Here is a 115,343-nt window from a genome sequence, read left to right as displayed (position 1 = left end):
TATGCGTAGATAGTAATTTGATATAATTAATATATTTATATATATTCAACATCGCCGTATCACAGCGATGTAAGTCCTCACAGAATTCACACATAACCTCACACAAACCACACATAACCTCACACGAATCACATGTTGGCGGCTTAGTATAGATTTTTTATCAATTAAGTGAGGAATCCATGCAAGAAACGAGTAAAATATCCAGCATCGTATCGATGTTTAGAAAACAAGACTTACTGATTCGTGGTGTCATTATTACCGCCATAATTTTTATTATGCTGCTGCCGACATCACTAGTAATGGAAACATTACAAGAGCGTGTATCGTATCGCAATGAAGCGGTACAATCGATAACGTCCTCATGGGGAGATAAACAAACGCTTTCAGGGCCTTTGATGTTAATTCCATTTTATGTCAATAAAGAGATGGTTGATATAAAAGAAGTCGTTGAAAAAAAAGAAGTCATTAATCGTGTAGAAGTCCAAAAAAAAATCACCGATAAAGATGGCAGCATAATGACCGTACCCGTAATCGTTGACGCACCTCAAATTATATCGGAAACGAAAGCAATAAAAACACCTAAAATGGTAGAGGAAAAACACTATTTGATACTGCTTCCCGAAGATTTAAATATGGATTTTATCATTGATGATGAAGTCCGTCAGTACGGTATTTTTCCTGCGCTAGTCTATCAATCCAACGCTAAAATTCATGGCCAATTTGTCTTGCCTAAACTAGCGGATGAAATCAAAGGCTTTGATCGATTTGTGATTGATGAGATTGAATTAGTCGTTGGTTTAAGCGACACTAGCGCCATCAAACAAATAAGCAATTTGCAAGTTAATGAAGCCTCATTAAAATTTGAGCCTGGCTCAAATATGGAGCAAGTGGTAAAAACTGGTTTTCATACTAAATTGGGAGAAATAAAACCATTTAATACGTTAACATTTAGTTTTGATTTGCAATTTAATGGTAGCCGTAGCTTGAGTTTTTTACCTTGGGGAAGAAATACCACTGTCAATATGCAATCCAAATGGCCGCACCCAAGCTTTACAGGTGACACCTTGCCGAAAACAAGGAATATTGGCGATAGCGGATTTAGTGCAAGTTGGAATATCCCTAGTCTGGCACGTAGTTATAATCAAGTTATCCTTTTAGGAGAAACAGACAATACGAGCAATGAGCTTGCAACAAAAAAAACAACCCAACTGTCCCAGCTATCATCATTTTATGCGGGTGTTGATTTATTTGAACCTGTCGTCACTTATAATATGGTTTATCGAGCCATAAAATATAGTATTTTATTTATCTCATTGACATTTTTGACTTGTTTTGTTGTTGAGCGTACGATTAAACGCCCGATTCACTATATTCAATATATGATTACGGGCGTGGCAGTTAGTTTATTTTATCTTTGCTTATTATCCTTATCAGAACACCTATCTTTTTCGCTATCCTATTTAATATCAGCTGGTGTCATTGTGAGCATGATAACGCTCTATATTGGCGCCGTCATTCGCGATAAGAAGAAGGCGGGAATATTATTTTCTGTGTTATCAGTGCTGTATGCATCGCTTTATAGCATTTTAAATATGGAAGATTTTGCGCTATTGCTAGGAACAACATTGCTCGTGCTTGTCACCGCTGTACTAATGTTGGTCACTAAAAGAATTAACCCGATACAATAATATAGTCCATAAATATCAACCTCATCAAAAGGCGGTGACTGGTGAGGTTTATTTCCTTGATTTTTATCAGTATGTTACGCTGGGTTGAAAATGTAGTACCTAATCCACCCTCAGTCTGCCTGATTGCGTAAAAAATGATCGGCATCGAGTGCGGCCATGCAGCCAGCGCCAGCTGAGGTGATGGCTTGGCGATAGACTTGGTCGGTGACATCGCCTGCGGCAAATACGCCAGGGACGCTGGTTTGGGTGGCGTTGGCACTTTGCCCTGATTTGACGCGGATATAACCATTATCCATCGCCAATTGGTCGGCGAATAGGTCGGTGTTAGGCTTGTGGCCAATCGCAATAAATACACCGTCCACTGTGAGTAGTTGCGTATTCGCCTCATCGCTAGATTTGACGCGAATTTGGGTGACGCCTTGGTTATCGCCGATGACTTCGTCAAGGGTGTGGTTTAAGATAAGCTCGATATTGCCTTTGTCGACTTTTTGCATCAGGTGGTCAATCATAATGGCCTCGGCGCGAAAGGTGTCGCGGCGGTGAATGAGATAGACTTTTTCACAGAGATTCGATAGGTATAGTGCTTCTTCTACTGCCGTGTTACCGCCGCCGACGACTGCAACTGGCTTGTTACGGTAGAAAAAACCATCACACGTTGCACAAGCAGAAACCCCACGGCCTTTGAATTGGGTTTCTGAAGGTAGCCCTAAATATTTGGCGCTAGCGCCCGTTGCAATAATCAGTGCATCGCAGGTATACGTGTCGTTACCAAAAAGCGTAAAAGGACGTGTTGATAAATCAACTTGGTTAATATAATCGTTGAAAATTTTGGTATTAAACCGTTCAGCATGGGCTTGCATACGCTGCATTAATTCAGGACCTTGAACGCCCTCGGCATCTCCTGGCCAATTATCGACTTCGGTGGTAGTCGTTAGTTGTCCACCTGGCTCTAAACCCGTAATGACGGCTGGCGCATTATTTGCCCGTGCGGCGTACACAGCAGCAGTATAGCCTGCTGGCCCCGAGCCTAAGATAATGACGCGGTGATGGATGGTGTCACTCATAGTGTTTTCCCCGATTGATGAATAGAATTTAATTGAATAAATAAAACTGCCGAACAGTGTAGCAAAAAAAGATGAAGGAAATAAGACATTATCCGCAAAATTCAACCGACATCATTTGGGTGCGGGTGTGCGACCAGTTAATGCGATCAGTTAATGCGATCAGCTAGCGGGCAAGTGAATGCCCGCTAGTGAATGGATTATGTCGTTATTCGCCTGCTAATAATAAGCCGTTCATTTTGCTAATGAAGGTGGCGGCATCATCAAGGTTACCATTTTCAGCCAGTAGCGCCTGGTCAAATAATACCGTAACCCAATCAGCAAACTGCGATTCAGATACGGTGGACAGCTGTTGAATCAAAGGATGGTCGGTGTTGATTTCAAAAATATAGCGCTGTTTAGGTACCGCTTGACCAGCCGCTTTCATAATGCGCTGCATTTGGTTAGATAGCGCTCCTGATTCGAGTACCACGCAAGTCGGTGTTTTGGTGAGGCGCTTGCTGATGCGAACGTCCACGACGTGATCGCCTAAGGTGGTTTTTATGTTTTCAATGAGTGTTTGATACTGGTCTTTGTCGCTATCGCTATCGTCTGTCTCATCCGATTCTGTTTGAAATAATTCACCGCTGATATCGGTTTGGTTGATGGCTTCGAATGGTTTGCCTTCAAATTCGTGCAATTGCCCCATCATCCATTCATCGATAGGTTCCCACATGAGTAAGACTTCGATTCCATTTTTAGCAAAAATTTCCAAATGCGGGCTATGTTTTGCCGCCGTTTGAGAGTCAGCAATGAGGTAGTAAATTTTTTCTTGTTTTTCGGGCATGCGTGCCACGTAATCGGCGAGGGCGGTTGTTGGATTGCCCGTTTCATCTTGGGTAGAGGCAAAGCGCAGTAATTTGAATAGATTTTCCCGATTGGCAAAGTCTTCACCGATGCCTTCTTTGAGTGTGTTGCCAAATTCTTGCCAAAAATTGGCGTATTTTTCATTGTCCTCAGCGAGCCTGCCCATCATGTCCAGTGCGCGTTTGGTACAGGCTTTGCGTAAGGATTGTGTGACAGCACCGTCTTGTAAGATTTCTCGTGAGACATTGAGCGGTAAATCATTAGAATCAATCACGCCTTTGATAAATCTTAGGTAATGCGGCAAAAACTGCTCGGCATCATCCATAATAAAGACGCGTTGTACGAATAACTTTAGCCCCCGTTTGCTGTCGCGTTGAAATAAGTCAAATGGAGCTTTCTGCGGCACAAAAAGCAACGACGTGTATTCGAGTTTGCCTTCGACTTTATTGTGTGTCCACGTGGCGGCATCTTGGAAATCGTGGCTGATATGTTTGTAAAATGTTTGGTATTCCTCATCGCTGATATCGGATTTGTTGCGTAGCCAGAGTGCCTTGGCGCGATTGATTTGCTCAAATTTCCCTGCTTGGGCGGCAACGGTAATATTGCCATCTTCGTCTTTTTCTTCAGCAATGGCATCTTGCCATAGCTCGACTGGTACACTGATGTGATCGGAATATTTTGTGATGATTTGCTGTAACTGCCAGCGATTGGTGAATTGGGTTTCGCTAGATTTGAGATGAAGTACGATGTCTGTTCCGCGACTGGCTTTGTCGCTGGTGCTGATTTCAAAATCGCTATGGCCGTCAGACACCCATTGGTGTGCTTCGCTTTCACCAGCTTTTCGAGTGTTGACAGTGACTTTGTCGGCAACAATAAATGCAGAATAAAACCCAACCCCAAATTGTCCAATTAACTCAGAGTCTTTGCCTGCATCGCCTGAGAGTTGTTCAAAAAATGCCTTGGTGCCCGATTTGGCGATAGTGCCAAGGTTGTCAATTAGTTCTTGCCGATTCATGCCAATACCATTATCGCTAATGGTTAGTGTGTTAGCGGTTTCATCGAAGCGAATTTGGATTTTTAGGTCGCTGTCATTTTCGTAGAGATTATTATCGGAAAGCGCAACGAATTTAAGTTTATCGATGGCATCGGATGCGTTGGAGATGAGTTCTCGCAAGAATATTTCTTTGTTTGAGTAGAGTGAATGTGTAACAAGATGGAGTAATTGACTGACTTCGGTTTGAAATCCCATTTTTTCGGTTGTTGACATAGTAACGCTGCTCCTATTGGTTAGGTAATAGTGATTAATTAATTGATTAATGGATTATTGCCTATAAATAGGGTGTCTTTAATCGATTTCAAGTCCTGTTGGTGTTTTAACGGTAGACGTTTTTATCGCAGACGGTTTCATTGCAGATGGTTTCAGTGTAGCAGTACTAAACAGATTAACTCGCACAAAAAAAGCCCGCATGCGCGGGCTAAATTCACATCAGCTGATAAAAAGGTAGCTTATAGCGGTAACGGTTTACCGTTAAGCGTTGCCTGGCCGTCTTTGAGGACAGCTTCAAAGGTATAGTCGGTCTCAGTCTCATTCACATATTCACCCATAAACAACTGCAGCATGCTAGTTAACTCGGTGGCATCGCTGAGTGATTTGGCGATGTTTGCCTTGGCATTGGCGTTTATGATACCCGTATCACCACGCTTAAGTGCGGCAATCAAGTCGTTGACGCTTGCTGATTTACCTGATTCATTAAGCGCGAAATCCGCATCCATTGCCGCCTTGCCTTGGTCAGTCTGAATATCGAATGCTAACATCGTTTGTGTATCGCTTTGTTGGATGGCTGGTAATAACTGACCTTCTAGAACAGCTAGTGCCTCAGCCTCTGCATTGGCGCTGTTCTCAATCTGGTACATTATAGGTAGTAGTGTGTCAAAGTAGGTGTTTATCGCGCTATTGGCGAGGCGATTCATTTGAAAATCCATTGACGCTGATTGCAATAAAACGGGTAGTGGTAATGCAATGCCATTCTCAGTGGCGTTGGCTTTGACGTTGTATTTAATGTCAACGTGATTGTCACCGTTTTGATAAATACCACCCGTAAAATCGAGGCTGCTTAATTTTATCTCGGTCATTTGTCCAGTCATCGGATCAGGTACTTTTATGCTGATATCTTTAATGCTGGCTTCACCATTGTTAAGCGGGACGCTCAGCCCGTCAATCGATTGATAGTTGCCAGTGGAAATCATTTTCTCTGCGCGAATGCCGCCTGTGCCATCAATGGCTGCAATTTCGATAGAAAGTGGACCTGTGCTTACTTGGTAATCGCCATTTTCAGACAGGTTAAAGCTACCTTCGATAGGCGAGAGAATAAAGGTGTTGTTATCTTCGTTTACCGTCAAGGTTCTGACAGCAAAATCGCCCGATGCATTCGCGCGGTTAAAAAATGAGGTATCGATATTCACCGTTGCCCCCGCGAAATTCATTTGGCTACCACTGTCTTTAAATGATAGTGGTGTCACGGTGTAAACCTCATGGACGTTACCCAGTAGGTCAATAAACTGCTCTAGGGTAAAGGTGTTTTCATCAATAACGGCTGGCAAATCGGTAAACTGGGATAGATCAGGTTTGGTGACGAGTTTGCCAAAACCATAGCTTTTGCCATTATGGCTGATTTCACCGCGTTGGATTTCGGTATTGAGCGGTAGGCTAAATTTCTGCCCCATGGCAAGGCTGATATCCAGCTGGCTACGAATCTCGGTATCTTTGACTTCATTAATGGTAATGGTCGCTGTCGTGATTTCGGGCGATTGCGCTAGTGATTTAATTGAAATGGGTTTGTTGGTGTTGTTTTCTAGAAAGGTTTTTGCTTGTTTTTCAAATTGATTACCGACGGAGTCGCTAATTTTCCCTTTAAAAAGAAACGCAGCAGCAGCAATTATAATGATGCCAGCAACGGCGATAATACCAATTTTTTTCATAGAGTTAAGTCCTGTTTTATGGCTAAAGTATTTTTGAATAATTGTCAATGTGTTGTCAATGTGTTGTCGACGGTCGAGATGACAGATTGCCGATTGTAACATATTTGGCAGATTTCTAAACACCGCTGGCGGTTAATCTGTTTTTTTCAGTGCCGCTTGGTGTAATGCCTCGATATAGTCGACTTCGGCTTTGCTACCCAAAATGGCAGGAACACGCTGGTGAAGCTCGGTTGGGATGATATCTAGGATATTTTCAGTGCCCGTTGTGGCGCGTCCACCCGCTTGTTCGAATAAATAACTCATGGGGCTGACTTCGTATAGCAAACGGAGCTTGGCAGGTTTTGCTGGGTCTCGATTATCGGCGGGATACATAAAGACACCGCCTTTTTCCAGCGCTTTGTGTGAATCCGCAATCATGCAGCCCATCCAGCGCATGTTGTAATTTTTGGCCAATTCATCTTGGTCACCTGCTAGACATAAATCGATATATTGCTGCATGGGCTTTTCCCAAAATCGATAGTTTGAAAGATTAATCGAAAAACTGGCGCTGTCGGGAATGCGGATATTTTCTTTGGTAAGAAAAAATTCACCAATGCTGCGGTCAAAGGTAAAGCGCTGGACGCCATGACCCAGTGTTAACACTAGCATGGTGCAAGCACCATATAACGCATAGCCCGCAGCAATTTGTTCGCTGCCTGGGCGTAAAAAGTCTCGATTGTGGGGCGCATCCGAACGATCATAAGGCAGCACCGAAAAAATCGTGCCAATCGGCATATTAATGTCGATGTTGGCTGAGCCATCTAGGGGGTCAAATGCGCAGAGGTATTTGCCCTTGGGGTAGCGTGCGGGGATGTGGTAGATGTTTTCCATCTCCTCAGACGCAAGCCCCGCCCAGTTACCAGACCACGCGAGCATATCCAGCATGATTTGGTTAGATAGAATATCCAATTGTTGCTGTGATTCGCCTTGCACATTGGTTTCACCCGCATCCCCATGGATGCCAACTAATGCGCCACGACCGACTAAGTCTGATATGCGGGCGCACGCTTTGGCGATGTCCTCTATCGCTAACCGCAGCCCTTTGTGCTCAGGGTTATCGCGTTCGAACTCGAGTAAGTATTGGCTAAGTGTTTTCACGGGCGAATCAGGTAATGGTTATCGCGCATTATAGGCATTATAGGTATTATACATATTTGACGGATAAGATTTCAAAGGATTTCGTGCCACTTGGAGTTTCTATTTCGACAACATCCCCTTCTTCATTACCAATCAATGCACGTGCGATGGGCGTGTTGTAAGCCAGTAGCCCTTGATTAACATTGGCCTCGTCTTGTCCGACAATTTTATACGTCATGGTCTTTTCATCATCGAGATTTTCGATGACAACCGTCGTGCCGAAGACGACTTTGCCATTTTGGGGCAAGATGGTGACATCAATGATTTGTGCCAAGCTTAGTTTGTATTCGATGTCTTTGATTTGCGCTTCCACCAATCCTTGTTCCTCACGGGCGGCGTGGTATTCGGCGTTTTCTTTTAAGTCGCCGTGCGCGCGCGCTTCGGCAATGGCATTAATTACGCGGGGTCGTTCGACCGCTTTCAGCCTATCGAGCTCTGCGCGTAACGCCTCTGCACCTTTTGTTGTCATGGGATATTTTTCTTGCATAATACATTGTGCTCCTTGTCAGTCTGATGAAAATGAATGCAAATCTTGTATTTTATTGACCTTGTCAAGGTTCTCAGCCGCGAGTGCAAAAGCAATCGCGCGGGCGCCAGCCATGGTGGTGGTATAGAGAACTTTGTTCATAATGGCTTCACGGCGAATTTCATACGAGTCGGTAATCGCTTGGGCACCTTGCGTTGTGTTGATGACAAAAGCAATTTCCCCGTTTTTGATAGAATCAACAATGTTTGGGCGACCTTCTGCGAGTTTATTGACGCGAGTGCAAGGGATATTTTGCTCGCACAGCGTATGATAAGTGCCGTGTGTAGCGACAATATGAAAGCCCAATTCTTGGATGCTTTTGGCAATCGGTATCAATTTGGTCTTGTCTTCGTTACGTACACTAATAAATACGGTGTCGCCTTTTTCAGGTAGCTTTTCTCCTGCGCCTAAAATGGCCCTGGCGTAAGCTTTGGCAAAACTGGTGCCAACCCCCATCACTTCGCCAGTGGATTTCATTTCAGGGCCGAGCAAGGGGTCGACATCAGGGAATTTGATAAACGGAAAAACGGCTTCTTTGACAGAGAAATGCCCTGGCGTTTTGATTTTTGTGATACCAATGTCGGCGAGTGATTCACCTGCCATAACACGTGCGCCGATTTTGGCAAGCGGTTTGCCAACGGCTTTGGATACATAAGGCAAAGTGCGCGATGCACGTGGATTGACTTCTAATACATAGATGGTGTCTTCTTTGACGGCAAATTGGACGTTCATTGCACCAACCACGCCAATTTCTAAGGCCATGGCTTTGACTTGTTCGCTCATTTGTTCTTGCAGGGTGAGCGATAAAGAGTACGGCGGCAATGAACAAGCGGAGTCTCCCGAATGCACGCCTGCTTCTTCGATATGCTCCATAATGCCACCGATTAAGACTTGCTGTCCGTCACAAATCGCATCGATATCGACTTCGATAGCGTCGTTTAAAAAGCGGTCTAACAAAATGGGCAGGCTGGCAGCATTGCGAATGGCTGTTTCCATATAACGTGCTAGACTGGTTTCGTCATAGACAATTTCCATTGCCCGACCGCCCAAAACATAAGATGGTCGTACCACCAACGGATAGCCAATGTCGTGGGCTGCGGTTTTGGCGTCTTCGACAGAACTGGCAATGCGATTAGGCGGTTGTTTAAGCCCTAGTTTGCTAAGCATTTGTTGAAAACGTTCACGGTCTTCTGCCATGTCGATAGCGTCAGGACTAGTGCCGATAATGGGCACACCTGCTTGTTCTAGTGCTTTGGCAAGCTTTAACGGGGTCTGACCGCCATACTGAACAATGACACCAACTGGGTTTTCAATGCGTACAATTTCTAATACGTCTTCTAGTGTGAGTGGTTCAAAATATAGGCGATTAGATGTGTCGTAATCGGTTGACACCGTCTCTGGGTTGCAGTTAACCATAATGGTCTCAAAGCCTGCTTGGCGTAGGGCTAACGAGGCATGTACGCAGCAGTAATCAAATTCGATGCCTTGCCCTATACGGTTTGGCCCGCCACCTAGGATTAAGATTTTTTTGTTTTGCGTTGGGTTGGCTTCGCATTCCTCTTCGTAGGTTGCATAGAGATAAGCCGTACTGGTTGCGAACTCAGCTGCACAGGTATCGACGCGCTTATAGACTGGATGCAGTCTTAATTGATGGCGTAGTGTGGTTATTTCTTGTTGGCTGACATGACACAAAGTCGCCAAGCGGCTGTCCGAAAACCCATGGCGTTTGTAAGTTAAGAAAGTTGCTTTGTCAGCAAGCGATTCTATGCCCGACTCACTGATGTCGTTTTCTAAATGAATGAGCAGATCAAGCTGTGCTAAAAACCACGGGTCGATACTGGTGATTTCGTGTAATTGCTGGATGGTATAGCCTTGGCGCATGGCATCAGCAACGTAAAAAATCCGTTCTGGGCTGGGGTTGCCAATTTCATTGCGCAGGGCATCGCCAGTCAATTGCTCACGCGGCTCGTCAAGCCCCGATACATCGGTTTCTAAGCTTCTGAGTGCTTTTTGTAACGACTCAGTCATCGTTCTGCCAATCGCCATGACTTCGCCGACAGAGCGCATTTGTGTCGTTAGACGGTTGGTAGTCTGTGGGAATTTTTCAAAATTAAATCGTGGTATTTTGGTGACGACGTAATCGATGCTTGGCTCGAATGAGGCAGGCGTTTGTCCACCTGTGATTTCGTTTTTGAGCTCATCTAGTGTAAATCCGACCGCAAGTTTGGCGGCGATTTTGGCGATGGGGAACCCCGTGGCCTTAGAAGCCAGCGCAGAAGAGCGCGAAACGCGAGGGTTCATTTCGATAACAATCAGACGGCCATCGGTTGGGTTGACGGCGAATTGCACATTAGAGCCACCTGTTTCGACCCCGATTTTGCGCAAAATAGCGATAGAGGCATCGCGCATGAGCTGGTATTCTTTATCCGTTAAGGTTTGTGCAGGGGCAACGGTGATTGAGTCGCCTGTATGCACACCCATTGGATCGAAATTCTCTATGGCGCAGACAATAATGGCATTGTCGGCTTTGTCGCGAACGACTTCCATTTCGTATTCTTTCCAGCCGAGCAAGGACTCTTCGAGTAAAATTTCTGTGGTCGGCGATAATTCAAGCCCGTGCTCGACAATTCGAATAAATTCTTCTTGGTTGTAAGCAATCCCACCGCCAGCGCCGCCTAACGTAAACGAAGGACGCATCACAATCGGAAAGCCGAATTGTTTTTGCACGGTCAGCGCCTCAGATAAGCTGTGAACAACGGCGGATTTTGCCGAGCCCAAGCCGATCTCAGTCATCGCGGTTTTAAATAAATCACGATCTTCAGCCGTGTTAATCGCATCGACTGAGGCGCCGATAAGCTGTACGTTGTACTCAGCTAACACGTTGTGTTTGGCTAAATCTAATGCGCAGTTTAGTGCGGTTTGTCCGCCCATTGTTGGGAGGATGGCATCAGGGCGTTCTGCTTTGATGACTTCACGTAAAGTCTGCCAGCGGATGGGTTCGATGTAGGTCGCATCGGCCATGTCGGGATCCGTCATGATCGTCGCAGGGTTAGAATTAACCAAGATGACGCGGTATCCTTCTTCGCGTAGTGCTTTGCAGGCTTGAGCGCCTGAATAGTCAAATTCACACGCTTGCCCAATGACGATTGGACCTGCGCCGATGATTAGGATGCTCTGAATGTCAGTACGTTTTGGCATGATTTTTATCTGTTTAGGCTACAAAGGGTTAAGAGTGATGCGCTTGCATTAACGCAATAAAGTGGTCAAATAGGGCGTCGATATCCTGCGGGCCTGGGCTTGCTTCGGGGTGGCCTTGAAAACCAAACGCTGGCGAGTTAGTTAACTCGATACCCTGTAAGCTGCCATCAAATAACGAACGGTGTGTGACATTAACCGTCTCTGGCAGGGTTTTTTCATCAACGGCAAAGCCGTGATTTTGGCTGGTGATATAAACACGGTTATCACGGGTGTCTTTGACGGGATGGTTAGCGCCGTGGTGACCGAATTTCATTTTTTGTGTTTGGGCGCCAACCGCAAGCGACAGAATTTGCATGCCCAAACAGATGCCGAACAAGGGGGTCTTGTTGTCAATAAACGTTTTGGCGGCATCAATTGCATATTGACACGGCGCTGGGTCGCCAGGGCCGTTGGATAAGAAAATGCCATCGGGACGCAGTGCCATCACATCCGCAGCAGAAGTCTTTGCAGGGACGACCGTTATTTTACAGCCGCGTGACGCGAGTTTGCGCAAAATGTTGTGTTTAATGCCAAAGTCATAGGCAACGACATGAAATTGAGTGCTGCTGCGCTTGGGGTAGTCATTGCTAGCAAGTTCCCACTCTTTACCATCTAGCCATTCGTAAGGCTGTTGGGTGCTGACTTGTTGCGCTAAATCCGTGTTTTTTAGTCCGCCAAACCCTTGCGCTAGTGCAATGGCTTTGTCGACATCGATATCGCCAGCCATGATGCAGCCATTTTGCGCGCCGTTATCGCGTAACATTCTGGTGAGCTTGCGGGTGTCAATATCAGCAATAGCGACCACACGATGGTGCACTAAAAAATCAGACAAGGGTTGCTCTGCACGCCATGAGCTGGTCGTAATCGACGCATCGCGGACAACCAAGCCCGTTGCGTGGGTCGTATTGGCCTCTGAGTCTAGTGGATTTGTCCCAACGTTACCGATGTGGGGGTAAGTTAGGGTGATAATTTGCTGGGCATAGGACGGGTCGGTGAGGATTTCTTGGTAACCCGTCATTGATGTGTTAAAAACGACTTCCCCGACACGATGGCCTTTTGCGCCAATGGACGTTCCCTTAAATACAGTTCCGTTTGCAAGTGCTAGTATAGCGGTATTTTTTATTTTATTCAATGGATTAACCCTGCATTTCACGTTTGCACATTGGTTCGGTATTATAACTGAAATGACACCTAAACGCTATCGATAATTGTGTAAATTCATTAAAAGTATGACACGATTTTTTTGCTATGTGTTGTAGTTATATGAGCACTTCGGGCGTATAATAGGACAAGGTGTAGGGCTAGGTAATCTGTTTAGTTTTTTTAGGTAGCGACGGTTAACTATTTAGGCATTTTAGCTTAGTTGTGCCGATGGTTTAACATTGTGCGATGAAAGTACTCAAAACGAACGAATGAATCAAATAAAATGAACCTAATAGACAAAGGAAATAGCGGCGATGTCATCGTTATTGGCGGTGGCATCATCGGCGTTGCATCCGCTTATTATTTGGCTGAGCAAGGCTATCGAGTGACCGTATTGGAGAAAAATCAGTTAGGGTGTGGGGCGTCCCATGGCAACGCTGCTTCTTATGGTAATGCAGGATGGCTGTCGCATGGATTCTCTATTCCTATGGCGGCGCCTGGTGTACCATTGCAAGGGCTTAAATGGCTGTTTGAACGCGATGCCCCCTTACGTATCAAGCCGCGCTTAGACCCAGCGCTACTGCGTTGGTTATGGCAGTTCGGACGGGCCTGCAACCAAACGCAAGTGGAGCAAGCCATCCCGTTACTATTAGCGATGGGTAAAAAAACAATCGAACGACTAGAAGCGTTGCATCAACAACATGCGGTAGCTGTTGATTTTGCGTATAAAGGACGCATAAGCTTATTTATGGATGCCAAAGCCTACGCGGCAGAACGTGATACGGCGAGGCGTTTAAGCCGTTATGGCGTCACCGTTGAAGCCTTAACCCCGCAACAAATTCGAGAAAGGCTACCGCAGGTAAATCCTGCTGTTCAATACGGGCTTTATTGTCCGCATTATGCGCAGGTTAATCCAGTTAAGTTACTTAAGACATTGGTTGAATTGGCACAGAAACTGGGCGTGACATTTATGCGTGATTGTCAAGTGCTAGGGTTTAAAACTAGGCACCAACGGATTAATCAGATTATTACCTCGCAAGGCGATATCCAAGCGCACACGGTGGTGCTTGCAGGTGGTGCATGGTCGGGGCAGATTGCCCAACAGTTGGGTATTCATCTACCCATACAGCCTGCCAAGGGCTATAGCGTGACACTAGCACGTAACCCGCAGGACGTTGATTTGCCCTTGCTACTCGCGGAAAAGCATATCGCAGTCACCCCAATGGGGCAATGGCTTCGGCTAACCAGTCATTATGAGCTGGCAGGGTTTGATGCCACGCTAGATTCGCGCCGAATTGATGCGATTGTACAGGGTGCTGCACAGTATTTTACCTTGAGTCATCCAGTGACACGTATTCAAGATTGGTGTGGTTTTCGCCCCGCAACGCCTGATGATTTGCCATTAATTGGTCGCAGTAGCCGATTTGATAACGTAGTGATTGCAACTGGGCATGGCAGCTTGGGAATGACCAATAGCCTTGCAACGGCGGAGCGGGTGACGCAATTAATTGACGGTAATAGTGGCGCTTCGTCCGATAGTCAGGATAGTTTGGGTAGCTTGGATGTGGATTGGTCATTGCTCAATCCCGAGCGATTTGCTCATACTGGCGGGTTATGTCGGTAGGGGTTATGTCGGTAGATAACGGCATGATGGATGGTTGCGGTCGGAGATGCGCTTCGTGATATCCTGCGAGATACCCTTCTTCATACCCTGCGAGGTAGCGTTTGTGCTTGCTGGGTTTGATGTGATGTAAATCGACAATAACAAACCCGTCAACGCAGCCATTAAAGCGATCATCAACACCAAAATCGGTAAATACAACGCCTTTGGCCTCACAAAGCGCGGCGTAATGTTTGAATAGAGTCGGCACGACCAAATGCATTTCTCGCAGGTGATTTTTCATGTGGATATAGGCAGCGTCTCTGGTTTGATTAGCAAATAGTCGGTCAAAGTGTTGTTGGCTCTCAGCACTTAATCGGTAGGGATTTTTTGATTGGATATCAAATTGTCTTCGCGGGTAATAGTGGCGGTAATAGGCCACCAAATAATCGATCGCAGTGCTTGGATAGCTGGCGCTAATGCTCACCGTGCCAAATAAATAGCGAATGTCGGGATGTTTGGCACAATAGGCGCCGATGCCTTGCCAAAGGTTGTCCAAGCTACGCGTGCCCCAGTATTTTGGTTGGACAAAACTGCGCCCCAACTCTAATCCATTTGCTAACCAATTTAAATCACCATGAAAATCAAATAAACTGCTGGTGTAAAGTGCCGAAATATCAATGCGCGTTGCGGTGGTGTTCGTTGTTTTGCTTGTTGCGTTGCTTGTTGCGTTTGCGAGGCAGTTTTTAGTCGGAAAAACACGGTAAGCCCCCATGATTTCTAAGTCATGGTCATTCCAAATAATCAAATGTTGGTAGTTGGCATCATAATGATCTAGGTCACGGCGTTTTTGCGAGCCTTCTCCGACTTGTCTAAAGGTCATCTCGCGAAGTCGTCCTAGCTCTCTCAATAAGGGGGAATTTTTCTGTGGCTCATAAAGTAGTATGGTATTTTCATTGCTGTCTTGCCCCAGTGTTTGACAATGATTGATAGAAAGGCGCAAGTCCTTGCGCCTTTCTGGGTGTGCGACTGGGTCGGGTAATTGAAAGAGTCCTTTGCTGTTTTTTGCCAGTTTATAAACGTGCTTACGGACCATGGTGATAATCTGCTTGTCGTTAAATGGGAGTTGAGTGAGTAAGTCAATGGGCAATGCTGAGCCAACACGCAGTGTAATGACTTTTTTGCGTTGATGCCACATTTGGCGGGGGAGTAAAATCATGGCTAACTGGCGGTTGATTTTCGCCCATAAATAAAACCAAAAGGTATTTTTCCCCTGAATATAAACGGGCACGATAGGGGCGTTAGCACGTTTGGCAAAATGGTAAAATCCTTTGTGCCAAGCGCCATCGCGTATTCGTGTCCAGCGCGTCCGAGAGACTTCACCTGCAGGGAAAATAATGACCGCCATTTCTTCGGTGAGTGCGTCATGAATAGCACTCATGCGCCCAGCTGCGTGGCGGGTTTTGAAGTTATTGACGGGGAGTAAATACGGACTTAGCGCGTCAAACGTTGATAGCATGTCGTTGGCAAGGATTTTGACATCAGGACGAACCTGACAAACCCAATGCAATAACGCCAAACTATCCAATGCGCCCAATGGATGGTTGGCAACAATTACGCAACGTCCAGCGCTAGGCAAACAAGACTTGTCGCGTTCGCTTACTTGGTAGCTAAATTGAAAATAATCTAATATGGCATCAATAAAATCAAACCCTTTTAGGTGCTGAGATTCGCGCAAAAATTGGTTGATTTCTGTTTGCTTGATGATTTTTTTCAGGGCATAGGCGGCTGCGTTGATTAGCCAGGTGTTGTGCCATTTTTCTGGAATTTTACTGTGCAGTAGTTGTTTTACATCAATCATTGTTACCGTTGCCGTTGCGTCAATTATGACTATTGAAGCCACTATAGCAATGAATGATGACACTTTTATGATAGTTGATAGAGATAATAAAGGTCGTAGCAAACCTCATAGCAAAGCGCAAAGAAATCATTGTGCCGAAATAACCGCGCGGGCAGGCTGGGGGCTAGGAAAATAAACGTAATTGTTTTGTTTGGTGGGCGACGTGGGTCGATAAAAAATTAGAAAAACTCACGCCCAATAGGCGCACGGGTTGCAGGATGGGTTGGCGAGTTAGTAGGTGCTGGGCAATGATATGGGCAGATTGTTGCGAGTCTATTCCTGCGGGCTCGGTCAAGCGGCGAGTGTGTAGGGAAAAATCTTGGTATTTGATTTTAATGGTTAGTGTTTTAGGGGTGAGTTGGTGCTTGGCTAAACTAGTCCAAGTGGTATTTAACAAATGGCTTAATTCCTGTGCTAACTGCGTCGGCGCGGTTAAATCGTTGGCAAAGGTGGTTTCGCTACCATAGGATTTGCGTATCCGCTCGGCACGCACTTCGCGATTGTCTTTGCCTTGCGCTAACTCGTAGTAAAACCGTGCATTTTTGCCCAGCAATTGGGTTAGGGCATCTAGGCTTGCGTGACGTAAATCAAACCCCGTTTTTATCGCGAGTTGTTGGAGTTTTTTTTCGGTTGCAGGGCCAATGCCATGAAATTTTCCGATGGGCATCTGGTCGATGATTTGTCTGGCATTGGCTGGGGTGATGGTGTAAATGCCATTTGGTTTGTTGACGTTGGAGGCATACTTGGCTAAAAATTTACAATACGATACGCCCGCCGATGCGGTGAGTTGTGTTTCTTCGCTGATGGTATTTAGGATAGCCTGTGCAACCCGTGTTGCAGAGCCTGAAAAATCATCGTTGTGGGTGACGTCTAGGTAAGCTTCGTCAATGGATATCGGCTCAATCAAGTCACTAAATCGGGCAAAAATGTCACGAATTTGCATGGCAACACGGCGATATTCGGCGATATTCGATGGCACAACAATCAGCGCAGGACAGCGTTTGATTGCCGTTGCCATTGGCATGGCGGAATGCACGCCAAACGCACGGGCTTCGTAGCTCGCTGTTGCGACCACGCCCCGCTTTTTTGGGTCGCCACCGACGGCGATGGGTTGACCGTGTAGGGCAGGTTGGTTGCGTTGTTCTACCGAGGCAAAAAAAGCATCCATGTCAATGTGAATGATTTTTCGCATGCAAAATGCGCCTTGCGTGGTTTAGCGTCGCGTTGCCGTGTCTTAGGGGTTACTGGGTGAGCACCAAGACTTTTAGTATATTGAGCGCTTCAAATAACTGTAAATCATTTTTAGCCAACGTTTTTTCAGATGCTTCTTGCGAGCGATTGCTGTTGGCGTCGTCTCGTTGTTGTGGCGGCAAATGGCCCTTGATGTCCGCTTCGCTATAGCTGAGTAAATCAATTTCAGCTTCGCTGACGGTTAATTGGCTGAGTTGGATGTCTGGGGTAATGCCTTTGGCCTGAATGGACTCGCCGTTTGGCGTGTAGTAACGCCCTGTGGTTAGTTTGATGGCATCTCCGTTGCTGAGTGTGATAACGTTTTGCACCGAGCCTTTGCCAAAGCTTGGTTGGCCGACCACAATGGCGCGCTTATGGCTTTGTAATGCGCCAGCGAGTAATTCAGAGGCGGAGGCGCTGCCTTCGTTTATCAAAATAACCAATGGCATATCCTCTGCCATGACATTTTTGGTGGCGTGGATTTTGTCCTCAACGCCCGTGTTTTCATTTTTGGTGCTAACGATTAAGCCAGCGTCTAAAAATTGATCCGCAATGTTAGTCGCAACATGTACTAAGCCGCCTGGATTGTTACGTAAGTCAACGATTAGTCCGTTGATGTCTTCATCGAGTAGCGACTGCAATTGGCGCGCAAACATTTGATCGGTTTTTTGTTGGAACTGGGTGATTTGCAAATAGCCGTAGCCAGCTTCGAGTAATTTGCTGTTGACGCTGGGTATTTCGACCGTTGATTTGGTGACGGTGTACGTTTTGGGTTTTTCCTCGCGGCGCTGCACGGTAAAGGTGACTGTGTCGGTTTCTTTTAGTAGCGTCATTACCTCAGGTAGTGAGAGGTTTTCAATGACTTGGTCATCAATTTTGATAATTTGGTCGCGTGCTTTGAGGCCGGCTTCATCGGCGGGGCTGCCTGGAATGGGGGCAATGATGATGAGTTTGCCATTTTGCATATCGAGTTGTACCCCAAAACCAAAAAAAGTCCCTTGCGTACTGTCGTTGAAGTTGTCCAATTCTGATTGCTTAAAATAAACCGAATGCGGATCTAATCCGCTGAGCATACCTTCGATGGCATAATCTAATAAGGTTTTACCGTCTTTTTCTTCGACATAGTCATTACGAATGACATTGTAAATATCGATAAAATTACGGATTTCATCGACGGGCACGTTACTCTCGGTTTTGGCAGCGGCGGTATAGGTGAGGTGAATCAGTATTAAGACAGCAAATAATTTTTTCATGGGTGTTTTTTTAGGTTGTAAAGGCTGTTGGTTTGTTTATCGATTGTAGCAGATATTTTAAATACTGTGCGTAAATTCTCATTAACAATGACATTTTGCGTTGCATCGTAGGCAGTCATTTGGCCTTTATCCATCAGGATGATATGTTGACAAAAGCGATACGCCAATGCCAAATCATGTAGCACGATGACACACAATTGTTTGGTCGCCAAGTCGGTCAAGAGCTGCATCATATCCATCTGATAATAAGGGTCTAATGCGGCAATGGGTTCATCGGCTAATAAAATGGGGGCATCTTTGATCAGTGCTCTGGCTAAGTGCACACGGGCGAGCTCGCCACCAGATAGCTGAAAAATGGAGGTGTCGAGATGGGGTGTCAATGCAAAAGTCGCTGCAATGGTTTGAACCTTTTGCTGTTGCAGCGGTGCGGGCAGTTTGTCGATTAGCCCCAGTGCAAGCGTCTCATACACGGGCATATCCCAAGCAATCGGGGTGTTTTGTGCGAGATAGGCAATACGCTGTCCACGCGCGAGATAGTCTAGCTTGAGTAACGATTCACCATTGATAAAAACCGTGCCGCTATCGGGTTGGGCGATGCCAGCAAAGCATTTGAGCAGGCTAGACTTGCCTGCGCCATTCGGGCCGATAATGCCGATCAGACCGCAGTCGGGTAGCGTGAGGGTGATGTCGTGCAAGCGGTTGTTTAGCGACAGCGATTCAGTACGTATCATGTGTGTCTTTTGGTTTGGTATTGATAGAGAATCCAGACTAAAAACGGCGCACCAATAATCGAGGTCAATGTGCCGACAAATACGCCGTCGAATAAGGGGACGTGCCAAACAAGTAAATCGGCAATGAGTAGCAATATCGCACCGAGTAGCGCACTGGTTAGATAGAGTTGTGACGGGCGTGTTTTGAGCAGCATACGCGCTAAATGGGGGGCGACTAAGCCAATAAATCCAATGACACCCGTTTGCGGAATGACGGCGCCTAAAATGAGCGAAACGCCAAAGGCATTAAGTAATAACGCATGCCGAGAGCGTATGCCCATGGTTTTGGCTGTTTCTTCGCCAAAGGTCAGTGCGTCAATGTAGCGGCGTTGGCTAAAAATCAACCATAATCCCGCAATGACAAAGGGCATGGATAAGCGCATATCGTCAAAATTTGCCAGCGTGAGCGAACCTTGCAGCCAGTGATAGAGCTCTGCCAGTGCCCAGGGATTTTTGGCATTGGATAAGAGCAACGTGGTGGTGGCAGCGAGCAAGGCGTTGACCGCGACACCCGCTAAAATTAACATGGCTGGGCCGCGTTGATAAGCAATCAAATAAACCACGAAAAATGCAACACTGGCACCCAAGACACCGCCGCCCAACAGCACGAATGTACTGGTTTGTGCATAATACAGTAATAATACGCTAGCCGTACTGGCGCCACTGGCGCTGCCCAATAAGCCAGGGCTAGCCAGTGGGTTTTGAAAAATGCCTTGCATGGCGTTACCCGTAATAGCAAGACAAGCGCCACAAAGCATCGCTAAGCACAAACGCGGCAAGCGAACCTCAAAAATAACGAGGTGTTTTAGGTCCAGCTGGTTACCGTCGGGGGTTTCAATCACGCTGAATGCCTCAATGCCTAGCGTCAGTCCGACATAAACAAGCACTAACAAGATGAGCGTTAGCACAAGATTAAACGGCAAGCGCGCTAATTTCATTGCGACGACCTATGTTGTTGGGGTTGAATGGGTTGCCTGGTTTTTGCGGTGTGCGCCTTGTTCTGGGGACTGTCCTGATGTTTTTCTGTGTCTCTGGCTTTGAGAAAATCGGCGCGCGCGGCGGCGACTTGGGTTGCGCCTAGCCAAATGCCATGGTCATAGCAGCTTAAGTATTTTGTGGCCAGTTTTATGGTAAAAGCGCTTGCCGATAATTGTTGCAGCACGGGATTGTCAGCAAAGGCATTGGCGCGGCTGTAGTGGCTTTGATGGGTGAGGAAAATTAGATTATTGACTGGGTTTGCCAGCAAGTTTTCAATGCTAATTTGTTGGCGTCGGTTAGCTTGAGTTGCGGTGCTCGGTGCGAGATTAAGCAAGTCCAAAAATGGTTGGTACTGAGGCAGTGCTGCCATGAGCCCGCCATAACCAATCACTAATGCCGTATCGTGCGGAAGCGCTGGCAGGGCGTCTTCTAATGCCTTGATTTTGGCAACCAAGGCGCGAGACTGGCTTGGATTGTTGGTGATATTGCCTAGGGTGTTGATGTGTTCAATGAGCGCTTCGGGCGATGTGGTGCTGTCATTTAGCGCAATGACATGAAAGTTGAGCGTGCGCAATTGTCTGGTAAGCTGGGGGTAAAAAGTTTCATTGATTAAAAAAGTCGCATCGGCATAGGGGAGCAAGTCATTGATTTGCGGTTTGACCGTCGGGTGGGTGCGATTAACTCGGTCTAACATTAAATCGGGTCGTGTCGAGTAGGTGGATAATGCGGCAATGGACGCTTCGTTAGCGATTTCAATCAATAACCGATCGCTACATAAAGAGAGCGAAACAAAGCGTTGGGGGCTGTCTTGCGCAGCTACACTGGTAAAGCTGCTGGTGAGACTGAAAAAGAGGCATAACCTGAGCAATAACCTGAGCAATAGCCTAAAGAATAACCTAGTCGCCAGTCTAGGCGCTACCCTAGGGCTAAACAGGCGTGAAATAAGAAGCCACCAGACGCTTGCACGCCTAGTGGCTTTTTTCGGATTGCTTTGTTTTAAGCCGCCCCAGGAAACCCGAATAGGTCGTCTGTGGTGACTTGTGATAAGCATAGCATCAAAGGCAGGATAAATTTGTATCATCTCGGTAACAATAGCATTACATTTTGTTCATTTTGTGTGAATGCCGATTTTTTTGTTATTTTTCCTGCCGCTGGGCTTAGCGCTGCGCTTACCGATAAGTTTACCGCTGCGCTTAGCGATGGGCTTACCATTGGCCTTGATAGCCGATAAAGAAATTGCGCTCAGGCTGCCCAAAGCCGATGGTATTTTCGTAATTTTCATCGAAAATATTGTTGGCGTTGAGGTATAGCGTATGGTGTTTGTTAAGCGTGTAGCGCGTACCGAGGTTAAATACCGTGTAGCTGGGCAATTCCACGCCGACTTGCTGGAACGTGTTGTTGTCAAAATAGGCATCGTCGCGTTTGCCAACATGTGTGACGTCTGCATGGGCTTGCCACTGGTCATTGATTTGGTAGTTTAGGCCGCTGCTTGCTTGGTGTTTGGGGCGACGAATAAGCGCGTTACCATCGGGGTCTTCGCTGTTGGTGTAGGTGTAATTGGCTGATAAAGTGAGTTTATCTGTTAGTTCGCCTTGGTAGCCGGCTTCAAATCCATCAACACGGGTTTTGCCATCGATGTTAAAGGCTTCGCGCGTAAAGTCACCGTTTGCGTCTTGCACCGAACGGGCTGAAATCGCATCGTCTAGGCGGCGGTTAAAATACGTAAAATTAACACGATGGCGATCATCAGTGGTCGTCAGTGTCACGCCCAATTCGCCGCCTAAGCTTTTTTCGGGTTTTAAATTGGGGTTGCCTTGAAAGCCGCCGCCAAAGCCATATAGGTCGATTAGTGTGGGATTTTTGATGCCCGTACCAATGCTGGCGTGTAGGCGTGTCAGGTCATTGATGCGAAAGCCACCGGCGAGACGAAAAGTGGTGTCGTCTTTGAATAGGTCATTGTCATCATAGCGAAGGCCTGCCGAAAAGGCATGGTCATTGTCATGAAACCAGCGATATTCAACCGCGGCGCTGTTTTGGCTGAGGCTGTTGTTACCGTTAAACCCATCCATTTTGTCTTTGGTGTATTCGAGGTAGGCGCTGATAGCTTGTTCGGCCGCACCGTCTTGGTCAAAGTTAACATCAAGCTGGTAGCCGAGATTGCGTTTGTCAGCGTTGTTAATGCTGTCACCAAATCGGCCTGAGAAATAGCTGTTGTTGCTCATGTGGCTGATATAAGCGCGTTGGTGGATGCGGTCGTCAGGGTTGCCGACAAAGCCTTCGAGTTTGATGAGGTTTTCGTTGGTTTTGGTACTGGGGTTGCCATCGTTTTCTTGGCTGAAATCAAAATTGGTATCGCCTGCTTCGCGGATGAGTGGGCCGTTGTCGTAATGACTGGTAATGCTCGTGTGTCGCATTAGCACCTCGATGCCAGCGCGTTCAAAATCAGCGCCCAAGCGGATTGAGCCGCTACCGCTTTGGTAGCTATCGTCTTCGGATGCGCCGCCTGAGATAATCTGCGTGCCTTGGTCATTGGTGTAATGAAAGGTGTTTTCGCTGGCGGCAGAGATGCCGTTGGTGCGTGTTTTATTGGCATTGATGGCGTAGTAAAAAGCCCCTTCTTTGCCGTATAAGCTGACGTTGCTTTCAGCGGTGGCATTAGACCCGCCGCCGAGTTTGACTTTGGCATTGAATGGTTTGTCAGCGTTTTTGCCTGTGGTGGTTTGGATGCTGATGACGCCACCAATTGCCTCAGAACCCCACAGCGCAGATTGCTCGCCGCGTAGGACTTCTATGCGCTCAACATCGTTTAATGATAGGGTGCCAAAGTTATACGCGCCATTTGCCCCAGGGTTATTGACCTTGATGCCATCAATAATCACCAAGGTCTGATCGGAGTCTGCGCCGCGCATAAATACACTGGAAAGCGTACCACGACCGCCGCTTTGTGTGATGCTGACGCCAGGGACTGATTTAATGACATCGAGAACATCGACCGCGTTTAACTGGTCGAAATCTTCAGGCGTTAGCACCGTTACTGAGGAGCCTGTATTGTCCCACTGTGCAGGGGCTTTGTAGGCGGTGGTGACGTAGATGTCATCGAGTTGTTGCGGGTTGGTTTCATCCGCCGTTGCTGGTAAAGCGGTTACTGCGGTTAGGGTTACTGCGGTAAGGGTTAATGTGGTTAGGGTTGAAAGTGATAACACCAAATCAAGAGGAATGATTTTTTGCATGATTTTCTCCGTACTTTTATGGATACAAAATAAAACCATGCCTAGTCGCTAGGCACGGGCAAATCCGCCCTAACGCATTGCGCTAAGATTTTGCACACCCCGTACAAATCACTAGGCGGGCAGCTGGCAGGTCTCCTGACTTGAACGGCAGTATCAAAGCAATCTTCCCAATGGGTTTTGTTTTAGCGGTTACGTGTGGGCGATTACGTGGTTGCGATTACGCGTTGGCGTATTGCCCGAGGTTGCTAATCCAATAACATCAGTGATGTACTTTTGCCTAATATGTTCTCACAGTTGCGGGGGCAGTTTGGTTTTAAACCACATTCCCTATTAAGTGTTATCACACCAGTGCTCAAATATTAATTTACCGTAATTTAGTCGGGTTGTCGATAACAAAAACGACGATTTTTACAAAAAATAAATGTGGCGGGGTAAGTTATCGATAAAGACGCAGTCACAAAGAAGTGATTGCTGGAGAAGTGATTGCAGAGGGTAAGTGACTGCTGGCGGTAGAAATAAAAACAGCCTGCGTATGCAGGCTGTTTGGTGTTTGGCTCCCCGAGACGGACTTGAACCGCCGACCAAAAGATTAACAGTCTTCTGCTCTACCAACTGAGCTATCGGGGAAAGTGCGAGGTATTTTATAAGACTCTCTTAGGTGCGTCAACAAAATTGTCAGAAAATTATCACAAACCCAGTAAAAGGGTGGTAGGCAGTGTTGTCTAAGCGCTAGAAACTAGCAACTAGCAACAAATTATGCTATGTTGGAAGTCTTAAGTTTTTCGGTGCGATTTTTTGGTGTAAAGGCTTTCTCACCAGCTAATCCGACATAATCCGACACAATCCGACACGCCAGTGGGCGTTTTTCATTGGGCGTTTTTCATTGGGCGTTTTTCAGTGGGCGTTGTCTCTGGCTGTTAACAACACCCAGAGCCATCAAAAACCACCCAAAACCACCCAAAATCAAGGAGCAAAAAAAAATGAAAGTAGAGACCATCAGTCAATTTGTCGATTGGACACACGAATACCATTTGCAGCTTGCGAACTGCATGCAAGCCTGTGCAGTACAGAATAGTGACGCACGTGCACAAATGTTGCTCCACTATATCGCAGGCCATGAGCTCGCCTTATCGAATATTTTACAAGGCTATCTCGGCGCGGATTTTGGCAATGCGCTGAATAGCTGGGTGTATGAATATTTTGAAAAATCTCCGCTGAGCGGCCACGAACACGGCTGCCAAGCGGAGTATGCATCGCTTGATAGCCGTGCGATTTTGGATAAATATATCGAACAGACTAACCACGTGATTCATTTTTATAACATGCTAAGCGAAAAAGCCAACCAAACATCAGGCCATGCGCTATTGGTTGATTTAACCCAGGTGCAATCACAGCATATCAGACAGGTAGTGCAAGGCGCTAACCGAATGGATGATATGTGACAAGGGCAAGATGAATGGTGGCGTTATCGATTGAGATGATACTAAAACAGATTTTCGATACTGTGGACTTTGATGCAAAATAAATGGCTTGTTCTTATAATTCCTGTCTTACTAATTGGGTATGGTATCAGTCAGAGTTGGTCCGCCATATTTTACCCAATTGTTGTTATAGTTTTTATGGCTTATTTTTTGCTGGATTTAGCCAGAGATTTTATAACGTATAGGCTAGTTTATCATGTTGTGTTTATTGTTAGTCTCTTCATTTATCTAGTTATAGATTATGCCTTGGCTGATAATTTGTTTTTTTTCTGTATGTTTTTTTGGATTTTAGTGAATTTGATTTACGGGATGTTTTATTTTTTAAGGACAAGCATTATTACGCGAAGATATTCTGTGTCATTAAAAACATTGTTTGATTTATTTCCAATCGTTATTTATGGAGTGATGATATTAGTTAGTTCCAGCGACGCTAGAGTCATTGAAAATAATTTGCGGCATAATGATGCAATTAAAAATTGTATTGCGAACAATTGCTCTGCTCAGTCAATTGAAGTGACACAAGGTGTTACGACAATATTATTGCGCATTAATAAGCGCGAAGAATGCTACTCTGTCACTTCTTATTTTAGCTGGCCAAGTATAAAAAACATGAGTGTTGGGTGTCCTGATATTTAGCTTTACTTTGATGGACTGACGGGGATACCCGATAGGATCGCGGCGGCGTTCGCGCATGGGTTTACCCAAGGGGCGATTGGTCATGTGGGCGGTGGTGACTTTGGGGCGAGTTTTGCGAGTGCGTTTATTGGTAAGCTCGCGGGGCCTGTGGCGAGTAAGCTAGAAAAAGCCATGCCAGGTGCGGGATATGTGGCTTCTGCCTTAATTGGTGGGACGACCTCGAAAATCGCAGGCGGTAAATTCGCTAACGGCGCGATTACTGGGATGATGATGTTTGCAGTGAATGACCTGCAGCAGAATAAGTCTAGGCGTTCACAAACACCAAAGAAGCCAAAACCTGACATTGATGCTGGTGATAAAGTCATTGGTGTGGGTGGTTTGCTTGATGATTGGGTCGGCCCAGTTAAGGGACTTTATGAAGAAAAGTTCTTTAATGAGTATGTTGAGTGGCACGATGTCAGTGACCGCTTGCCCGAGTTAGTCGGTCAATATGAAGGGCGTGTTACGGTTGTTGCCCATAGCTGGGGTGCTGATGAAACCATGAACTTGGTCGCTGATGGGATGCAAGTTCATCAGTTAATCACAGTAGATGCCGTAGGATGGACGCGCCCTGATTTGCAGGCTGTTGCCAATAACGCAGTTATCTGGACTAATTTAGATTCAACTGGTACGCTATTTAGCAGTCCTGCTGATTTTATCGGCACGGTGGGGCGTAGTTACAACAATGCCCCCTTGGGCTATGCTGATAATTTTTATCGGAGCAATGCTAATCACGCAGTCATATGCGGCATTTATTGTAATCCCGCTAATCATAGCTTTCAACCTGTGAGCGGGTTTGATATTTGGCGTGTTGATCCATAATGAATGCGATAGCGTTATACAGATAGGAGAGTGAATGAAATGAAACAATTATTATTCAGAGGGTTGGTCGTATTGTTATTATCCACCGCAACAGTAGGCTGTGCGACCAAGATATCTAATGACCTTCGAGTTGAAGGGCTACATTTAATTGAGGCTGATGCCCCTCGCCGTAGTTTTAGTCCTAACCGACATTACGTGTCCTTTCAGGTCAGTACCGAGCTGGACCTTTCAAAGAGATTTTTTTCTCGATATTTTGATGCAGCATTCTTTGAGTGTTCGGTGGATCAAGAAGACCTATTTGCACTAAAAAAGAGAAGCGCGATGCGGGGTATGCCTGAGTTCAAGTTCACTGCGTCATTTGGTTATCATTTGGCACCAAACCCTACTATGCTTGTTCGCTCACTGTCCCATTCAGAATTAGCTGATGTAGTGACACCCCCAATTGATTTTGATCGCGTATTAGTGCCAGAGAATATCGTTTTCTTTGAAATTGATGTGGTCGACGTGCGTCTTGGCGAAGGGCGTCGTTACAAAGTACTCGATTTAACAAATGAGGCGGAAGACTTATGCTTTTTTGCGTATAGTGCCCCTTATTACACTAATAGAATCAGCGAAATGACGAATATGGTGCGGATTGATAGCGCTGCATTTAGGCGGTTATTGGAAGGGGTTGAGATACCACCGATAGATTTATCTGAGTGATTTTTATCACGACTTACAATGGCTTATCTGATGGGGCGTTGATGCTATAAGTCAGTATTCATTGCCCTATTGATTGTTAGTTGTCGTTAGTTTTTGATTTTATTTCCTATCGCATTATTGCTGTGACAATTAAATGGTGATTTTTTGGGGTGAGCGGCGGCTTTATTTTGAATCTGCGTTGTGATAGTTTTGTTTTTTCATCCGATAACTGCGATAATCAGCAGATTCATAACAACCAATCCTCATAATAACCCCCATAATCTGATACCTGATGCCCCAATTTTCGATTGACCAACGCCCGTTTGAATTAATCACTGACTATGCACCCAGTGGTGATCAGCCGACGGCTATTAAGACCTTGCTAAATGGGTTAGAGGCAGGGTTGGCGCAACAAACCCTGCTGGGGGTGACGGGTTCGGGCAAGACCTTTACGATGGCGAGTCTCATTGCCAGCACCAACCGCCCCGCGCTAATACTCGCGCAAAACAAAATACTGGCGGCGCAGCTTTATGCCGAGATGAAGGCGTTTTTTCCGCATAACTCGGTGGAGTATTTTGTCTCGTATTATGATTATTATCAGCCCGAAGCGTACGTGCCTTCGTCGGATACGTTTATTGAAAAAGACGCGTCGATTAACGAGCAAATCGAACAAATGCGCCTATCGGCGACCAAATCCATCCTAGAGCGCCAAGACACGATTATTGTGTCGTCTGTGTCGTGTATTTATGGACTGGGCGACCCTGAGGCGTATCTCAAAATGGTGGTGCATTTGGTCGAGGGCGATGCGATTAACCAACGCGAATTACTGCGGCGGTTGGCACAGTTACAATATGCGCGCAATGACATAGCCCTAGAGCGGGCGACCTTTCGCGTACGCGGTGACGTGATTGATATTCGCCCTGCCGAATCAGAGTGGGAAGCGGTGCGTATCGAATTATTCGATGACCAAATCGAATCCATTCGCTATTTTGATCCGCTGACAGGTGAGTATCTGGGGCGCGTGCCGCGCGTGACGATTTACCCCAAAACCCACTATGCCACCCCCAAATCTACAATTGACGACGCCGTTAAATCCATCAAAGTCGAGCTAAAATCACGACTAGCCACGCTAACTCAGGAAAACAAACTGGTCGAGGCGCAGCGGCTAGAGCAGCGCACCCTGTTTGATATTGAGATGATGAACGAATTGGGTTATTGCACGGGGATTGAGAATTATTCGCGGTATTTGTCAGGGCGGGCAGCAGGGCAGCCACCACCGACGTTGTACGATTATTTGCCTGCCAATGCGTTGTTATTCATTGACGAAAGCCACGTCACGATTGGTCAGCTCAATGGCATGTATCGCGGTGATCGTTCGCGCAAAGAAACGCTAGTAAATTATGGATTTCGCCTGCCATCGGCGCTAGATAATCGGCCATTACGCTTTGAAGAATTCGAAGCCATGGCACCACAGACCATCTATGTCTCGGCAACGCCAGGCGATTATGAGCTGACGCATTCGGGGCAAATTGCCGAGCAAATTGTCCGCCCAACGGGGCTATTAGATCCACAAGTCGAGGTCAGGCCTGCCACGCACCAAGTCGATGATTTGCTATCAGAAATTCCAGCCGTTATCGACCAAGGCGAGCGCGTGTTAGTCACTACGTTGACCAAAAAAATGGCAGAGAATTTGACCGAATATTTGGACGAACATGGGGTGCGTGTGCGGTATTTGCACTCAGATATTGACACGGTGGAGCGCACCGAAATTATCCACGATTTGCGGCGTGGGGTGTTTGATGTATTGGTCGGGATTAACCTATTGCGTGAAGGGCTGGATTTGCCCGAGGTGTCTTTGGTGGCGATATTAGATGCCGACAAAGAGGGGTTTTTGCGCGGTGAAAAAGCGTTGGTCCAGACGATTGGTCGTGCGGCACGGCATGTCAATGGTCGTGCTATTATGTACGGCGATAAAATCACCAAATCCATGCAGTTTGCAATTGATGAAACGGCGCGGCGGCGCCAAAAACAGATAGCCCATAACGAAGCCCACGGCATTACGCCAACCAGTATTAAAAAAGCCGTCGCTGAGAGTTTGGTGGGTGGTTTTGTGGGGAGTAAGTCCTTGCGCAACAAGCGCGGACAAGGCACAGACGAACAAGGGCAGCCGCTGCCGCCGTTACCCTTTAACGAAGCCATCAAGGCAATTGAAGCGCTAGAAAAAACGATGAAAACCCACGCAGCCAATCTAGAATTTGAAGCAGCAGCAAATATCCGTGACAAAATCAAAAATATTCGAGATAATATGTACTGAGTCATAATTAACTACTACTATAAAGGTGACCTAGATGGCAACACAGTCTTTACAAGACCCTTATCTCAACGCGCTACGCAAAGAGCGCACGCCAGTCGCAATTTTTTTGATGAATGGCATCAAGCTTCAGGGACAAATTGAATCATTTGATCAGTTTGTTATCCTGCTTAGGAATAATACCAGCCAAATGATATACAAGCACGCCATCTCGACGATAGTGCCTGCACACGCGGTGCGAATCCCGCGTGAGAATGAGTCGGCTGACAAGGCAGATGCGCCAACGTCTGAGTCGCACTAAGTGGTGTTGTCGGTGTTTTGCCTGGCAGTCGTTCGGATGGCGGCACTACGCGGTTTAGATCATTAGTGTTTGATCGACCGCAATCAGGAGAACGTGCGTTACTGGTTCAGGTTTCGCTAGAATTTTTATTAAGTGAATCAGACCGCAACGAATTCGCTGAACTCGCCTTGTCAGCAGGGGCTGAGATACTAGACTCGGTACCTGTTACCCGAAAAATCGCCAATGCCAAATACCTTATCGGCAAAGGCAAAGCCGAAGAACTACAGGCAATGGTCGTCGCCAATGACGTTGAACTGGTGTTATTTAATGCGACGTTATCGCCTTCCCAAGAGCGAAATTTAGAAGCCTTGTTGCAATGCCGTGTGCTGGATCGGACGGGGTTGATTTTGGATATATTTGCCCAACGGGCGCGCTCACACGAAGGTAAGCTACAAGTCGAATTAGCCCAGCTAAAGCATCTATCAACGCGCTTAATCCGAGGTTGGACGCACCTAGAGCGCCAAAAAGGCGGTATTGGGTTGCGCGGGCCAGGCGAGACCCAGCTCGAAACAGACCGCCGATTGTTAAATGCGCGAATCAAACAAATCGAAAAACGCTTAGAAAAAGTCGGTTCGCAGCGTGAATTGGTTCGCTCGGGGCGCAAGCGCAAGCAATTTCCCACGGTTGCCGTTGTCGGCTACACCAACGCGGGCAAGTCAACGCTATTTAATGCGCTGACTGATGCCAAGGTGTATGCCAAAGACCAATTATTTGCCACCTTAGATACCACCATCCGCCAGCTAATCCCCATCGACAAAGCCCCTGTGTTGATGACGGATACGGTTGGGTTTGTTAGTCATTTGCCGCACGAATTGGTGGCGGCGTTTAAATCTACACTACAAGAAACCGTCGAAGCCGATTTGTTATTGCATGTGATTGATGCCGCCGATGACCGCCATATTGAACACGAAATCCATGTGCGAGACATCTTAAAGACGATTGGCGCAGACGATGTGCCTATGATTCGCGTGTATAATAAGATTGATTTAACGGGGCAGCCCGCACAAATCATCGAAAATGGCGGCGAGGTCAAAGCTGCGTTTGTGTCTTCGTTGACCAAAGCAGGGTTATCCGAGCTGGCGGCAGCGGTTAGGGCGCATTTATACGGCAAAACGAGCCGTTTGGTGCTGAAAATCACGCCTGCGGATGCGGCGTTAAGGGCGCGGTTGTATGCCTTGGGCGAGGTTGAATCTGAGCAAATAGACGAGGCAGGTAATATGATGCTGTGCGTCACGTTGTCGATGACACAAATCGAGTCGCTGAGACAAGAATTCTCAGAAATTTGGCAAGTATTAGATGAATTTAATGCAACTGCAACCGACAATGCTTGCATGTCATCGTCAGACCGCTAAAATAGACACACATAATTTCTAACCGAGGAACGTAATGAGTCAAGATAATGACCCGTGGGGAAATCGCCCTAAAAATACTGAAGGTAATGAACTCAGTGGTATTTTGAATAAATTAAAAGAAAGCTTCTTAGGTGGTGGTAACAATAATCAGCCTGATGGCAATAAACCCAATGGCAAATCCGAGCTCCATATTCCCAAAAAAGCCATTGCGCCAATTTTGGGCGTTGCTGTGTTGTTATGGGGTGCGTCGGGGATTTATATTCTGCAAGAGGGTTTTCACGGCGTTGAATTAACGTTTGGCAAACACACAGAGACCGCCGTACAACCAGGGATTAACTTTCATAAACCTTATCCTATCGGTAAAGTCAATAAAGTCGATGTCGGTAGTTTAAAAACCATCGATACCGGTGACGCATCGGGGAATTCGAGACGGCAAATTCTGACCTCGGACGAAAATATCGTCGAAGTCAGTTTGGCGGTTCAGTATCGCGTGGGTAACGCCGAGGATTTCTTGTTTAACTTGAATGGTCCCGAGCGGGTATTAGAAGAGGCACTCGCGTCTTCGGTACGTGAGGTCGTGGGGGCTAATAACGTGGATTATGTCTTGACCGAAGGGCGTAGCGAGTGGCCTGCGCTGGTTAAGCAAAATTTGGTTGATACGCTAGAGCGCTACCAGTCGGGTATTTTGGTCGAGCGGGTTGAGCTGCGAGACGCCAAAGCCCCAGACGAGGTGCAGGCGGCTTTTGATGATGCGGTCAAAGCCCGTGAAGATGCCGAGCGTTATGTGCTGCAAGCACAAGCCTACCGCAATCAACAAATTCCGTTGGCGCGCGCCCAAGCCAAAGAAATCACCGAACGTGCCGAAACGCACAAAGCCGAAGTCATCGCCAGAGCAACGGGGGAAACGACTCGGTTTAATGATATTTTGACGAATTATCGAATGGCACCTGAAATTACACGCGACCGCATGTACATTGAGACGTTGCAGTCGGTTTATAGCCGCGTGAATAATGTGATTGTCGATACGGGTGAAAATGCCCCGATTTTGTATTTGCCCGTTGGTGATGCCCAAGGCAAAACAGAAGCCCCTGTGCCAGTGAATGCGCCCCGTCATACCTTGAACCAGTTGATTCAAGACGATAAAGATGCCGCGCAGGAGAAAAAACCGACCAATCAAAGCACACAGCAGAGGTTAACACGATGAAGATTAATTTGACTTGGTTAGTCGTGGGGCTGGCCGTTATTTTCCTTTTATTATTGTCTAGTGTGTTTATCGTTCGCGAAGGGCATACGGCGATTAAAACGCGAGTGGGTGAAATTACGGCCAATGACATTGAGCCTGGGTTACACTTTAAAATACCGGGGATTGAAAGCGTCATCCGCTTTGATGCGCGCTTGCAGACATTGGATGCGCCATCTGAGGCCTTTTTTACCGCAGAGAAAAAAGAACTCATCGTGGACTATTTTATTGAGTGGCGAATCGTTGATACGCAAAAATACTGGGTCGCAACGCGGGGCGCTAAGCCACGGGCAGAGAGTATTATCGAACAAATTGCCAACAACCAGCTGCGGGGTGAGTTTGCCAGACGGACCGTGAAAGAAGTCGTCGCGGGTGATCGAGAAGAAATCATGCAGTCAATTACCGACACATTGTCAGGCGAGGTCGGGTCACAAGGGATGCAAGTCGTCGATGTGCGGGTCAAGCGTGTGGAGTTTTCTGATCAAATCAAAGGCAATATATTTGACCGTATGCGCGCCGAACGTGAGCGCGTGTCCAACAGTATTCGCGCCGAAGGTCGAGAGCGCGAGGTCATTATCCGCGCCCAAACGGACAGAGAAGCCAATATTATTCTGGCCAATGCCAACCGCGATGCGCAAATTATCCGTGGTCAAGGCGATGCAGAAGCAACAAAAGTGTATGCCGATTCATTCTCTCAGGACGAATCATTTTATCGCTTTCAGAAAAGCTTAGAGGCTTACCAAGCGGCCTTTAATAATAAGTCAGATACGTTTGTTACTTCACCTGACTCGGAATTCTTTAATTTCCTTAAAAACAAAGAGTAAGCATGGGCAGTGATTTTCGTGCATGGATGCTGCCCGAAGGGGTGGTTGAATATTTGCCAACAGATGCCGCTACGCTAAATCGTCTGGAGCAAGTCGCGCTATCGACATTCGCGCATTGGGGGTACCAACCGTTACGTCCCCCCATGCTGGAGTATATTGATACGTTTGTCGAGGTCAACCCGCAGGGTGATTTGCTCGAGCAAACCTTGCAATTCAAAGACCAAAAAACAGGCAAACAACTGGCGATACGTGCCGATATCACCCCGCAAATTGCCCGTATTGACGCGCATTATTTGCGCACCCAGCAAATTGCGCGCTATGCGTATGTCGGCGAAGTGGTAAAAAGCCTGCCAACAGGGCACGGACGGCACCGCAACCCCAGTGTGGCAGGTGTCGAGTTATTTGGCAGCAACCATATCGAAGCCGATAGTGAGATTATCAGCTTGCTGATTGATTATTTACATGAAATCGCGTTACGTGATTTTGTGATGAGCTTGGGTAATGTCGATGTGCCAGTCGAATTATTACGCGCGCTGCATGTCCCTGAAAGCCTGTACGGTGGGTTTTTTCAAGCGTGGTCACGCAAAGATGGCGCGGCGCTCAATGATTTGGCTAAACAGTGTCGGCTGTCAAACCAACAAACACAGTGCTTGACCCAGTTGATTGATTTGCACGGTGGTGCTAATATTTTGGCGACCGCGCGTGAAATCTATGCAGAATATCCGTCTGTTTTGGCTGAATTAGATAAGCTGCAGCAGATTAGTGCAGCGCTGCGCGTACGACATCCAACGCTACAGTTACATATTGATTTGAGCGATGTGCATGGCTACGGCTACCATAACGGCATTATTTTTGCTGCTTATGTTAATGGATTGTGGCAATCGATTGCCCGTGGTGGTCGTTATAATGGCGTCGGCGATGGCTTTGATTGCAGTTATCAAAATCGCCCTGCGACAGGGTTTAGTTGTAATTTGAATTTGTTGACGCGTGTCGTGCCACGCCAGCCTGCAACGCAGCGGGTTATTTGTTGTGATTTGCCAGATAGTCCGACATTAAATCAATACGTGAGTCAACTACGAAAAACGGATATCGTGATTCAAGTGTTCGCTGATGGCGTGCTGTCAAATCAGCGGTGTACGCACAAAATTATTACTCAAGACCGCGATGAATTTGCTGTCGTTGAGTGTTCTTATTAATTTCAGGTAAGCGGTAAAAATATGCCCAAAAATGTTGTAGTGATTGGCACCCAGTGGGGTGATGAAGGAAAAGGAAAAATTGTTGATTTGTTAGCGCCAAGATGCCAAGCGGTTGTTCGGTTTCAGGGCGGGCATAATGCTGGGCACACGCTAGTGCTGGACGGCAAAAAAACGGTACTGCACCTGATACCTTCGGGTATTTTGCACGATGACACGGCGTGTTTTATTGGCAATGGCGTGGTGCTGTCCTTGGCTGCGTTGCATGAAGAAATGCAGACGCTTGCAGGGATTGATGTTACGGCGAAACTGAAAATATCCAGCGCCTGTGTGTTAATTTTGCCATCGCATATTGCGCTGGATAAAGCCAGAGAAGCAATGCGAGGCGAAACGGCCATCGGCACAACAGGTCGCGGCATAGGGCCTGCCTACGAGGACAAAGTTGCAAGGCGTGCGATTAAGCTATATGATTGTTTTGATAAAAGTAACTTGCGCGAAAAAGTCAAACGATTGGTCGGCTATCATAACTTTTTATTAACCAATTATTACGATGCAGCGCCTATTGATGCGGATGCAACCTTTAAAGAATTGGTTCGCTTATTTGATGGGGTTTCATCGATGGTAACTGATGTGTCGGTTGCCTTGGCAGAAATCCAACAGCAGGGCGGTAAAATCTTGTTTGAAGGCGCACAAGGCGCAATGCTAGATATTGACCATGGCACGTATCCTTTTGTCACATCATCGAATACCTCGGCAGGAAACGCCGCATCAGGTACAGGGTTAGGCCCAAGCGATGTCGGGCATGTGTTAGGGATAGCCAAAGCCTACACGACGCGAGTGGGCGCAGGTCCTTTTCCGACTGAGTTATTTGATGAAATCGGTCAACGTATCGCAAAAATCGGCTGTGAAATTGGGGCGAGTACTGGCAGAGCAAGGCGCTGTGGATGGTTTGATGTACCAGTGATGCGCCGTGCGATGATGAATAGCGGTGTCCATTCGCTATGTATTACAAAGCTTGATGTGCTTGATACACTTGACGAAATTAAAGTCTGCGTGGCGTATGAATCTGACGATAAGCAAATTGATATTGCCCCCATTGAGCCACAGGCCTTTTTGGATTGTCGTCCAATTTATCGGACGTTTGAAGGGTGGCAGCAATCGACATCAGGCATTATGGATTATGAGGCGTTGCCTGAAAAAGCCAAAACCTACCTAGCAGCATTGTCTGACTTGCTAGGTGTTGGCATTGACATGGTTTCAACCAGCCCTGATCGCAAAGACACCATTATACGCCGCGACATTTTGGCGGATTAATGGATTATTAATCTGGGACAATAGGTGAGGTAACAACGGATGAAAAATCGAGGCAAGTACGTATTATTTTTATTGACAGTCTGGTTTGCAACTTACAGTCAAGCGGTGGGCTTTGGTCTGATACAGGAAATGCTAAATAACGGCAGTTTATCGCAAAAAGACTATGAATTTAAGCGCGATAAATCGTCACAAATCGTGGGGGCAGAGGCCGAGAGCAAACAACTAGCAGCAGTCAAATCATTCACTGGCAAGGCGCATGGCATGGTGTTTCAGTACCAAGGCACCACCAGCAAAAAAATCAAACGCCTATTTAAAATTGATAGAAAAATTTGTAATTATGCCACCGATAAATATTTTGACAGTATTGGTGATTTGAAATTAGAAAAAAGCGCATTAAACTCACTGGATGAAAAGGATTTGTACCGACTGCGTTTTAAACGGTGTATGCAAAGCGAAAGCTGGCGTATTGCTAGGTGATTAACGTAATCGACGGTAAGCGATAAGTTCAACGGTAAGTTCAACGGTGCATCAACAACGATACCCCAACAAGAATGCCCCTTCGCTTGATACCCTATGCCACGGCATTAAGCGGGGCAACTGAAATGAGCTGCTTTGCGTGAATCCTGTTGCTCTGTTGTCCTGTTGCAATTGAATCAATAATCAATAATCAATAATCAATAATCAATAATGAAGCCAACCCTAACCGCTATTATTCAGCTGATGCGTGCCGATAGACCAATTGGTACGGTGTTGCTTGCAATGCCGATGCTATGGGCGTTGTGGCTGGCTGCAGACGGCAGCCCGTCGGCATTTTATACCGTGATTTTTTTAGTAGGTGCTTGGGTCATGCGCAGCGCAGGTTGTGTGATTAATGATTTTGCCGACCGAAAGATAGATGGGCATGTACAGCGAACACAGCAACGCCCGTTGGTCCAAGGCATAATCAGCGCGCGAGGGGCGTTGATTGTCTTTGCTGGTTTACTGCTCATTGCCTTTTTTCTGTTATTGTTGTTACCCGCTCGTGCGATGTTGCCTGCGGTAATCACGGTCATGCTCGTGTTGTTGTATCCATTGACAAAACGATTTTTTGATTGCCCACAATTAGTCCTTGGGATGGCATTTTCGTGCGCGATTTTGATGGTGTATATCACGATTTTGGGGCGTCTGCCTGTCTCAGCTTGGCTGTTGATGCTGGCATCTATCTGTTGGACGCTGATTTATGATACACTTTATGCCTTGGTTGATGCGCCAGACGACGCAAAAATTGGCGTCAAATCAAGCGCGCGGTGGTTTGGTCGGCAGACAAAAACGATATTGCTCGTGCTGATGGGGGTTTTTTTGGGATTAATGGCAATCATCGGATTAATCAATCAAATGGCGGGTTATTATTATCTGGGGTTATTGCTGGCGGCGGGGTGTTTTTGTTATCAAATGCAGTTGTATCAGCAGCAAACGGGTGAAGCGTTTTTTGCCGCGTTTTTGAATAACCAATGGGTTGGCGTGCTGATTTTTTTGGGCATTATGTTGAGCTACTTGCCCTAGTTATTCGCCTGAGTTATTCGTCCGAGTTATTTGTCTGTATATCGGCTGTTTACCATAAAGCGATGAATTAACTCTCAGGGCAAGCTGTTATCAGGTATAATAGCGATGGTTAGTAGTGATGGCTGATGGCTGGGCTGGGGCTCCGAGCGTTGATTAGCAGCCTATTAATTGTCCATTAACTGCCCATTGATGCCCATTGATGCCGCCACATTCGCATTGATGCAGTCAATCGGGTCTATGTCTGCTGTTATCCTGTTTATTTTAATTATTTTCAAAATGTTACCTGTCTATGTCACGAGTTATTTATATCCACCCTGAAACCCCGCAGCAGCGCCTAATCAACCAAGCGGTTGACGTACTCAATGACCAAGGCGTCATCGTATTGCCCACAGATTCAGGGTATGCGCTGGCAACGACTGTCGATAATAAAAAAGGCCAAGATCGGATGGCAGCCATTCGTCAGCTGGAAAAAAACCATTATTTTTCGCTACTTTGTGCGGATTTGTCGATGATATCGCAATACGCCAAACTCGATAATGCGCAGTATCGTCTGTTAAAGACGGCGACGCCAGGGCCCTATACCTTTATTTTGCAAGCAAGCGTAGAGTTACCTAAGCGACTGTTTGGTAATCGCCGCAAGACAATCGGTATCCGCGTGCCTAATCACCCGATTGTCCAAACCTTATTGACTGCATTTGATGGCCCCTTGTTATCAACGACGTTGATTTTGCCTGATGCCGAGATATCAGAATTATTTGCCGAAGATATTTACGAGAAAATTGCGCACCAAGTGGATTTGATTATTGATGGTGGTGGTACAAATTTCGCACCGACCACGGTATTGGATATGTCAGATGGCATGCCGCCAGTGCTGATTAGGCAAGGGCAAGGCGAGGTGAACGCGTTTTTGTAGCGCATGTTTTGCACGATAGGTCGATAATGCGAGCGGTCGATAATGCGAGCGACTGACAAATGAAAAATAGACTGAAATGACACAAAAAACCGCAATGATGCGTATAATAGGCGCTTTTAGCAATGAGTAATTTTAAAACTGATGACAACCCCGATGACTAAAAAACGTATTTTAACGGGCATTACGACCACAGGTACCCCGCATTTGGGCAATTATGTTGGCGCGATTCGTCCCGCAATCGAAAGCACACAAACCCGTGGCGATGAGAGTTTTTTCTTTTTGGCAGATTATCACGGTATTATTAAATGCCATGAACCTGCTAGAATTCAGCAGGCGACTCTGGAAATTGCGGCGACGTGGTTGGCTTGTGGGCTAGACCCGGCAAAATCCAACTTTTATCGCCAATCAGATGTGCCCGAGACAATGGAGCTAACTTGGGTGCTTAATTGTGTGGCTAACAAAGGGTTGATGAATCGCGCCCATGCCTACAAAGCGGCGGTAGATGAGAATAAAGCCAAAGGCCAGCAAGAGCTAGACCACGGCGTGACGATGGGATTGTTTGGCTATCCTATTTTGATGAGCGCTGATATTTTGATATTTAAATCAACCCACGTGCCCGTGGGTAAAGACCAAATCCAGCATATCGAAATGACAAGAGATATTGCACAGAAATTCAACCATACGTTTGGCGAAGTATTCCCGTTGCCCAAAGCAGTGGTGAATGAATCAACGCAATTACTTGAAGGGCTTGACGGGCGTAAAATGTCTAAAAGTTATGACAATACCATTCCGTTATTTGTCCCTGAAAAGCAGTTGCGTCAATTGATTATGAAAATCCAAACCAACTCACAAGCACCGGGTGAACCCAAAGACCCTGATACATCAACACTATTTCACTTATACCAAGCATTTGCCGATGCTGCTGCTGTCGCTGATTTGCGCCTGCGCTATGCCGAGGGCATTAGCTGGGGCGATATGAAGCAATTATTATTTGAAACCATTAATCACGAAATTGCGCCAATGCGTGAAAAATACGATGCGCTGATGCAGCGTCCCGAGTATATTGAAGCCGTATTAAAAGCGGGGGCTGATCGTGTGCGTCCGATGAGCCGTATGTTGTTGCAAGAAGTCCGTCAAGCAATCGGGATTCGCCGATTGTTTTAGCGGCTTGTTGTTTTAACGGCTGTGCTTTGCGGGTAAGCAGATAAGCAGATAAGCAGATAAGCGAGTAAAAAGATAAAGATGACAGACAGTAATCAAACTGAAATGACGGTAGATATGGCGCGTCCATTGGCGGTGATTTGTGTGGTGTTGATGCTCGGGTTTGCTGTTTTTTTTATGACCCACTTTTTTTCAGCGTTATCACAATCGATGGCAGTACCGTTGGTGCTGCTCGTCATGGCAGTGATCGTGTTGTTGCTTTTTATTCCTATGCTTTTGACACTCAATAAATTTATGGCGAAAATCCTGTGTCCGCATTGCGGTAAGCCATTTTTTGCCACAGTTAGGGCGATGTTTTTACGCCCGAGTGACTGTGCGCATTGCCATCAACCCCACGCAAAAAACGACTGACGCTGATATCATGGCAGCGGCTTTTTCAACGATGGATACTCCTTGTCTTTCTCCTTCGACGTACCAAGAGGTGGCGTTAACGGTTACCGAATTGAATGCCATGATTTCTGACACGCTGGAATCCGCATTGCCAGGATTTTTGTGGATTGAGGGTGAGGTCTCAAATTTTTCATTGGTCGCCAGCGGACACCGTTATTTTTCGCTCAAAGACAGTCGTGCGTCGGTGAGCTGTGCGTTATTTAAAGGTCAAGCCAACCGCATTGCTAGACCCGTGCTGTCGGCGCTATCCAATGGCGACAAAGTGACTGTCAAGGCGAGTGTCAGTGTCTACCAACCGCGTGGGCAATACCAACTCATCGTCCACGATGTTGAGCCAGCTGGGTTTGGTGCGTTGGCTAAGGCATTTGCTGCGCTCAAGGCTAAGCTAGATGCTGAAGGCGTTACCGCCGCATCCTACAAAAAAGCGTTACCGACTTGGCCGGCACAGATTGCATTGGTGACATCCGAAACGGGGGCGGCAATCCGCGATGTGCTGACTACGCTAGCGCGGCGTGCACCGTTTATCCCTGTCAAGGTTTATCCGACCTTGGTGCAAGGTGAGCATGCCAGCCAACAAATCGTTAAGGCATTGGCACAAGCTAACTACGATGCCTGCCAAGATAACTGCCAGGATGACCGCCATGCTGATAACTGCATTATTTTGCTAGTGCGTGGCGGTGGGTCGTTAGAGGATTTACAGGCATTCAATGATGAAGCCGTTGCCTACGCCATCGTCAATAGCCAAATACCCGTCGTAACGGGCGTAGGCCATGAGACCGACTTTACCATTGCCGATTTTGTCAGCGATTATCGCGCACCGACACCAACGGGTGCTGCCGAGGTGGTCAGCCCGGACCGTGTTGCGTTACTGACGCTGTTAAAGCAAACCGAGTCGCGACTATATCGTTTGCTAGATGAGACAATACACCAGCAGCAACGACGCCTAATCGAGGTGAAGCGACGGCTGATGCAAAAGCACCCACTACGCCAGCATCAACAAAATAGCCAGCGCCTTGATGAGCTGGCAAACCGCCTGACTCGTCAGCAAAATCAGTATGTAACTATGCAGCGTAATCAATTGGCGTATTTGCGCAAACGATTGGCGACGCAATCACCAAATCAGCAATTGGTGCGTTTAAGGCATCAATTGCAAGGCTTGACGCAACGATTAGTACGCCAGCAATCACAGCTGCTGATACCGCCCCGTCAACACTTATCACAACTGACCTATCGACTACAGCAGTTTAACCAGCGCGCATCTCAAGAATCAAATCGATTGTCTCAGCTGAATGCACGGCTACAGCTTTTATCACCGCAAGGCATGTTGGATAGGGGGTTTGTCATTGCGTTTGATGAGCAAAACCAAGTCATTGATCGGGCCAACACGCTGGCAACAGGTGCTAAGCTTAGACTGCGGTTTGCCGATGGGCAAGCCGATGTGATGGTTCAGCAAATAAAAGTGAACCAACGAGAGATAAAGCAATAATCACAAAGCAATAATCACATTGTTTTGCCAGCAGTTACGGCTTATAATGATAAGCGTATTGATAATAGCAGCATTGATAATAGTAAGGTAAAAATGACAGAGTTGACGCAAAGCATTAGCCAAGTTTACGAACAGCCACTCAATGAGCGTGTGCGGTTGCTATTGCGGCTGGAGATTATTTTTTTGCAGGCCATTCGCCACAAACAGGCGCGTAATCAATACGAGACGCAAATGTGTTTGGATGCCCTCTTTGCCTTGCTAAACTTGACCAACCGCTATGAATTGCGGTCTGAGATTTTAAAAGAGTTAGAGCGCATTCGTAGTATGTTGGTGCAATTACTACGCGAAGAAAACGCGAACGCAGAAAAAATTGATGGCACCTTGATTGAGCTACAAACTTGTGCTGATATTTTGCATGGGTTGGACTCAAAACACATTGACCGTATCCGTAATATTGAGTTTTTAAATATTATTAAACAGCGCAATATTCATGATACAGGCAGCTATTTGTTTGAGATACCAGAGCTGCAATACTGGTTGTTGCAAGCGGAATCACATCGTGAAAAGCAAATCCAAAAATGGCTGGATGATTTTATGCCGTTTAAACGCGCGATTGATTTTTTGTTGTCTTTAATTCGTGATAGTGCCTCGCCCGAAGTGATGATTGCAGAAAACGGTATCTACCTTAAAACCATCGATAGTCGATTACATATGCACCAATTACTGCGCGTGCGCGTAGATGAAAACTATAACGTCTATCCGCGGATTAGTGGTGGTAAGCATCGATTTGCTATAAGGTTTATGGAGCAAATACAGGCAGATACTCGGCCAAAGCAAACAGAGAAAAATGTTCGGTTTAGTTTGCAAACCTGTGTGTTATAGTGTGTTGTTATCCCGTGTGTCGTTGCCCAGTTTATTGGGAGTTATGGGATGTTATGGGAGGTTTTGGTGGCAATTGGTGGCAGTTGATTAGGCTTGCTGGTGTGAAAAATTATAAAAAAATGATACCGAAACGCTAAAAGCCACGATAAACACTTGACCTAAGGCAAATGGCTTGCTATTGTCACATTTTTGACGCTTTTTGCTAAATCCATAATCCATTAATCGAGATGTCTGAAAATCATATGTCTGAAAATCAAACTCAAAAGTTAGTTATGACGGGCGCCGAAATGGTCGTTCGCTCCTTGCAGTTGGAGGGGGTCAAGTATGTATTTGGTTACCCTGGCGGGGCGATTTTGCATGTCTATGACGAGCTGTTTAAGCAAGACGCTGTCGAGCATATCCTTGTGCGGCATGAGCAAGCAGCGACGCATGCAGCCGACGGCTATGCGCGAGCGACAGGAAAGCCTGGCGTGGCGTTAGTGACATCAGGCCCTGGGATTACCAATGCCATTACAGGCATTGCCACTGCTTATATGGACTCAGTGCCAATGATTGTCATATCGGGTCAAGTGCCATCCCAGTTGATTGGCACCGATGCCTTTCAAGAAGTCGATGCAATCGGTATCACGCGACCCTGTGTCAAGCATAGCTATCTAGTAAAAGACATCCGTGAATTGCCCGAAACCATGAAAAAAGCGTTTCATATAGCAACCACAGGGCGCCCTGGTCCAGTGCATATTGATTTGCCCAAGGACGTCAGTGGTGCAGAAGGGGTGTTTGATTATCCTGATCGCGTTGAAATGCGCTCGTATAATCCCAATACACAAGGCCACCGAAAACAAATCGTTAAGGCGGTTGAATTGCTTAAAACAGCGAAGCGTCCAATGGTTTATACGGGTGGTGGCGTGGTGCAAGGTAATGCGTCTGACTTAATGCGCCAAGTGATAAAACGCTACCAATTACCAATCACCAATACGTTGATGGGCTTAGGCTCAGAGGCGGCCGACAGCCCTAATTTTTTAGGTATGCTAGGGATGCATGGGACTTACGAAGCCAATATGGCAATGCACCATTGTGATGTGTTGTTTGCTGTCGGTGCGCGGTTTGACGATCGTATTACGGGGAAAATTGAAAAATTCTGTCCGCATGCCAAAATCATCCACATTGATGTGGACCCCAGTTCGATTTCAAAAATCATCAAAGTTGATGTGCCTATCGTTGGCGATGTGCGGGTTGTATTAGAAAAATTCTTAGAAGCGATGAATGCCAGCGCAGAGACGCCAGATTATAGCAATTGGTGGCAGCAAATTCGTGAATGGCAAGCCGTCGATAGTCTCTACTATGACAATTCTGACACCGTGATTAAGCCACAGTATGTCATGCAAGTACTGCATCGATTAACGGGCGGCAATGCGATTGTGACTTCAGATGTTGGGCAGCACCAAATGTGGGCAGCACAGTATTATGGGTTTCAGTCACCACGCAAATGGATTAACTCAGGTGGCTTGGGCACAATGGGCTTTGGTTACCCTGCCGCAATCGGTGCGAAATTGGCTTGTCCAGACGAGGAAGTTTTTTGCGTCACGGGTGAAGGCTCTATCCAAATGATGCTCCAAGAAATGTCAACAGCACTGCAATACCATGTGCCGACCAATATTATTTGTTTGAATAATATGTACCTCGGCATGGTAAGGCAATGGCAAGAATTCTTTTATGATAAGCGTTATTCGATGTCTTATATGGACGCACTGCCCGATTTTGTTAAATTAGCGGAGTCGTATGGGCACGTTGGCATGAAAATCGAACGCCCCAGTGATGTTGAGGGCGCACTCAAAGAAGCCATCGCGCTCAAAGATCGCACGGTATTTTTGGATTTTATTACGGATCAAAATGAAAATGTATTTCCGATGATTCCATCGGGTGCTGGCCACCATGAAATGCTATTATATGGTCGTGATGAAATGAAATCTACGAACGAAGATGGGAGAAAACTAGTCTAATGCGTCATATTATTTCCATTTTAATCGAAAATGAAGCAGGCGCGTTGTCGCGGGTGGTTGGTCTGTTTTCAGCGCGTGATTTTAATATTGAGAGCTTGACCGTTGCGCCGACAGAGGATGAATCACTGTCTCGTATTACGTTGGTGAGCAGTGGTTCGGATAAAATCATCGAACAAATTGTTAAACAACTGAATAAACTGATTGATGTTGTTAAATTGATTGATTTGAATGATGTGGATCATGTTGAGCGCGAATTAATGCTGGTTAAGCTAGCGGTGACAGGCAGTAATCGTTCTGAAATCATCCAAATTGCCGATGTGTTTCGCTGTCGAATTTTAGACGTCTCATCTCGCACAATGACAATAGAGGCAACAGGCAAGAGTAAAAAATTAGATGCCCTGTTAAATGTGCTAGAGCATGAAAAAATCCTCGAAGTCGCGCGCACGGGTGTCTGTGGGCTGGCGCGTGGAAATAATACGCTGCATGTTTAGCCGCCTCGGGTTGTCGGTTGGGCTGTAGGGTTTGTAATTATACGCACGGCTATACGAAAAGCTATATAAAAGTTTAGGCTGTAAATATAAACGCTAAGCCAATGGCAGTGAAACGGCAGTAAAATTGAAATTAAATGATAATAATAAATAGATAACAGTATAAAAACTGGGGGAAAAATGAAGGTTTATTACGATAAAGATTGCAATATTGATATCATTCGCGGTAAAAAAGTTGCCATTATTGGCTTTGGTTCGCAAGGCAACGCGCAAGCCAATAACTTAAAAGACTCAGGGGTCGATGTTACCGTCGGCTTACGTCCTGGTTCGTCATCTATTCCCAAAGTAGAGGCAGCAGGGTTAAAGGTCTTAGATGTGCCATCAGCGGTCAGCGCAGCGGATTTAGTGATGGTGCTAACGCCAGATGAGTTTCAGGGACAACTATACCGCGAAGAAATCGAGCCCAACCTTAAGCCCGGTGCAACATTGGCGTTTTCTCATGGCTTTTCTATTCACTATAACCAGATTGTGCCACGCAAAGATTTAGACGTCATTATGATTGCGCCAAAAGCACCTGGACACACGGTTAGAACAGAATTTGTTAAAGGTGGTGGAATTCCTGATTTGATTGCCGTTTTCCAAGATGCATCAGGCAAAGCCAAAGAAGTGGCCATGTCGTATGCATCGGGCGTTGGTGGCGGTAGAACCGGTATTATTGAGACAACATTTAAAGACGAAACGGAAACCGATTTATTTGGTGAGCAAGCTGTGTTGTGTGGCGGTGCGGTCGAGCTCGTCAAGGCAGGTTTTGAGACCTTGGTTGAGGCAGGTTATGCACCTGAAATGGCGTATTTTGAATGTTTGCATGAGCTCAAACTGATTGTTGATTTAATGTACGAAGGCGGTATTGCGGATATGAATTATTCTATCTCTAATAACGCTGAATACGGCGAGTACGTGACAGGCCCTGAGGTGATTAATGAACAATCGCGCCAGGCAATGCGCAATGCGCTAAAACGTATCCAAAATGGTGACTATGCCAAGATGTTTATTTCAGAAGGCGCGACAAATTACCCATCGATGACCGCGCGACGCCGCCTAGACGCAGCGCATCCGATCGAGCAAGTGGGTGCTAAATTGCGTGGTATGATGCCGTGGATTCAAGCCAATAAAATTATCGACAAAGACAAAAACTAAGGCAGAAACAAGCCAAGGCAAAACGCCTTAGACAAAAAACATCTTAGGAAAAAACGTCTTAGGCGAAAAGCTTCCGCACTATTTTTGGCAAACACAAAAGCCCCGCAAGCGGGGCTTTTGTGTTTGCTTTTTATGTTGTTTAGTGGGGGTTTGGTGTATGTTTGGTGGCTTTTTAGTAGGTATTTAGTGGCGTCAACCCGTTTGGGTGATTTTTTGGGTGATGTATTCCCCGATGGGATAAAAAGCCGTTGCCGCGGGCGATGGGGCGTTACATACGTGTAAAGTCCGTGCGGTTTCTATAAATTTAAAATCATCGATGAGATTCCCCGATTTGTCGATGGCTTGTGCCCTGACTCCCGCGGGGTAGGGGCGTAAATCTTGGCGCCGAATGCTGGGGCTATACCGTTGAACTCGTTTGAGGTAGGCTGTTTTTGACAGTGCGCTATACAGCTCTGTTATGGCAGGCTTTGCATTTTTCCGTAGCATATGCCAAAATCCAGCATAGCGTAGCGATTGCCACATATCGCTGGGATTAATATCGGTAATGCGGTAACCTTCACGGCTTGAGGCAAGGACGGCATTAGGGCCTACGGTGAATTTGCCATTGATTTTTTTGGTAATGTGCACACCAAGAAAAGGGCGTTCAGGGTCAGGGACAGGATAAATGAGATGGCGGACGAAGTCGCTGGGTTGATTGAGGACTTCATAAAATTCACCACGAAACGGCATGATTTGGAAATCAACGGGTGCGCCAAAGGCTTTGGCCACGCGGTCTGCGTAAAGCCCTGTGCAGGCGATGGCTTTAGCAGCTTGGAATTGCATAGACGGTGTGCGAACGTCAACATAGCTGGCGTATTCTGTTGCTTGGGTAAAAGGATTTGAATAATGAATAGCACCGCCATTATCACGAATACATTGTGCGAGTTGTTCGCAGATTTTTTGGTAATCGGTAATTGCCGTGCTGGGGGATAATAACGCACTGATGGCTGAGATATTTGGTGCTAATTCGCGGGTTTGTTTGGCATCTAAGGCATGAATGGGGATGCCGTTTTCTTGTGCGCGGCGATAAAGCGCTTGTAAATGGGGTAATTCCTGTTCATCGGTTGCGACAATTAACTTGCCCGTTTTTTCATAAGGCAGTTGGTGTTGCATGCAAAATGCCTGTGTTTTTTCTACGCCAATTTTGCAAAATTTCGCTTTTAAGCTACCAGGCGCGTAGTAAACACCTGCATGAACCACGCCGCTGTTGTGGCTGGATTGGTGTTGTGCGGGTGCGTTTTCTTTTTCGATGACGATGACTTTGGCGTTGGTGGCTTTTTGCAAATGATAAGCAGTTGATAAGCCAACAATCCCTGCGCCAATCACCAAAAAGTCACAGGTCTGTATCATCAATTCGTCTCAAGGTGTTTTTAAAGTTGTTTTTAAAGGCGTTTTTCAAGGGTTATCTGGTCGGTCTCGGCTGAGGATGGCATTTGTTGCGTTTTCTGTGTTTGTTTTAGGTTCAATAAGAAAATGCCCACGACTAATCCAACGCCGATAAAATTATAGGTGAGATTGGGCCATAAACAAAGCGCGCCCGCTATCAGTACCAAAGGGCGTAACCATAATGCGAGTTTGTTTTCCATGTGCCCTTCGAGTGCGGCGGCGATGGCATAAATGCCAAAAATAGCAAAGCAAAACGTGGTAAAGGCCGCGCCCCAATCACCCGATAAAATTGGCGTGTAGGCGAATAAAATGGGGACAATATAGAGTCCTTTGGCGACTTTCCAGCTATAAAAACCCGTCATCATGGGTGGAGATTTTGCGATGGCAGCCGCGGTAAATGACGCCAAACAAACGGGTGGTGTTACGTTAGAGTCTTGGCTTAACCAAAAGATAATCATATGTGCAGATAAAATAGCGGTGGTGATAACGTCGGCTGGGATGACTTGTTCTCGAATTGCGCCGACTAAATCGACAGGAATAGCGGCCAAAAATGCACTGGCTTCGGCTTTGTTCATCGGGCTAGCCAATGCAGTGATGGCATCTGGGTTAGCGAGCATAAATAGCGCGCGCGCCGATTCGGGGACGTCGCCTTGGACCACCATGTTGAGTAAATAGGCATCGCTAATCATGTTGGCCAGTGCAGGCGCAGAAAGGGTGGCAAGGACGATGTAAGCAGCGGTGACAGGTAGCCCCATGCCGAGCACTAACGAAGCCAGCCCAATCAGGACAATGGCAATTAAGATATTACCGTCAGCCCATCCGCTAATCATCAGTGAAAACGTGTTACCAATACCGGCGGTCGCAATAACGTTAACGACGAGACCGACGGCGCAGAGCAGTACCCCTGTCATAATCATGTTTTTGCTGCCTAGCGCCAGCGCCTCTAAAATGGCTTTGGGCCCCATCGGTGTTTTGGTTAGCCAGCTTGATACAATCACGGCAATAATACTAAAAACCGCCGCATAAGTTGCGGTATAGCCTGTAACAAGCAGTGTAATCAGTAAGGCAATAGGAATAATAAAACTCGCGCCTTGGTGTTTAATGGCTTGCCAAGCTGAGTATTCGGTTTGTTCGCTAGTGGTCATGCCTTGTTTTTTTGCTTCGATTCTGACAAAAAATGCCACCGATAAAAAATATAACAACGCAGGCAGTGCCGCCACGGCAACGATTTTCTCATAGGGTAATTGCGTATAGCTTGCCATGACAAAGGCGCCCGCGCCCATGATGGGCGGCATGAGCTGTCCGCCAGTTGATGAAGCTGCTTCGACCGCAGCAGCGAACGTTTTTGGAAAACCAGCGCGTTTCATCATCGGAATGGTGATGACCCCTGTTGATGCGGTATTGGCAATGGCCGAGCCAGAAATTGTGCCAGTCAACCCTGATGCAATCACAGCGACCAAACCCGGACCGCCAACAAATCGACCTGCCACGGCACGTGAAATATCGACGACAAAGTCCCCGGCGCCTGAGCGAAGCAAAAACGCACCAAATAAAATAAACAAAAACACATAGGTCGATGAGATTTTGGCGATGGTACCAAATAGTGCATCATCGCCGTAAATTGAGCGGAATAACACGTTTTCTGCGTTTAAACCAGGAAAGTTAAATACGCCACTGATATTAGGTCCTAGCCATGAAACATAAGACAGTGCGAGGATAATCAGTATCGGGATAATCAAACCAGTCGCTCGCCGTGTCATTTCAATCGCGCCGATAATGACGGTAATGCCTGCAATCCAATCGAGGGTGGATAGGTTTAGGTCACGTGCATAAATGGCCGTTTCGGCAAAGGCAAGATAGATGGCCGCCACCGCGACGGTAAAACCAATGATTAAGTCAACGGCAAAGAGTGATTTGCTTTGGCTGCTGTGTTTGGTTAAAGGGTACGTCATGGCGCATAGGACGACAAAACCCGCAAAGTGTAGCGCATTGCGCGTGAGTTCGGCAACCGCAGGAATGAATGCGACATAGAGGTGAAAAATCGCAATGACAATACACAAAACAATGGCTGCCCACGCGCTGATGCCCGTTAGTGAGCGGCGTCCTGCTTGGTTGGTTACAAATAGTTGATTAAATGTAAATAAGGGTTGTGTGCTTTTGGGCTGTGTGTTTGTGGGTTGTTGGTTTGCAGGTTGGTTTGACATTAGGGTATATTCCGAAATTTTTGGTCAAAGGAAGTTGGCGTGGTACTCGGTCGTCGGGTGTTATTTTTAATTCGTAGCAAGCGCATAGTAGAAGTATAGTAGACGCATAGCAGAAGCATAAGATGCATAGCAAGAGAGGCGCCAACGGCGCCTCTCTATGGGGGGTTAGTGGATTAGGGCATCAAGTGTGCTGGGATGCTCACGCCAACCTCTTGGTAGTATTTTACTGCGCCAGGGTGTAGCGGAAGGGGCAGCCCTGCTAACGCACTTTCGATATTCATGGCTTTGGTTGCTGGGTGTATACTGTTTAAAAAGGCTAGGTTTTCATACATGGCCTTAGTAATTAAGTACACATCTTCCTCTGGGATATCTGCATTGACTGCGAGGATGTTAGGTTGGGCAATCGTTTGGATGGGCTTTTCTTGGTTAGGGTAAGTGCCTTCAGCGATGGTGTAACGTGTCCAAAGCTGTTTGCCACCATCCATTTTTTCGATTTGTTCATCGGTCACGTCAAGTATGGCAACCTTGTCAGACGCGGATGCCATGAGCTGGGTGATAGCACCAGCAGGGGCGCCAGCAGGGATACCTAGACCTGCAATTTGACCGTTTTGTAAGGCTTCTGCCGTGGGGCCATAGCCGCCATAAAACAGGTCGTAATCGTTATCGATATCGATGCCAAGTCCTGCTAATAGTGTCTTGTTTGAACCAAAGGTGCCAGAATTTTGCGATCCCATGCCCATTTTTTTGCCTTTTAAGGCGACAAAGTCCTCAACCGTTCCTGTTTGGGCGTCCGCTTTGCTGACGGCAAAGTGCTCGACGTTTTGCCATAGCATGGATACCGCACGTAAGTTTTCTTGCTTGCCTGCGCTCTCTAGTGGGCCTGTGCCTGTGGCTGCGTAGTAGCCGTATAGACCTTGTAATATGGCAAATTGGACTTGGTTGTCACGCAACAGTTTGATATTCTCGCCAGAGCCTGCCGAGCTGATTGCTGACATGCCTAGTTTATGTTTGGGCTCGAGTTTGACTTTGGTTAGTGTGGATAGCGCCACGCCGACAGGGTAGTAAGTGCCACCCGTTGATGCGGTTGCGAGTAGGTAGTTTTTGTTTTCTTGGGCGATTGCGCCTGTGCTAAGCACCAGTGATGACATTAGCGATGAGACAGATGCGATGAGTAGGGTCTTTAATTTCATCAGAAACTCCTTAAATGTTGGCTGTTGTTAAATGGTTTTGTTAATGGTTTTGTTTAATGTTGTTTTATTGTAGTAACCGTTTAGTCACTGTTTAGTCATTGTTTCTTTGGCGAGATAGGGCGAGATAGGGAGGGTAGGGTGAAATAAGATGAAATAGGACGAGATGAGGAAAAATAAGGGAGTGGCGGTTTTATACTGCGTTATGGTGCGCGCTTTTATAGCACGCTGTTCTATGATGCCCCTTGCTTAGTTTTTGCCTGCCTAGTCCTTGCCTAATCCTTACCCCTTGACGAATCTTTACCTAGTCTCTGCCAAGATAGGCATCAATATATCACAAATTAAGCAAACTAAATAGTAGCTATCAATTTAAATTTATTGTCGAGCTATTTTGTTGACACAAAGATTGTGTGTCGACGGTTTGGGACGGGGGGTATTTGTTTGTAGGGGTGGGTGTGTTAGGGTATATCTAATGGCTAATGGCTAATGGCTAACGATTAACGGCGTGACTGGGCGATTTGGCCTTATGTTGCCTTATGTTTTATGCCTTGCTGCCCATTCGCCCGTTCACCCGTTCGCGCAATCGCCCATTCGTGTAATTGTTAGCCGCTACCTGTTACCCGTTTAGTTTTCTCGTATTTAATCTTTGCGAGGCAGAGAGACCCAGCCAGCCGAGTAGCGCCAATGCTAATGCCAGTGTCCACGGGCTGCTTACAGGCACGTGGCTTATCGCGGCGACAGGACCACTGAGTGGGAAGCTAGCGGATATGTAAGGGGTAATGTTGCCTGCACCATCATCGTGACCGAAATGAATAAACATCTCGATGCCATTGGGCTGTGGACCGAGTGGGGCTTCTCCAATACTTCCCAGTGACAAATCATCTGGTGTGACGTTTTGCAACAATACCGAGCTGGGGTCAGCAAAGTTGACAGGATTACTAGTCGCCCCTGTTACAGGGTCGACACCCATCGCGCCAAGGACTGCATTGGTCATGCCCGTCCACTGTGTCGCGTGGTCGGTACCCAGATAGACACCACCACCCGCAGTTGACATGGCGCTGGCGATATTTTGCACTAAGGCGGTTTCTGAGGCGTTCATGAGTGGGTCGGTCGCCGCTGGACCAAGTGAATAAAAGGTATAGGCTCTGGTGTCGACAACGAGTGCCTGCTTGGTTTGCCAAAAGGTCGCAATCGCAGCAATATCGGTGGCATCTAGGTGTGTGCAATTAGAACAATATTCGAAAACATAGATTTGATCGTAGTTGTTGGCACCCAGTGCTGTTGCGACTGCACCAGCAGATGGGGCAGGATAATTGATTCGAGTGACGGTATGCCCATCAGCTAGCAGAGCAGCCTCGATACCTGTGGTAGCAGTTGTAGCTTGTCCAGTTGAGTTACCAACAACGAGAATATTATCAGCTTGTGCGATTGACAGCAGGCTGCCTAGGCAAGCCCCCAGTAGGGTAGCAGGCTTTGCCCATTGAAGAGAGAGTAATTGCTTGATTGTGTTGTTTTTCATTGCGTTTCCCTGTTGCTTAGTGTGGTTTGTCAATAGGTTTTGTCTAGTGTTTGTCTAGTGCTTTCCTGGTGTTTGCCGATGGTGGCGTAACTTAATACAACCTAATAGCGTAACCGAATGGTAGCGCGACCTAAGTTAAATAGAGTTAAAAATTGCTGGGTATTATAACCGCTTTTTGCCAGTTTTTTCAATATTAACTGTCAATATTAATGAATTGTAATGAAAGAGGGTTAATGGGAAATTGGCTTGATGGGAAAGTGGGTTAATAGTGGCCAATAGGATTGCTCAGGTTGCTAGGATTGGGTTAGGCGGATTGGGCTAGGCGGATTGCTCCACTGCCAGTGATTTGCTGATAATTTCATACAAGTCATCAGAAATGGGTTGCAGGTTAACCAAGGTCGTTAACGCCGTTTTCATTAAGTCTTGACGTGCGTCGTCAAAGCGCTGCCATTGTGTGAGTGGTGATGCCATGCGCGCTGCAAGGCTAGGGTTAATCGTATCGAGCGTGGCGATTAAATCACTCAATAGGCGGTAGCCTTGCCCTGATGGGTGGTGAAACTGTGCTAAATTGCGCATACAAAATGTGCCATAAAGTGCGCGGACTTTATTGGGATTGGTTAGTTGAAACTTAGGATGTGTGGCGAGTGATTTCACGGTGTCGATGGTATTAGGGAAATCGGCGCTGGCGTGTACCGCAAACCATTTATCTAGCGCTTGTGGGTCGGATTCAAAGCGTTGATAAAAATCGCTAAGGGCAGCTTCGCGTTCGGGGCTTTGGGTTTGGTTAAGTGCTTCTAAGGCGGCGAGGCGATTAGTCATGCCTTGGGCTTGGTCGTAGGCGTTTTTCGCGCGTGCAATGCTGTCGGTATCGCCCGCATACGATAACAGTTGCAAACACGCATTGCGGTAGCTGCGCTCAGAAACCGCGGCAAAGGATAAATCGTGTTCCTCATGCTCGCAAGGCGTGCTTAATCTGGCTTGCAAAGGTTCGCTCATTTGCTGGGCAAGCGCCGCGCTTAGCGTTTTAACGGCTTGGTCAACCGCATCCAAAGGGTGTTCGGGTAATAAGCTGAAAAATACGGACAAACTGGGTAGGGCGAGTAGTTCTGCTTTTTCTATGGCGGGTGTGTTGTCTTTTGTTAATAGGTACTCATAAGTGCCGACTAACTGGGTTAGCGTTGACTGGGGTATTGACTGGGGTGTTTTCTGGGGTGTTTTCTGGGGTGTTGTCTGTTGGCCAATGAGCTGGCTGACAGCAGATTTAAGGATGTGGTGCAATGCATCGTAGCGGACAAATAAATCATCATCAAAACGAACCAAAGTATGCAAGTCGTCTATGGATTGTTCGAAATGTAGACGAACGGGTGCGGAGAAGTTGCGCAAAATGGATGCCACTGGACGTTTGGACAAACTACCAAATTCGATGGTTTTTTCAGACTCGGTTAAGACAATCGTGCGTTCATCGCAAAGCGATTGCCCCGCCTCGTCAAATAAGCGATAAGCAATGGGTATCACTAAATCCTGTTTGTCTGCTTGGTTTGCTTGGTCTGCGGTGGGTAGGTGGTGTTGGCTGAAAGTGAGCTTGTAAGTTTTGCTTTGCGCATCGTACAGACTATTAACACGAACGGTGGGTGTGCCTGACTGGGTGTACCAACGGAAAAACTGTCCTGTCAAATCAATCCCTGACGCATCCGACATCGCGGTCGCAAAATCTTCAACGGTGACGGCCTGCCCATCGTGACGTTCAAAGTATAAGGCTAATCCACGCTTGAACGTCTCAGCCCCCATCATTTGATACATCATACGGATAATCTCACCGCCCTTTTCGTACACGGTTAAGGTGTAAAAATTATTGATTTCTATGTAGCTACTGGGGCGCACTGGGTGGCTCATTGGCCCTTGGTCTTCGATGAATTGGTGGTCGCGCACGGTGCGGACTTCCTCTAGGCGTTTGTAGCCTTTTGTTGTCATGTCAGCAGAGAATAACGCATCGCGAAAAACGGTCAACCCCTCTTTGAGGGATAGTTGAAACCAGTCGCGGCACGTGACTCGGTTACCACTCCAGTTGTGAAAATACTCGTGTCCAATGATGTTTTCGATATTAAAAAAGTCTTTATCGGTGGCGGTTTCGGGGGAGGCAAGGACGTATTTGGCATTAAATAGGTTAAGGCCTTTGTTTTCCATTGCGCCAGCATTAAAATCACTAATCGCAACAATCATATAGCGATCAAGGTCGTAGGCTAAGTTAAAGGTTTCCTCGTCCCACTTGAGTGAGCGTTCTAGTGCGCCCAGCGCGTAGTCGGCTTGATTGATAAAGGCTTTTTCAGTGTAGATTTCTAATAAAACGTCTCGTCCTGATTGGGTGGTTGTGGTCTTGTTGATGCAGGCCAAATCTCCAGCGACTAAGGCAAATAAATAACTGGGCTTGGGGAATGGGTCATGCCACATCGCAAAGTGTCGGTTCTGCCCAGCATCACCTTGTTCGACTAAATTACCGTTGGATAATAAAACGGGGTACTGGGTTTTGTCGGCTTCGATGCGAACTTGATAGGTGGTCATCACATCGGGTCGATCTAAGAAATAGGTGATGCGTCTAAACCCCTCGGCCTCGCACTGCGTGCAGAATATAGCGTTGGAGCGATAAAGCCCAGAAAGCAGGGTGTTTTTCTCAGGGTGGATGAGTACTTGTGTTGACAGGGTGAATTCGTTGGGTACTTGCTTGATTGTGAGGCCTGTGTCACTGACTTCGTAGTGACTGGTTTCTTTTTGGTCAATGCTGACACTGAGTAGCGTGAGGTCTTCTCCCGTTAGGTGTAAGTTTTTGACACGATTGTTGGTTTTTTTGAATACTATTTTGCTGGTGACGATGGTTTGGTTATCAAACAACGAAAAATCGAGCGTGACTTGTTCAATGGTGAAATCAGCCCGTTTGTAATCGGCTAAGTATTGCGTTTGTGGTGTTTTTTTGCGTTGTGTCATGGCGTCCTGTGGGGATAGTAGTCGTTGTCTGTCAGTCTGGCGCGTTAGTTTATTCGTATTAGTTTATGCACGTTAGTCTATGCGCTATTTATAGTACACAAAGTTTAGTAAAAATTATAGGATTAATATAGTAATAATATAGGATTAAAATTGATCGGTTTACAATGACGGGAAAGGATACGCAAACTCGATTCTGGCTTGTTTGATTTCTGGGTATTGTGCTTCCATCGCGATGATGGGCGCTACCGCACGGTGGCTAAGGATGCGCTGTATATACCGAGATAACAATGGCCAACGGTTTTCATCCAAACAAAATCCTGCTAACAGCCCAGCGTGCAAAGTGGCGCCAATCATAATGTCTGCAATCGAAAGCCCGTCAGGTGATAAAAATCCTTGTGGCGGTGCAATTGCCTCAAGCGTATCGCAAATTTGTGGGCCATGGGTTTGTAATGCGGGATGGACGATGTCGTGGTTAGGGGGTTCGTGGGTGTAGGTGGGAATGATGACGCGTTGATGCAATAGTCTCGCGCCAAAGACAATCATCATGGCACTATCGGCAAAGGCTTCTAGCTTGTTAATCCGATAAATATCGTCCGATTTGCTGGGGTATAATCCGTAGTCGGGGTAATGCTGATGGAGGAACAAACAAATTTCAGGCGATTCGGTGATGACTTTGCCATCGTAGACTAAGACGGGGACTTGGCCAGCCGCGTTAATCGGTGTGAGTCGTGCTTTTTCAGTAAAAGGATTGAGTGGGTCTAGCTCATAATCCACCCCAATGAGGTTGAGTGCCGCGAGAACTTTTTTTACATAGGGGGAGATTGGGTAGCCGATAACTTGGATGGGTTGCATAGTGAATTCGCTGGATAGGAATAGTGTTTGGAAACCATTATAACGTATCTGTCTGGATAGTAATAATCGTAATGCCCATAATGCGCATAATGCGAATACTTATGTTGTCCACGTCAATTCCCGTGATTGGTAAAAAGCAGGGGTTAGATTTAACCGCCGCCGTAGCTGACATTAATTAACCAAGCAACGAGGACAACCTGTGGCACCGTAATCAGCGGTAAAAATAGGGCGATTTTCCAGCTTTTGGTCGTGTCTTTTAAAATCATGACTTCGGTATAGTCGGTTGAGACACCTGCCATCAAAAAAGCGAACCCATTACCTGGTGAATTGGCGCGGGTAACGATATCGGCGGCAATTGGGGTCGAGCCTTCTGAGCAGACTTCGAGGACGGTAGCGACTGCGATGGTAATGATGAGTCCAATAAGTGTCGGGCCAAAATAGCGTTCAAATTGCGTTGGGTCGAATAGTGCACGAAGCAAGGCGGCTAGAAAAACACCAAATAACAACCAGCGTACGACCATTTTAGAATCACGGATACCGTTAAGCAATAGGGTTTTGAAGAAATCGGCGTTGAATTGGGTTTGTCGAAGCTGGCGTTTGGCTTGTGACCAAAACTTAAAATCGGTGGGTAACACCACATCAGCAGGGTTTTTGGGCAAAATGCCTGCGTGAACAAAGCGGTCGAATACCCAGCCAGTAATAAACCCAATGAGCATCGATAGCGCAATAAACACCATCGTCCATTTAAAACCAATCAATCCAATCAAAATGAGTGTTAGCGAGAACGAGTTCCAAGGGCTGGCGAGTAAAAAAGCCATGACTTGCCCTGCGCTTGCGCCGCGTTCGTAGAGTTTGACACCGACCATCAAAATACCATGCGAGCATAAATCAAGCAAAACGCCCGCAGCGGTTGCGCGAAACAAGCCGCTAACACTGCCACCTCGGCCGAGAATGGCCATAACAAATTCACGGGGAACTTTAGATAAAATGCCAATAAAAATCGCACCGATGGCAACCCCCCACCACATCGCATGGATCATTTGGTGTGCGGTATGCGCCATCGTATTTAGCCAGTCAAATTTAGCAACAAAATCGGGGAACAAGATACCGAGGAAATAAAGCGTACCAACAGCAATGAGGGAGAACCAAAATAACAAATCAAAGCGCCTAATGCCTGACGGTTTTTTGCCTGAATTATTGTTGTTGCTATGACAGCACGAATGGTTAGTCATGGTAATGCCTCGTCTTGTTTTATGTGTCTATTTTTTTATGGGGTTATTCGTATTTTTTGAGCAGAATGATGAGCTCTTCAATCTTTTGTTGTACATCGTTTGCGTCTTGTTGGCAGGCGCTATCTAGGCACTGTCGCATGTGGGTGGATAAAATGGTCAGTTCAATGCTTTTGAGTGCACTTCTTGCCGCTTTGAGCTGCGTGATGATATCGACACAGTAGCGTTGGTCTGAAATCATGCGCTTGATGGCATCGACCTGACCACTTACACGGTTGAGTTTGGGGATTTGCGCGTGATGGCTAGGGTGTTGCTGCGGCGCTAAGCTGGGCTGATACTCTGGCTGATGATGGGGGTGCTGATCGGGGTGTTTGTTTGGCATGATGTGGTTTCTAGTGTGGTTTTTTAGTTGTCGGTTTTGGGTTTTTTATATACCCCTGTAGGGTATATGATTTGGGTGCGAAAATCAAGGGGAAATAAGGTAAATGAAAGTAAAATATGGTCAAATGAAGGGCGAATGAAGGACAAATTTGGCTTTGACGTGACTTTGGCGTTGTTGTGTACGGTCGAATTCGATACAATAGCGACACGAGGAAATAATCTCAGTCGTTAGTTAACGCTAAATACAACAGAGAGATATTTTGGGGTTGATAAGGTCGTTTACCCAAGTGATTCGGCATGTCTGAGTTTCTTGGTGTAATCCCAACAAAATTAACGGTAATTTGAGACTGAATTTTAAATAGGCGGGTTGATGACAACAGAGATTTTTAAGCAGGCACTTGGGCGATTTGCAACTGGGGTTTGCGTCGTTAATTTTTTGGATGGTGATGTCGCTGAGGGCGTGACAATTAGCGCCTTTTCTTCGCTGTCGCTAGCCCCACAAAAAGTACTATTTTGTCTGGGTAATCAGGGCAAATCACAGCAACGATTCCAGCAAGTTGATCGTTTTAGTATCTCGATTTTGACAGCGGAACAGACGGTGCTGGCGTATCAATTTGCTGGTGAAAGCCGCGATGGTATTGAATCACAATTAATGACCGTTGACGGCTTGCCTGCTGTGCGTGATGCATTGGCAGTGCTGGTTTGCGCTAAAGGGGCTAGCTATCCCGAAGGCGATCACGATATCGTGATCGGTGACGTCCAGCAAATTGTATTAGGTGATAGTCAAAAAGCACCGCTTTTGTATTATCGTTCGACCATGAGTGAGGGGCCGATTTATGAAACATGAAACTTTTCGAGTCAGTGATGATGCCTTGTATTGGCAGGTTAATCCAGAAGATTTTCCATTTAATACGACCAAAGATATCAAGCCAACCTTGCAGGTTTACGGTCACGATACGGCAAAATCTGCATTGGCCTTTGCGATTGAGTGTGAAGCGCCAGGGTTTAATGCTTATGTGCGCGGTTTGTCTGGTGCAGGACGCAAGACGCTGGTTAAAAAAGTGTTGTCTGAGATAAAACCTAGAAAACGCCGTTACAAAGATTACTGTTATGTGCATAATTTCCAACACCCGAATGCCCCGAGATTAATTACTTTAGAGGGCGGTTACGGCAAGTTATTTAAGCAAATGATGTGTGCCTTTGCCGATTATGTGGTGAATGATTTACCCAAAACATTCAATGGCGATGCCATCCGTCAGCAACGAAAAGCCGTAGAGGAAAAGACCAATCAACGCGTCGCTGAAATCTACCGACCACTAGAAGAAAAACTGGCGGCGGTGGATTTGGCATTAGCCAATGTTAAGCAAAATGGTCAAATGCGCATGGTGATTGCGCCGACCTATGAAGGTCAGATTGTCTCTAATGAAGAGGTTATCCAGCTACTACAGCAAAAAAAAATCAGCCAGTCTGATGTCGACAGTTTTAACGAAAATATTGACCGTTATCAAGAGATGCTTATGCAAGCCGCTGAGGCAGCTAACGAAGAAATTGAAGCCAGTTTTGCCGACATCCGTCAAATTGATACAACATTTGCGCGCGAACAATTAAGCGGCTATTTAGACGCGATTTCTAAAAAATTCACGCACGCGGATGTGGATGCCTATGTAGACGAGATTGTTGATGATTTTGTGCAAAATATCTTGCACAGTAATAACAAATCGCTAGATGTCGCCAATCTTTATGGGGTCAATATCTTGAGTAGCCATGAAAGCAACCAAGTGGCACCTGTGATTTTTGAGAGCAGCCCAACGCTAACTAATTTATTGGGCTCGGTGGAAAGCGAAGGAAAGCTCCCCCCATATGCCAGTATTAGCGCAGGCTCGTTGTTAAAAGCGGATGGTGGATTTCTGATTATTGAGGTCGATGAGGCGCTTGCTGAAAGTGGTACGTGGGCAACGATTATGCGCACTATCCACTCAGGCAAGCTGAGTATTGCATTTGAAGATCAGTTAAATGGCCGTCCAGCCGTTATTCGGCCTGACCCGATTCCGCTCGATGTCAAAGTGATTTTGATTGGCTCTCATGAGCGTTTTTATCAATTAAAAGCGTATGAAGCGACCTTTTCTGATAATTTTAAAGTGCTCGTTGATTTAGACACCGCGTTAACCCGACAGGCCGATAGTTTTTTGCAGTACGCACAAGTCGTTCGCAAAGTCGTTGACCAAGAGGGGCTTCTGCACTTTGACAAAACGGCGATTGCGCAGCTAGTCGAGCACGGTGCGCGTCTGAGTCAATCCAAAGATAAAATTTCAGCGCGATTTGGTCGCGTGATGGATACGGCAAGAGAAGCCAGCTATCTGGCCCAAAAAGCCGATGCGGATATGGTTACGAAGCAACACATTGTCGCCGCCATTCGCGCCAAAAAACACCGCGAATATGCACCCGCCAAAAGATTTTATGACTACCTATCCAGTGGTACGATTATTATTGAAACAGCGGGTGAGCGCGTCGGTCAAATTAATGGGCTTGCCGTGGCTAAGGGCGGCGGCATTTCTTATGGATTTCCTGCGCGAATTACAACAACGATTGCACCAGGCAAAGCCGGTATTATTAATATCGAAGAAAAAGCCGATTTGTCAGGCCAAATTCATACCAAAGGCGTGCAAATTTTGGGTGGTTTGCTGCGGTATTTGCTAAAACCTGACCATGCGATTGCTTTTTCTGCCTCGATTGCATTCGAGCAAAGCTACGGCGGTATCGATGGTGATTCTGCATCGGGTGCCGAGGCGTGCTGTTTGCTGTCGGCGTTGACCGATATGCCAATCAAACAAAGCCTTTCCATCACAGGAGCCATAGACCAATTTGGCAACCTACAAGCGATTGGCGGCGTTAACGAAAAAATCGAAGGATTTTATGATTGTTGCCAATTTGATGAATTAACGGGGAATCAAGGGGTGATTATCCCCGCCACGAATGTCGGTGAGTTGATGCTACGTGATGATGTTGTGCGCGCGTGTCGCGAAGGCAGGTTTCATATTTATGCGGTTGACCATATCCTTGATGCCTTTGCGATTTTGACGGATTCGCTATCGTGTAAAGCGCAGTTTTTGCATCAAACAACACACGACACCGATACGGTATTGGTCAAAGCTAGCGATAGACTAAAGGCACTTTGTCAACAATCGACGAATGGGTGAGGTTGGTCGTGATTCGGTATCCACAGTCGTTGATAAGTCAGTCGCTAAAAAGTGATTCGCTAAAATGTCAGTCGGTAAAAAATCAGTCGGTAAAAAATGATTCATCAGGTTGATATTGATGGCATTAATTGATCGGCTCTACGAGGTGAACCGCCGTATCCCCAAACGGCAATATTATCCGCTGTTCGTTAATGGCACCAAAGTCGGCCAGGTTGATGTGCAATTATTGGATGCCTTGAAACCGCCTTTGTTTTGTATTGATAACGCATTCAAAACGGTGAATATGAGCTTTGCCTCTGAATCCTGTCATCAGTTTGAGGATGAGCTTGCGGATTTTTTTGTGGATTTTTTTGCGCATCGTGGCTTATCAGGCTGGCGTGATGAACGCTATGCGGTTAAGGCTTGTCATGGTTCGCCCACCTTGTTTTTGTTAGAGCGGGCGGCTTTGTCTTATCTAGGTATTACTGGGTATGGCGTGCATGTCAATGGCTATGTAAAAAAGTCGGACGGGATTCATATGTGGGTGGCAAAGCGTGCTAGCAATAAACCGACCTCGCCTGGCAAGTATGATCAAATCGCCGCAGGTGGTCAGCCGCACGATTTGTCGGTCTGGGAAAATATGATCAAAGAGTGCCAAGAGGAAGCCAGCATCCCAGAATGGCTCGCTAAAACAGCGGTGCCTGCTTCAGCGATTAGCTACCGCTATGATCTGCCTATTGGGCTGCGCCCCGATGTGATTTTTAATTATGACTTATGCCTGCCTGCGGATTTTGTGCCAACGGTCAACGACGATGAGGTCGAATCTTTTATGTGTGTGCCGATACACGATTTACTGGATTGGGTCGCGGGTACACAGGATTTTAAATTCAATAGTGCCGTGGTTATTATTGATTTTGCGATACGTCACGGGTTAATTGGGCCTGAACATTCTGATTACTTGCGCTTGCAACAGGGTATGTATCAGCCCCTGTAGTAACCGCTGTAGTAACCGCTGTCGCCGTATTGGTCTTTTTTGGCGCTTTATAGATTGGCGCTTTATTGGGCGGTTGTTGCTAGGGTGTGTTATTTAAGGGGCGTTGATTGTGCTGCTGTTGGTTGTGCTGCTGTTGGTTCTTTCGGGGTATTTTCGCTCGCTTCAAAAAATAAATGACGGACATCGTTTAAAATAAAATACAATGTCGGCACGAGTATCAACGTAATTGTAGTGGCAAAAATAATGCCAAAGCTGAGCGATACCGCCATCGGGATTAAAAATTGTGCCTGAAAAGAAGTCTCAAGCAGCATCGGTAATAGCCCCGCACAAGTCGTGACGCTAGTGAGGATGATGGGGCGAAATCGCCGAACGCCAGTCATGCGAATGGCTTCATATAGTGAAGCGCCCTCGCTGCGATAGAGTTGTATCGTGCTGATAAACAATAAAGAATCATTAACGACAACGCCCGATAAAGCAATGATTCCAAATCCTGACAGCATTGATAAATTCATGTCCAAAATCAAATGACCTAAGATCGCACCAATGATACCAAACGGAATGACCGACATGATAATGAATGGCTTACTGTAAGATTTAAGCGGGATAGCAAGTAATACATAGATAGAAACAAGCGAGACAATCAGACCAACGAGCATCGATTGTTGTGATTTTGCGTTTTCTTCGCCTTCGCCGCCCATTTGGTAAGTCAGGCCATAACGATCGACTAAGTCGGGTAGAAAACCCAGCGTAAGTGAAGATAAAATCTCATCGGTGTTGGCAATCGATTTATCGACATTACCATAAATGCTGACTTTGCGTTGACCGTTGATATGTTCGATATTGCTGGGGCTACTACTAAATGATAGGCTGGCGACACGTTCGATGGGGATTTGGCGTCCATCGGTCGTGCGAATATTTAAATGGTAAAGGTCTGATAGGCTACGACGGGCTTCTCGCGGGTAACGTACAACCACACGGGTTTCTTCTTTACCACGCTGAACGCGTTGCGCTTCGCGGCCAAAAAACGCATCGCGGACAGCGGTGGCGACTTGTGCGCGGCTGATACCATAGATTTCGGCTTCGGGTTTTAGGTCAATTTTGATTTCTTTGTCGCCCGTGTCAAAATCAGACCGAATATCACCGACGCCTACAAACGTGGCTAGTTTGTCGCTAAGCGCCTCACTGGCTGTGCGTAGGGCAGTATCGTCTTCGCCAATCAAGTTAATTTCTATGTCAGCGCTGCCAAACCGTTGGCGTGCCGAAAAATTAATCGATTTGGCACCTTCAATCGCGCCAACGACTTGGCGCCATTCATTCGCGATAGTCTGTGCATCAATGGTTCGGGTTTCATTGCCTGCAAGCCCTGCAAAGATTGAAAAAGTGGTATCACCTTGATTGTAGGCAGAAATGCGAGTGACGTTGGGCGCGCTTAATCCCAGTCTGTCGACCAGCTGTTGGTCAGCGGTGCGTAAATCTTCGCTGGCTTTGTGCATGGCGGCAAAGGTATAGTCGACATTGGTGTTGGAATCCATTTCGACGGTTAAACTAATCGTTTGTGACTCGACATTAGGGAAAAAGGATTGGCGAATAACCCCGCCTTTTACGAGTCCAATACTCAGAATAAGCAGGGCAATAAAAAATAAGAGACAAAAATAACGGTGGGTTAAAGCATGGGTGAGTAGTGGTAGGTAGAGTTTTTCGATAAATTGCTCAAAGCCGTGTGCGGTGCGTTGTTGGATACGTTCCCAAATGGGTCGATTGTTGTCGGGCTTCGTGGGTACACGGATTGGGTGTAGGTGCGCGGGCAAAATCAGTTTAGACTCCACTAGCGAAAATAACAGACAGAAAACCACCACAAACGCGATTTGCCCGAGCAAATTCCCCATTCGTCCGTCGATAGTGGTAAGGGGTAAAAAGGCGGCTACCGTTGTCAGCACCCCAAAAGTCGCTGCCGTAGAGACACGCGAAACACCGTTGATGGTGGCAAAGGGTGTGTTGTTTTCACGTTTTTTTTGTGTATAAATACTCTCTCCAATAATAATGGCATCATCAACGACAATGCCTAATACGAGGATAAAGCCAAACAGGCTAAGCAGGCTGATAGAAATATCAAATAATTGCATTAGGATTAACGCGCCACAAAACGAGACAGGAATCCCAACTGCGACCCAAAAAGCAAGCCGCAGATTGAGAAATAGCGTCAACAATAAAAAGACCAACAACACGCCAGTTAAAGTGTTGCGAACAAATAAATCAATTCGGTCCCGCACGTACTCGACGCGGTTGTTCCAAAGCCCCATTTTAACATTGGGTGGTAGGGTGGACTCAAAATCTGCGGTGATGGCTTTGACGGCCTTATCCGCTTCGATGACATTACCGTCGCGGTCGTTGAAGACGCGTAACGAAATACTCGGCTGACCATTAAATAACGACAGCGTATCTTGTTCGACAAATCCATCGTTAATGTGGGCGATGTCACGCAAGTAGGTCATGCCGCCTTCGGGGCTGCTGCGCACGATAATATTGGCAAAATCGTCCGCTTGGTAGGCTTGATTTTGGATGCGTAAAGTGACGCTACCTTGGCTGGAGTCGATTTGACCTGTCGCGAGGTCAAATGAATTATTGGCAATGGCACTGGCAATTTCTGCCAGTGTGAGTTGGTATTCTTTGAGCGTGGTTTCGCTAACTTCGATGGCGATTTCATCATCGCGACTGCCGCGTAGAGAAATACCTTTGACGTAGGGGTTTTCTAACAAACGGTCTTTTAAGCGCTCGGCCTCCCTTTTTAATACGCGTTCTGACGCATCGCCATATAGGCTAACCCAGACAATACGGTTTTGGAAGTCTTCTTTGGCGACGATGACGTTTTCAACCTCTGCTGGCAAGCCGTTAATGGCATCAACACGAGACTTGAGGGACTCATAGAGCTCATCAATGTCGTAATTTAGCTCGGCGGTTACGGTGATAATCGCGCTGCTTGATGTGCTGACTGACGTGGTTTTTTCGACGCCTTGAACGGTATCGATGGCCTCTTCGATTTTGTTGGTAATGCCTGCCTCTACATCTTCAGGCGTTGAGCCGTTGATGCTGGCGGTAATGGTGACTGTCGTTGGCGGTAATGAAGGAAATGCTTCTAACCGCAGTTGGGTGGTCATGCCGAATAGCCCAAAAAAACCGACCATCGATAATCCTGTCAGCAAAATACCGAGCATTAATAAATTAGCCGATACGGGGTTGCTGATAAACCAAGCAATAATGGGGTGCTGTTGCTGAGACTGTGGCAATTGGCTAGGGGTTTGATTCGGGGCTTGGCTAGGGGAGCGGTTAGGTGGTTTCATAACGAATAGTTCATTGAAATAACGAATAGCACAGCACGGTTACTGGGTATCATGGGTAGTTTGTCCATCAGCGGGCGTATTGGGTTGGTCTGAGTTGGTTGCTGAGTCTGGTTCTGAGTTTGGTGCTTTGCGGTTAGACTCAGGTAGTGGCGAGTTCGTTTGCAGATTGTCGGGGTTATTATCGTTATCGACACTGCTGTCGGGATTATTATCGACAACCGCTAAGTCAACGCTAAAGGCATCTTTGGGCAAGGCAATCAATCGTGTTATTGGTGCTTCGAAAGCAACCAACGTGTCGTTGCTTTGTTGAAAAATGAGACGAACAGGTACTTTGTCAATACGGCTGTCGGGCTTTATTTGCCAAACAAATGCATTGTCGACAATGGCGGTATTTGGTATCCATGCGGTATCTGGGTAGCGTTTGCCCGCGATTGACATGTGGACAAAGCTGTCTAAGCGTAGCGGTGTTGGGTTTGCATACGGTGCGGCAATATCCAGATAGACATTAATGGTGCGGTTTTGTGCATCAAATGCGGGTGCGATACGGTCGATTTGGGCGTTAAAGGTTTCGCCAGTGACCGTATCGGTGATTTTAGCCGTGCTACCTATGCCATCGATGTGTTGAATTTGCGCAGGATTGAGTGCGGCAGTCGCTGTGAAGGTACTGGTGTCAACCAGTTCGGCGAGTGCCGTGCCAGTATTGATGATTTCGCCAAGGTTGGCGTGTTTAGCGGTGATAACGCCATCAAAGGGGGCGGTGACGTTTGTGCGTGCGAGATTACGCTCGGCAAGTTTGATTTGTGCTTTGGCATTAGCAATGTCAGCTTGGGCTTGGGCAAGCTGGGGTTTGCGTTGGGCCAATTCATTACCGGTGATACCAAGCCGACTGATATCACGCTCGGCCTGTTTGGCGCGCGCTCGTTCTTCGGCATATTGGCGTTCGGCGCTGGCTAATGCGGCTTTGGCGGCAAATAGGGCGGCACGATAGTTGGTTTCCTCTATGGTGAGTAAGGGTTGTCCTGTTTTGGCGATTTCACCAATGGCTAAGGTATCTGCGATTTGTTCAATTTTGCCACTGACTTCGGCGCTGATGACCGCCCGATTTTTGGCGCGGACAAAGCCTTGTGTCTCGATAGTCACCGCATTATCGGTTAGGGTCACGGGTAGGCTGTCGACAAAGATAACAGGCGCTGGCTTTGCCACAGATTCGGGTGGTTTTTTTTGACTAATCATATAGTTGCTTGCCATTATGGCGCCTACAACGAATAATAGCCCCAAAATAATAAAAGGGAGTCGTTTCGGGCGGTACTTCGGTTGAGTTGGTGGTGGCGAGTCAGTCATAAGTGTTTTTAGGATGTTTTTTAGGGTGGTTTAATAGTGTTTGAGCGCGTGGACGATGGTGTTGGGGTGTTGTGATTGGATTCGTTGTTGTCCCCCCAAGGCATCAATTGACATGACAAATAAACACGCAACCACATTCGCACCCAACGACTGCAACAATGCCACGCTTGCAGCGACTGTGCCACCAGTTGCAAGCACGTCATCCACGATGACGATACGCTTACCAGCGACAATGTCATCACGGTGGATGTGCAATTCATCGGTGCCATATTCGAGTTCATAATGCGTAAAAGCCGTTTGTCTCGGTAATTTCCCTGGTTTGCGAAGCGGTAAAAACCCCACCCCTAAGCGATACGCAAGCGCGGGGGCAAACATAAATCCTCTGGCTTCTGGGCATACCAGTTGATCGGGCTGTAGATTGTTTTGGGTGCAGTAATCCGCCATGGCGTCAATGACTTGTTGGTATGCAGCTGCATCAGCAATCAAGGGGGTGATGTCTTTGAAATCTACGCCAGGCTTTGGGTAATCGGGAATGTGTAAAATATAGTCGTGCCAAAATTTTGTTTGCATGCGTTCTCTGGTGTAGTTGTGCTGTTGTTAGGCTACTATTAGGCTACTTTAGGTCTTTATTAGTGTCTTGTATTAGTGTCTTTACTGGGGCTTTATTAAGGTAGCGTTTCAAGACAGTGCTTAAGGCAGTGTTGGTGGCAGTGTTGGCGACCCGTGCCGAACGATAACCTGACTTAGCAGAATGTATTATAGCGAAATAATGCAAAAATAGCATACGATTGCATGAATTCCCGATGACAATGGCAATATCGTTACAAAAAACAAGCGCGAATCTGCTAAAATAGCAAATTATAGTCTAGCCCAGCGCAAGTGCCAGTCCAGGGCAAATGGCTTAGCAAAAAACGAAAAATAAAAATTATAGGCATAATTACGATGAAATCACCCCACGAAAGCACTGCTGTCTTTGACCAGTCATTAATCGAAAAGTATAGCGTACAAGGACCGCGCTATACCTCATACCCCACGGCAGTTGAATTTACCGAAGCCTTTGATCATCAACGCTTTACCGCGCTCGCCATTGAGAGTAACGCCAGTCAACGCGACTTGTCGCTCTATGTGCATGTGCCGTTTTGCGATACGATTTGTTATTTTTGTGCGTGTAATAAGATTATAACCAAAAACAAAACCCATTCGGCGCCGTATTTAGATTATGTGGAAAAAGAAATGCAGCACGTTGCGTCACTCATTGATGCTGATCGTAAAGTGGTTCAATTGCATTGGGGTGGCGGTACACCGACTTTTTTGACGACAGAGGAGCAATGGCGTCTGACGAACATGTTTCGCCAGTATTTTAATTTTGCGACAGACGATGAAGGGGAGTTTTCGATTGAAATTGACCCACGAACGGTGACCGAGCAAAGCATTGCTGACCTGCGCGAAATGGGCTTTAACCGATTGTCGTTTGGTATCCAAGATTTTGACCCCAAAGTCCAAATCGCGGTCAATCGAATTCAAAGTTACGAATCAACCAAACTCATCATCGAAGCAGGGTATACCAATGGATTTCATTCGATTTCGGTTGACTTGATTTATGGTTTGCCATTTCAGAATGTTAAGAATTTTGAAAAAACGGTAGATAAAATTATCGGGCTATCGCCTGATCGTATTGCGGTTTTTAACTACGCGCACTTGCCACACCTGTTTAAAGGGCAAAAGCAAATTCTCGACAAAAATTTACCTAGCCCTGCCGAAAAACTGGCGATACTAGAAATGACGATTACAAAGCTGATAGATGCAGGCTATGTTTTTATTGGGCTGGATCACTTCGCTAAACCTGACGATGCGATGGCGCTAGACCAGAAAGTGGGCCGCCTGTATCGGAATTTTCAGGGCTACTCGACGTTTTCTGAGTGTGATTTGTTCGGGTTTGGTATGAGTTCTATCTCGATGGTCGGCAATAGCTATTCACAAAACGATAAAAATAAAGACAGTTACTACGAACGCTTAGATGCAGGGCAGCTGCCGACGGTGCGTGGGGTCGAATTATCAACAGACGATGTGATTCGACGCAAAGTCATTACCGAAATTATGTGCAATATGCGGCTAGATTTTGATGCCATTGGTGCGCAGTTTGGCATTGATGCGAATCAGTATTTTGCGCAGGAAAAACAAGCGTTAATCGCTTTGGCAGCGGATGGTCTGCTCACGCTAACCGAGCATGGTTTTGTGGTGTTGCCGCCAGGGCGTTTGTTGGTGCGTAATATTTGTATGGTGTTTGATGCCTATTTGCCGAAAACACAAGAAAATACGCAAGAAAAAACCTTTTCAAAAGCAATCTAATATGTTGTCACTAAAAGAAAAAATTGCATCGCATATTGCAGTATTTGAGCAATTAGCGACCATTGAACAGCCGATTGATGCGGCGGCGGCATTGATTCAAACCTCGTGTTTGGATGGAAAAACAGTGTTTGTCTGTGGGAATGGTGGTAGTGCGGCGGATGCACAGCATTTTTCGGCAGAACTGACAGGGCGTTATGTCCTCGATAGACCTGCTTATGCAGGGGTTGCCTTAACCGTTGATACCTCGGCATTAACAGCGATTGCCAATGACTATGGTTATGCACAGGTGTTTGCTCGGCAGCTTGATGGGCTTGCGAAATCTGGTGATGTGTTGGTTGCTATTTCTACGTCTGGTCATTCAGCCAATATCATGGCAGCGGTGGAAGTCGCCAAGAAAAAGCAAATGCAGACTATCGCTTTATTAGGCCGTGATGGTGGACAATTGGCATCGGTGGCGGATATCTCGATTGTGGTGCCAGCCTATGAAACCGCGCGTATTCAAGAGGCGCATAGTTTTATTTTGCACTACTTTTGCGAATGGCTAGAGCCTTTGCCAGCGATTACAGATTGAGTCAGGTTTGCCTTATTTAATGCCAGTTGCCCTGACTATGTGGAACAATCCTGCGGCTCAATCCTGCGGTTTAATTTTAATCAACCAATTCATATGTGATCTGTTATGCCAGAATTAGCTATTCAAGAAATCGCCGCGTTACGTGCGGTATTTAATAATCTGCAAATCATGGCCGTGGTGGCAATTATTTTGTTGATGATTGTCAGTTATGCATTGTTTAAAAATACGTTGTCGATTAATCGCTTGCAGGCGAGTATTCAGCGTGATGAAATGGCATCTAATGAGCAGTTTAATGTCGATTATGCCGATCGGTTGTTCGATAAAGGGGAAATCAAAACCCTGAGTGAATACTGTGAACAGTACTTAGACGATAACCCCAATAGTGTCCATGTCCACTGGTATTATGCGCTAGCGCACTACAATACGGGTGACTATGAGGCGGCGCGAAATCATTTTGAAAATGTAATTAAAATCAACCCACTATGGAAAGACGGTGCAATGGTCTATTTGCAAGAGATTGCCAGCAAAGCGGGGCGTAATAAAACGCGTGATAATCGATTGCATTGATGCGGGCTGATTATCAACAGCAAGGTAAACAAGATGAAAATTAAAGACTTTTTATATCGGCATGTCGTCATTGCCTTTGTTTTATTAGTCCTTGCGGGGCTTAGTTTTGGTGCGTTGACGGTGAATCTGTTTCAGCTGGTTTCTGCCAATTGGGCGTTTATTTCGGCACATGGCTGGCTCGCGTTAAAGCTTGGTGCATTGGCACAACTGTTTGAATTACTTTTTCTCGGGTTATTGGCGATGGGGTGTTTTGTCGTATTCAAGCTCTGCGAAGGTGCTGTTACCGCCCGTTTAGGTGATATGAAGCTGCCGAGTTTTCGCCGTTCTCAATCTCGTTCTCAGCCTCATTCTCGGCCTCATTCGCGGTCAAACAAAGACAAGCGCTAGCCTGTTTAGATCCCATGTGGCTTGCTTAATTTTACCTGAAGCGGTATTTGTTTTTGCATTTAGTAGGTGACGTTGTTTCGAAGGTAAACGGGCGAAAATTCAGCCGCTGAAACAGTCGGGTAACGCCCTGTTTTGGCAAGCAATACAAGGTCTTTTGCGTGTGGGTAAATAATCGAGCAAGGGATGCCACCGTTTGCTGCAATCACCTCGGCGTATTCGAGTAGCGCGGTGCCCGCGATGGTATGCCCTGAAATCGTTTTCTCTGAAATGGTGTTCCCTGAAACGGTGTTCTCTGAAATGCGGGTAACGCTTTTCCCAGCAAGGCCTTCTTTCCCAGCAAGGCTTTCGTCAGTTGGCGTTTCATGATTGGGCGTGTCGCCATTTGTCCCGGCATCCAATCGGCAGACTTGCGCGGGCGTTGTGATGATGAAATCAGGTGTTATTTCGGTAGCAGCGCTATTTCTGTTGGTGTCAAAATTGCCATTAATATGGGTGTCAATATGCGTGTTAATGGCTGCTGTGCGACGTTTGAATTGTGCTGCATAAATTTCGCCCATGCGCGCATCAAGCATAACACTGACGTGCTCTGCGGCAGTGTCGGTAAAAACGGCTTGCGCCAAAATGCTAAGCGAACAAATGGGGATAATCGGAATGTTTTGTCCGTAGGCAATACCTTTGGCGACGCCAGCGCCAATACGTATGCCAGTAAAGGCGCCAGGACCTTGGCTGATAGCCACATAATCCAAGTCATTGACCGTTAGTTGGGCCTCTGCCAATAACGCTTCAATCATCGGAATGAGTGCTTGGCTATGCCCGCGTGGCGTGTCAATCAATTGAAATGATAGGGTGTTATTTGCCCATAAAGCCACTGAGCAAGCAGAAGTACACGTTTCAATCGCAAGAATAGTGGCTGCGTTTAATGATGGGTTTGGTGTCATAAGCCGATTCGGAAGTTGATTTATAAGCCGTTTAGAGTAATGGGGTTTAATGGAGTTTTTCTGAAATAAATTGATAGAGTGCCGCCTGGTCCACGACCTTAATTGGGGGCAATGATTCGCGTAAACGTTTGCCATAGGATTGTGTCACGAGTCGTCTATCGCCGATAATTAACACGCCTTTGTCTTGCTGGCTACGAATCAGTCGACCAGCGCCTTGCTTTAGCAGAGTGGCAGCCCGTGGAATGTAGCATTGCTCAAAAGCATTGCCGCCTTGATTTTTGATGTAGTTGGCTTGTTCTTGGACAAACGGATCGGCAGGCGAAGGAAATGGAATTTTGTCTAGCATCACGCATGACAAGGCCGCGCCCTGTATATCGACGCCTTCCCAAAAACTAATCGTACCGAGCAAGACGGCATTATCGCTGTGAATAAACGCATCGATTAATTGGGTTTTGGGCTGATCCCCTTGGACAAAGACGTTAAAATCACTGGTTTGAAACAACGCTGCTGCCTCGTGCAAAGCGCGGTAACTGGTAAACAGCATGAAGGTACGTCCCTTTAAGGCGGTAATAATCGGCAGCGCAGCGGTGACAAATGCGCTGGTGTATTGCGCTTGCCGTGGCTCGGGTAAATCATCAAAAATATGTAAAACGGCATGATTTTCGTAGTCAAACGGTGAATGAACCGTCAGCGTTGCGATGTCGCGGGGTAACCCCAGTGCATTTTGATAATAGTCAAAAGTCTCATTGACGGAGAGCGTTGCTGACACAAAAATCCAACTATCGGCGTAGTTTTGCATCATCTGATGGAAACGATTGCCTAGATGAATGGGCATTTTAGAGGCGCTGAATCCGTGTTGAAACCATTCAAGCAGCGAGACAGAAGGGCTTTGATCTGTGTCATTAGTGGCTTGATTGTGGTCTGTTTGGCTATGGTCTGTTTGGCTATGGTCTGTTTGGTTGCGCTCTGTTTGCTTGCGGTCTGTTTGCTTGCCGTTTGCAAAAACGATTTTGATGCGATGCGCAATAAGCTGCATCCGTTCAAATAATGGCTGTAGTGCTTCGTGTTTGGTTGATAGCGTCTGGACTTCATCCATCAACGCTTTGAAATCTTGCATTAACGTTTTGAATGCGGCGTAGCTGGCGCTAGATTGCTTAAGCTGTCCGAGCAACATTTGCCCTGTATTGTCTGTCGTGCAGAGTGCGTCAGTCAGTGCTTGCAATGCATTATCTAGTTTATTGATGGCTTGCGTAAAGGTATCTTGTGTCTTGGTTGATTGGTTATAAGCTGCGTTTAAATCCTTGAGTAGTTCATTGAGTTGCGCGGAGGTTATTTTCTCTGCAAAGGCCTCCGTCGCGATTTTGTTGAGGTGGTGCGCCTCGTCAATCACGACAATGTCGATTTCAGGGAGAATTTCAGCAAACCCCGTTTCTTTTAAAACGGCATCCGCCATTAATAACGCGTGATTGGCGATAACCAGATCACTTTTTTTGGCTTTTTCTCTGACTTTTTGGACAAAGCAGCGGTCATATTTAGGGCATTCGCTTCCTAGGCAGTTGTCAACGGTTGACGTGATTCGGCTGCGTAGCCCGATATCATCGGCTGCAAAAGTTACAATTTCGCTTAAATCGCCGCTGGTTGTTTTTTCTGACCATTCACGGATGGTTTGTAATTGCTGGTATTGCTTTTTATTCAGCGCCGTTGCGGTTTGCGCGGTTTGCTCAAAACGATAAGGGCATAAGTAGTTGTTTCGCCCTTTTAGCAAGCAGACGGCGATTTTACGGTTGAGTAGTTTTTCGACGACAGGCAAGTCTTTGAAAAAAACTTGGTCTTGCAAATGCTTTGTTGCCGTTGAGATTAAACACTTTTTTTCGGCAAGCAGTGCTGGGATGAGATAGGCAAATGTCTTGCCAATGCCAGTGCCTGCCTCCGCGAGTAAGTGGTTTTTTTGCTTAATGGCTTGCTCGATTGCAGCGGCCAGCTCAATTTGTCCTTCGCGTTTTTCGAAATGCGAAAGGGCAGCCGCTAGGCTGCCCGAATGAGCAAAATGCTGTGCGGCATTTGTTACCAAGGTAATGACTCAGGTGTGATAACTCAGGTGTGATAACGCAGGCGTTAGAAAGTCGCTGCTTTTTTTGCAGCCGCTTCTGCACCCGTCGTGTTACCCGATGCCTTGCGAGCATTGGCTAGTAATGTCCAGATTTTTTTGGATAATTCATTCGATTTGGATGTATTAGCAGCGCGGCTGGCAAATGATTCGGCTTGGCGGTACTGACCTTGGGCGTAACGAATTTGGGCAATGTCATAGAGAATTTTAGCATTGCTTGGCTCAATACGATGGGCGCGTTCCAGTGAAGCGGCTGCTTTGTCATATTCGCCTGCATCGACTTGGTTACGAGCATCCTCTAGTAAGGTTCTAATCGCGGATCCAGGTCGCTGTGGGGCGGTATTTGCAGCGGTATTTGCAGCGGTATTTGCGGCTGCACTGGCTTGGTCAGTCGATTGGGTGTTACTCGTGTTGGCGCTGGTATTTGTCGTGCCAGTCGTATTCGTGTTTGATACCGCGTTATTGACGGCAGAGGTTGCATTGGTTGTTGCATCATTTACCCTGTTTGTCGCTGCCTGAGCGGCATTGTTTGCCGTGTTAGTTGCCGTGTTGGTCGCAGCATTTGTCACTGTGTTGGTCACATTATTGGCTGAATTAACGGCATTGTCTACGGTGTTTTGGGTCGTATTGCGCGCGGCATCGACTGCATTTTGCGATTGGCTTAGGGCTTCTGCACCTGTTCTGACTCTAGGGTCGTTGATGGCTGCGTTTGTCGCGCTTTGTGTCGCGTTGTTAGCTGCGTTTTGGGCGCTGTTACTTACTTGATTGCCCAATTGATTCGCCGTGTTTTGCGCTTGATTTTGTGCTTGGTTTAGCGCTTGCGTGGCGTTTTGTGCGGTATTTTGCGCAGCGTTGGTATTGCTCGGTCTAACGGGGTTGCCATAAGGATTTTGACGGCTACTGTTTAATCCGCTCCCTGCTTGTTCTATGGCATTGCCTGTGTTGCGGTTTTCAATCGCGGTGGATGCGGGGTTTAGCGATGCCGGTGGTGTCGTGTTGCCGCCAGTTTTTTGTGTGACACTCGAATAAACAGGTGCTTGTGCATTGCCATATAGTGAGCAACCTGACAACGCAGTGATGCTGGTAAGTAATAATATTGATACGTGTTTAATCATTGAATCCTCCACGGCCTCTAAACGAGTTTTCTGAATTTTGCTGGGTTTGGCGACGATTTTGTTGGTTGTTGTTTGGGTTTTGCTGTGTTTCATTTTGCGGCTGATTATACCATGAATTTCCCTGGGATTGGTTTAAGTTTGGCGTTGATTGTGTTGGATAATCAAATCCCTCAGTGAAAAATTCATCATCGAAGTCATTTTGTGGTTCTGGTGGGCGGTAGCAGCTGGTGTAAGTGGTAGGTTCGCTACCAAATAAAAAGGGTAAAGTCGCCGATTTGCGGCTGTCGCGGCAGTCTGACGTCATGCGAAGCCCGTTACTTAAGTCAACTTCAATGGATTCGATGCCATCGGGTGCGGTAATATTTAATGGTTTTAGTGGCAAGTCTTTCATAACGTCCATCCACACGCGCATCGCCCCCGAGCTGCCCGATAGGCGCATTTGTTTGTTGTCATCATTGCCGACCCAAACCACGTTGAGGTAGTTGCCAGAAAAACCAGCAAACCAGCTGTCGCGGTAGTCATCGGTCGTTCCTGTCTTGCCAGCGATATTGAGTTCTTGCGGGATTTTATCTGCCAAGCGTACCGCTGTGCCTCGGGTGACGGTCTCTTGCATGGCCTTGATAATGAGGTAGTGAGGTGCTTCATAAATGACTTTGACGCTTTCCATCGGAAAGCGGCGAATCGGTTGGTCATAGGCATCAGTGATGCTACTAATCACACGCAAGGGCATGCGATACCCACCATTGGCGAGTGTTTCATAAATTTGTGCGACTTCAAAAGGGCTCATTGCCACGGTGCCAAGGACAATCGATGGGAATTCGGGCAGACCAGGACGTGCGCCAAGGTCTTGCAGGCGACCGATAATGTCGTTAATGCCGATGTCCAATGCGATACGTGCTGTAGGGATATTATGCGAATGCACTAGCCCATCAATCAGCAATACATTGTTTTGATTTTTTCCTGTGTAGTTTTTCGGCTCCCAAGTATAGTCGCCCGTTTGATAGGTCAACGGCGAATCATCAATTGGTGTAGCGAGGTTATAGCGCTCAGGGTATTCAAGCGCTGCGAGATAAACCACTGGTTTTAGCAGTGAGCCAGGCTGGCGCTTGGCCTGTATTGCACGGTTAAAACCGCGAGTTTCGTTATTGCGGTCACCGACAATGGCGACGACTTCAGCGGTAATTGAGTCGACAATGACAGACGCTGCTTGCAAAAAGTTTTGTTCCATGCCGTGGCGTTCTTCTAACGCATCTAACCCTTCTGCGATTGATTTTTCGGCTTCTTCTTGGATAATCGGGTCCAGTGTGGTGAAAATATTTAACCCTGAGGCCAGTTGTTGGTTATTATACTGTTCGTCAATTTCACGGTAGACGACCTGTAAAAAACTATAATAACGGTCGGTTTCGCGGCGCTTCGTGCGCTCAAGTATATCCAAGGGTAAGCTTTTGGCTAGGGTCGCTTCGTTTTCAGCGAGTAAGTTTTGGCCTACCATCACATCTAAAATAATTTCGCGGCGTTTTTGCGCGTATTCTGGGTTGCGGTACGGGTTGGCTCTGCCAGGTTCGCGCACGAGCCCGATGAGCATGGCGATTTGGTGGACGCCGAGTTCGCTGAGTGGTTTGCCAAAGTAATGCTCTGCGGCCAGTCCAAATCCATGAATGGCACGTTTGCCGTCTTGGCCGAGGTAAATCTCATTGAGGTAGCCTTCGAGGATTTGTTGCTTGCTGTAGTTTTTTTCCAAAATAATTGCCATGATGGCTTCTTTGACCTTGCGCGAGATACGTCTTTCGCTGGTTAGATAGTGGTTTTTGATGTATTGTTGGGTGAGGGTACTTGCGCCTTGAGAGGCTTGCCTGTTTTTGACTGCTTCAAAGACGGCGCGCATGATGCCCTTGGGGTCTATGCCAAAGTGCGACCAAAAACGTCTATCTTCGGTCGCAATAAGTGTGTCAATCAGAATTTCAGGCGTTTCATCTAAGCTAATTAGGCGACGGTCTTGTCCATGTGTCGGGTAGATAGAGCCGATAAGCAGCGGTTCGATACGGGTAATGGGGATGGTGGCTAAGGTATCCATGTCGATTAAATCGGTGATTTTATCGTCGGTAATACGAACGCGAATAAGCTGCTCAGGCTCTATTTCATCCCAAAACCCAAAGGCACGCTTATGGATTAAAATTTCATTGCCGTCAATATGGTAGGTCCCTGCGGTGCGTACCGCTGGATCGGCGGTATAACCCAAGTAGCCGAGTTCTTTGACGAGATTGGCCAGTTTTAAATCGCGCGAATGGTACAAATCCAACGGGCGTGCATACACGCGCGAGGGCAGCTCCCATAGTGAGCCAGCAAAAGCGTCTTCGCTGAGGTTGTATTCTTTGTCTAGTTCGATTGCATATAGCCACAAGCCAAAACACAACACCGCAAATAACGCAACACCCGAATAAAAACACAGATAAAACAGCTTAATCAGCATGGGCTGTTTTTTTAAGTCAGGTTGTTTTGTCGGGTTGTTTTTTTTGCGCTGGTTACGGGTGGGTTTGTCCGTGGGCTTATCCGTTGTCTTATCCGATGATGGCGGTATAGCCTCATTGTGCATGGCGTTATTGTGCGTGGTCTTGTCGCGGTCGGCTTTTGTTTTTTTCTTTTTAAAGAACATAATGGACGGCTCAGCTAGACGGCAACAGGGGCGCTAATATGGGGGTGTGATTGATAATCTTCAATCGCAAAATCCTCGAATCGGTAGTCGAATACGCTATCGGGTTTGCGCAGAATACGCAGCGTAGGTAAGGCTTTGGGTGCGCGCTGACGCTGTAATTCGGCTTGTTCGAGATGGTTGTTGTAGAGATGCACATCGCCACCTGTCCAAATAAATTCACCTGGCTCGAGACCGCAAACGTTTGCAAACATCTGTGTGAGCAGGGCGTAGCTCGCGATATTAAATGGCACACCCAAAAACACATCACACGAGCGTTGATAGAGCTGACAGGATAGTTTGCCATTGGCTACGTAAAATTGAAAAAGCAGGTGGCAAGGCGGCAACGCCATCTCGTCAATCGCTGAGACATTCCATGCGCTGACAATCATACGCCGCGAATCAGGGGTGTGTTTGATTTGTTCGATAACTTGGCTGATTTGATCGATGGTAGAGCCGTCTGGGTTTGGCCAGCTACGCCATTGTTGTCCGTAAACAGGGCCTAAATCACCGTTGGCGTCTGCCCATTCGTTCCAAATCGAGACACCGTTTTCGGTTAGGTAGGCGATATTGGTATCGCCGTTTAAAAACCAAATCAATTCATGGATAATCGAGCGGATATGGAGTTTTTTGGTCGTCAGTAGTGGAAAGCCTTGTGCCAAATCAAAGCGCATTTGATACCCAAAAACACTGCGTGTTCCTGTGCCTGTTCGGTCAGTTTTGTCGCAGCCATTGTCGAGAATATGACTAAGTAAATCAAGATATTGTTTCATTTGCGATTAGCGCTAGATGGATTGATGTTAGATGGGGTTGTGTTAGGTAGATTAGGGCGTGTTGGTTTGAGTAATAAATATAGGCCAATGGCAATCATGGGCAAGGTTAATAATTGCCCCTGTGTAAACCAATCGAATGCAAGGTAACCAATATGCGTATCGGGTTCGCGGAAAAACTCGACAAAAAAACGAAACACGCCATAGCCGCATAAGAATGCACCGCTTAGTTTGCCTAAGGCAGGCTTCATTTTACTATAGGCGACTAAAATAATAAACAGTAATAATCCTTCTAGTCCTGCTTCGTAGAGTTGGGTTGGGTGTCTGGGTTGTGCGTCAGCGGTTGGGAAGACCATACCCCAAGGCACACTAGTGGGCTTGCCCCATAGCTCGAGGTTGATAAAATTACCGATGCGTCCAAAGAATAACCCAATCGGAAAGACAGGGGCGACAAAATCGGTCACCGAAAGCCAGGATTTTTTGTGCTTATAAGTGAATAAAAAAGTCGCGACCATTACTCCCAATAGCCCGCCATGAAACGACATGCCGCCTTCGGTTATTTTGAATAAATAGAGCGGATTATCCAAAAAACGCTCGAATTGATAAAATAAGACATAGCCAATGCGTCCGCCCAAAATAACACCCAAAATAGCATAGGTGAGTAAGTCGCTGACTTGGTCTTGGGTCCAGTCGGGCATATGTCGCGCTTGGCGCTTGGCAAACCAATAACCTAACAAAAAACCAACCACGTACATCAGACCGTACCATGTGGGGCCAACATTGCCAATAGTAAACAGGTAAGGGGATATAGTCGGTAATTCAATCATCGCAGCACGTCATTCAAACAAAGTATCGAATTATACACAAAATTGGGCGCAAGTCTGTGTCGGCTCAATGAAAATTTTTATTATTCTCAGCAAATACGGGACGCTATTTGGTTTATGGGGTAAATAGGCTACAATGTGGGTTTGTATTTAGATAACGTCTAGTGATATATCATGACTCACAATCAAACGAATGGTGATGGAAATTGTTCATTTAATGCCGTCGGGATTATTGGCAAACTCGGTGAAAGCGATATTTCGGAGACTATTGGCCAAGTCATCGCCGTACTGGAATTGACGCAATGCATTATCTATTTAGATGCGGCAACGGCATCCTCTTTTCCGCAGTATCGCCAAGACAGTCGTCACTATATTGTCTGCCGTGAGTCGCTGGTTGTGCAGTCAGATTTGATTATCACGATTGGCGGTGACGGCTCATTTTTGGCGGCAGCGCGATCAGCGTTGGCGGCGGATAAGCCGATTACGGGGGTTAATATGGGGCGCTTAGGGTTTTTGACCGATATATCGCCTTTGGAAGTGCCGACCGTGCTACACCAAGTGCTGTTGGGTGCGTATCAACACGAGGCGAGAACGGTCTTGTTTGCGGCGGTTGAACGTGGTGGTGAGGTTATCTCGACGCATACCGCAATCAATGATGTGGTTATTCATAAACGCCGCATGGCACGGATGGTAGAATTAGATGTGTATTTAGATGACTTATTTTTGTCATCGTATCGGGCTGATGGGTTGATTATTTCTAGCCCGACTGGCTCTACGGCGTATGCCTTATCGTCGGGCGGGCCGATTTTGCAGGGGCATTTGAATTCGTTGGTTTTGGTGCCGATTTCACCGCATACACTGACACACCGCCCCATTGTGATTGCCGCCGAGACGATGCAGCGCATTGAAGTCTGTGAAAATAACGACAATAACATTCAAATTACCGTCGATGGGCAAGAGGAAGTGTTGTTGGAAAAAGGCGATAAAATTTTTATCACCCAGCATGCAAAGCGGTTAAACATCTACCATCCGCAAAATTACGATGGGTTAAAGCGCCTGCGAGAAAAATTGGGCTGGGGCAGTGCGCCACAAAATACGTAATAAAATACTGAACCGATAGTCGGCAGTATTTGGGATTTAGCGTTTGAGCAGTTAGGGTAAGTAGTTAGGGTAAGTAGTTAGGGTAAGTAGTTAGGGTAAGTAGTTAGGGTAAGCAGTTTTGTCGTTAAAAATGAGTTAATATAAGATGTTATCGCAACTATTTCTAAAAAATTTCGCCATTGTTGACGAGCAAACCGTTACCTTTGCGCCTGGGTTAAATGTCTTGTCAGGCGAGACGGGTGCAGGGAAATCGATATTGATTGATGCATTGGGCTTACAACTAGGTGATCGGGCTGACGCGACGTGGATTCGCCATGGCGCAACACGCGCTGATATCCAAGCCAGCCTGACTTTATCGCCTAGTAGCGCTGCCTACCAGTGGTTATTAGCCCATGAGTTATTAGATGATGAATTGCTGGGCGATGAATTGCTAGGCGATGAATTGCTAGGCGATGAATTGCTAGGCGATGAATTGCTAGGCGGTGCGGCTTCGGTCGATAGCGTTTGCCACCTGCGCCGTACGTTAAACCGTAACGGTAAATCGCAATGTTATATCAATGGCATTCCCGTGACTGTCGGAATGACCAAGCACTTGGGTGAATTATTGGTTGATATTCATGGTCAGCACGCCCATCAATCTCTCACTGCACCAGAACAGCAACGCCAGTTATTAGACGGGTTTGCAGTGCATCACGATTTATTGACCCAGACGCAAACTGCCTATGCGACGTGGCAACAATTAGAAAAACGGAAAACACAGCTCCAAGACAATGACCAAAGCTTGATTGATAAAAAAAACCTACTGGATTATCAATTAGACGAATTAACGGCGCTTAATTTGCAGCCCGATGAATTCGAAGCCCTAGAAAGTCAGCAAAAACAATTGGCAAGCGCAAGCGCAAGACTAGACCTGAGCCAGCAGCTACAGCAGCACTTCGAAGGCGAAGGCGAGGGGTTGTTAGCGGTATTACAACGAGCGAATACGCTGTGTGATAAATTACAAGCCACTGATGATGACGCGCAGGAAATCGCCGACTTTATCGCGCAAACGAGGATTTACGCCGATGAAGCCAATAGCGCATTAGCGCATTATATCAACCGTATCGAATTAGACCCCGCGCAGCTGGCTGAGGTTGAGTCGCGTATGTCAGCCTTGCACCAACTCGCGAGAAAGCACCACACCAGCCCCGATGCCTTGTTGGATTTGACCCAAGCCATCGCCGATGAGCGCGATGCACTGACCCAAAGCCTTTTGCAATTACAGGACATTGACAAACAGATTGCTGAAGCTGAAAAACAGTATAGACAAGCCGCCCAAGCACTCAGTGACAGCCGCCAGCTCGCAGCGAAACAATTGGCACAGCAGGTTAATGCGCGGTTGGACGAGCTAAACCTCGTGAATGCGGTGTTTGATATTACGATATCGGCGACGCGCGCGACGGCATCGGGCGTGGATAACGTGTTGTTTATGTTTGCCCCTAACCCTGGGCAAGCTGCGAAACCACTGCATAAGATTGCATCAGGTGGTGAGTTGTCTCGCATTAGCCTAGCCATTCAGGTTGCCAGTGTTTCACAAAAAACCGATGCGACGCTGATTTTTGACGAGGTCGATAGCGGGATTGGCGGCGCGACAGCCGAGGTCGTTGGGCGATTGCTAAAAACGCTCGCCCAGTATAATCAGATTTTGTGTGTGACGCACTTGGCGCAGGTGGCCGCCTATGCGGATAACCATATCCTGATTAGTAAGCAAGTAAATGACGCAATGACCACCACGCATTTTGCCTATTTAGACGAGGCGCAAAAAATCGCCGAGCTGGCGCGCATGAGCGGTGGTATCGCGATGGATGAAAAAACTTTGGAGCATGCGCAACATTTGCGTCAAAATGCGTTACAATTTAAACCCTAACGCAATGGAGCGTTGACGTGCTTAATTTTTGTTTAAATTCACGACACAAATTAATGCGCAATGTACGGCTTAACTCAATGTCTAATTCAATACCTAACTCAATACCTAACTCAATACCTAACTCAATACCTAACTCAATACCTAACTCAATACCTAACTCAATATCTAATTCAATGTCTCATTTAACTGGTTAAAAAAGATGAAAAAATTCTCGCAGGTGCTTACGTTGTTGGTTTCTTTGGTTTCGTTGACTGTCGCAGGGTGCGGCAAAATTCCGTATCGTATCGATATTGACCAAGGTAATTTTATCACCCAAACTGACCTCGATAGACTCAGTGTGGGCATGACCAAAGATGCGGTACAACGTGCTATCGGCACGCCCGCGATACAAGATTTCTTTAATCAAGACCGCTGGGATTACGTACAACGATTTCGCGATGGCGACTCGCAAGCACTGCAAGCAGGTCGCGTATCGCTATTTTTTACTAATGGCTTGTTAAGCCAAATCGATGCCGAACAATTTAACGAGATTACCCCCGAACCATTAGATTATAGCACGCGCGATCGTGGGCAGTGATGCGGTGTGGTGGATGGTGTCTGCTTTGTCACCTGTTTGTCTGCAATGAATACTACTATACGCTAGTTGAATAAATAACTAATTGAATAAAAATGAAGAAATATAATAAAGGATTTACCCTGATTGAATTGATGATTGTCGTTGCTATCATAGGTATTTTGGCGTCTCTTTCCATACCAGCTTATTTGCAAATGACTGTCGAAGCAAGGATAAAAAATGTAGAAAAATTCATTTCACAGTTACAGCCTGATATTGAGTCATACTACAAAGCAATGGGAAAATTCCCCACTGATAATGAAGCAGCGGGATTGCCGCCTCCAGATAAACTAATCAGTAACGAAATTGCCAGTGTGACGGTTAAAAACGGTGCTTTTTATGTGAAATTAAGCCAACGGGTTAGTAAATCGCTTCATGATAAAGCGCTGACAATCCGTCCGCTGTATGTCCCTGATTACCCCAAGACACCGTTGTCTTGGGCATGTGGTAATGCGACAATTCCTGAGGGGATGATGGCATCAGCGGGCAATAAAACGGATATCCCTTACACCTACCTTCCAATCAACTGTAGATTGTGAATCTCATCCATAACGAATTCAAATTTAAATTCTAATTCAAATGCTAGAGATATTTTTTAACTATTTTAATCATAACGAAACGCAGCTAGATGAAGTCTCTAGAACAGTTATGGCAGCAGAAGACAAGCCAGCGACGCTTGAAAAATTGCAATCGAATTTAGCCCCACGATACCAAAAATCGTTGTCAATGGTATCAATGATTTTAGCTGGGAATATAAACAAACTGCCTAGCAAAGGGCTAGGGCTATGGCATGGGTTATTCCATCTGGCAAAATGTGGCAACATCAGCCTGAATCAGTACGTGTTACAATATAATCGGTTGGAGCAATCTAGATTGGATTTGTCAGAGATTTATAAGCTAAATCCAGTTGCGTATTGGTATTTTGCCATGATGGTGATTGTCTCCGTGGGTTCTTCTTTGATATCAAGAATAAAAGTTTTGCCAGTGTTTGAGGATTTTTTTGGTGATTTTGGCGCAGAGTTGCCCGCCGTGACGCAGTGGATGCTTCATGGGCATTACTTTTGGTTTTCAACGGTTGCATTTTTGATTATACTGCTGTTGGCGTTTTTATTGCCTATTCATCTGCGCAAAAATATGAGCCAACTCAAACCTATCCCCAGTTATTTTAAGCTTATTCCACTTTACTACCCTGTTGTTCGTTCTTATCATCAGTATTTATTGTTGATGTATATGCACTGTGGTCACTTTGCTGGCGAGGGAAAAGCCCTACAGGTGGCACAAAAAGCACTACCAAAAATCAAAATCAATCAGAATACGCAGGCTTTTTTGGCGATAGCGGAGGAGATGGGTGCAATTGATAATGAAATTTTATTTCGTAAACAGGCCGTTATTCGTCAGTTATTACAGCAAACCAAAGCGGCAGAAGGGACAATGGCAATCTTTGTTTTGTTGATTTTTATTGCGTTATCAGTAATTCCAGTTTATGCCATGTATCTGCCTATTTTCCAGCTAGGAGACATTGCGAGTTAATTAAATGAAAAAACAATCAGCGGGATACACACTATTTGAATTTATTTTTGTCGCTACCATTATCGGTGTATTGGCTGCGGTATCGACACCTGCTTATCTGAGTTATGAAACCCGTGCAAGGTCAGTGGAAGGGCTTACGGTATCTGCGGTAGCACGCCAAAAAATCGCGGAGTATTATCGCTATACGCATGATTTTCCAAAAGACAATGTGGCTGCAGGGGTAAAGGCTCCTGATTTATTAAAAGGGGCGTATACCAAGCAAGTTGAGATTATCGATGGCGTGATTCATATCACTTATAATGATAAAGACCCGATATTGACAGGTAAGATGCTAACACTGCACCCTGTAATTAGCGAAGACTTATCAAATGATTTGATATTTTTTAAATGTGGGTATATAGACAAAGATAAAAAAATTGACGGGCTGAATTATATCGGCGAGAGCAAAACCAATATCGATCGAAAATATTTACCAGGTAGCTGTCGTTAATGCTTGACTTACAACAGTTACAGTCAGCGATGAATAATCGTTAAGTTGTGTTGGCCTAGCGGATTCGTATGGTTTGGGTATTGTTAATCGGTATGTTGTTGGCTTTGTTGGTGGGGCCGAGTTGGTGGGTCAAACGTGTGCTGGCCAAACACAGCAAAAATCGCGCGGATTTACCAGGCAGCGGTGGGCAATTAGCTAAGCACTTGATTGATGCCTTTGAATTAACCGACGTCACGCTAGAACAAACCGAGGCAGGCGATCATTATGACCCGATTAGCAAGACGATTCGCCTGACCGAGCCAGTCTATCATGGCAAAAGCCTGACGGCAGTGGCGACTGCGGCTCATGAATTCGGCCATGCGTTACAGCATCATGCGAGGTACAAACCCCTCACCACCCGAACCTTTTTAGCCAAACAAGCAAGGCTAGTCGAAATGCTGGCAACGGGCGCGCTGATTGCGATTCCTGTGTTGTCGGTGGTGCCTGGCGCTGGGGTTTTTGCGCGGTTATTGCTGGTGGTGGTCGTTGCCTCGATGTTTTTTTCGACCATTATTCATTTGGTCACTTTACCCGTTGAATTTGATGCCTCTTTTGGTAAAGCATTGCCGATTTTGACGCAGGGCGACTACGTCAGTCACGGGGATATAAGCGCCATACGCAAAATACTGCTGGCGTGTGCCCTGACGTACGTGAGCCAAGCAATGATTGGTGTGCTCAATATTGGACGCTGGATCCAGTTGCTACGGCGATAGGTGTGATAGGGAATCCATTCTCAAACTGCTATGATTAGCAACCGACCCCCCCCATCAAGCAACACGGGCAAATGTTGTGAATTGCTTTCAAACTGCTATGATTAGCAACGTAGGCAACCTAAAAAAATCAACGTTACTAGTTGTGAATTGCTTTCAAACTGCTATGATTAGCAACCATAGGGCCTGATAGGGTAATGGACGTTACGTTGTGAATTGCTTTCAAACTGCTATGATTAGCAACGATTAAATGTGTCAAATGTCAGCGTTACGTGTTGTGAATTGCTTTCAAACTGCTATGATTAGCAACATCTTCATTACTTAACATTGTTATTTACTCGTTGTGAATTGCTTTCAAACTGCTATGATTAGCAACCGTTATACAAGTCTCCAAGATAGCTTTTTAGTTGTGAATTGCTTTCAAACTGCTATGATTAGCAACTCCGCTTCCATTGTCTTACAGAAAGCCCTGGTTGTGAATTGCTTTCAAACTGCTATGATTAGCAACTTTTCGGGGTGACTACAAAAGCGGTTGTCTGTTGTGAATTGCTTTCAAACTGCTATGATTAGCAACGTACTGGGTACTGGGCAGAATCAGATAGAGGTTGTGAATTGCTTTCAAACTGCTATGATTAGCAACGGATGCCAAAAAATTCGCCACCCCCTCGGAGTTGTGAATTGCTTTCAAACTGCTATGATTAGCAACCCGAAAACCAGAGGATTAATGATAATCGTCTGGTTTTCCTTATTTTTTTAGACAGCAAAAGTAAATTTTTTTAAAAGAATTCTAATTGACTCGGTGTTTTTGGTGTTTCTTTTGACTGTTTTTGATGAAAAAGTTCGATATCACCGAATTGTTTGTCGGTAATCGTCATCATCCCAACAAAGCCATCGTTGGGTAGTGCCTTTTTTACTCGCTTAATGTGCGTCTCTGCATTTTCAGCGCTGTAGCAATGGCGGATATAAATTGAGTATTGAAACATGGTAAAGCCATCCTGCAATAAAAATTTACGGAATTGATTAGCCGCTTTGCGCTGTCTCTTGGTTTCTGTCGGTAAGTCAAAAAACACCATCGTCCACATAATTCGATAGGCGCTTAAACGCTGTCGGTTGAGCATAGCTGTTTCCCTAAATTGGGCAGTTCTAGCGGGTAGTTTTCCTTATTTAGGCTATTCATTAGCGATTTGGCGCTTCGATTAATCGCGATTTGTAGCGGGTAGATTTTTTGATTCAATAAGACATCAATTTGACCGATTGGAAAAAGTGCTTTTTTAACTTCTGATGTGATTTCATTGTCACACTGGTTTGGGTTGTCCTTTAGATATTGAATGATATAGGCATCAACATAGGGTCGGTAAGGTTCCATTAAATCATCCGCTAGGCAAGTCGGATTGTATTTGCCGATATGATGGATGCCCAACGCAAGGTGCAATCCATACTGGCTAAGTGATTGACAAGTTAGGCTTCGTAAAATGGCATACCCATAGTTGAGTAAATGATTGGGTGGTGTACCGTAGCGATCACGAATAAAGTGACCAAATAAAGCACCCCAATAGTGTTTGGCAGCGACGGCTTCACGATTACTTTTATCGCCTGTCTTGACCGTCCTACTGAGTGCTTTTAATTTATTTGCATCTTTGTCCAGTTGTCGCAACAGTGCGGCTTGGTTTTCAATTTTGGCGACAATAATCTGCTTCCAGAGACGGTTTTTGTGTTGTTGCGTTTGGGCTGCCTGTTGCCGTATGCGCTGGGTATGTTGGTTATTACCTGTAAATGGCAGGCTGATTGCATGTGGAATGTGTTTATCATCGCAACTGACTATTGCACCACCTGATTGCATAACCTGCTGAAATAAATAATGTGTCAAGGTTATTTGATAATGGTCGAAAATCAACAGCCCAATATCCTCAATGGGGATGCTGCCCTTTTCAGACTGTGTGAATGGGTCAGTGATTTTTAACTGCTTATCTTGACAGCTAAGGTAAGCTGGGCTGTTGATGTAGATGTTTCGTTTCATTTGAATTTCAGACGGTTAATATTCTCCGATTTGAACAATTTTACCAAGGTGGTTCAACCGAACCTTTATGATTCCTTCAATTGCGCTCAAACCCAATTGTGATTTATATGCTATTCCATTTAGTTCCTTATGGTTCTCAACAGTGGTTTCTAGATGGTGTCTAAAAAAATAATTTTTCGTTGCAATTTTCTGCACCCTAAACAAATGCTTGCTTATTAGTGCCGCATTGTGTACATCCATCAAATCAATATGTGCAGGGTTAAAATTGTCTTTTTCCGAAGGAAAAATAAACATTTCATTTTGCTTCATCGTGAACAGAAACTCCCAGCCTAAATCGGTATTGTAGGCTTTGTCTATGATGGGAAGATCTTGCTGTACACGAGCCACGGCTTCATAAAAAGACACTACCTGCTCTTGCAGCTTGCCATCGGCATCGCGGTATATGGCCACATGGTGGTTGTTGCCAGTGCTTACATAGTCCACAGGGATGGGCTTGCCGTTAGTATCCAGAATCTCATTGCCCAGATGGTCTTTTTTGGTGTGCAGTGCCTCGGCATTGCTTACGCCCGTAATGGTTACTCGTTTGATGGAGATACCTTTGTCTTTATTGAGCCATATTGGGTCTTTCGCTATGTCCGAAAAAGCGGCTTTAGCATTACCATAGTCTTTGATGCGCTGCTGCAAAATCGCTCGCACCTTATCATCAACCACTTTGTCCACTGTTAAGTCAGGGCTTATATCTTTGCGGATGGTAAAGATCTCTTCAAAGCAAAGCACCGCTTTCAGTGGCTCATCTTTCCAAGTAATAGGTTGTTTTTTAAGCGTTTTAGTATCTAAAGCAATTTCTGGATTGTTGCCAAATTGTGCCATATGCGCCAACACCAGCTTGCGTTGTTCTGCATCGATGATTAGCTGAGCTTGCTGCATTGTAAATCGCTTGCTAAGTTTGGTGGGCTTATCCATGGGGCGTTTGCTTTTGCCATAGATGGTCTCTTTGTGCAATTGTCCTCTGGGTGTGAGCTGTGTTTTGTCAGTATAGCCTTTTTTCTTTTTGATTTTATTAATATTTTTGGTGACTACCTTGTTCTTTGTCTTAAAAGAAATCAAAATGCCTTCTATATGCTTTTGGGCCTCTTGCCTAAAATTGGGCATAGGCGGGATAAAGTAGCGCTTGTTATTTTTAGTTGCAGTGATTACCTTTTCAATGGCAATGATGTTACTGTGTTTTTTATGAAACTCATTTTTCCTGGCATTTAGGTTGTTGATGTATTGAATATGGTTGTGATGGGTAAATGCTACCGTGAGTGCATCCATGGCATGGTGGCGGTGGTCATTGCGCTTGGTCCAGCCTTCAATAATCTCTACTTCTTTTTCCTGTTCTTGGCCATTGTCCCTTCTTGTTTGCATTTTGGTCAGTCCTAGCTCACGGTATTTAGGTAGGTTGAGCTCCTTCATCACATTGATTAAGTCCCAATCCGAACGTAACCTATCCGTAATCTTACCAGTGGTGGCCACTACTTTAGGGCGCACCAATTCCTGCAACATCGCCGTTGCTTTTTTGGCAATGTACTGGCTATTGCGCAGGTCTCTTTCTATAAAACCATCGGGCAGCTTGTCTTGGGTCATCAATAGTTTTTTGTATTTGCCTTTGGTGATGGCGTTGTTTTTAAATAAGCTCTCTACACGAGCCGTGAATTGAGCTAGACCTTCATCGCCATATTCGTCGGAAATGAAATCGACGGCAGTACGGTTGCTTTTTTTGAGATTCACTTGCCTAAAGGCTAACGTCTTGTTGGAGAAAGAGTCATCAAAAAGCAACGCCTTAGGTATGATGTGTTCGATATCTATTTCTTTTGAAAATATTTGCTCTCTTTTAATTTGCTGATTGGTAAAAATATCCTTGTATCCATTCTTGCCCAACTCTAACCATAATTTATAGCGAATCACATCATTTCGGGTTGGGGTGAATCCAAAATCTTTTTGAATGATTTGGCGTACCTCGTCGTTAGCTTTTGTATTATCAGCGATGAACTTTATATCTTCGGCTCGTTCTTTGGCAGATTTTTTAAGGTCTCGTGCCAGTTCTACACGGATTTCATCGGGTTTACCATATTCATCTATAACTTGATTGACGACATTCACCATCTGGTTGAGGATTTTCTCCACCACGGGATTTCGTAAACTATTTTTAGCTAAAACTTCTAATTTGTCTTTGAGCGCTCGTTTTTCATTTTCCTCTTTGGTCAATGAATTGGAATGATTGTATCCAGCCAGTTTGCAAGCCTCATCGTAGCGATTGCCGTTTTGAAGAAAAGGCATGATTTTGCGAATGGCTCTTGCCGATAAGTTGCCATAATCATCTGAAAGCGTTATGGCAGCCAATAGTTTGGTGTATTCTGGTTTGAACCCAAATTTCAGATGAAGCTTCTTCTTTAAGGCAGTTGCATTATTGCCATAGGTGATTTTGTCCTCTTCCGAAACCTTATCATCATCCGTTACGGAATAGAGCAAATGCCACAATTGATAAGCAGGTTGCTTGTCAAAATCATTGCCTTCTAGGTTGGAATCAAAATCCAGTATCCCTGCCTCTATGCCCATTTCTGGGAAAATGGCTTTTAGTTCTGTGGTTATTTCCGAGGCAGATTTCTTTTCCCAATCATGCCCATAGCCTTCATTCTCGGCAATGGTTTGATAGATGTTAAAAAGCGCAGCATTGGTGCGATTGCCCTCTAGCCCCTCTGGGTAATTGGTTTTGAATTCCTTAGCCGATATGCCAAGTAGGTTTAGTATTTGCTTTTCTGTGAGTTTCCCTCTTAGGTTGAGTTCTTCAAAGAGTAAATCCCGCTGCGATTCATCGATTTCAAAAATAGTTGTGGGCTCTGTTAGCAGGTCAGCTTTGTTACTATCTTTAAGTGATTTTATCTCAAGGTTGTTGAGTACCGACCATATTTTGAACTCCTGAAAAAGTGGAGAGGATTTTGGGATTACTCTATGACCTACGGTACGCATTTTGGGCTGATGGGTTGATTTGTTGTACACCGTATTTCCCGCCTTGTCCGTGCGTACTTCTTCCCAGCTTTCAAAAACACAATGGCTGATGAGTCCTTTTTGCGATTTTAATTTACGTTGATAAAAAATAACCACATCGCGAATTTGTTCTTTCAACGCTGGAGTCAATTCGGGGTGATATTTTGCTTGAGTTTCCCATATTTGTTCAAATTCATCCAGATAGTCTTGTCTATAGAAAACTTGATTTTTAAGAGAAGTATGCGGATTCGATTTTATTTGGTTGTAGAGGTATTCTCCAACAGTTAACCCGTCAGAATACAAGATTTTGCTGCGGTCACTGATCTTGCCAAGGTAACCACTAGATTTATTGGTGTCGTTGTTGATTTCGGTCAGTACATAGGCTACTGCTGCTATGGGGACTCGTTTTTGTATGGCATCGGTACGCCATTGATAGGCCTGTAGCTTTACCTGTTCTCGTTTGCCTTTATTTTCTGCAGTATAGATGCCTTTTATCGCCAAAAACCTTTTGCGCGTATTTTGCTGCCCTTGGTCTTTTAATGCCTTGTATAATTCATCATCTAATATTTCAGGGTGAAATGCTTTTTGAACTTCCCAAATAATATCAAATTCTGCTTTCAGATCAGATCGATAAAAATCTGGGATGTATTTTTTTCCTTTTAGCAACAATTCTAGTACGTATTGCCCAGGCGTTAGTTGGTTGTCGTACAAATGTTTTGCTACCGCCATGCCATCTACTGCCATACCTTCGTCTTCTGACTGTGCTTTCCTACTGCTTTTGTAGCCTCGTTTCTTGTTGATAGCGAGCAGTACTCTTGCCAATTCGTTTAATTCTATTGGATGACGAGCCGCCTTGGCACGTAGTTGTAGTGTTTGATGCGTTGATTGAGAGCCAACTTCCGTCAGCGGTATGCCTGCCTTAATTATGTTAGCGGCAGCCAATAGTTCCATTAAATTTTCTCTACGCAGTTTGTACCGTTGTAGATTCCTGCGAGCACCTCTTTTCAGGGTTCTTTCTGCATTGGTAGAAAGCGGCTTGCCTTTTTCAAAATCAGTTAGCTCATCGGTGGTAAGGGGATTTACCCGTACACCTAATTTGATGATGTCGGCATCGATCAACTTATTGTTTTCATCTCTTTCTTCGCCTACCATCGCCCAGCCAATGCTATTAGTCCCTAAATCTAATCCTAATATTTTTTTCATAAAGTCCTCTGTTGTCCCCTGATGTATTAATTATGGATTGATAATTTAATCCATATCGTGTTACTATGTGAATTGAAAGCAATTCACAATAAGGATTATTCCGTTGTGAAAACATTTACTACGGGGCATTCGCAAGTTTGCCTCGTTTTTTATGTAAATGTTTCACGAATACCACTAAATAAAATAATTAAGAAGTAAGTAAAACATTCAAAGCGGTGATGCCATTTGGCATGCATCGCCTTTTTATTTGATTGTGTTTATTTTTCAACTCACTACTTCAACTCATTACTTCCCGAACTGTTCGTTTAAAAAGTCAGAAAACGCTGCCCAGGATTTTTCATCAGCGGTTTGCTGGTAGCGTGCTGAGTCAAAGACGGTAAAGGCATGGGGGGCGCCAGAATACACCGCGATTTCATAGGGAACGCTTGCGGATTCGAGCGTCTCGGCTAGTGCCGCTACGTCTTGCATCGGGATGGCCGTATCAGCACCGCCGTGTAGGGTTAAAATCGGTGCGGTATCAGTGGGGTAGCTTTGTCCCGCTGGTGTTGCCAGTGTGCCGTGAAATGAAGCATAGCCAACGACATCGGTATCAACGCCTGAACGCGCGAGTTCTAGTGTTGCGCCACCGCCAAAACAATAGCCCATGACCACGGTGGGTTGCTGTCCTGAGTGGGCGCGTAGCTGCGTGAGTCCTGCTTGGATACGTTGGCGCATGGTATCGCGGTCGTTGTAGAGTTTGCCGACTTCGGCTTTTTTATCCTCGATTTTATCGGGTCTTACGTCTTTGCCATATAAATCCACCGCAAAGGTGGCATAGCCATCAGCGGCCAGCATATCGGCACGTTTTTTTTCGTAATCGTCGATACCATCCCAGTCGTGGATAAGTAGGACTTGTCCTTTGCTGTTTGCCTGAGGTGCGGCGTAATAGCCTTGGTACGTTTGCCCATCAATTTCATAATCAATATTGTTTGCCTGTGCTAGGCTACAGGTACCCAGCGTGGCAAGTAGTATGGCGGCCAGTTTGGTTGGCAGCTTAGTTGGTAGCTTAATTGGCGATGCGGTAAGTGGTGTCGCTGGTTGGATTAGGCTTTTGTTAAGATTTTTCATGGGTTACCTCGTGGTGTTGTGATTGTATGGTGTTGTGATTGTATGGTGTTGTGATGTGATGTGATGTGTGGTTTATTGGTTGGCGCTTTCTAATTCTAGCAGTGCTGCTTTGCGGTCTAGACCACCCGCGTAGCCAGTGAGTTTGCCATTGCTACCAATGACGCGGTGACACGGCACAATAATGCCAATAGGATTTTTGGCGTTGGCATTGGCAACCGCGCGAACGGCTTTGCAACGGTTTAATGCATTGGCTTGGGCTTGGTAGGTGCTGGTATGTCCATACGGAATGCTTTGCAGGTATTGCCAAGACGCTTGCTGAAAATCCGTGCCTAGCGCGGCTAAGGGGATATCAAATGCCGTCCGTTTGCCCGCAAAATATTCGTCTAATTGCTGTTCGGTGCGTTCGATGATGGGGTGATGCGTGCTAGTGGATTGCGATAAGGGCTGCGATAAGGGCGTTGTGCCAGTATGCTGTCCGATACGCTTGAGTACGGCGTTTAATTTGGCGACATCGGTAAACAGCAAACACGCTAATCCGTCATCGGTCGCCCCAGCAATCATCTTGCCCAGAGGGGTGTTGATGTATTTGAGCACGATGGCGTTGTTGGCTTGAGATTGTTGCTGGGATTGTTGCATGGGCTGTTGCATGGGTTCTCCTGATTGTGTAAGGCGTTCTGGGTTGTTATGCATGGTCGATTAACGTGATGACATTGATGCGATGCCATTAATACGATGCCATTAGTCGCTGATGCCATTAGTTATTGGCGCCGTTAGTTATTGACGCTATTAGTCATTGTGATAATTACTATAGCATATTTGTCGTCCATTTTGATGGCCTGCTTGATGGCTTATTTTGATGGCTTATTTTGATGTCAGCGATTAAGGTGACAGTTAAGGCAAGGGGGGTAGGCTGATAAGTCGGTAGACAAGTTGCCAGATAAGTCGCCAGTTAGAATTCGAGGATAACCCGTGCAATAGAAAAAAAGATAAAAATACCAAAAATATCATTGCTGGTGGTGATAAATGGGCCCGTCGCAAGCGCAGGATCAATACCCATTCGGTGCAGGGTGATAGGGACAAACGTACCAACCAGCGAGGCAATAATCATCACAATAATCAACGACAAGGCAATGGTGATGGCAAGACTGATAGGGTAATTTAGGATAAAGTGTGTGGCAAAAAGGAGCAACAAAGACAGCAACAGTCCGCTAGAAAAACTGAGTAATAACTCTTTGAATAAGCGGGTCGATAAAGAGTCTGACAAGGTATTGTTAGCAATACTTTGTACAATAATAGCAGACGATTGAACCCCGACATTGCCAGCCATCGCGGCAATTAATGGCGTAAAGAAAAATAAACGACTGTAGCGTTCCAATGCGGTATCAAACTCGCCAATCACGAGCACCGCGACAAAGCTGCCGACTAGGGCTAATAATAACCACGGTAATCGGGCGCGAGTTTGTTTGATAAAGCTATCATTGGTGTCTACGTCTTGGGAAATACCTGCGGCGAGTTGGTAGTCTTTTTCTGCTTCTTCTTTGATGAAGTCAACAATATCATCAATGGTGATGCGACCAACCAATTTGCCGATTTCATCCACGACTGGCAGTGCTTCTAGGTCGTATTTTTGCATGACTCTAGCGACTTCATCGCCGTCGGTGTGGACATTCACATAATCCACGCGCGGGATGTAGATTTCTGCGATTTTGGTTTGGCTTTTGACGGTTAGCAAGTCTTTGACGGACAGCCGCCCGATGAGTTTGTCGTCTTTGTCAACGACATAAATCGAATGCACGCGGATGACGTTTTCAGCTTGTCGGCGAATTTCATCAATGCATTCAGACACGGGCCAGTCTTCTCGTACACGAATCAGCTCTTTGGCCATTAATCCACCTGCGGAATCTTCATCGTAGCGCAGGAGCTCTTGTAGGTCTTTGGCGTGTTCGTCGTCTTCGATATTGTCGATGACTTCGCCTTTGATTTCGTCGGGTAGCTCGGCCAAAAAATCAGCCGCGTCATCCGTGTCCATCATATCTAATTCGCCCGCAATCTCCTGCGGCGAAAGCTGGAGCAGGATTTGTTCGCGATCATCCTCGTATAACTCCATTAAAATTTCGGCCGTTTTTTCGCTGTCCAACAAGCGGATAATGTACGCCGCGTCTACGGGCGGGATAGCCGCAATGATTTCGGCGATATCGGCGTGGTGTAAATCTTTGAGGTAACGATGCAGCTCTTGATCCAATTGTTCGGAAGCAAGGTGTTGTATTTTCTCGATTAATTCGGGAGTAACTTGAAATTGCATCGTGTGTTTGGGTTGTGTTGTAAGTGTTGTAAGTGGCGTAATGAGATTAAGTGGCGTAATGGGGTTAAATCAATTCAGTGCAGCCTAGTATCCTAGTATTCGAGCACATCGGCATCAATGGACAGATAAACCCACAGATAAACCCATAGATAAACTGGCAGCACGTGCTAAGGGGTTATCTTAGCACGGACTGCCAGGCAAAGTGGCGTTAACGTTACGCTAACGTTATGTTAACGCCATGCTAGCATTACTCTGAGCGGCTGGTGACTTCGAGCAAATGATAGCCAAATTGTGTTTTAACTGGACCTTGTACCGTATTGACAGGTGCTGAAAAAACGACTGCGTCAAATTCAGGTACCATCATGCCACGACCAAATTGACCGAGGTCACCACCTGCAGCGCCTGATGGGCAGCTAGAATGTTGTTTTGCCAATTCAGCGAAATCGGTGCCTGACTCGATTTCGGTTTTGAGTGATTGTGCTTGTGCCTCGGTACTAACGAGGATGTGTCTTGCCGTTGCTAACATAAGCTTTCTCCGGGTTGCGTTTTAAAAAAAATAAAAAATCAATATCGGTTGGTTGTTTTTCAGTTATCTGGTTAGTTATCATTTGGTGGGGTGAAAAAAGCGCGATCGCCCGCGTCACCTAGTCCTGGGATGATAAATTGCTGCGCATTTAGTTTTGGATCGATTTGCGCAATGTGCAGGTGTATGTCTGGGTGTGTTTGGTTGACTAATTCAACACCTGTGTGTGCGCCGATAATATTAATGCTATAAATGGCTTGTGGTTGTTTGCTTTTGATAAAGGTAATGCTATCAATAAGTGAGCCGCCTGTAGCGACCATTGGGTCGAGTAAAATCGCGGTTTTCCCTTGTAAGTCAGGGATGTTTTCGTAATAAAAAACCGCTTTGGCGGTAGCTTCATCACGTTTCATGGCGATAAACCCACTACGTGCGTTGGGTAGTGCCTTGAGTATGCCAGCAAGCATTGGTTCGCCCGCGCGTAAAATCGGGATAAAAACCAGCGCTGACTCATCAATGCGTTCAACGTCCAGCGGCCCTTGCCACGTGTCAATCGTTGTGGGTTTGGTGGGGAGTTGCGCGAATGCTTCGGCGACCATTAGGCGCGTGAGCTCCTCTAGCGCCATGCGAAAATTAAATGAATCAGTATTGACGTCGCGTAAACGATTAACTAAGTGTTTGACGACGCGGTTTTGACTTTCGTAATACATGGTTTTTAGCCTGTTTTATTGACTGATATCAATTTGCGTTAACTGCCCGCACTAAGTACTCGCGCTAACATCCTGAAGTATAAACGCCTGAACGATAAACACCTGAACGATAAACACCTGACTAAACATTGATGCAAACTGACAGATTAATCAAATGATGCTAAGTCGAGTTAGGTTATCGAGACATATTGGACATATTCTAATGGGTTACGCCCTGTCTGCCAATCATAAAACGCAATTATTCTATTTTTTTTAATGGGTCGCTTTGCCGTCTATTTGGAACGTCTTCGATGATTTGGTGTTAGTTTGGTGCTAGTCTAGTGCTAGTTGGCCGCTAGTTGGGCGCTAGTTGGGCGCTAGTCTGATGTTGTTGCGTGTTGGTTTGGCATGGTATTTGGTGTGGCATTTTATGCGGTATTTTATGCGTCATCCAGCATGACAGCGGGTATTAATTTATCGGTGAAAAGCAGCGGTGCGTAGATGAGTCACCCAGAGATGTGAATCAATAGACGATTTTAGGCCGTTTTTTTGATATGATAAGCCGCCTACTGAAACGAGTAGATAACTGTATTGACGATGACAAGAGTATAGAATCCAATGACCACAATGCCTTTTTTAAAAATGACTGACCTGGATTTGTCAGGTAAAAAAGTCTTTATTCGTGAGGACTTTAACGTGCCGATTAAAAACGGCGAAATTCAAAACGATGCACGGTTGCAGGCCGCATTAGAGACGATTCAGCTTGCGTTAGCCAAGGGCGCGGCGGTGATTTTGGGTAGTCATTTGGGGCGACCTGCCGAGGGTAAATTTGACCCCGAGCTAACCTTGGCGCCTGTTGCCAGTTGGCTGACAAAGCATTTGCGGCAGAATGTGGAGTTATTACATGACTATCTGCATGGCGTGTCAGTCGCGCCTGGCCAAGTGGTGCTATTAGAGAATTTGCGTTTTAATGTGGGTGAGAAAAAGTGTTACGATGCCTTGTCTAAGCAGTTAGGCGAATTGGCGGATGTCTTTGTGATGGATGCTTTTGGCACCGCCCATCGCGCGCAGGCATCAACTTATGGTGTCGCTAAATTTGCACCGATTGCTTGTGGTGGGCCGCTGCTGGTCAGAGAAATTGAAAATATCGAACGTTCATTATCGAATGCACAGCACCCGATCGTGGCGATTGTCGGTGGCTCTAAGGTATCGAGTAAACTCGCCTTGCTAGATGCGTTGATTGAAAAAGTCGATACGTTGATTGTCGGCGGCGGTATTGCGAATACTTTTTTAGCAGCAACGGGCGCGCGCGTGGGTAAATCACTGCACGAGCCCGATTTGATTTCAGTGTGTCATGAAATCCTCGAAAAAGCTCACCGCTTAAATACGTTAATCCCGATGCCGATTGATGTCGGAACGGCGGAGCATTTTGATGAGCATGCCGAGTGTGTATTCAAAGATATCATTGATACCACACGAGATGATATGATATTAGATGTTGGGCCGAAAACCGCAAAAAATTATGCCAAATTAATCCAGCAGTCCAAGACCGTGATTTGGAACGGGCCAATAGGGGTATTTGAATTCGCGCATTTTACGCAAGGTACAGAAAAACTAGCACAAACGATTGCAGGCGCTGATGCGTTTTCTATCGCAGGTGGTGGTGACACGATTGCCGCCATCGACCAATTTAACGTTCACGACGGTATTTCTTATATCACCACAGGCGGTGGCGCGTTTTTGGAATACATGGAAGGGAAAAAACTTCCCGCGATTGCCATATTGGAATCGCGCTTTGCTGATTCGAACAAAATATAAATCCGAATACAGGCGATAGCGCGACAGCATTTAATTACATAGGACACTTAACTCATGGCAAAAACACCTTCCAAAAAAGCAACGGGCGAGCGCATCCAAAAAAAATTGGCGGCGTTAGGCTTTGGCTCACGGCGAGAAATTGAGCGCCTAATCGAAGCAGGTGAAGTCAAAGTGAATAACAAGCCAGCGACGCTCGGACAGCCGTTACAAGGCAATGAATTAATTCAAATCAAAGGGCGTCGCGTCGTGCTTAGCGAAGTCAAAAGCGAGCGCAAAACACGGGTCATCGCCTATCACAAGCCCGTTGGCGTGTTATGTACACGCAAAGACGACCAAGGCCGTCCCACCGTGTTTAAAGACCTACCGCCGATTAAAAATAGTCGTTGGGTGATGATTGGGCGATTGGATGCCAATACCTCAGGGTTGCTCCTTTTTACTAATGATGGTGGCTTGGCTAATGCGTTAATGCATCCACGTAACGAAGTCGTGCGTGAATATGTCGTGCGGGTATTCGGTGAAATTACTGAGACAAAGCTACAGCAGTTAGAAAGTGGTATCGAGCTAGATGATGGCTGGGCGCATTTCGACCAAATCATTGCCATTAGTCCTGACGAGGAGGTCAAAAATAACTTTTTCAAAGTCAGTTTGCGCGAAGGTCGTAACCGTGAAGTCCGTCGATTATGGGAGGCAGTCGAGTGCCAAGTTAGCCGATTAAAACGGGTTCGTTATGGTAGTTATGATATCCCTAAGACCTTATCGCCAGGCAAAACAGTCGAATTAACCACCACAGAGGTTAAAAAATTAACCCAATGCCTAGATGCTAGCGCCAAAACTAGCGCCCAAACTAGTAGTAGAAACGATGGGTAAAACCGATGAAGCTAATACGAGTGCAAAGCCGCAATAAGGGCAAGCCAAAGCTAAGGGCAAACCAAATAAGGGCAAACCAGCAATGCGTGCAAAACAAATAGGTCTGTCCATTTTATGGCTACTGGTTGTGCTGACTTATCTGGGGGGAATCTTGCTGCCGATGGCGACCGTCAAAAAGTTTTATTTTTTTGAGAATGAATTTTCCCTGGTAAATTCAATGCTATTGTTAGCCAAAACACCGTCGCTACAAAACACCAGTTTGCTGATTATTATCGGGTTATTTACGGTGATTTTTCCTGTCGCAAAACTCGTGACCATGGCGCTACAGATTCGGCATTTGTGCAGAAATTGGCAAAACAAAATGACAAAAGTGGTCGAGACGCTGGGGCATTTTTCGATGCTGGACGTGTTTGTTATCGCGTTAATGGTTATTTTGCTAAAATTACGCGTGCTCGTTGATGTTCAGTTACATATTGGGTTTTATGTGTTTACGGTTTCGATTGTAGCGAGTATTTTGTTGAGCTTTTGGATTAAACAACTGCGTCAATCTGATGCTGAAACCATTGCGCCGAATGCGATGCAGTCTAGCCAGTCCACGCAGTCGGTAAAGCCCACGCAGACCGCCATGCAAACTGACTTTAATCCACCCGAATTATCCGAATTATCCGAATCATCTGAATCATCTGACCCACCCGACCCATCAGGCAACCCATGAACAATAAACGACGAACCAGAAAGCCCAAGCTCCCACAAGGCGAATTTACCACGACGATTACCGAGCTATTGACTGATGGACGCGGCTTGGCGTATGCCAATGATAAGCCCGTCATGATAACGGGTGCATTGCCGAATGAGACGGTTAGCTTTGTCTATAAAAATAAACGCAAACAGCAGTTAGCAGGGCAGGTGACCAACGTCACGACCGCAAGCCCCGATCGCGTCATCCCTAAATGTGCGGCTTTTTCGGTATGTGGCGGGTGTAGTTTGCAGCATTTGGCGCCATCCAAACAAATTGCGTTTAAATCTAGTCAATTAGTCAATCACCTGACGCATCAGGCCAAAACGTTGCCTAAACAGCTGGTTGAGCCTTTGCAAGGCAGTCCTTGGGGGTATAGGCGCCGTGCTCGCGTGGGGATCAAACAGGTTAAGGGCAAGGGTCGCGTGTTGGTTGGCTTTCGTGAGCGTTATAGTCCGTATATTGCCGATATGACGCGGTGTGAAGTACTCGCGCCTGCGCTGTCCGATTTGTTGATGCCAATCTCGGCGTTAGTTGCACAATTGTCTATTCCTGATCGTATCCCGCAGGTTGAAATGGCGCTGGGTGATAATGCGTTGGCGCTTAATTTTCGTCATTTAGACCCGTTGACGCAAGGGGATTTACAGTTATTGCAATCGTTTGCTGAGGCGCACGATGTGTTGATTTATCTGCAGCCAGGTAATGAGACGACCATGCATGGGTTAGGGCATGATCAAGTATTGCAGTACCACATTGATATACAAACGGCACAAGAGCAACAGTCAGGGCAGTATGTTGCGCCTTTGGTCATGGATTTTTTGCCGTATCATTTCACCCAAGTTAATTTTGAAATGAATCAGTTGATGCTAAAGCAAGCCTTAGACTGGTTAGCGATTGATAAAAACGACACGGTGTTGGATTTGTTTTGTGGGTTAGGGAATTTCACCTTGCCTATCGCACAGCGTGCAAAATACGTGGTCGGTGTCGAAGGCGCTAAGCCACTGGTTGATTGGGCCAATCGCAACAAAGACAATAATCAAATCGATAATGTGGCGTTTTACCAAGCCGATTTGACCCAAGAAACACGATTGATGAAATGGCGAGAAGGCTATCGTTACAACAAAATACTGATCGATCCACCACGCAGCGGCGCCCTAGAAATCATGCCGTTGATTGCCAATCTCGCCCCTGAAAAGGTGTTGTATGTCTCGTGCCACCCCGCGACGCTTGCCCGAGATGTGGAGATGCTAGTCAATCAGTATGGCTACCAATTAGAAAACGCAGGCGTGATGGATATGTTTAGCCACACGGCACACGTGGAGTCGATGGCGCTGTTGGTGAAAAGTCCAAAAAAATGAAGCCGAATCTGAGGTGAATCTGGGGCGAAGGTGCTTATTTGTTTCTGATTTTTTAAATTGGCTGCTTGAGGGATGGTTTTAGATTGACAAGGTTATCCGTGCGTTTTATGATGACTTTGAATTAATTAACAAGGAGTAAGCAAACCATGTATCGTTCTGACTGTCAAAATCAGCATATTATGCATCAATTTGCAGGGGTGTTTTCAAGCCGCGCCAAGCCGTTGGTAAAAGCCATCTGCTTGTTATCGGGGTTAGCTTGTACGATGACCATTTATGCACAAGAAGTCACGCCAGTCAGTGTCAATAGCGCAGGCGAACAGGCAGCCAGCGGGTCTTATTGGCCAGCGATTTCAGCCGATGGTCGCTATGTGGCGTTTGTATCAGACGCAGATAACCTCGTAGTGGGCGATACGAATGGCGACGATGATATTTTTGTGCACGACCGCGAGACAGGCGAGACCACCCGTGTGAGTGTCGGTAGCGCAGGCGAGCAGGCAAACAGCCAATTTTCTGCGCCAGCGATTTCAGGCGATGGTCGGTACGTGGCGTTTATATCAGGCGCAGATAACCTCGTGGCGGGTGATACGAATAATCTATCAGATATTTTTGTGCACGACCGCGAGACAGGCGAGACCAATCGTGTCAGTGTCGGTAGCGCAGGTACGCAGGCAACCAGCGGATCTTATTCGCCAGCGATTTCAGCTGACGGTCGGTACGTGGCGTTTGAATCATGGGCAGATAATCTCGTGGCGGGTGATACGAATAACGAAAGCGATATTTTTGTGCACGACCGTGAGACGGACGAGACTACCCGTGTGAGTGTCAGTAGTGCAGGGACACAAGCAAACGGCGGGTCTGAATCGCCAGCGATTTCAGCCGATGGTCGCTATGTGGCGTTTGAATCATGGGTAGATAACCTCGTGGCGGGTGATACGAATAATCGAACAGATATTTTTGTGCACGACCGTGAGACGGGCGAGACCACCCGTGTGAGTGTCGGTAGCGCAGGCGAGCAGGCAAACAGCCAATTTTCTGCGCCAGCGATTTCAGGCGATGGTCGCTACGTGGCGTTTGTATCGAGCGCAGACAACCTCGTGGCGGGTGATACGACGAATAACAACTGGGATGTTTTTGTGCGTAATCTGGAGACAGGAGAAATCAAACGAATTACCGCGGATATTCCTTATGAAGAAGAAATTTCCAGTGCTGTATATTATCGTGTATCATTATCTGCCGATGGGCGATATATTGCTTATTCACCTGAATACCAAGCATGCGACTTTCTGGGATGCGGCCCTTCTTTTTATGGAATTTATATTTATGACCAAGAGACGGGGCAAACTGAAGTCATTGCTGCTTTGCTCGATGAAAATAATGAATTTGGCAATAGTTGGCCCTACAATGGTAGTGGGTTCCCTAGTTTATCAGCCGATGGTCAAACGGTAGCATTTGGTTCGAGTGCTACTAACTTGGTGCCTAATGACACCAATGAAGCGTTCGATATTTTTGTGGCAGAGTTAGGCGAGACCATATCCAACATCAGCGGGACGTGGTATGACCGCAACCAGAGTGGTTAGGGTTTAACATGATTCAAACGGCGAACGACCAGTTGGTGGCGTATTTTTATGGCTATGAGAATGCTGATGGCAACACTAACGGCAACACTACTGGCGATGCGCTGTGGTTATTGACAGACGCTTTGGCCGTATCGCAAATTGAACAGGGCAAAACCTACACCCTACCTGTCTATACGGGTTTTGTGGGCAATGGCGGTCGCTTTGATAGCGCCCCGACTACGGACAGAAGCGGCTTGACCGAATGGGGCAACGTCGAGCTTACCTTTACTGGCTGCAATGCCGCGACGGCGACCTTGGTTGGCGAAGATGGCACCAAGTCATTTGAGATGATTAAGCTCGCCAATGTCAAAGGCGCTGAATGCGGTGATGCAGTTACTAATAATCCGTTTTTCAATATCAGCGGCACGTGGTACGACACGACTGAAAGCGGTCTTGGGTTTAATGTGATTAACACAACGAACAATCAGTTGCTGGCGTATTATTATGGCTATAAAAGTGGTGCAAACGGTAATACGCATTGGCTATTATCGGATGCGTTATCTGTAGAAGCAGTAGTGCCTGGTCAGACCTATACGATACCGGTTTATACGGGGTATGCGGGTAACGGCGGGACGTTTACGAGCGCACCGACAGATGGCAATAGTGGTATTCGAAATTGGGGTACACTGCAAATCAGGTTTGATAACTGCAATAGCGGCAGTGCGACCCTGTCAGGCGAAGATGGAAGCAAGTCATTTAACCTAGTGAAGCTAGCCAACCTAAAAGGCGCAGCTTGTGCCCAGTAATTGGCGATTAGCAGATAGCTCGTTGATAATGGATTAATTGGGTTAATCGGATTGCGATACTATCACAGGAGACGTTTATGCTAAACATTGAAAAAATAACCTACCTAAAGGTAGGTTATTTTTTATTGCCCACCGCTGTTTTTCTATATGATTTAATTTATGTGACGGATGAGTTTCGTTTCGCTCTCACTTATATTACACTGTTTTGCTTAACTGCTCCGTTGGGGATTGTAGCAGCAAAATATCTAGATAATTTAACCATGCTAGAAACCCTATCTTCCGATCACGATATAGCCCAAACTATATTGCGTTTGGTTTTTATGTGTTTTATTGTTGCGATTGGCTATATTCAGTGGTTTATTATTATCCCTAAGCTATGGGGGGCTATTTTTAAACTGCAATTCCGGCCGTTTAATGTGATAGACCATGAATCGACTCATGTCAGAATCGGCGCTTTCTTTTTTTTGTTTGTTGTTTTTGTGCTATTTGCTATTTCGGCACTTTCTTATTAGCAGTGATTATCTTTGTTCTTTCAGCAAGTGGTTTTCTTCCTAAAATATCCTCGTGCTATCAGTCTAGTTTGATTGCTTTGTTTGCTTTGCTCAATAAAGCCCAGCAAACCTCAGCATGCCCCAACAAACCCCAACATGCCCCAATAAGGCTAAACAAGGCCTTTGCCATAAAGCAGATTAGGCAGATTAAGTAGATTAAGCAGCTCAATCAGATTAATCACAGGGTATTTTTATGGGGCATTTTCATAGGGAGATTGCTCGTCGTTGGGCTGGCGGTGAAAGCGTTTATAAGTCCATTGGTACTGACTGGGGGCGAGGTGGACACATGCTGCTACGCCTTGGTTAAGCGCGGTGGCGGCTAGGCGTTCGTCTTTGTGGTCTAGCCCCTCTGGCGCAGGCAAAATATGAATGTCATAGCCGCTTGCGACGCGTTTGGCAAAGACAAATAACACCGTGGCTGATTGGCGTTGTAATAATTGGCTGACCAACGTCATGGTCAAGGCAGAATGCCCCATAAAATCGGCAAACACACCGCCTTGGCCAGCTTTGGGTTGCTGGTCGGGTAAAATGCCAATCGCGCCGCCGTTTTTTAGTGTTTTCATTAGCGCACGAATGCCCGTAATATTGGTGGGTACTAGCTTTGCGCCTGTGCTTTCTCTCGCTTGTTGCAAAATATCATATAAAAAAGCCTGCTTGGGTGGTGCAAACATCGCCGTCATCGGAGAAAACTGATTAAAATAATGGATGGTAATTTCCCAATTACCTAGATGTGGTGCCAGTAAAATCACGCCATTGCCACTTTGCAGTGCGGCATCGTAGTGTTGTTGGCCGTGTACGGATTGAATCAATGACAAAGCATAGTCGCCCCCTTTGGTAAAAATGCGCGGTAACTCAAGTAGCGTGTTGACATTATCAATCAACGTTTGTTTGACTAATTGTTGTTGCGCTTGGCTTGATAGCTCGGGGAAGCACCGCGCGATGTTGATGGTGGCGATGTTTTTTTCACGATTTGGTAGCCAAAAAAACAAATGCCCTAGCACCACAGCCAGTCGTTTGGCAGCGCGGTGCGGCAAATGGGAGAATAGGTTAAAGAGGATTTTAATCATTTCTTAAAAACATTATCGGTTGTTTGACTGAGCAGTTGTTTGGCTGAGGTCAAGTAAGGTCATCGTCGCGTGGTTATACCGTGATTATACCATTTTCTTGTGTGATTGAATGACCTGATGATGCGAAACCCAGTATTATCTGTATAATAAACTCCGATTTACTGATTTTGGTATATTTCAGCTTACGTTAATCTCCGTTAAAATTCGTCAACAACTAGAAACACCCGAAAACACCGCTTATGAAACAAAGTGTCACTTTATATAAACGCTTGTTAGGCTATGTATTGCCTTACTGGAAGATGGTCGCGCTAATGCTGTTGGCAACCGCCGTTTATGCGAGTACGAATGCGTTATATATCGCCAATATCCAGCCTATTATTGACGACGGATTAATTGGTAAAGACATGCGGGCAATTCAAGCCGTGATTGGGTTTTTATTACTAATTACCTTTGTCCGTGGGATTGGTTTTTTTCTAAGCGGTTATGCTTCGCGCTGGGTTGCGAGTCAAATTGTATTTGATTTTCGGCAACAGATGTTTGGGCATTTGCACCAGCTCCCTAGTCGTTACTATGATCGTGTGAATTCAGGGCAAACGCTATCCAAATTTAATTATGATGTACAGCAACTCACTGGGGCGGCCACCAACGCCATTATTACGCTAGTTCGAGAAGGTGTCATGGTCATCGCGTATTTGTCGTATTTGCTGTACGTTAATTGGAAAATGACGTTGATTATTTTTGTAATTGCGCCGTTGGTCGGCTGGATTGTGGTGTTGGTCAGCAAGCGATTGCGGCGGTTGGCGCAAAGTATCCAAGGCAATATGGGCGCGATGAACCATATTTTGGATGAAAACATCAAAGGCCATAAAATTGTCAAAATCTACCGTAGCCAAGCACAAGAGGTGAATAAATTCACCCAAGCTATCCATGCCATTCGCCGTGCATCGATTAAAAGCGAAGTCGCCACGGCGTTAAGCACACCGATAATCGAATGGATTATCGTTTGTGTGTTGTCTTTAATCATCTGGCTGTTGGCGCGCGAGACCGTGGCTAACCAACTCACACCTGGGGCGTTTTTCGCGTTTGTCGGGGCGATGGGGTTATTACCGTCACCGATTAAAAAACTCATGCGGATTAACGAAGAAATTCAACGCGGATTGGCCGCGAGTGAGAGTATTTTTTGCTATTTGGATGAAGCCACAGAAACAGATGCTGCTCATGCCACGCATCAGGCAACCTTACCTGATAACGTGTTAGGCCGGCTTGTTTTTTCGCAGGTTAGTTTTGCTTATTCGGATGCGGATGCGGAAGCGGATGCGTTGGTATTAGACGACTTTAATCTAACGATTGAAGCGGGTGAAACCGTGGCATTGGTCGGTGCATCTGGTAGCGGGAAATCGTCACTGGTGTCATTGATTCCGCGATTTTATGAGATGCGTACAGGGCATATTTATTTAGATGGTGTGGATATCCATCAATTGTCGTTGCAAAATTTGCGCGCACAGATTGCCTATGTGAGTCAAGACGTGGTTTTGTTTGATGATACCGTGGCAGCCAACATTGCCTACGGTGAGCCACTGGATAAAATCGATAGGAAACGGGTGGAGCAGGTCGCGGAATTAGCCCAAGCCACGCCTTTTATCCAGACATTAGCCCAAGGATTTGATACGCTGATTGGTGAATCTGGGCTACGCCTATCGGGCGGGCAGCGACAACGCTTATCCATCGCGAGAGCGCTTTATAAAGCGGCGCCAATCATTATTATGGACGAAGCAACCTCGGCGCTAGATACCCAATCAGAACGCGCAATCCAATCGGCGTTGGATGTGCTGTTTAAAGACCGCACGGCGATTATTATTGCCCATCGACTGTCGACGGTGCGCCACGCGGATCGCATTGTGGTCTTGGCGGATGGCAAAATTGTCGAGATAGGCTCGCATGAGGCGTTGATGCAGCAGCAAGGGCGTTATTTTCAATTACAGGCAACCTTGCAGGCTGATTGATAGCCTGCCATCCAAGGTTTATCGTAAGTGAACCCGTTTTTTAATCAATAAAATCATAAGACTATCTAATCAGCTAATTAGCGGGAATAGGACAGTAGGGGTGTCACTTGGCTGATTGATGATACTTGCTGTCCAGATACCACATACCGTAGCGGCCCGCCAGGCACGATGGCATCCATGGGCCAACAAGTAATTAATGACAGCCCCGTGCGGTTAGCATCAAAGCGTAAAGGACCATCACGGACGTCTATCACTTGGCTTGTCGTCATTTGATAAATGATTGTTTCCCCAGAGATATTTTCAATTTCAAGGTAATCGCCTACTTGCAGCTCGTCCAAATAATTAAAGTGGGTATCACGGTGACCAGCTAAAATATTATAGCCATTTGTGCGAATATTATCAGTTGCGCCAGGCCCGAATGCCAGCGATTCACCGCTGACATCTTGCATGACAAATTGATTGATGCCTAGGCGTGGAACACTGAGGCGAGCGACCACCCAAGTATCTGCCCACGGCCAGGGTTTTTGGGGGGCTTCATGATGATTACGTTCCTGCCAGGACTCGCTAATTAACCAGTTGGCGACTTGTGCTTTGGCTTGAGTGTATAAGCCGCTGCCTAGCTGTGACATGCCCATAATAACAAATACGGCTAAGACAAAAATTTTTCGTCGTTTCATGGCGCTACCTTGTCCTGTTTTTCAGCGTTTTTAAAATAATAAATCATTGCCAGCGTTAAAAATAATAGTCCAATCAATAGTTGCAATGTTGCGTTGGTTGCGGTTGACGGGGCATAGAGTAAACTATTTTTCGGTGCTAAATTGGCAATGGTTTCGGATTTGGCCATTTCATTGGTTGGTTTTGAGATTTTTTCTTCTATGGCAACGAAGGCAGTAAACGGTGTCACTATCTGATGCGCGATACCAATGTGAATAATATCGTCTTTGAAATCATCCAAGGGTAGGCTGTAAAGCACGGATTGTTCATTAAAATCCGCGATTTTGTTTTTTGCCCAAATTTTATGGATGTTTTTGGTTTGTCCGCTATTGGGGCTATCCGTATTCACTTCACTTGCCCAATTTTCATCGCCAAGCTTGCCATTGATACGCACTACATCAATGGGGTTTGCTGATTTAAGGGTTAATAAAATCGGTTCGGCTGTGTATAAGTCGGGGATTTTTTTGGGATAGATTTCAACGGAATCATTAAAAGGTAAATCAATGCTGATATCGCGCATCATGGGGCGGGAAATTTTATCAAATAAGGCGGTCATTTCGGTATCGACTTCGTTTAAATTAGCGATATTAATCGTGCTACCACGTCCGTATTTGGCGGCGCCAGACATAAAATGTTGATTGGGTGCGCTCCCAATGCCCACCGTAAATAAACGGCCATCGCCTAAGTGTTTGGATAGATAGTTAAATAGCTGTGCTTCATTGGCAACTGCACCATCCGTGATAAAGATAATCTGTTGTAGATAGCCGAGATTCTCAGGCTGTGAAAACGCTAATTGAAGAGCGGGTAACATTTCTGTGCCGCCATCGGCTTGTAGCTGGTTGACAAAACGCCTGGCCGTTGCCATATGGTGTGAGTTTGTGGTTTGTGCTTCGTCAAAAAGGCGGGTGGCATGGCTGTCAAACGCAACAATGTTGAAAACATCTTGCCCTGATAAGGAATCTAAACCCGCCAGTAATCCGCGTTTTGCTTGTTGTATTGAATCACCTGCCATTGAACCTGACGTATCAATAATAAACGTCACCGCTTTGGGCAGGGTAGAAACAATGTTTTTCACGGGTGGCATAATCATCATAGCGTAGTAATAAGCGTCATCTTGTTGTTCAGACGCGATAGCAGCGCTAGGCTTGAATCCTGCCATTGGTTCCCAATGAATTACCATATCGCGATTGAGCGGCTCTGTCCCATTACTCAGCTCGATTTGGTGGCTGTCACCAATGGAATCAACGCGAATGTCGTGTGTTGCGCTGTGAATGTTTTCTATAGGCAAATTAAGTGCTAAATGAAGGTTGAGGCTAAATTGATGGGTGTCTGTTTCATTCATGTGTGTGGCAAAAGCAAAATCACCCGCTCCAGTGTCTAGCCTCTGTGCTGAATAACGTGGGGTAAATGTAGTGGGTAGTCGTAGAGAGAACTGCCCATTGCGGTAGTCAACCATGGTAATCCACGTAATTTCGGTGATGACTTCGGCGTTGGGTGCGATGTTGGCTAGCGACATAGTAAATAGATTGGGACGGCTTTGTGTTAATAGACTAGCTTTTTTCCCTTTATCTTTAGCGGCTTCAAATGCGAGTTTGGCTTGTGCTTTTTCTTTGACGATGCCACGAATAACCGTATTGTCTGTTGTCATCGTTAGGCTGTCAATGGTGGCTTTGTCTGATAGTGGGAATTCATATTGTCCATTCATCCACTCATTGCTGGTATTTTGAAATGTCTGAGTCAGCGTCATTGTCGCAATCATGCCGTTTATTTCACCGCTAATCTCGGTATTCAATAATAACGCAGGTTGGTTAAATTGATTGGACTGGTCTGCTAGCATTAAACGAGCGGTCATATTATCGTTATTTGCTGCATGCGTGAGCTGAATAATAACGCTTGATATTAACAAGGTGCTTCTGATGAAAATTCGATTGATTTGCATAATGGTCTCCGAGTAGTGGTTGGTTGGTATTATTGTTGCAAATGATTTTGTAAAATCTGTGTGCCCTGTGTGTGCCTTATGTGTGCCTTATGTGTGAATTAGATGAAGATTCGACAGATAACAAGACCATCACTATGCGACCATTACCATGCATGTCATTACCATGCTATCATCGTCATGCTGTCAGCCCAATACTTTGATTATTTTAAAAATAGACAAGTGATAGGGTGGTTGTGTATACTGTTGGCTCCAAAAACATCCCAATAATAATGACGCAATAGTGATGATAACAACGGTTTTAATTATCGAAGATGAGGCAGAAATTGCCGACACACTGCTTTATGCCTTAACCGCCGAAGGCATGCACCCGACTTGGGTGATGGATGCTAAATCGGCGTTAGTGCATTTAGCATCAACGCCAACGGAATTTATTATTTTGGATGTTGGTTTGCCCGATGCCAGTGGTTTTGAGCTATTTAAAACCATACGGCAGCAATATGACATTCCAACCATGTTTTTGACCGCGCGATCCGAAGAAATTGATCGAATTGTTGGCCTAGAAATCGGCGCGGATGATTATGTGACCAAACCATTTAGTCCTCGGGAAGTCGTTGCTAGGGTGCGAAATATACTAAAGCGCAGCCAAACAATGGATAATGCTCCTGAGCTGTCGACTCAGGCGGTTTCTCAGGCAATGGCGGCATCCGATGAGGGGTCAAAAAACACCCCCTTTCTGCTAGACGAACAATTAATGAAAATCGCTTACCGCGGGCATGATTTGGCGCTTACTCGCAGTGAATATTTGTTGCTATCAACGCTCATTAAGTACCCTAAGCGGATTTATTCACGCCGTCAGCTAATAGAACAAGTGTGGACATCAAACCATCCTTCTGATGACCGAGTGATTGATACGCATATCAAAAGCCTACGACAAAAGCTTAAATCCATTGATGCGGATGACATTCCGATTGTGACGCATCGCGGGTTTGGTTATTCGTTGGCTTCATGATGAAGATGAGCTTTAGTTTTCGTGCGTTTGTTGTTTATTTTATCGTGATAGGTGGGTTGTCGTGGTTTATTTTAGATAAGGCTTCTGACAAGTTAAAAACCGCATTTCAACAATCCTCAGAGACCGTATTGGTCGATACGGCAAACTTACTGGCTACCTTTTTAGAGCATGAATTTCGTGATCAAGTGTTAGACACGGCGCAAATGTCTCAGTTATTTGAAGACAGCTATAAACGTCGGTTAAATGCAACAATTTACAGTCTCTATAAAGATGAAATTGATTTGGAAATCTATGTGACCAATCGTCAAGGGGTTGTTGTCTATGATTCGACCAATAGAAATGAAGGCAAAGATTTTTCGCAGTGGCGCGATGTCAATCTGACATTACAAGGGCAGTACGGCGCGCGCAGTAGTTTTCGTTATGACGATAAAACCGCTGAAGGGGATGAAAAAATCATGGTTGTAGCGGCGCCGATTCGTATTGATAATGAAATCGTCGGTGTGTTGAGTGTTGTCAAGCCGATTCGCCCGCTTGAGCAGTTGCTGGCGGTTGAAATAGATAACTTAAAAGACTATGCGTTATTGCTTGTCACTATTGCGATTGTATTGGCGTATTTAGTTAGCTATGGGTTTACACACGCGATTTCGCGGTTGGTTAATTATGCCAATAGGATGACACGTGGCCAAAAAACACCGCCGCCTCGTTTTTTGGATAAACGGTTTGATAAGCTCGCCAAGGCGATGACACAGATGCGCGAGGAATTAGATGGTAAAGAATATGTTGAGCACTATATTCATGGTTTGACGCATGAATTAAAAACGCCGCTAACCGCGGTTGGCGCTGCCGCTGAGTTATTGGCCGAAGGCGTACCTCAATCAGAGCAACTGCGGTTTATCAATAATATCCAAATATCGAATCAACGGATGCAAAAGTTGGTAGAACGAATGCTGGATTTGGCCAAATTGGAGAGTAAAAATAAACTCGATATAATCGATACCTTTGATTTGTCCGCAGTCGTTGAGCAGTTATTGTCTGAAAGGGCGTCGATTATTCAGGATTATGGATTAGCCGTTGCCGTTGAAATGCCTGATACACAAAATGTTTCAGGTGATAGCCTGTTGATTCGACAAGCTATCGCTAATTTGCTAGATAATGCCTTAGAGAATGCCCCTGATCAAGGCGACATAATACTGGCTTATCGGATGGATAATAACCGCCATCATTTACAGGTGATTAATGAAGGCGTAGTGCTTGAAGACTATGTGCTTGACAGGGCATTTGAACGATTTTTTTCATTGCAATCAAATCATCGTCTACATAAAAGCACAGGGCTGGGTCTTAGTTTTGTTCGAGAAATCATGTCATTACACGACGGTGAAGCCTATTTAAAGAACACGAAAGAGGGTGTTTGCGCTGGGATTATTTGGCCGTAGCGTTTGTTTGTAGCGGTTGTTAACCAACGCGACTAATGCGGTTAACGCTGATTTTTGGTGGTTTTTCTGTCGTGTGGGTCGGGCTTTTTAATGTGGCGAATTTTTTTGCCGAGGATTTTTAAGGCTTGGTAATGAATCAGTGTTATCACCTTAATCGTAAGCAGCGGTGTTTTGTACCAAGCACGGCGAAGGCTCGCCCGAGATAACGGCGAAAACGCGCCATTGACGGTCGTGATTAAGGTTTTTTGGTTATTTTTACCATAATAATCGATTTGGATTTGGGCGTGTTTGGCGGTGATGTGGTAGCGAAACCAGTAATAGCCTTCGCGCGGTAAAAACGGTGAGACGTGGAATTGTTTGTCGGCTTGCATCCACTGGTTTTTGTCGATGGGCTGCCCGTTTTGGGGGTGGCACAGATAGCTGTGTGTCTCGCCAAACGTATTGTTTACTTCGTTTACTGTACAGTAAAGTTCGTTATTTTGATTGTAACACAGCCAAAAACTCACGGGGTTAAATACATAGCCCAAAATACGTGGCATGGTAATTAGTACTACCTGATGGGGTAACGCGATGCCATGCTCGGATAATCTATCGTCAATCCATGTTTGTAGCGAACGGTTGTCGCGGTAGCCGTGGTCTTTGCTGTAAAAGCTGTGTAATCCAAAGCGATTAACGGGCATGATCTTGCCAAGGCGACCATTTGCAATCGAGGCTAACGGGATGGCGATATAATACACGCCATAGGAAAACCCATTTTTTTTGGGGTCTAGGCGCTGGTGCATTACCCGCGCTGAGAGTAACTGAGGGCAGGAAAACTGAGCGCACGGCGACTGAGTGTTTGGTGACTGAGCGTTTGGCGACTGAGCGTTTGGCGACTGAAGGCAGGGCGTAGTCAGCGTCTCGGTCAGTGGGCTGTCTTTTTCAGCGTTTTCCGCAGCGTCTTTCACAGCAGCGTCTTTCATAACGCTTCCCAAGGCGGCGTTACCCCAAATTGACGCGCGAGGTTAACCGCGCTTAATAGCCCATCTTCGTGAAATCCGTAGCGTTGCCAAGCGCCACAAAACCACAGCTTGTCAGTGCCTTGTATGCTGGCGAGCGCTTGTTGGGCGGCGATGGCATCGGCGTCAAACAGCGGGTGATGAAACGTATGCGTGTCATAAATCAGGCGGGCATCGGGTGGCTCGGCTGGGTTTAGCGTGACAAAGAGCGGTTTGGCCGTGCCTAGCGGTTGTAAATTATTCATCCAATACGTGAGGCTAACGCCGTTGGCTGGGTGCGTTGGTGAGGTGGGTTGCAGATTAGTTTGCGGATTAGTTTGCGAGCGGGATAAATAGACCCAGCTTGACCAAGCCGATTGGTGATGTGGCATCAATCGCGCATCCGTATGCAGGACGGCTTGATTCGGTTGGTAGCGAATGCGCCCAAGTACGGACGTTTCTGCTGCGGTTGGTTGCGCAATCATGGCAAGGGCTTGATCGCTATGGCAGGCAAAAATAACCTGATCGTAGTGTTCTGTCTGGTCTAGGCAATCAATCACCGCAACGCCATCAGGTAGTCGTTTGACCCGCTTAACGCCTGTGTTTAGGCGGATGCGATGCGAAAATGAAGCGGTTAGTTTTTTGATGTAGGTTTGGCTGCCGCCGAGTACTGTATGCCATTGCGGTTGGTCGTTGACCGTGAGCAATCCATGATTGTCAAAAAATTGAATCAGCGTTTTGGCTGGAAAGGCAAGCATCTCAGTCGATGGGGTGCTCCAGATTGCGCCTCCCATTGCCAGTAAATAGTAATCACGAAACCAATTACTTAGCCGTAAATCGGTGAGGCATTGCGCCATGCTGGCTTGTGGGTTTTTTTCTACGTAGCGTTTTGCTTGGCGATTAAACCGTAAAATATCAGCTAGCAAGCGATAAAATTTAGGGCGGCATAGGTTTTTCTTTTGCGCCAATAGCCCGAGGAGTTGGTTGGTGCCGTATTCTAACCAGCCGTTATCGATACTCACGCCAAATGACATATTACTGCTGGCAGTGGGAATGTCTAGATGTTTGAATAATGCGCATAAATGCGGGTAATTACGTGCGTTAAATACGATAAACCCCGTATCAACGGCAATCGTCTGGCCATCGTGTTGGACTGTGCGTGTTCGGCTATGTCCGCCGATATAATCGGATTGCTCATAAACCGTTATATCGTGCTGCGGATGGAGTAAATAGGATACTGCCATCCCAGAAATGCCCGTACCAATAACTGCGATTTTCATTAGGGTGCTTTACGTGTTGCAAATGGTCAAGTGGCTATTCTATCGAATTAATGCCACAGATAATAGCCCTATCGTTCACAGCCTGTATTCGCATAGCTAGGTAGAAATGTAGTAGTTGACATACTGCTCGGCAGTCATTTTACCTATTTCTACTCTCGGGTCTTCGATGATTTTTTGAAGCAGTACTTCCCAGAGATCTGCCACTGTTCCCTGATTATGATTATAGGCAAGTTCAAAGTCAAACGCTATATCGGGGTAGTCTTCAGCTAACGCGTCCTTGTAAACATTTCTAACCGTATCCAAACTATCATAAGCATCTTCACGTGAATTCCAAACCCCATTACCAAAGAAAATTGTCATTGCTTGCCCACAATGATTATTTTCATTGGCAGTGCTAGGTAGCGCCACAGACAGTAGCGTAACCAACAGGGTAGATGATAGAAAACGTCGCGAAGCCATTCGCATAAGGGGTAACCGTTTTTTTAACGTAATCATTGATATTCCCCCTCTAATTCAAACTCGCAATATTCATAATCCTGACCAGTCGTGGGTGGCAAAGAAAGTACACGTCCACTCCAGTATTGGTTATAGTCGCTATAAGCTGCCGCACGCGCTGATGTATCAATCAGCAGTGTTTGTAACCAACGTCTTATATCCAAACGTGTTGCGTGGTCAATCAGCTCGGCCTCAAGCGCCTTTTCTCTCATATAGAATAAACAGCTGCCTGATGAACTCTGTCGATCGCCCGCCGCTTCAATGCGATCGGTATCACCGCTGTCGGTAGCCAGTAACGTTTCTTGTAACATCTGGGCATGTTGATAAAGCGCATAACGCAAATCGCGTAGCGGCTCACCAGGGAATCGCTCGTAAATCGCCAACTCCAAATCATCACGAATCCCATCGCCATCGCTATCAATCCCCGCGAGGGTTAGTTTCCCCGCCTCGCCTGGGTGGGCGGGGATGATGGCCTCAGGGTCGGATAAATCAACTTCTTCATCCTCCTCTTGCCCATCGGCGCGCACTTGCCAGGTGATATTGTCCCACGAAAAAAGCCGTGTGCGGTC

92 protein-coding genes, 1 tRNA gene, 1 pseudogene, 1 CRISPR repeat array and 1 riboswitch are annotated in these 115,343 nt (G+C 46.1%); of the genes and pseudogenes, 47 read left to right on the top strand and 47 right to left on the bottom strand.

Annotated elements, in window-relative coordinates; translation table 11 throughout:
• Positions 1-179 precede the first annotated feature (179 nt).
• Positions 180-1,688 (top strand): cell envelope integrity protein CreD, encoded by a 1,509-nt coding sequence (gene creD, locus GCU85_RS02070; protein ID WP_152808857.1) that lies wholly within the window; start codon positions 180-182, stop codon positions 1,686-1,688.
• 110 nt (positions 1,689-1,798) lie between these two features.
• On the opposite strand, the gene trxB is transcribed toward creD, so the two are convergent.
• From trxB to carA, 7 genes are all read right to left on the bottom strand, one after another.
• Positions 1,799-2,752 carry a thioredoxin-disulfide reductase gene (gene trxB, locus GCU85_RS02065; RefSeq protein WP_152808855.1) on the bottom strand — a complete coding sequence of 318 codons (954 nt, stop codon included), beginning with the start codon at positions 2,750-2,752 and terminating at the stop codon, positions 1,799-1,801.
• Between the two features lie 205 nt (positions 2,753-2,957).
• Positions 2,958-4,862 (bottom strand): molecular chaperone HtpG, encoded by a 1,905-nt coding sequence (htpG, locus tag GCU85_RS02060; protein ID WP_152808853.1) that lies wholly within the window; start codon positions 4,860-4,862, stop codon positions 2,958-2,960.
• Between the two features lie 239 nt (positions 4,863-5,101).
• Complete coding sequence (locus GCU85_RS02055) at positions 5,102-6,574, bottom strand: DUF945 family protein (RefSeq protein WP_218110477.1); 1,473 nt, start codon at positions 6,572-6,574, stop codon at positions 5,102-5,104.
• Positions 6,575-6,706: 132 nt separating this feature from the next.
• Entirely contained in the window at positions 6,707-7,711 is a 1,005-nt protein-coding gene (locus tag GCU85_RS02050) for a class 1 fructose-bisphosphatase (RefSeq protein ID WP_328592779.1), read from the bottom strand.
• Positions 7,712-7,757: 46 nt separating this feature from the next.
• On the bottom strand, positions 7,758-8,237 hold the full coding sequence (gene greA / locus GCU85_RS02045) for a transcription elongation factor GreA (protein ID WP_152808849.1): 480 nt from the start codon (positions 8,235-8,237) through the stop codon (positions 7,758-7,760).
• Positions 8,238-8,255: 18 nt separating this feature from the next.
• Positions 8,256-11,474 (bottom strand): carbamoyl-phosphate synthase large subunit, encoded by a 3,219-nt coding sequence (gene carB, locus GCU85_RS02040; protein WP_152808846.1) that lies wholly within the window; start codon positions 11,472-11,474, stop codon positions 8,256-8,258.
• A gap of 28 nt (positions 11,475-11,502) precedes the next feature.
• Positions 11,503-12,636 (bottom strand): glutamine-hydrolyzing carbamoyl-phosphate synthase small subunit, encoded by a 1,134-nt coding sequence (gene carA / locus GCU85_RS02035; protein WP_328592782.1) that lies wholly within the window; start codon positions 12,634-12,636, stop codon positions 11,503-11,505.
• 303 nt (positions 12,637-12,939) lie between these two features.
• On the opposite strand from carA, the gene GCU85_RS02030 reads away from it, so the two are divergent.
• Positions 12,940-14,280, top strand: a complete 1,341-nt coding sequence (locus tag GCU85_RS02030) for an FAD-dependent oxidoreductase (RefSeq protein WP_152808843.1) — start codon at positions 12,940-12,942, stop codon at positions 14,278-14,280.
• On the opposite strand, the gene GCU85_RS02025 is transcribed toward GCU85_RS02030, so the two are convergent.
• From GCU85_RS02025 to GCU85_RS01990, 8 genes are all read right to left on the bottom strand, one after another.
• Positions 14,237-16,117, bottom strand: a complete 1,881-nt coding sequence (locus GCU85_RS02025; protein WP_152808841.1) for a lysophospholipid acyltransferase family protein — start codon at positions 16,115-16,117, stop codon at positions 14,237-14,239. The two genes, GCU85_RS02030 and GCU85_RS02025, sit on opposite strands and share 44 nt — an antisense overlap.
• A 163-nt stretch (positions 16,118-16,280) precedes the next feature.
• Positions 16,281-17,348 carry a DNA polymerase IV gene (gene dinB / locus GCU85_RS02020; RefSeq protein ID WP_152808839.1) on the bottom strand — a complete coding sequence of 356 codons (1,068 nt, stop codon included), beginning with the start codon at positions 17,346-17,348 and terminating at the stop codon, positions 16,281-16,283.
• 49 nt (positions 17,349-17,397) lie between these two features.
• The gene (locus GCU85_RS02015) at positions 17,398-18,639 is read right to left on the bottom strand and encodes a S41 family peptidase (protein ID WP_152808837.1); all 1,242 of its coding nucleotides are present in this window, start codon (positions 18,637-18,639) and stop codon (positions 17,398-17,400) included.
• On the bottom strand, positions 18,636-19,370 hold the full coding sequence (locus tag GCU85_RS02010; RefSeq protein ID WP_152808835.1) for an ABC transporter ATP-binding protein: 735 nt from the start codon (positions 19,368-19,370) through the stop codon (positions 18,636-18,638). Before GCU85_RS02010 ends, GCU85_RS02015 begins: the two co-directional genes overlap by 4 nt.
• Positions 19,367-20,347, bottom strand: a complete 981-nt coding sequence (locus tag GCU85_RS02005; protein ID WP_152808833.1) for a FecCD family ABC transporter permease — start codon at positions 20,345-20,347, stop codon at positions 19,367-19,369. Before GCU85_RS02005 ends, GCU85_RS02010 begins: the two co-directional genes overlap by 4 nt.
• On the bottom strand, positions 20,344-21,438 hold the full coding sequence (locus tag GCU85_RS02000; RefSeq protein WP_328592781.1) for an ABC transporter substrate-binding protein: 1,095 nt from the start codon (positions 21,436-21,438) through the stop codon (positions 20,344-20,346). The genes GCU85_RS02005 and GCU85_RS02000 overlap by 4 nt, the downstream gene beginning before the upstream one ends.
• A 154-nt stretch (positions 21,439-21,592) precedes the next feature.
• A complete protein-coding gene (locus GCU85_RS01995) occupies positions 21,593-23,617 on the bottom strand; it encodes a TonB-dependent receptor plug domain-containing protein (RefSeq protein WP_218110475.1) in 2,025 nt (674 codons plus the stop codon).
• 107 nt (positions 23,618-23,724) lie between these two features.
• A riboswitch (cobalamin riboswitch) is annotated at positions 23,725-23,982 on the bottom strand.
• Positions 23,983-24,168: 186 nt separating this feature from the next.
• A tRNA-Asn gene (locus GCU85_RS01990) sits at positions 24,169-24,244 on the bottom strand.
• 353 nt (positions 24,245-24,597) lie between these two features.
• On the opposite strand from GCU85_RS01990, the gene GCU85_RS01985 reads away from it, so the two are divergent.
• From GCU85_RS01985 to ilvC, 21 genes are all read left to right on the top strand, one after another.
• A complete protein-coding gene (locus tag GCU85_RS01985; RefSeq protein ID WP_152808826.1) occupies positions 24,598-25,059 on the top strand; it encodes a hypothetical protein in 462 nt (153 codons plus the stop codon).
• 72 nt (positions 25,060-25,131) lie between these two features.
• Positions 25,132-25,734, top strand: a complete 603-nt coding sequence (locus GCU85_RS01980) for a hypothetical protein (RefSeq protein WP_152808824.1) — start codon at positions 25,132-25,134, stop codon at positions 25,732-25,734.
• An 84-nt stretch (positions 25,735-25,818) separates the two neighbouring features.
• Entirely contained in the window at positions 25,819-26,595 is a 777-nt protein-coding gene (locus GCU85_RS01975; RefSeq protein ID WP_152808822.1) for a hypothetical protein, read from the top strand.
• 39 nt (positions 26,596-26,634) lie between these two features.
• A complete protein-coding gene (locus tag GCU85_RS01970; protein WP_152808820.1) occupies positions 26,635-27,297 on the top strand; it encodes a hypothetical protein in 663 nt (220 codons plus the stop codon).
• Positions 27,298-27,568: 271 nt separating this feature from the next.
• Complete coding sequence (gene uvrB / locus GCU85_RS01965; RefSeq protein WP_152808818.1) at positions 27,569-29,590, top strand: excinuclease ABC subunit UvrB; 2,022 nt, start codon at positions 27,569-27,571, stop codon at positions 29,588-29,590.
• Positions 29,591-29,624: 34 nt separating this feature from the next.
• Entirely contained in the window at positions 29,625-29,888 is a 264-nt protein-coding gene (gene hfq, locus GCU85_RS01960; RefSeq protein ID WP_152808816.1) for an RNA chaperone Hfq, read from the top strand.
• 65 nt (positions 29,889-29,953) lie between these two features.
• Positions 29,954-31,279 (top strand): ribosome rescue GTPase HflX, encoded by a 1,326-nt coding sequence (hflX, locus tag GCU85_RS01955; protein ID WP_328592778.1) that lies wholly within the window; start codon positions 29,954-29,956, stop codon positions 31,277-31,279.
• 34 nt (positions 31,280-31,313) lie between these two features.
• Complete coding sequence (hflK, locus tag GCU85_RS01950) at positions 31,314-32,483, top strand: FtsH protease activity modulator HflK (RefSeq protein WP_152808812.1); 1,170 nt, start codon at positions 31,314-31,316, stop codon at positions 32,481-32,483.
• On the top strand, positions 32,480-33,343 hold the full coding sequence (gene hflC / locus GCU85_RS01945) for a protease modulator HflC (protein WP_152808810.1): 864 nt from the start codon (positions 32,480-32,482) through the stop codon (positions 33,341-33,343). Before hflK ends, hflC begins: the two co-directional genes overlap by 4 nt.
• 2 nt (positions 33,344-33,345) lie before the next feature.
• A complete protein-coding gene (locus GCU85_RS01940) occupies positions 33,346-34,539 on the top strand; it encodes an ATP phosphoribosyltransferase regulatory subunit (RefSeq protein WP_152808808.1) in 1,194 nt (397 codons plus the stop codon).
• 21 nt (positions 34,540-34,560) lie between these two features.
• Positions 34,561-35,850, top strand: coding sequence for an adenylosuccinate synthase (locus tag GCU85_RS01935; RefSeq protein WP_152808806.1), 1,290 nt, complete (start codon positions 34,561-34,563; stop codon positions 35,848-35,850).
• 39 nt (positions 35,851-35,889) lie between these two features.
• Positions 35,890-36,327, top strand: coding sequence for a hypothetical protein (locus GCU85_RS01930; RefSeq protein ID WP_152808805.1), 438 nt, complete (start codon positions 35,890-35,892; stop codon positions 36,325-36,327).
• Positions 36,328-36,537: 210 nt separating this feature from the next.
• Positions 36,538-37,392, top strand: coding sequence for a 4-hydroxybenzoate octaprenyltransferase (ubiA, locus tag GCU85_RS01925; RefSeq protein ID WP_152808803.1), 855 nt, complete (start codon positions 36,538-36,540; stop codon positions 37,390-37,392).
• Between the two features lie 289 nt (positions 37,393-37,681).
• Positions 37,682-38,305, top strand: a complete 624-nt coding sequence (locus tag GCU85_RS01920) for an L-threonylcarbamoyladenylate synthase (RefSeq protein WP_152808801.1) — start codon at positions 37,682-37,684, stop codon at positions 38,303-38,305.
• A 153-nt stretch (positions 38,306-38,458) separates the two neighbouring features.
• Positions 38,459-39,469, top strand: a complete 1,011-nt coding sequence (locus GCU85_RS01915; protein ID WP_152808799.1) for a tryptophan--tRNA ligase — start codon at positions 38,459-38,461, stop codon at positions 39,467-39,469.
• 78 nt (positions 39,470-39,547) lie between these two features.
• Positions 39,548-39,877 (top strand): DUF2614 family zinc ribbon-containing protein, encoded by a 330-nt coding sequence (locus GCU85_RS01910; protein WP_152808797.1) that lies wholly within the window; start codon positions 39,548-39,550, stop codon positions 39,875-39,877.
• Positions 39,840-41,402, top strand: a complete 1,563-nt coding sequence (gene xseA / locus GCU85_RS01905; RefSeq protein ID WP_152808795.1) for an exodeoxyribonuclease VII large subunit — start codon at positions 39,840-39,842, stop codon at positions 41,400-41,402. The genes GCU85_RS01910 and xseA overlap by 38 nt, the downstream gene beginning before the upstream one ends.
• A gap of 93 nt (positions 41,403-41,495) precedes the next feature.
• A complete protein-coding gene (gene zapD, locus GCU85_RS01900; RefSeq protein WP_152808792.1) occupies positions 41,496-42,284 on the top strand; it encodes a cell division protein ZapD in 789 nt (262 codons plus the stop codon).
• 242 nt (positions 42,285-42,526) lie between these two features.
• On the top strand, positions 42,527-44,284 hold the full coding sequence (gene ilvB / locus GCU85_RS01895; protein WP_152808790.1) for a biosynthetic-type acetolactate synthase large subunit: 1,758 nt from the start codon (positions 42,527-42,529) through the stop codon (positions 44,282-44,284).
• Positions 44,284-44,775, top strand: coding sequence for an acetolactate synthase small subunit (gene ilvN / locus GCU85_RS01890; RefSeq protein ID WP_152808788.1), 492 nt, complete (start codon positions 44,284-44,286; stop codon positions 44,773-44,775). The genes ilvB and ilvN overlap by 1 nt, the downstream gene beginning before the upstream one ends.
• Before the next feature lie 177 nt (positions 44,776-44,952).
• A complete protein-coding gene (gene ilvC, locus GCU85_RS01885; protein WP_152808786.1) occupies positions 44,953-45,969 on the top strand; it encodes a ketol-acid reductoisomerase in 1,017 nt (338 codons plus the stop codon).
• A gap of 192 nt (positions 45,970-46,161) precedes the next feature.
• Here ilvC and lhgO read toward each other — a convergent pair whose 3' ends face one another.
• The 8 genes from lhgO to GCU85_RS01845 all read right to left on the bottom strand — a co-directional run bounded on the left by lhgO (position 46,162) and on the right by GCU85_RS01845 (position 57,746).
• A complete protein-coding gene (gene lhgO / locus GCU85_RS01880) occupies positions 46,162-47,358 on the bottom strand; it encodes an L-2-hydroxyglutarate oxidase (protein WP_152808784.1) in 1,197 nt (398 codons plus the stop codon).
• Positions 47,359-47,390: 32 nt separating this feature from the next.
• Positions 47,391-49,598, bottom strand: a complete 2,208-nt coding sequence (locus tag GCU85_RS01875) for a TRAP transporter permease (RefSeq protein ID WP_152808782.1) — start codon at positions 49,596-49,598, stop codon at positions 47,391-47,393.
• A gap of 173 nt (positions 49,599-49,771) precedes the next feature.
• Entirely contained in the window at positions 49,772-50,788 is a 1,017-nt protein-coding gene (locus GCU85_RS01870; protein WP_152808780.1) for a TAXI family TRAP transporter solute-binding subunit, read from the bottom strand.
• Positions 50,789-51,401: 613 nt separating this feature from the next.
• Positions 51,402-52,304 carry a hypothetical protein gene (locus GCU85_RS01865; protein ID WP_152808778.1) on the bottom strand — a complete coding sequence of 301 codons (903 nt, stop codon included), beginning with the start codon at positions 52,302-52,304 and terminating at the stop codon, positions 51,402-51,404.
• Between the two features lie 318 nt (positions 52,305-52,622).
• On the bottom strand, positions 52,623-55,283 hold the full coding sequence (gene pepN, locus GCU85_RS01860; RefSeq protein ID WP_152808776.1) for an aminopeptidase N: 2,661 nt from the start codon (positions 55,281-55,283) through the stop codon (positions 52,623-52,625).
• Between the two features lie 159 nt (positions 55,284-55,442).
• The gene (locus GCU85_RS01855) at positions 55,443-56,135 is read right to left on the bottom strand and encodes a glutathione S-transferase family protein (RefSeq protein WP_152808774.1); all 693 of its coding nucleotides are present in this window, start codon (positions 56,133-56,135) and stop codon (positions 55,443-55,445) included.
• A 149-nt stretch (positions 56,136-56,284) separates the two neighbouring features.
• Complete coding sequence (locus GCU85_RS01850; RefSeq protein ID WP_152808772.1) at positions 56,285-57,367, bottom strand: permease; 1,083 nt, start codon at positions 57,365-57,367, stop codon at positions 56,285-56,287.
• Positions 57,368-57,410: 43 nt separating this feature from the next.
• Complete coding sequence (locus GCU85_RS01845; RefSeq protein ID WP_152808770.1) at positions 57,411-57,746, bottom strand: metal-sensitive transcriptional regulator; 336 nt, start codon at positions 57,744-57,746, stop codon at positions 57,411-57,413.
• Positions 57,747-58,115: 369 nt separating this feature from the next.
• Here GCU85_RS01845 and GCU85_RS01840 point away from each other — a divergent pair, with 369 nt between their 5' ends.
• The 3 genes from GCU85_RS01840 to GCU85_RS01830 all read left to right on the top strand — a co-directional run bounded on the left by GCU85_RS01840 (position 58,116) and on the right by GCU85_RS01830 (position 61,915).
• Positions 58,116-58,592, top strand: coding sequence for a flavin reductase family protein (locus tag GCU85_RS01840; protein ID WP_152808768.1), 477 nt, complete (start codon positions 58,116-58,118; stop codon positions 58,590-58,592).
• Positions 58,582-60,942 carry a Lon protease family protein gene (locus GCU85_RS01835; protein ID WP_152808766.1) on the top strand — a complete coding sequence of 787 codons (2,361 nt, stop codon included), beginning with the start codon at positions 58,582-58,584 and terminating at the stop codon, positions 60,940-60,942. Before GCU85_RS01840 ends, GCU85_RS01835 begins: the two co-directional genes overlap by 11 nt.
• Before the next feature lie 118 nt (positions 60,943-61,060).
• Positions 61,061-61,915 (top strand): NUDIX hydrolase, encoded by an 855-nt coding sequence (locus tag GCU85_RS01830; protein ID WP_152808764.1) that lies wholly within the window; start codon positions 61,061-61,063, stop codon positions 61,913-61,915.
• A gap of 89 nt (positions 61,916-62,004) precedes the next feature.
• Here GCU85_RS01830 and GCU85_RS01825 read toward each other — a convergent pair whose 3' ends face one another.
• The 3 genes from GCU85_RS01825 to GCU85_RS01815 form a co-directional block, all read right to left on the bottom strand.
• Positions 62,005-65,253: an efflux RND transporter permease subunit gene (locus GCU85_RS01825; protein WP_152808762.1), complete on the bottom strand. Its 3,249-nt coding sequence runs from the start codon at positions 65,251-65,253 to the stop codon at positions 62,005-62,007.
• Positions 65,254-65,292: 39 nt separating this feature from the next.
• Positions 65,293-66,501 carry an efflux RND transporter periplasmic adaptor subunit gene (locus tag GCU85_RS01820; protein ID WP_218110474.1) on the bottom strand — a complete coding sequence of 403 codons (1,209 nt, stop codon included), beginning with the start codon at positions 66,499-66,501 and terminating at the stop codon, positions 65,293-65,295.
• Between the two features lie 123 nt (positions 66,502-66,624).
• Positions 66,625-67,164, bottom strand: coding sequence for an adenine phosphoribosyltransferase (locus GCU85_RS01815; protein WP_152808758.1), 540 nt, complete (start codon positions 67,162-67,164; stop codon positions 66,625-66,627).
• Between the two features lie 372 nt (positions 67,165-67,536).
• Between GCU85_RS01815 and hemN the strand changes: the two genes are divergently transcribed.
• The 4 genes from hemN to GCU85_RS01795 all read left to right on the top strand — a co-directional run bounded on the left by hemN (position 67,537) and on the right by GCU85_RS01795 (position 70,468).
• Complete coding sequence (gene hemN / locus GCU85_RS01810; protein WP_152808756.1) at positions 67,537-68,943, top strand: oxygen-independent coproporphyrinogen III oxidase; 1,407 nt, start codon at positions 67,537-67,539, stop codon at positions 68,941-68,943.
• 1 nt (position 68,944) lies between these two features.
• Complete coding sequence (locus GCU85_RS01805) at positions 68,945-69,514, top strand: D-sedoheptulose-7-phosphate isomerase (RefSeq protein ID WP_152808754.1); 570 nt, start codon at positions 68,945-68,947, stop codon at positions 69,512-69,514.
• A 105-nt stretch (positions 69,515-69,619) separates the two neighbouring features.
• Positions 69,620-70,081 carry a tetratricopeptide repeat protein gene (locus GCU85_RS01800; protein ID WP_152808752.1) on the top strand — a complete coding sequence of 154 codons (462 nt, stop codon included), beginning with the start codon at positions 69,620-69,622 and terminating at the stop codon, positions 70,079-70,081.
• Positions 70,082-70,114: 33 nt separating this feature from the next.
• Complete coding sequence (locus tag GCU85_RS01795) at positions 70,115-70,468, top strand: hypothetical protein (protein WP_152808750.1); 354 nt, start codon at positions 70,115-70,117, stop codon at positions 70,466-70,468.
• A 59-nt stretch (positions 70,469-70,527) separates the two neighbouring features.
• Here the strand turns inward: GCU85_RS01795 and tsaB are convergent, their stop codons facing one another.
• The 6 genes from tsaB to lgt are packed head-to-tail and all read right to left on the bottom strand — an operon-like array spanning position 70,528 to position 78,914.
• On the bottom strand, positions 70,528-71,406 hold the full coding sequence (tsaB, locus tag GCU85_RS01790; RefSeq protein WP_218110473.1) for a tRNA (adenosine(37)-N6)-threonylcarbamoyltransferase complex dimerization subunit type 1 TsaB: 879 nt from the start codon (positions 71,404-71,406) through the stop codon (positions 70,528-70,530).
• 46 nt (positions 71,407-71,452) lie between these two features.
• Positions 71,453-73,477 carry an ATP-dependent DNA helicase gene (locus tag GCU85_RS01785; protein ID WP_152808746.1) on the bottom strand — a complete coding sequence of 675 codons (2,025 nt, stop codon included), beginning with the start codon at positions 73,475-73,477 and terminating at the stop codon, positions 71,453-71,455.
• Between the two features lie 44 nt (positions 73,478-73,521).
• Complete coding sequence (locus GCU85_RS01780; protein WP_218110472.1) at positions 73,522-74,628, bottom strand: tetratricopeptide repeat protein; 1,107 nt, start codon at positions 74,626-74,628, stop codon at positions 73,522-73,524.
• On the bottom strand, positions 74,621-77,281 hold the full coding sequence (gene mrcB, locus GCU85_RS01775; RefSeq protein ID WP_152808742.1) for a penicillin-binding protein 1B: 2,661 nt from the start codon (positions 77,279-77,281) through the stop codon (positions 74,621-74,623). The genes GCU85_RS01780 and mrcB overlap by 8 nt, the downstream gene beginning before the upstream one ends.
• 14 nt (positions 77,282-77,295) lie before the next feature.
• Positions 77,296-78,090, bottom strand: a complete 795-nt coding sequence (thyA, locus tag GCU85_RS01770; RefSeq protein ID WP_152808740.1) for a thymidylate synthase — start codon at positions 78,088-78,090, stop codon at positions 77,296-77,298.
• A complete protein-coding gene (gene lgt, locus GCU85_RS01765) occupies positions 78,087-78,914 on the bottom strand; it encodes a prolipoprotein diacylglyceryl transferase (protein ID WP_152808738.1) in 828 nt (275 codons plus the stop codon). The genes thyA and lgt overlap by 4 nt, the downstream gene beginning before the upstream one ends.
• A gap of 171 nt (positions 78,915-79,085) precedes the next feature.
• Between lgt and GCU85_RS01760 the strand changes: the two genes are divergently transcribed.
• The 7 genes from GCU85_RS01760 to GCU85_RS01730 all read left to right on the top strand — a co-directional run bounded on the left by GCU85_RS01760 (position 79,086) and on the right by GCU85_RS01730 (position 85,303).
• Positions 79,086-80,012: an NAD(+) kinase gene (locus tag GCU85_RS01760; protein WP_152808736.1), complete on the top strand. Its 927-nt coding sequence runs from the start codon at positions 79,086-79,088 to the stop codon at positions 80,010-80,012.
• 145 nt (positions 80,013-80,157) lie between these two features.
• The gene (recN, locus tag GCU85_RS01755; RefSeq protein ID WP_152808734.1) at positions 80,158-81,918 is read left to right on the top strand and encodes a DNA repair protein RecN; all 1,761 of its coding nucleotides are present in this window, start codon (positions 80,158-80,160) and stop codon (positions 81,916-81,918) included.
• Positions 81,919-82,117: 199 nt separating this feature from the next.
• A complete protein-coding gene (locus tag GCU85_RS01750) occupies positions 82,118-82,495 on the top strand; it encodes an outer membrane protein assembly factor BamE (RefSeq protein ID WP_152808732.1) in 378 nt (125 codons plus the stop codon).
• Between the two features lie 92 nt (positions 82,496-82,587).
• Positions 82,588-83,070: a pilin gene (locus GCU85_RS10145; RefSeq protein ID WP_152808730.1), complete on the top strand. Its 483-nt coding sequence runs from the start codon at positions 82,588-82,590 to the stop codon at positions 83,068-83,070.
• Between the two features lie 40 nt (positions 83,071-83,110).
• A complete protein-coding gene (locus GCU85_RS01740; RefSeq protein ID WP_152808728.1) occupies positions 83,111-84,061 on the top strand; it encodes a type II secretion system F family protein in 951 nt (316 codons plus the stop codon).
• 4 nt (positions 84,062-84,065) lie between these two features.
• Positions 84,066-84,551, top strand: a complete 486-nt coding sequence (locus GCU85_RS01735) for a pilin (protein ID WP_152808726.1) — start codon at positions 84,066-84,068, stop codon at positions 84,549-84,551.
• A 68-nt stretch (positions 84,552-84,619) separates the two neighbouring features.
• Positions 84,620-85,303 carry a zinc metallopeptidase gene (locus tag GCU85_RS01730; protein WP_152808724.1) on the top strand — a complete coding sequence of 228 codons (684 nt, stop codon included), beginning with the start codon at positions 84,620-84,622 and terminating at the stop codon, positions 85,301-85,303.
• 73 nt (positions 85,304-85,376) lie between these two features.
• A CRISPR array of direct repeats spans positions 85,377-86,006; the repeat unit is 36 nt; unit sequence GTTGTGAATTGCTTTCAAACTGCTATGATTAGCAAC.
• Between the two features lie 70 nt (positions 86,007-86,076).
• On the opposite strand, the gene cas2 is transcribed toward GCU85_RS01730, so the two are convergent.
• The 8 genes from cas2 to upp all read right to left on the bottom strand — a co-directional run bounded on the left by cas2 (position 86,077) and on the right by upp (position 96,186).
• A complete protein-coding gene (gene cas2, locus GCU85_RS01725) occupies positions 86,077-86,418 on the bottom strand; it encodes a CRISPR-associated endonuclease Cas2 (protein ID WP_152808721.1) in 342 nt (113 codons plus the stop codon).
• Positions 86,397-87,317 (bottom strand): type II CRISPR-associated endonuclease Cas1, encoded by a 921-nt coding sequence (cas1, locus tag GCU85_RS01720; protein ID WP_152808719.1) that lies wholly within the window; start codon positions 87,315-87,317, stop codon positions 86,397-86,399. Before cas1 ends, cas2 begins: the two co-directional genes overlap by 22 nt.
• Positions 87,318-87,332: 15 nt before the next feature.
• Positions 87,333-91,547, bottom strand: coding sequence for a type II CRISPR RNA-guided endonuclease Cas9 (cas9, locus tag GCU85_RS01715; RefSeq protein WP_152808717.1), 4,215 nt, complete (start codon positions 91,545-91,547; stop codon positions 87,333-87,335).
• Positions 91,548-91,832: 285 nt separating this feature from the next.
• Entirely contained in the window at positions 91,833-92,567 is a 735-nt protein-coding gene (locus GCU85_RS01710; RefSeq protein ID WP_407944961.1) for a dienelactone hydrolase family protein, read from the bottom strand.
• 159 nt (positions 92,568-92,726) lie between these two features.
• On the bottom strand, positions 92,727-93,344 hold the full coding sequence (locus GCU85_RS01705; RefSeq protein WP_235896194.1) for a methylated-DNA--[protein]-cysteine S-methyltransferase: 618 nt from the start codon (positions 93,342-93,344) through the stop codon (positions 92,727-92,729).
• 259 nt (positions 93,345-93,603) lie between these two features.
• The gene (mgtE, locus tag GCU85_RS01700; RefSeq protein WP_152808713.1) at positions 93,604-94,956 is read right to left on the bottom strand and encodes a magnesium transporter; all 1,353 of its coding nucleotides are present in this window, start codon (positions 94,954-94,956) and stop codon (positions 93,604-93,606) included.
• A 247-nt stretch (positions 94,957-95,203) separates the two neighbouring features.
• Positions 95,204-95,482 (bottom strand): peptidylprolyl isomerase, encoded by a 279-nt coding sequence (locus tag GCU85_RS01695; RefSeq protein WP_152808711.1) that lies wholly within the window; start codon positions 95,480-95,482, stop codon positions 95,204-95,206.
• Between the two features lie 71 nt (positions 95,483-95,553).
• A complete protein-coding gene (gene upp / locus GCU85_RS01690; protein WP_152808709.1) occupies positions 95,554-96,186 on the bottom strand; it encodes a uracil phosphoribosyltransferase in 633 nt (210 codons plus the stop codon).
• A gap of 606 nt (positions 96,187-96,792) precedes the next feature.
• Here upp and GCU85_RS01685 point away from each other — a divergent pair.
• The 7 genes from GCU85_RS01685 (at position 96,793) to GCU85_RS01655 (ending at position 103,818) form a co-directional block, all read left to right on the top strand.
• A complete protein-coding gene (locus tag GCU85_RS01685) occupies positions 96,793-97,983 on the top strand; it encodes a phosphoglycerate kinase (protein ID WP_152809325.1) in 1,191 nt (396 codons plus the stop codon).
• Positions 97,984-98,037: 54 nt separating this feature from the next.
• Positions 98,038-98,850 carry a pseudouridine synthase gene (locus tag GCU85_RS01680; RefSeq protein WP_152808707.1) on the top strand — a complete coding sequence of 271 codons (813 nt, stop codon included), beginning with the start codon at positions 98,038-98,040 and terminating at the stop codon, positions 98,848-98,850.
• An 82-nt stretch (positions 98,851-98,932) separates the two neighbouring features.
• Positions 98,933-99,565 (top strand): paraquat-inducible protein A, encoded by a 633-nt coding sequence (locus GCU85_RS01675; protein WP_152808705.1) that lies wholly within the window; start codon positions 98,933-98,935, stop codon positions 99,563-99,565.
• The gene (gene rlmD, locus GCU85_RS01670) at positions 99,562-100,944 is read left to right on the top strand and encodes a 23S rRNA (uracil(1939)-C(5))-methyltransferase RlmD (protein WP_152808703.1); all 1,383 of its coding nucleotides are present in this window, start codon (positions 99,562-99,564) and stop codon (positions 100,942-100,944) included. The genes GCU85_RS01675 and rlmD overlap by 4 nt, the downstream gene beginning before the upstream one ends.
• A gap of 146 nt (positions 100,945-101,090) precedes the next feature.
• Positions 101,091-102,521, top strand: a complete 1,431-nt coding sequence (locus GCU85_RS01665) for a TolB family protein (protein WP_152808700.1) — start codon at positions 101,091-101,093, stop codon at positions 102,519-102,521.
• A gap of 8 nt (positions 102,522-102,529) precedes the next feature.
• A complete protein-coding gene (locus GCU85_RS01660; RefSeq protein WP_152808698.1) occupies positions 102,530-103,306 on the top strand; it encodes a hypothetical protein in 777 nt (258 codons plus the stop codon).
• 77 nt (positions 103,307-103,383) lie between these two features.
• Positions 103,384-103,818: a hypothetical protein gene (locus GCU85_RS01655; protein WP_152808696.1), complete on the top strand. Its 435-nt coding sequence runs from the start codon at positions 103,384-103,386 to the stop codon at positions 103,816-103,818.
• 230 nt (positions 103,819-104,048) lie between these two features.
• On the opposite strand, the gene GCU85_RS01650 is transcribed toward GCU85_RS01655, so the two are convergent.
• Entirely contained in the window at positions 104,049-104,924 is an 876-nt protein-coding gene (locus GCU85_RS01650) for a lysophospholipid acyltransferase family protein (RefSeq protein WP_152808694.1), read from the bottom strand.
• Between the two features lie 239 nt (positions 104,925-105,163).
• On the opposite strand from GCU85_RS01650, the gene msbA reads away from it, so the two are divergent.
• Positions 105,164-106,927, top strand: coding sequence for a lipid A export permease/ATP-binding protein MsbA (gene msbA, locus GCU85_RS01645; protein WP_152808692.1), 1,764 nt, complete (start codon positions 105,164-105,166; stop codon positions 106,925-106,927).
• A 77-nt stretch (positions 106,928-107,004) separates the two neighbouring features.
• On the opposite strand, the gene GCU85_RS01640 is transcribed toward msbA, so the two are convergent.
• Complete coding sequence (locus tag GCU85_RS01640) at positions 107,005-107,604, bottom strand: class GN sortase (RefSeq protein WP_152808690.1); 600 nt, start codon at positions 107,602-107,604, stop codon at positions 107,005-107,007.
• Positions 107,601-109,580 carry a marine proteobacterial sortase target protein gene (locus GCU85_RS01635; protein ID WP_152808689.1) on the bottom strand — a complete coding sequence of 660 codons (1,980 nt, stop codon included), beginning with the start codon at positions 109,578-109,580 and terminating at the stop codon, positions 107,601-107,603. Before GCU85_RS01635 ends, GCU85_RS01640 begins: the two co-directional genes overlap by 4 nt.
• Positions 109,581-109,860: 280 nt before the next feature.
• On the opposite strand from GCU85_RS01635, the gene creB reads away from it, so the two are divergent.
• Both creB and creC read left to right on the top strand, forming a co-directional pair.
• Positions 109,861-110,589: a two-component system response regulator CreB gene (gene creB, locus GCU85_RS01630; protein WP_407944960.1), complete on the top strand. Its 729-nt coding sequence runs from the start codon at positions 109,861-109,863 to the stop codon at positions 110,587-110,589.
• Complete coding sequence (gene creC / locus GCU85_RS01625; protein WP_152808685.1) at positions 110,586-112,022, top strand: two-component system sensor histidine kinase CreC; 1,437 nt, start codon at positions 110,586-110,588, stop codon at positions 112,020-112,022. The genes creB and creC overlap by 4 nt, the downstream gene beginning before the upstream one ends.
• A gap of 41 nt (positions 112,023-112,063) precedes the next feature.
• On the opposite strand, the gene GCU85_RS01620 is transcribed toward creC, so the two are convergent.
• The 4 genes and pseudogenes from GCU85_RS01620 to GCU85_RS09905 all read right to left on the bottom strand — a co-directional run.
• Positions 112,064-112,984 carry a DUF1365 domain-containing protein gene (locus GCU85_RS01620; RefSeq protein WP_152808683.1) on the bottom strand — a complete coding sequence of 307 codons (921 nt, stop codon included), beginning with the start codon at positions 112,982-112,984 and terminating at the stop codon, positions 112,064-112,066.
• Positions 112,981-114,279 (bottom strand): NAD(P)/FAD-dependent oxidoreductase, encoded by a 1,299-nt coding sequence (locus GCU85_RS01615; RefSeq protein WP_152808682.1) that lies wholly within the window; start codon positions 114,277-114,279, stop codon positions 112,981-112,983. The genes GCU85_RS01620 and GCU85_RS01615 overlap by 4 nt, the downstream gene beginning before the upstream one ends.
• A 96-nt stretch (positions 114,280-114,375) precedes the next feature.
• A complete protein-coding gene (locus tag GCU85_RS01610; protein ID WP_152808680.1) occupies positions 114,376-114,774 on the bottom strand; it encodes a hypothetical protein in 399 nt (132 codons plus the stop codon).
• A pseudogene (locus tag GCU85_RS09905) lies at positions 114,771-115,343 on the bottom strand (hypothetical protein); the annotation flags it as partial. The gene GCU85_RS01610 and the pseudogene GCU85_RS09905, both read right to left, overlap by 4 nt.

Origin of the sequence: Ostreibacterium oceani (genome assembly GCF_009362845.1) — a bacterium.
GTDB classification, from domain to species: domain Bacteria; phylum Pseudomonadota; class Gammaproteobacteria; order Cardiobacteriales; family Ostreibacteriaceae; genus Ostreibacterium; species Ostreibacterium oceani.
Note: the sequence above shows the minus strand (reverse complement) of the source record. Positions and strands in the feature narration are given on the sequence as shown.

What these genes read in the sequence shown, in the direction of transcription:
- creD (WP_152808857.1), top strand. Translation starts at nt 180, where the DNA reads ATGCAAGAAACGAGTAAAATATCCAGCATCGTATCGATGTTTAGAAAA.
- trxB (WP_152808855.1), bottom strand. Translation starts at nt 2,752, where the DNA reads ATGAGTGACACCATCCATCACCGCGTCATTATCTTAGGCTCGGGGCCA.
- htpG (WP_152808853.1), bottom strand. Translation starts at nt 4,862, where the DNA reads ATGTCAACAACCGAAAAAATGGGATTTCAAACCGAAGTCAGTCAATTA.
- GCU85_RS02055 (WP_218110477.1), bottom strand. Translation starts at nt 6,574, where the DNA reads ATGAAAAAAATTGGTATTATCGCCGTTGCTGGCATCATTATAATTGCT.
- greA (WP_152808849.1), bottom strand. Translation starts at nt 8,237, where the DNA reads ATGCAAGAAAAATATCCCATGACAACAAAAGGTGCAGAGGCGTTACGC.
- carB (WP_152808846.1), bottom strand. Translation starts at nt 11,474, where the DNA reads ATGCCAAAACGTACTGACATTCAGAGCATCCTAATCATCGGCGCAGGT.
- GCU85_RS02030 (WP_152808843.1), top strand. Translation starts at nt 12,940, where the DNA reads ATGAACCTAATAGACAAAGGAAATAGCGGCGATGTCATCGTTATTGGC.
- GCU85_RS02025 (WP_152808841.1), bottom strand. Translation starts at nt 16,117, where the DNA reads ATGATTGATGTAAAACAACTACTGCACAGTAAAATTCCAGAAAAATGG.
- dinB (WP_152808839.1), bottom strand. Translation starts at nt 17,348, where the DNA reads ATGCGAAAAATCATTCACATTGACATGGATGCTTTTTTTGCCTCGGTA.
- GCU85_RS02015 (WP_152808837.1), bottom strand. Translation starts at nt 18,639, where the DNA reads ATGAAAAAATTATTTGCTGTCTTAATACTGATTCACCTCACCTATACC.
- GCU85_RS02010 (WP_152808835.1), bottom strand. Translation starts at nt 19,370, where the DNA reads ATGATACGTACTGAATCGCTGTCGCTAAACAACCGCTTGCACGACATC.
- GCU85_RS02005 (WP_152808833.1), bottom strand. Translation starts at nt 20,347, where the DNA reads ATGAAATTAGCGCGCTTGCCGTTTAATCTTGTGCTAACGCTCATCTTG.
- GCU85_RS02000 (WP_328592781.1), bottom strand. Translation starts at nt 21,438, where the DNA reads ATGCTTATCACAAGTCACCACAGACGACCTATTCGGGTTTCCTGGGGC.
- GCU85_RS01995 (WP_218110475.1), bottom strand. Translation starts at nt 23,617, where the DNA reads ATGCAAAAAATCATTCCTCTTGATTTGGTGTTATCACTTTCAACCCTA.
- GCU85_RS01985 (WP_152808826.1), top strand. Translation starts at nt 24,598, where the DNA reads ATGAAAGTAGAGACCATCAGTCAATTTGTCGATTGGACACACGAATAC.
- GCU85_RS01980 (WP_152808824.1), top strand. Translation starts at nt 25,132, where the DNA reads ATGCAAAATAAATGGCTTGTTCTTATAATTCCTGTCTTACTAATTGGG.
- GCU85_RS01970 (WP_152808820.1), top strand. Translation starts at nt 26,635, where the DNA reads ATGAAACAATTATTATTCAGAGGGTTGGTCGTATTGTTATTATCCACC.
- uvrB (WP_152808818.1), top strand. Translation starts at nt 27,569, where the DNA reads ATGCCCCAATTTTCGATTGACCAACGCCCGTTTGAATTAATCACTGAC.
- hfq (WP_152808816.1), top strand. Translation starts at nt 29,625, where the DNA reads ATGGCAACACAGTCTTTACAAGACCCTTATCTCAACGCGCTACGCAAA.
- hflK (WP_152808812.1), top strand. Translation starts at nt 31,314, where the DNA reads ATGAGTCAAGATAATGACCCGTGGGGAAATCGCCCTAAAAATACTGAA.
- hflC (WP_152808810.1), top strand. Translation starts at nt 32,480, where the DNA reads ATGAAGATTAATTTGACTTGGTTAGTCGTGGGGCTGGCCGTTATTTTC.
- GCU85_RS01940 (WP_152808808.1), top strand. Translation starts at nt 33,346, where the DNA reads ATGGGCAGTGATTTTCGTGCATGGATGCTGCCCGAAGGGGTGGTTGAA.
- GCU85_RS01935 (WP_152808806.1), top strand. Translation starts at nt 34,561, where the DNA reads ATGCCCAAAAATGTTGTAGTGATTGGCACCCAGTGGGGTGATGAAGGA.
- GCU85_RS01930 (WP_152808805.1), top strand. Translation starts at nt 35,890, where the DNA reads ATGAAAAATCGAGGCAAGTACGTATTATTTTTATTGACAGTCTGGTTT.
- ubiA (WP_152808803.1), top strand. Translation starts at nt 36,538, where the DNA reads ATGAAGCCAACCCTAACCGCTATTATTCAGCTGATGCGTGCCGATAGA.
- GCU85_RS01920 (WP_152808801.1), top strand. Translation starts at nt 37,682, where the DNA reads ATGTCACGAGTTATTTATATCCACCCTGAAACCCCGCAGCAGCGCCTA.
- GCU85_RS01915 (WP_152808799.1), top strand. Translation starts at nt 38,459, where the DNA reads ATGACTAAAAAACGTATTTTAACGGGCATTACGACCACAGGTACCCCG.
- GCU85_RS01910 (WP_152808797.1), top strand. Translation starts at nt 39,548, where the DNA reads ATGACAGACAGTAATCAAACTGAAATGACGGTAGATATGGCGCGTCCA.
- zapD (WP_152808792.1), top strand. Translation starts at nt 41,496, where the DNA reads ATGACAGAGTTGACGCAAAGCATTAGCCAAGTTTACGAACAGCCACTC.
- ilvB (WP_152808790.1), top strand. Translation starts at nt 42,527, where the DNA reads ATGTCTGAAAATCAAACTCAAAAGTTAGTTATGACGGGCGCCGAAATG.
- ilvN (WP_152808788.1), top strand. Translation starts at nt 44,284, where the DNA reads ATGCGTCATATTATTTCCATTTTAATCGAAAATGAAGCAGGCGCGTTG.
- ilvC (WP_152808786.1), top strand. Translation starts at nt 44,953, where the DNA reads ATGAAGGTTTATTACGATAAAGATTGCAATATTGATATCATTCGCGGT.
- lhgO (WP_152808784.1), bottom strand. Translation starts at nt 47,358, where the DNA reads ATGATACAGACCTGTGACTTTTTGGTGATTGGCGCAGGGATTGTTGGC.
- GCU85_RS01875 (WP_152808782.1), bottom strand. Translation starts at nt 49,598, where the DNA reads ATGTCAAACCAACCTGCAAACCAACAACCCACAAACACACAGCCCAAA.
- GCU85_RS01870 (WP_152808780.1), bottom strand. Translation starts at nt 50,788, where the DNA reads ATGAAATTAAAGACCCTACTCATCGCATCTGTCTCATCGCTAATGTCA.
- GCU85_RS01865 (WP_152808778.1), bottom strand. Translation starts at nt 52,304, where the DNA reads ATGAAAAACAACACAATCAAGCAATTACTCTCTCTTCAATGGGCAAAG.
- pepN (WP_152808776.1), bottom strand. Translation starts at nt 55,283, where the DNA reads ATGACACAACGCAAAAAAACACCACAAACGCAATACTTAGCCGATTAC.
- GCU85_RS01855 (WP_152808774.1), bottom strand. Translation starts at nt 56,135, where the DNA reads ATGCAACCCATCCAAGTTATCGGCTACCCAATCTCCCCCTATGTAAAA.
- GCU85_RS01850 (WP_152808772.1), bottom strand. Translation starts at nt 57,367, where the DNA reads ATGACTAACCATTCGTGCTGTCATAGCAACAACAATAATTCAGGCAAA.
- GCU85_RS01845 (WP_152808770.1), bottom strand. Translation starts at nt 57,746, where the DNA reads ATGCCAAACAAACACCCCGATCAGCACCCCCATCATCAGCCAGAGTAT.
- GCU85_RS01840 (WP_152808768.1), top strand. Translation starts at nt 58,116, where the DNA reads ATGACAACAGAGATTTTTAAGCAGGCACTTGGGCGATTTGCAACTGGG.
- GCU85_RS01835 (WP_152808766.1), top strand. Translation starts at nt 58,582, where the DNA reads ATGAAACATGAAACTTTTCGAGTCAGTGATGATGCCTTGTATTGGCAG.
- GCU85_RS01830 (WP_152808764.1), top strand. Translation starts at nt 61,061, where the DNA reads ATGGCATTAATTGATCGGCTCTACGAGGTGAACCGCCGTATCCCCAAA.
- GCU85_RS01825 (WP_152808762.1), bottom strand. Translation starts at nt 65,253, where the DNA reads ATGAAACCACCTAACCGCTCCCCTAGCCAAGCCCCGAATCAAACCCCT.
- GCU85_RS01820 (WP_218110474.1), bottom strand. Translation starts at nt 66,501, where the DNA reads ATGGCAAGCAACTATATGATTAGTCAAAAAAAACCACCCGAATCTGTG.
- GCU85_RS01815 (WP_152808758.1), bottom strand. Translation starts at nt 67,164, where the DNA reads ATGCAAACAAAATTTTGGCACGACTATATTTTACACATTCCCGATTAC.
- hemN (WP_152808756.1), top strand. Translation starts at nt 67,537, where the DNA reads ATGAAATCACCCCACGAAAGCACTGCTGTCTTTGACCAGTCATTAATC.
- GCU85_RS01805 (WP_152808754.1), top strand. Translation starts at nt 68,945, where the DNA reads ATGTTGTCACTAAAAGAAAAAATTGCATCGCATATTGCAGTATTTGAG.
- GCU85_RS01800 (WP_152808752.1), top strand. Translation starts at nt 69,620, where the DNA reads ATGCCAGAATTAGCTATTCAAGAAATCGCCGCGTTACGTGCGGTATTT.
- GCU85_RS01795 (WP_152808750.1), top strand. Translation starts at nt 70,115, where the DNA reads ATGAAAATTAAAGACTTTTTATATCGGCATGTCGTCATTGCCTTTGTT.
- tsaB (WP_218110473.1), bottom strand. Translation starts at nt 71,406, where the DNA reads ATGACACCAAACCCATCATTAAACGCAGCCACTATTCTTGCGATTGAA.
- GCU85_RS01780 (WP_218110472.1), bottom strand. Translation starts at nt 74,628, where the DNA reads ATGATTAAACACGTATCAATATTATTACTTACCAGCATCACTGCGTTG.
- mrcB (WP_152808742.1), bottom strand. Translation starts at nt 77,281, where the DNA reads ATGTTCTTTAAAAAGAAAAAAACAAAAGCCGACCGCGACAAGACCACG.
- thyA (WP_152808740.1), bottom strand. Translation starts at nt 78,090, where the DNA reads ATGAAACAATATCTTGATTTACTTAGTCATATTCTCGACAATGGCTGC.
- lgt (WP_152808738.1), bottom strand. Translation starts at nt 78,914, where the DNA reads ATGATTGAATTACCGACTATATCCCCTTACCTGTTTACTATTGGCAAT.
- GCU85_RS01760 (WP_152808736.1), top strand. Translation starts at nt 79,086, where the DNA reads ATGACTCACAATCAAACGAATGGTGATGGAAATTGTTCATTTAATGCC.
- recN (WP_152808734.1), top strand. Translation starts at nt 80,158, where the DNA reads ATGTTATCGCAACTATTTCTAAAAAATTTCGCCATTGTTGACGAGCAA.
- GCU85_RS01750 (WP_152808732.1), top strand. Translation starts at nt 82,118, where the DNA reads ATGAAAAAATTCTCGCAGGTGCTTACGTTGTTGGTTTCTTTGGTTTCG.
- GCU85_RS10145 (WP_152808730.1), top strand. Translation starts at nt 82,588, where the DNA reads ATGAAGAAATATAATAAAGGATTTACCCTGATTGAATTGATGATTGTC.
- GCU85_RS01740 (WP_152808728.1), top strand. Translation starts at nt 83,111, where the DNA reads ATGCTAGAGATATTTTTTAACTATTTTAATCATAACGAAACGCAGCTA.
- GCU85_RS01735 (WP_152808726.1), top strand. Translation starts at nt 84,066, where the DNA reads ATGAAAAAACAATCAGCGGGATACACACTATTTGAATTTATTTTTGTC.
- GCU85_RS01730 (WP_152808724.1), top strand. Translation starts at nt 84,620, where the DNA reads ATGGTTTGGGTATTGTTAATCGGTATGTTGTTGGCTTTGTTGGTGGGG.
- cas2 (WP_152808721.1), bottom strand. Translation starts at nt 86,418, where the DNA reads ATGCTCAACCGACAGCGTTTAAGCGCCTATCGAATTATGTGGACGATG.
- cas1 (WP_152808719.1), bottom strand. Translation starts at nt 87,317, where the DNA reads ATGAAACGAAACATCTACATCAACAGCCCAGCTTACCTTAGCTGTCAA.
- cas9 (WP_152808717.1), bottom strand. Translation starts at nt 91,547, where the DNA reads ATGAAAAAAATATTAGGATTAGATTTAGGGACTAATAGCATTGGCTGG.
- GCU85_RS01705 (WP_235896194.1), bottom strand. Translation starts at nt 93,344, where the DNA reads ATGCATAACAACCCAGAACGCCTTACACAATCAGGAGAACCCATGCAA.
- mgtE (WP_152808713.1), bottom strand. Translation starts at nt 94,956, where the DNA reads ATGCAATTTCAAGTTACTCCCGAATTAATCGAGAAAATACAACACCTT.
- GCU85_RS01695 (WP_152808711.1), bottom strand. Translation starts at nt 95,482, where the DNA reads ATGTTAGCAACGGCAAGACACATCCTCGTTAGTACCGAGGCACAAGCA.
- upp (WP_152808709.1), bottom strand. Translation starts at nt 96,186, where the DNA reads ATGTATTACGAAAGTCAAAACCGCGTCGTCAAACACTTAGTTAATCGT.
- GCU85_RS01685 (WP_152809325.1), top strand. Translation starts at nt 96,793, where the DNA reads ATGCCTTTTTTAAAAATGACTGACCTGGATTTGTCAGGTAAAAAAGTC.
- GCU85_RS01680 (WP_152808707.1), top strand. Translation starts at nt 98,038, where the DNA reads ATGGCAAAAACACCTTCCAAAAAAGCAACGGGCGAGCGCATCCAAAAA.
- GCU85_RS01675 (WP_152808705.1), top strand. Translation starts at nt 98,933, where the DNA reads ATGCGTGCAAAACAAATAGGTCTGTCCATTTTATGGCTACTGGTTGTG.
- rlmD (WP_152808703.1), top strand. Translation starts at nt 99,562, where the DNA reads ATGAACAATAAACGACGAACCAGAAAGCCCAAGCTCCCACAAGGCGAA.
- GCU85_RS01665 (WP_152808700.1), top strand. Translation starts at nt 101,091, where the DNA reads ATGTATCGTTCTGACTGTCAAAATCAGCATATTATGCATCAATTTGCA.
- GCU85_RS01660 (WP_152808698.1), top strand. Translation starts at nt 102,530, where the DNA reads ATGATTCAAACGGCGAACGACCAGTTGGTGGCGTATTTTTATGGCTAT.
- GCU85_RS01655 (WP_152808696.1), top strand. Translation starts at nt 103,384, where the DNA reads ATGCTAAACATTGAAAAAATAACCTACCTAAAGGTAGGTTATTTTTTA.
- GCU85_RS01650 (WP_152808694.1), bottom strand. Translation starts at nt 104,924, where the DNA reads ATGATTAAAATCCTCTTTAACCTATTCTCCCATTTGCCGCACCGCGCT.
- msbA (WP_152808692.1), top strand. Translation starts at nt 105,164, where the DNA reads ATGAAACAAAGTGTCACTTTATATAAACGCTTGTTAGGCTATGTATTG.
- GCU85_RS01640 (WP_152808690.1), bottom strand. Translation starts at nt 107,604, where the DNA reads ATGAAACGACGAAAAATTTTTGTCTTAGCCGTATTTGTTATTATGGGC.
- GCU85_RS01635 (WP_152808689.1), bottom strand. Translation starts at nt 109,580, where the DNA reads ATGCAAATCAATCGAATTTTCATCAGAAGCACCTTGTTAATATCAAGC.
- creC (WP_152808685.1), top strand. Translation starts at nt 110,586, where the DNA reads ATGATGAAGATGAGCTTTAGTTTTCGTGCGTTTGTTGTTTATTTTATC.
- GCU85_RS01620 (WP_152808683.1), bottom strand. Translation starts at nt 112,984, where the DNA reads ATGAAAGACGCTGCTGTGAAAGACGCTGCGGAAAACGCTGAAAAAGAC.
- GCU85_RS01615 (WP_152808682.1), bottom strand. Translation starts at nt 114,279, where the DNA reads ATGAAAATCGCAGTTATTGGTACGGGCATTTCTGGGATGGCAGTATCC.
- GCU85_RS01610 (WP_152808680.1), bottom strand. Translation starts at nt 114,774, where the DNA reads ATGATTACGTTAAAAAAACGGTTACCCCTTATGCGAATGGCTTCGCGA.